This is a genomic window from Mesobacillus jeotgali, from assembly GCF_031759225.1.
GTDB classification, from domain to species: domain Bacteria; phylum Bacillota; class Bacilli; order Bacillales; family Cytobacillaceae; genus Mesobacillus; species Mesobacillus jeotgali_B.
In genome coordinates this window covers 3,640,773-3,756,115 of sequence record NZ_CP134494.1, presented here as the reverse complement: position 1 = coordinate 3,756,115, position 115,343 = coordinate 3,640,773, and the positions used below count along the sequence as shown (strand labels likewise).

At 44.7% G+C, this 115,343-nt stretch carries 101 protein-coding genes, 22 tRNA genes, 3 rRNA genes, 3 pseudogenes, 1 riboswitch and 2 other annotated features (2 of these 132 cut by a window edge); of the genes and pseudogenes, 99 read left to right on the top strand and 30 right to left on the bottom strand.

What is annotated here, in order from left to right; all coding sequences use genetic code 11:
- The 5 genes from RH061_RS18915 to RH061_RS18895 all read left to right on the top strand — a co-directional run.
- Positions 1 to 734, top strand: partial view of a nitrate reductase subunit alpha gene (locus tag RH061_RS18915; protein WP_311072372.1) — the final stretch only. 2,950 nt of this gene lie to the left of the window's left edge; only the last 734 of its 3,684 coding nucleotides appear in the window; its start codon lies beyond the left edge, outside the window; the stop codon is at positions 732 to 734.
- Positions 724 to 2,271, top strand: a complete 1,548-nt coding sequence (gene narH / locus RH061_RS18910) for a nitrate reductase subunit beta (RefSeq protein ID WP_311072371.1) — start codon at positions 724 to 726, stop codon at positions 2,269 to 2,271. Before RH061_RS18915 ends, narH begins: the two co-directional genes overlap by 11 nt.
- On the top strand, positions 2,246 to 2,803 hold the full coding sequence (gene narJ / locus RH061_RS18905) for a nitrate reductase molybdenum cofactor assembly chaperone (protein ID WP_311072370.1): 558 nt from the start codon (positions 2,246 to 2,248) through the stop codon (positions 2,801 to 2,803). Before narH ends, narJ begins: the two co-directional genes overlap by 26 nt.
- Positions 2,800 to 3,507: a respiratory nitrate reductase subunit gamma gene (gene narI, locus RH061_RS18900; RefSeq protein ID WP_311072369.1), complete on the top strand. Its 708-nt coding sequence runs from the start codon at positions 2,800 to 2,802 to the stop codon at positions 3,505 to 3,507. Before narJ ends, narI begins: the two co-directional genes overlap by 4 nt.
- Before the next feature lie 62 nt (positions 3,508 to 3,569).
- The gene (locus RH061_RS18895; RefSeq protein ID WP_251615503.1) at positions 3,570 to 4,043 is read left to right on the top strand and encodes a hemerythrin domain-containing protein; all 474 of its coding nucleotides are present in this window, start codon (positions 3,570 to 3,572) and stop codon (positions 4,041 to 4,043) included.
- A gap of 60 nt (positions 4,044 to 4,103) precedes the next feature.
- Here RH061_RS18895 and RH061_RS18890 read toward each other — a convergent pair whose 3' ends face one another.
- Positions 4,104 to 5,597, bottom strand: coding sequence for a nitrate/nitrite transporter (locus tag RH061_RS18890; protein WP_311072368.1), 1,494 nt, complete (start codon positions 5,595 to 5,597; stop codon positions 4,104 to 4,106).
- A gap of 234 nt (positions 5,598 to 5,831) precedes the next feature.
- Positions 5,832 to 5,904, bottom strand: a tRNA-Ala gene (locus RH061_RS18885).
- Positions 5,905 to 6,241: 337 nt separating this feature from the next.
- Here RH061_RS18885 and RH061_RS18880 point away from each other — a divergent pair.
- Positions 6,242 to 7,381 (top strand): IS110 family RNA-guided transposase, encoded by a 1,140-nt coding sequence (locus RH061_RS18880; RefSeq protein ID WP_311072367.1) that lies wholly within the window; start codon positions 6,242 to 6,244, stop codon positions 7,379 to 7,381.
- Between the two features lie 170 nt (positions 7,382 to 7,551).
- Here RH061_RS18880 and RH061_RS18875 read toward each other — a convergent pair whose 3' ends face one another.
- Positions 7,552 to 8,247, bottom strand: coding sequence for an MgtC/SapB family protein (locus tag RH061_RS18875; RefSeq protein ID WP_311072366.1), 696 nt, complete (start codon positions 8,245 to 8,247; stop codon positions 7,552 to 7,554).
- Between the two features lie 155 nt (positions 8,248 to 8,402).
- Here RH061_RS18875 and RH061_RS18870 point away from each other — a divergent pair, with 155 nt between their 5' ends.
- From RH061_RS18870 to RH061_RS18715, 32 genes are all read left to right on the top strand, one after another.
- A complete protein-coding gene (locus tag RH061_RS18870; protein ID WP_311072365.1) occupies positions 8,403 to 9,317 on the top strand; it encodes a DMT family transporter in 915 nt (304 codons plus the stop codon).
- A gap of 9 nt (positions 9,318 to 9,326) precedes the next feature.
- Positions 9,327 to 9,872, top strand: coding sequence for a GNAT family N-acetyltransferase (locus tag RH061_RS18865; protein WP_311072364.1), 546 nt, complete (start codon positions 9,327 to 9,329; stop codon positions 9,870 to 9,872).
- 351 nt (positions 9,873 to 10,223) lie between these two features.
- A complete protein-coding gene (locus RH061_RS18860) occupies positions 10,224 to 10,931 on the top strand; it encodes a DNA alkylation repair protein (protein ID WP_311072363.1) in 708 nt (235 codons plus the stop codon).
- Positions 10,932 to 11,698: 767 nt separating this feature from the next.
- Positions 11,699 to 13,248, top strand: a 16S ribosomal RNA gene (locus RH061_RS18855).
- Positions 13,249 to 13,455: 207 nt separating this feature from the next.
- Positions 13,456 to 16,390, top strand: a 23S ribosomal RNA gene (locus RH061_RS18850).
- 146 nt (positions 16,391 to 16,536) lie between these two features.
- Positions 16,537 to 16,652: ribosomal RNA gene (rrf, locus tag RH061_RS18845) — 5S ribosomal RNA — on the top strand.
- The 16S, 23S and 5S rRNA genes sit together here with 21 tRNA genes alongside, the layout of an rRNA operon.
- Positions 16,653 to 16,662: 10 nt before the next feature.
- A tRNA-Val gene (locus RH061_RS18840) sits at positions 16,663 to 16,738 on the top strand.
- 38 nt (positions 16,739 to 16,776) lie between these two features.
- A tRNA-Thr gene (locus RH061_RS18835) sits at positions 16,777 to 16,852 on the top strand.
- Positions 16,853 to 16,859: 7 nt separating this feature from the next.
- Positions 16,860 to 16,935, top strand: a tRNA-Lys gene (locus RH061_RS18830).
- A 19-nt stretch (positions 16,936 to 16,954) separates the two neighbouring features.
- Positions 16,955 to 17,039, top strand: a tRNA-Leu gene (locus RH061_RS18825).
- A gap of 21 nt (positions 17,040 to 17,060) precedes the next feature.
- Positions 17,061 to 17,135 (top strand) — tRNA-Gly (locus tag RH061_RS18820).
- Between the two features lie 10 nt (positions 17,136 to 17,145).
- A tRNA-Leu gene (locus RH061_RS18815) sits at positions 17,146 to 17,234 on the top strand.
- 25 nt (positions 17,235 to 17,259) lie between these two features.
- Positions 17,260 to 17,336, top strand: a tRNA-Arg gene (locus RH061_RS18810).
- Positions 17,337 to 17,353: 17 nt separating this feature from the next.
- Positions 17,354 to 17,430: transfer RNA gene (locus RH061_RS18805), tRNA-Pro, on the top strand.
- Positions 17,431 to 17,447: 17 nt separating this feature from the next.
- Positions 17,448 to 17,523, top strand: a tRNA-Ala gene (locus RH061_RS18800).
- Between the two features lie 21 nt (positions 17,524 to 17,544).
- Positions 17,545 to 17,621 (top strand) — tRNA-Met (locus tag RH061_RS18795).
- 39 nt (positions 17,622 to 17,660) lie between these two features.
- Positions 17,661 to 17,737: transfer RNA gene (locus RH061_RS18790), tRNA-Ile, on the top strand.
- Positions 17,738 to 17,752: 15 nt separating this feature from the next.
- Positions 17,753 to 17,845: transfer RNA gene (locus tag RH061_RS18785), tRNA-Ser, on the top strand.
- Positions 17,846 to 18,009: 164 nt separating this feature from the next.
- A tRNA-Met gene (locus RH061_RS18780) sits at positions 18,010 to 18,083 on the top strand.
- A gap of 42 nt (positions 18,084 to 18,125) precedes the next feature.
- A tRNA-Asp gene (locus RH061_RS18775) sits at positions 18,126 to 18,201 on the top strand.
- Positions 18,202 to 18,351: 150 nt separating this feature from the next.
- Positions 18,352 to 18,424, top strand: a tRNA-Phe gene (locus RH061_RS18770).
- Positions 18,425 to 18,462: 38 nt separating this feature from the next.
- Positions 18,463 to 18,535 (top strand) — tRNA-His (locus RH061_RS18765).
- 12 nt (positions 18,536 to 18,547) lie between these two features.
- Positions 18,548 to 18,621 (top strand) — tRNA-Gly (locus tag RH061_RS18760).
- A gap of 3 nt (positions 18,622 to 18,624) precedes the next feature.
- Positions 18,625 to 18,698: transfer RNA gene (locus RH061_RS18755), tRNA-Ile, on the top strand.
- A 13-nt stretch (positions 18,699 to 18,711) separates the two neighbouring features.
- A tRNA-Asn gene (locus RH061_RS18750) sits at positions 18,712 to 18,786 on the top strand.
- A 7-nt stretch (positions 18,787 to 18,793) separates the two neighbouring features.
- Positions 18,794 to 18,884: transfer RNA gene (locus RH061_RS18745), tRNA-Ser, on the top strand.
- A 3-nt stretch (positions 18,885 to 18,887) separates the two neighbouring features.
- Positions 18,888 to 18,959 (top strand) — tRNA-Glu (locus RH061_RS18740).
- Between the two features lie 899 nt (positions 18,960 to 19,858).
- On the top strand, positions 19,859 to 21,817 hold the full coding sequence (gene glgB / locus RH061_RS18735) for a 1,4-alpha-glucan branching protein GlgB (RefSeq protein ID WP_311072362.1): 1,959 nt from the start codon (positions 19,859 to 19,861) through the stop codon (positions 21,815 to 21,817).
- Positions 21,735 to 22,886, top strand: coding sequence for a glucose-1-phosphate adenylyltransferase (locus RH061_RS18730; protein ID WP_311072361.1), 1,152 nt, complete (start codon positions 21,735 to 21,737; stop codon positions 22,884 to 22,886). Before glgB ends, RH061_RS18730 begins: the two co-directional genes overlap by 83 nt.
- A gap of 22 nt (positions 22,887 to 22,908) precedes the next feature.
- Positions 22,909 to 23,937, top strand: coding sequence for a GlgC family sugar phosphate nucleotidyltransferase (locus RH061_RS18725; protein WP_311072360.1), 1,029 nt, complete (start codon positions 22,909 to 22,911; stop codon positions 23,935 to 23,937).
- Positions 23,934 to 25,385, top strand: coding sequence for a glycogen synthase GlgA (gene glgA / locus RH061_RS18720; RefSeq protein ID WP_311072359.1), 1,452 nt, complete (start codon positions 23,934 to 23,936; stop codon positions 25,383 to 25,385). The genes RH061_RS18725 and glgA overlap by 4 nt, the downstream gene beginning before the upstream one ends.
- Positions 25,375 to 27,777 (top strand): glycogen/starch/alpha-glucan phosphorylase, encoded by a 2,403-nt coding sequence (locus RH061_RS18715; RefSeq protein ID WP_311072358.1) that lies wholly within the window; start codon positions 25,375 to 25,377, stop codon positions 27,775 to 27,777. Before glgA ends, RH061_RS18715 begins: the two co-directional genes overlap by 11 nt.
- Before the next feature lie 136 nt (positions 27,778 to 27,913).
- Here the strand turns inward: RH061_RS18715 and RH061_RS18710 are convergent, their stop codons facing one another.
- Positions 27,914 to 28,783, bottom strand: a complete 870-nt coding sequence (locus RH061_RS18710) for an EamA family transporter (protein ID WP_311072357.1) — start codon at positions 28,781 to 28,783, stop codon at positions 27,914 to 27,916.
- A gap of 123 nt (positions 28,784 to 28,906) precedes the next feature.
- Here RH061_RS18710 and RH061_RS18705 point away from each other — a divergent pair, with 123 nt between their 5' ends.
- The 4 genes from RH061_RS18705 to ltrA all read left to right on the top strand — a co-directional run bounded on the left by RH061_RS18705 (position 28,907) and on the right by ltrA (position 32,983).
- Positions 28,907 to 29,815 carry a cupin domain-containing protein gene (locus tag RH061_RS18705; RefSeq protein ID WP_311072356.1) on the top strand — a complete coding sequence of 303 codons (909 nt, stop codon included), beginning with the start codon at positions 28,907 to 28,909 and terminating at the stop codon, positions 29,813 to 29,815.
- 115 nt (positions 29,816 to 29,930) lie between these two features.
- Complete coding sequence (locus RH061_RS18700; RefSeq protein WP_311072355.1) at positions 29,931 to 30,374, top strand: DUF2243 domain-containing protein; 444 nt, start codon at positions 29,931 to 29,933, stop codon at positions 30,372 to 30,374.
- Between the two features lie 15 nt (positions 30,375 to 30,389).
- Positions 30,390 to 30,839, top strand: coding sequence for a hypothetical protein (locus tag RH061_RS18695; protein ID WP_311072354.1), 450 nt, complete (start codon positions 30,390 to 30,392; stop codon positions 30,837 to 30,839).
- Between the two features lie 884 nt (positions 30,840 to 31,723).
- Complete coding sequence (gene ltrA / locus RH061_RS18690; protein ID WP_311070432.1) at positions 31,724 to 32,983, top strand: group II intron reverse transcriptase/maturase; 1,260 nt, start codon at positions 31,724 to 31,726, stop codon at positions 32,981 to 32,983.
- A gap of 73 nt (positions 32,984 to 33,056) precedes the next feature.
- Here ltrA and RH061_RS18685 read toward each other — a convergent pair whose 3' ends face one another.
- Both RH061_RS18685 and RH061_RS18680 read right to left on the bottom strand, forming a co-directional pair.
- The gene (locus RH061_RS18685) at positions 33,057 to 33,824 is read right to left on the bottom strand and encodes a TraR/DksA C4-type zinc finger protein (protein ID WP_311072353.1); all 768 of its coding nucleotides are present in this window, start codon (positions 33,822 to 33,824) and stop codon (positions 33,057 to 33,059) included.
- 106 nt (positions 33,825 to 33,930) lie between these two features.
- Positions 33,931 to 34,863 carry a 1,4-dihydroxy-2-naphthoate polyprenyltransferase gene (locus RH061_RS18680; RefSeq protein WP_311072352.1) on the bottom strand — a complete coding sequence of 311 codons (933 nt, stop codon included), beginning with the start codon at positions 34,861 to 34,863 and terminating at the stop codon, positions 33,931 to 33,933.
- A gap of 329 nt (positions 34,864 to 35,192) precedes the next feature.
- On the opposite strand from RH061_RS18680, the gene RH061_RS18675 reads away from it, so the two are divergent.
- The 12 genes and pseudogenes from RH061_RS18675 to RH061_RS18620 all read left to right on the top strand — a co-directional run bounded on the left by RH061_RS18675 (position 35,193) and on the right by RH061_RS18620 (position 49,581).
- Positions 35,193 to 36,599, top strand: coding sequence for an isochorismate synthase (locus RH061_RS18675; RefSeq protein WP_311072351.1), 1,407 nt, complete (start codon positions 35,193 to 35,195; stop codon positions 36,597 to 36,599).
- A complete protein-coding gene (menD, locus tag RH061_RS18670) occupies positions 36,596 to 38,347 on the top strand; it encodes a 2-succinyl-5-enolpyruvyl-6-hydroxy-3-cyclohexene-1-carboxylic-acid synthase (protein ID WP_311072350.1) in 1,752 nt (583 codons plus the stop codon). Before RH061_RS18675 ends, menD begins: the two co-directional genes overlap by 4 nt.
- Entirely contained in the window at positions 38,344 to 39,153 is an 810-nt protein-coding gene (menH, locus tag RH061_RS18665; RefSeq protein ID WP_311072349.1) for a 2-succinyl-6-hydroxy-2,4-cyclohexadiene-1-carboxylate synthase, read from the top strand. The genes menD and menH overlap by 4 nt, the downstream gene beginning before the upstream one ends.
- A 15-nt stretch (positions 39,154 to 39,168) precedes the next feature.
- Positions 39,169 to 39,987 (top strand): 1,4-dihydroxy-2-naphthoyl-CoA synthase, encoded by an 819-nt coding sequence (menB, locus tag RH061_RS18660; protein WP_167834362.1) that lies wholly within the window; start codon positions 39,169 to 39,171, stop codon positions 39,985 to 39,987.
- Positions 39,988 to 40,058: 71 nt separating this feature from the next.
- Entirely contained in the window at positions 40,059 to 41,549 is a 1,491-nt protein-coding gene (locus RH061_RS18655) for an o-succinylbenzoate--CoA ligase (protein WP_311072348.1), read from the top strand.
- Complete coding sequence (gene menC / locus RH061_RS18650; protein WP_311076455.1) at positions 41,533 to 42,645, top strand: o-succinylbenzoate synthase; 1,113 nt, start codon at positions 41,533 to 41,535, stop codon at positions 42,643 to 42,645. Before RH061_RS18655 ends, menC begins: the two co-directional genes overlap by 17 nt.
- 393 nt (positions 42,646 to 43,038) lie before the next feature.
- Positions 43,039 to 44,253, top strand: a complete 1,215-nt coding sequence (gene hmpA / locus RH061_RS18645; RefSeq protein WP_311072347.1) for an NO-inducible flavohemoprotein — start codon at positions 43,039 to 43,041, stop codon at positions 44,251 to 44,253.
- Positions 44,254 to 44,442: 189 nt separating this feature from the next.
- Positions 44,443 to 45,249: a DUF4397 domain-containing protein gene (locus RH061_RS18640; RefSeq protein WP_311072346.1), complete on the top strand. Its 807-nt coding sequence runs from the start codon at positions 44,443 to 44,445 to the stop codon at positions 45,247 to 45,249.
- A 37-nt stretch (positions 45,250 to 45,286) separates the two neighbouring features.
- Positions 45,287 to 45,832: a class F sortase gene (locus RH061_RS18635; RefSeq protein WP_311072345.1), complete on the top strand. Its 546-nt coding sequence runs from the start codon at positions 45,287 to 45,289 to the stop codon at positions 45,830 to 45,832.
- 231 nt (positions 45,833 to 46,063) lie between these two features.
- Positions 46,064 to 46,338 (top strand) — a binding site (T-box leader).
- 71 nt (positions 46,339 to 46,409) lie between these two features.
- Positions 46,410 to 48,043, top strand: a pseudogene (gene metG, locus RH061_RS18630) (methionine--tRNA ligase).
- Positions 48,044 to 48,141: 98 nt separating this feature from the next.
- Positions 48,142 to 48,942 carry an alpha/beta fold hydrolase gene (locus RH061_RS18625; protein WP_311072344.1) on the top strand — a complete coding sequence of 267 codons (801 nt, stop codon included), beginning with the start codon at positions 48,142 to 48,144 and terminating at the stop codon, positions 48,940 to 48,942.
- 6 nt (positions 48,943 to 48,948) lie between these two features.
- The gene (locus RH061_RS18620; protein ID WP_311072343.1) at positions 48,949 to 49,581 is read left to right on the top strand and encodes a CPBP family intramembrane glutamic endopeptidase; all 633 of its coding nucleotides are present in this window, start codon (positions 48,949 to 48,951) and stop codon (positions 49,579 to 49,581) included.
- A 37-nt stretch (positions 49,582 to 49,618) separates the two neighbouring features.
- Here the strand turns inward: RH061_RS18620 and RH061_RS18615 are convergent, their stop codons facing one another.
- The 4 genes and pseudogenes from RH061_RS18615 to RH061_RS18600 form a co-directional block, all read right to left on the bottom strand.
- On the bottom strand, positions 49,619 to 49,774 hold the full coding sequence (locus RH061_RS18615) for a DUF1540 domain-containing protein (protein WP_311072342.1): 156 nt from the start codon (positions 49,772 to 49,774) through the stop codon (positions 49,619 to 49,621).
- 82 nt (positions 49,775 to 49,856) lie between these two features.
- Positions 49,857 to 50,845 (bottom strand): annotated as a pseudogene (locus RH061_RS18610) (cytochrome d ubiquinol oxidase subunit II).
- Positions 50,846 to 50,948: 103 nt separating this feature from the next.
- Positions 50,949 to 52,310 (bottom strand): cytochrome ubiquinol oxidase subunit I, encoded by a 1,362-nt coding sequence (locus tag RH061_RS18605; protein WP_311072341.1) that lies wholly within the window; start codon positions 52,308 to 52,310, stop codon positions 50,949 to 50,951.
- Positions 52,311 to 52,427: 117 nt separating this feature from the next.
- Complete coding sequence (locus tag RH061_RS18600; protein WP_311072340.1) at positions 52,428 to 53,480, bottom strand: metal ABC transporter solute-binding protein, Zn/Mn family; 1,053 nt, start codon at positions 53,478 to 53,480, stop codon at positions 52,428 to 52,430.
- A gap of 223 nt (positions 53,481 to 53,703) precedes the next feature.
- Here RH061_RS18600 and RH061_RS18595 point away from each other — a divergent pair, with 223 nt between their 5' ends.
- Positions 53,704 to 54,267 (top strand): beta-class carbonic anhydrase, encoded by a 564-nt coding sequence (locus RH061_RS18595; RefSeq protein WP_311072339.1) that lies wholly within the window; start codon positions 53,704 to 53,706, stop codon positions 54,265 to 54,267.
- On the opposite strand, the gene yidD is transcribed toward RH061_RS18595, so the two are convergent.
- Positions 54,268 to 54,522, bottom strand: coding sequence for a membrane protein insertion efficiency factor YidD (gene yidD / locus RH061_RS18590; protein WP_311072338.1), 255 nt, complete (start codon positions 54,520 to 54,522; stop codon positions 54,268 to 54,270).
- A gap of 50 nt (positions 54,523 to 54,572) precedes the next feature.
- Complete coding sequence (ytzI, locus tag RH061_RS18585; RefSeq protein WP_311072337.1) at positions 54,573 to 54,740, bottom strand: YtzI protein; 168 nt, start codon at positions 54,738 to 54,740, stop codon at positions 54,573 to 54,575.
- Positions 54,741 to 54,847: 107 nt separating this feature from the next.
- On the opposite strand from ytzI, the gene RH061_RS18580 reads away from it, so the two are divergent.
- Positions 54,848 to 55,315, top strand: a complete 468-nt coding sequence (locus RH061_RS18580; RefSeq protein ID WP_311072336.1) for a Dps family protein — start codon at positions 54,848 to 54,850, stop codon at positions 55,313 to 55,315.
- Between the two features lie 131 nt (positions 55,316 to 55,446).
- On the opposite strand, the gene RH061_RS18575 is transcribed toward RH061_RS18580, so the two are convergent.
- Entirely contained in the window at positions 55,447 to 55,704 is a 258-nt protein-coding gene (locus RH061_RS18575; RefSeq protein WP_023626881.1) for a DUF6154 family protein, read from the bottom strand.
- 253 nt (positions 55,705 to 55,957) lie between these two features.
- On the opposite strand from RH061_RS18575, the gene RH061_RS18570 reads away from it, so the two are divergent.
- Together RH061_RS18570 and ytkD are read left to right on the top strand one after the other, a co-directional pair.
- Complete coding sequence (locus RH061_RS18570; protein ID WP_311072335.1) at positions 55,958 to 56,278, top strand: hydrolase; 321 nt, start codon at positions 55,958 to 55,960, stop codon at positions 56,276 to 56,278.
- A gap of 84 nt (positions 56,279 to 56,362) precedes the next feature.
- Positions 56,363 to 56,830 (top strand): RNA deprotection pyrophosphohydrolase, encoded by a 468-nt coding sequence (ytkD, locus tag RH061_RS18565; RefSeq protein WP_311072334.1) that lies wholly within the window; start codon positions 56,363 to 56,365, stop codon positions 56,828 to 56,830.
- A gap of 265 nt (positions 56,831 to 57,095) precedes the next feature.
- Here ytkD and RH061_RS18560 read toward each other — a convergent pair whose 3' ends face one another.
- The 3 genes from RH061_RS18560 to RH061_RS18550 are packed head-to-tail and all read right to left on the bottom strand — an operon-like array spanning position 57,096 to position 59,671.
- Positions 57,096 to 57,902, bottom strand: a complete 807-nt coding sequence (locus tag RH061_RS18560; protein ID WP_311072333.1) for an ABC transporter permease — start codon at positions 57,900 to 57,902, stop codon at positions 57,096 to 57,098.
- On the bottom strand, positions 57,883 to 58,659 hold the full coding sequence (locus RH061_RS18555; RefSeq protein WP_311072332.1) for an ABC transporter ATP-binding protein: 777 nt from the start codon (positions 58,657 to 58,659) through the stop codon (positions 57,883 to 57,885). The genes RH061_RS18560 and RH061_RS18555 overlap by 20 nt, the downstream gene beginning before the upstream one ends.
- Before the next feature lie 16 nt (positions 58,660 to 58,675).
- Positions 58,676 to 59,671, bottom strand: a complete 996-nt coding sequence (locus RH061_RS18550; protein ID WP_311076453.1) for an ABC transporter substrate-binding protein — start codon at positions 59,669 to 59,671, stop codon at positions 58,676 to 58,678.
- A 120-nt stretch (positions 59,672 to 59,791) separates the two neighbouring features.
- Here RH061_RS18550 and RH061_RS18545 point away from each other — a divergent pair, with 120 nt between their 5' ends.
- On the top strand, positions 59,792 to 60,580 hold the full coding sequence (locus tag RH061_RS18545; protein WP_311072331.1) for an alpha/beta hydrolase family protein: 789 nt from the start codon (positions 59,792 to 59,794) through the stop codon (positions 60,578 to 60,580).
- A gap of 46 nt (positions 60,581 to 60,626) precedes the next feature.
- A complete protein-coding gene (locus RH061_RS18540) occupies positions 60,627 to 60,869 on the top strand; it encodes a DUF2584 domain-containing protein (RefSeq protein WP_311072330.1) in 243 nt (80 codons plus the stop codon).
- Between the two features lie 177 nt (positions 60,870 to 61,046).
- Here RH061_RS18540 and pckA read toward each other — a convergent pair whose 3' ends face one another.
- Positions 61,047 to 62,636 (bottom strand): phosphoenolpyruvate carboxykinase (ATP), encoded by a 1,590-nt coding sequence (pckA, locus tag RH061_RS18535; protein ID WP_311072329.1) that lies wholly within the window; start codon positions 62,634 to 62,636, stop codon positions 61,047 to 61,049.
- Between the two features lie 283 nt (positions 62,637 to 62,919).
- A riboswitch (SAM riboswitch) is annotated at positions 62,920 to 63,062 on the top strand.
- 286 nt (positions 63,063 to 63,348) lie between these two features.
- On the opposite strand from pckA, the gene metK reads away from it, so the two are divergent.
- Together metK and asnB are read left to right on the top strand one after the other, a co-directional pair.
- Positions 63,349 to 64,551, top strand: a complete 1,203-nt coding sequence (metK, locus tag RH061_RS18530) for a methionine adenosyltransferase (RefSeq protein WP_311072328.1) — start codon at positions 63,349 to 63,351, stop codon at positions 64,549 to 64,551.
- Between the two features lie 255 nt (positions 64,552 to 64,806).
- A complete protein-coding gene (gene asnB / locus RH061_RS18525; RefSeq protein ID WP_311072327.1) occupies positions 64,807 to 66,702 on the top strand; it encodes an asparagine synthase (glutamine-hydrolyzing) in 1,896 nt (631 codons plus the stop codon).
- Between the two features lie 3 nt (positions 66,703 to 66,705).
- Here asnB and RH061_RS18520 read toward each other — a convergent pair whose 3' ends face one another.
- Together RH061_RS18520 and RH061_RS18515 are read right to left on the bottom strand one after the other, a co-directional pair.
- Positions 66,706 to 67,590 carry a C39 family peptidase gene (locus RH061_RS18520; protein WP_311072326.1) on the bottom strand — a complete coding sequence of 295 codons (885 nt, stop codon included), beginning with the start codon at positions 67,588 to 67,590 and terminating at the stop codon, positions 66,706 to 66,708.
- Between the two features lie 80 nt (positions 67,591 to 67,670).
- Entirely contained in the window at positions 67,671 to 68,192 is a 522-nt protein-coding gene (locus RH061_RS18515) for a gamma carbonic anhydrase (RefSeq protein ID WP_311072325.1), read from the bottom strand.
- 104 nt (positions 68,193 to 68,296) lie between these two features.
- On the opposite strand from RH061_RS18515, the pseudogene RH061_RS18510 reads away from it, so the two are divergent.
- Positions 68,297 to 69,099: pseudogene (locus RH061_RS18510) on the top strand (lysophospholipase).
- Positions 69,100 to 69,123: 24 nt separating this feature from the next.
- Positions 69,124 to 70,218, top strand: coding sequence for a tetraprenyl-beta-curcumene synthase family protein (locus tag RH061_RS18505; protein ID WP_311072324.1), 1,095 nt, complete (start codon positions 69,124 to 69,126; stop codon positions 70,216 to 70,218).
- A 473-nt stretch (positions 70,219 to 70,691) separates the two neighbouring features.
- Here the strand turns inward: RH061_RS18505 and mnmM are convergent, their stop codons facing one another.
- Positions 70,692 to 71,264, bottom strand: a complete 573-nt coding sequence (gene mnmM / locus RH061_RS18500) for a tRNA 5-(aminomethyl)-2-thiouridylate-methyltransferase MnmM (protein ID WP_311072323.1) — start codon at positions 71,262 to 71,264, stop codon at positions 70,692 to 70,694.
- Positions 71,254 to 72,228, bottom strand: a complete 975-nt coding sequence (gene mnmL / locus RH061_RS18495) for a tRNA modification radical SAM protein MnmL/YtqA (RefSeq protein ID WP_311072322.1) — start codon at positions 72,226 to 72,228, stop codon at positions 71,254 to 71,256. Before mnmL ends, mnmM begins: the two co-directional genes overlap by 11 nt.
- Positions 72,229 to 72,434: 206 nt before the next feature.
- Between mnmL and RH061_RS18490 the strand changes: the two genes are divergently transcribed.
- The 21 genes from RH061_RS18490 (at position 72,435) to RH061_RS18390 (ending at position 90,279) form a co-directional block, all read left to right on the top strand.
- The gene (locus RH061_RS18490; protein WP_311072321.1) at positions 72,435 to 72,698 is read left to right on the top strand and encodes a YtzC family protein; all 264 of its coding nucleotides are present in this window, start codon (positions 72,435 to 72,437) and stop codon (positions 72,696 to 72,698) included.
- 17 nt (positions 72,699 to 72,715) lie between these two features.
- A complete protein-coding gene (locus tag RH061_RS18485) occupies positions 72,716 to 72,895 on the top strand; it encodes a glycogen biosynthesis protein GlgD (protein WP_311072320.1) in 180 nt (59 codons plus the stop codon).
- Positions 72,896 to 73,347: 452 nt separating this feature from the next.
- Complete coding sequence (locus tag RH061_RS18480) at positions 73,348 to 74,307, top strand: hypothetical protein (RefSeq protein WP_311072319.1); 960 nt, start codon at positions 73,348 to 73,350, stop codon at positions 74,305 to 74,307.
- 2 nt (positions 74,308 to 74,309) lie between these two features.
- Entirely contained in the window at positions 74,310 to 74,759 is a 450-nt protein-coding gene (locus tag RH061_RS18475) for a cytochrome c maturation protein CcmE (protein ID WP_311072318.1), read from the top strand.
- Between the two features lie 21 nt (positions 74,760 to 74,780).
- Positions 74,781 to 76,763 (top strand): heme lyase CcmF/NrfE family subunit, encoded by a 1,983-nt coding sequence (locus RH061_RS18470; RefSeq protein WP_311072316.1) that lies wholly within the window; start codon positions 74,781 to 74,783, stop codon positions 76,761 to 76,763.
- Positions 76,764 to 76,768: 5 nt separating this feature from the next.
- A complete protein-coding gene (locus RH061_RS18465) occupies positions 76,769 to 77,239 on the top strand; it encodes a cytochrome c-type biogenesis protein CcmH (RefSeq protein ID WP_311072313.1) in 471 nt (156 codons plus the stop codon).
- Between the two features lie 12 nt (positions 77,240 to 77,251).
- The gene (locus RH061_RS18460; protein ID WP_311072312.1) at positions 77,252 to 77,623 is read left to right on the top strand and encodes a hypothetical protein; all 372 of its coding nucleotides are present in this window, start codon (positions 77,252 to 77,254) and stop codon (positions 77,621 to 77,623) included.
- 5 nt (positions 77,624 to 77,628) lie between these two features.
- Positions 77,629 to 77,970 (top strand): hypothetical protein, encoded by a 342-nt coding sequence (locus RH061_RS18455; RefSeq protein WP_311072311.1) that lies wholly within the window; start codon positions 77,629 to 77,631, stop codon positions 77,968 to 77,970.
- Between the two features lie 17 nt (positions 77,971 to 77,987).
- Entirely contained in the window at positions 77,988 to 78,692 is a 705-nt protein-coding gene (gene ccmA / locus RH061_RS18450) for a heme ABC exporter ATP-binding protein CcmA (protein ID WP_311072310.1), read from the top strand.
- Positions 78,689 to 79,372, top strand: coding sequence for a heme exporter protein CcmB (locus RH061_RS18445; RefSeq protein ID WP_311072308.1), 684 nt, complete (start codon positions 78,689 to 78,691; stop codon positions 79,370 to 79,372). The genes ccmA and RH061_RS18445 overlap by 4 nt, the downstream gene beginning before the upstream one ends.
- Positions 79,369 to 80,082: a cytochrome c biogenesis protein gene (locus RH061_RS18440; RefSeq protein WP_311072306.1), complete on the top strand. Its 714-nt coding sequence runs from the start codon at positions 79,369 to 79,371 to the stop codon at positions 80,080 to 80,082. The genes RH061_RS18445 and RH061_RS18440 overlap by 4 nt, the downstream gene beginning before the upstream one ends.
- Positions 80,083 to 80,101: 19 nt before the next feature.
- Complete coding sequence (locus tag RH061_RS18435) at positions 80,102 to 80,233, top strand: CcmD family protein (RefSeq protein ID WP_311072305.1); 132 nt, start codon at positions 80,102 to 80,104, stop codon at positions 80,231 to 80,233.
- 17 nt (positions 80,234 to 80,250) lie between these two features.
- The gene (locus RH061_RS18430; RefSeq protein WP_311072303.1) at positions 80,251 to 80,757 is read left to right on the top strand and encodes a TlpA family protein disulfide reductase; all 507 of its coding nucleotides are present in this window, start codon (positions 80,251 to 80,253) and stop codon (positions 80,755 to 80,757) included.
- A 110-nt stretch (positions 80,758 to 80,867) separates the two neighbouring features.
- Positions 80,868 to 81,392 (top strand): cytochrome c3 family protein, encoded by a 525-nt coding sequence (locus RH061_RS18425; protein ID WP_311072301.1) that lies wholly within the window; start codon positions 80,868 to 80,870, stop codon positions 81,390 to 81,392.
- A complete protein-coding gene (locus tag RH061_RS18420; RefSeq protein WP_311072300.1) occupies positions 81,385 to 82,815 on the top strand; it encodes an ammonia-forming cytochrome c nitrite reductase subunit c552 in 1,431 nt (476 codons plus the stop codon). Before RH061_RS18425 ends, RH061_RS18420 begins: the two co-directional genes overlap by 8 nt.
- A gap of 340 nt (positions 82,816 to 83,155) precedes the next feature.
- Complete coding sequence (locus RH061_RS18415) at positions 83,156 to 84,340, top strand: MDR family MFS transporter (protein WP_311072298.1); 1,185 nt, start codon at positions 83,156 to 83,158, stop codon at positions 84,338 to 84,340.
- A 199-nt stretch (positions 84,341 to 84,539) separates the two neighbouring features.
- Positions 84,540 to 85,067, top strand: a complete 528-nt coding sequence (locus RH061_RS18410; RefSeq protein WP_311072296.1) for a CueP family metal-binding protein — start codon at positions 84,540 to 84,542, stop codon at positions 85,065 to 85,067.
- 91 nt (positions 85,068 to 85,158) lie between these two features.
- Positions 85,159 to 86,520 (top strand): sigma-54 interaction domain-containing protein, encoded by a 1,362-nt coding sequence (locus RH061_RS18405; RefSeq protein WP_311072294.1) that lies wholly within the window; start codon positions 85,159 to 85,161, stop codon positions 86,518 to 86,520.
- 351 nt (positions 86,521 to 86,871) lie between these two features.
- The gene (locus RH061_RS18400; RefSeq protein ID WP_311072291.1) at positions 86,872 to 88,191 is read left to right on the top strand and encodes a GntP family permease; all 1,320 of its coding nucleotides are present in this window, start codon (positions 86,872 to 86,874) and stop codon (positions 88,189 to 88,191) included.
- A gap of 15 nt (positions 88,192 to 88,206) precedes the next feature.
- On the top strand, positions 88,207 to 88,983 hold the full coding sequence (locus RH061_RS18395; protein ID WP_311072290.1) for a 3-hydroxybutyrate dehydrogenase: 777 nt from the start codon (positions 88,207 to 88,209) through the stop codon (positions 88,981 to 88,983).
- A 115-nt stretch (positions 88,984 to 89,098) separates the two neighbouring features.
- A protein-coding gene (locus tag RH061_RS18390) for an IS3 family transposase (protein WP_311070725.1) occupies positions 89,099 to 90,279 on the top strand; the annotation gives its coding sequence in 2 pieces (ribosomal slippage) (positions 89,099 to 89,387 and positions 89,387 to 90,279; 1,182 coding nt in all).
- 67 nt (positions 90,280 to 90,346) lie between these two features.
- Here the strand turns inward: RH061_RS18390 and RH061_RS18385 are convergent.
- The 3 genes from RH061_RS18385 to RH061_RS18375 all read right to left on the bottom strand — a co-directional run bounded on the left by RH061_RS18385 (position 90,347) and on the right by RH061_RS18375 (position 94,314).
- On the bottom strand, positions 90,347 to 91,069 hold the full coding sequence (locus RH061_RS18385; RefSeq protein WP_311072288.1) for a FadR/GntR family transcriptional regulator: 723 nt from the start codon (positions 91,067 to 91,069) through the stop codon (positions 90,347 to 90,349).
- Positions 91,070 to 91,522: 453 nt separating this feature from the next.
- Positions 91,523 to 92,746: an IS110 family RNA-guided transposase gene (locus tag RH061_RS18380; RefSeq protein ID WP_311072287.1), complete on the bottom strand. Its 1,224-nt coding sequence runs from the start codon at positions 92,744 to 92,746 to the stop codon at positions 91,523 to 91,525.
- A gap of 344 nt (positions 92,747 to 93,090) precedes the next feature.
- Positions 93,091 to 94,314, bottom strand: coding sequence for an IS110 family RNA-guided transposase (locus tag RH061_RS18375; RefSeq protein ID WP_311072287.1), 1,224 nt, complete (start codon positions 94,312 to 94,314; stop codon positions 93,091 to 93,093).
- Positions 94,315 to 94,592: 278 nt separating this feature from the next.
- Here RH061_RS18375 and glcD point away from each other — a divergent pair, with 278 nt between their 5' ends.
- The 5 genes from glcD (at position 94,593) to RH061_RS18350 (ending at position 101,419) form a co-directional block, all read left to right on the top strand.
- Entirely contained in the window at positions 94,593 to 95,999 is a 1,407-nt protein-coding gene (glcD, locus tag RH061_RS18370) for a glycolate oxidase subunit GlcD (RefSeq protein ID WP_311072286.1), read from the top strand.
- Positions 96,000 to 96,001: 2 nt separating this feature from the next.
- The gene (locus RH061_RS18365; protein ID WP_311072284.1) at positions 96,002 to 97,330 is read left to right on the top strand and encodes a (Fe-S)-binding protein; all 1,329 of its coding nucleotides are present in this window, start codon (positions 96,002 to 96,004) and stop codon (positions 97,328 to 97,330) included.
- 188 nt (positions 97,331 to 97,518) lie between these two features.
- Positions 97,519 to 97,738, top strand: a binding site (T-box leader).
- Positions 97,739 to 98,015: 277 nt separating this feature from the next.
- Positions 98,016 to 100,430 (top strand): leucine--tRNA ligase, encoded by a 2,415-nt coding sequence (gene leuS, locus RH061_RS18360; RefSeq protein WP_311072282.1) that lies wholly within the window; start codon positions 98,016 to 98,018, stop codon positions 100,428 to 100,430.
- Between the two features lie 434 nt (positions 100,431 to 100,864).
- Positions 100,865 to 101,176, top strand: a complete 312-nt coding sequence (locus tag RH061_RS18355; protein ID WP_311072280.1) for a rhodanese-like domain-containing protein — start codon at positions 100,865 to 100,867, stop codon at positions 101,174 to 101,176.
- Between the two features lie 57 nt (positions 101,177 to 101,233).
- Positions 101,234 to 101,419 (top strand): sporulation protein Cse60, encoded by a 186-nt coding sequence (locus tag RH061_RS18350; protein WP_167834517.1) that lies wholly within the window; start codon positions 101,234 to 101,236, stop codon positions 101,417 to 101,419.
- A 213-nt stretch (positions 101,420 to 101,632) separates the two neighbouring features.
- Here RH061_RS18350 and RH061_RS18345 read toward each other — a convergent pair whose 3' ends face one another.
- Entirely contained in the window at positions 101,633 to 102,901 is a 1,269-nt protein-coding gene (locus tag RH061_RS18345) for a BaiN/RdsA family NAD(P)/FAD-dependent oxidoreductase (protein ID WP_311072278.1), read from the bottom strand.
- A gap of 4 nt (positions 102,902 to 102,905) precedes the next feature.
- The gene (locus tag RH061_RS18340; protein ID WP_311072276.1) at positions 102,906 to 103,154 is read right to left on the bottom strand and encodes a hypothetical protein; all 249 of its coding nucleotides are present in this window, start codon (positions 103,152 to 103,154) and stop codon (positions 102,906 to 102,908) included.
- Positions 103,155 to 103,243: 89 nt separating this feature from the next.
- On the opposite strand from RH061_RS18340, the gene RH061_RS18335 reads away from it, so the two are divergent.
- On the top strand, positions 103,244 to 104,869 hold the full coding sequence (locus tag RH061_RS18335; protein ID WP_311072275.1) for a putative polysaccharide biosynthesis protein: 1,626 nt from the start codon (positions 103,244 to 103,246) through the stop codon (positions 104,867 to 104,869).
- Between the two features lie 40 nt (positions 104,870 to 104,909).
- On the opposite strand, the gene RH061_RS18330 is transcribed toward RH061_RS18335, so the two are convergent.
- The gene (locus RH061_RS18330; protein WP_311072274.1) at positions 104,910 to 105,143 is read right to left on the bottom strand and encodes a hypothetical protein; all 234 of its coding nucleotides are present in this window, start codon (positions 105,141 to 105,143) and stop codon (positions 104,910 to 104,912) included.
- A gap of 105 nt (positions 105,144 to 105,248) precedes the next feature.
- Here RH061_RS18330 and RH061_RS18325 point away from each other — a divergent pair, with 105 nt between their 5' ends.
- A complete protein-coding gene (locus RH061_RS18325) occupies positions 105,249 to 105,965 on the top strand; it encodes a pseudouridine synthase (protein ID WP_311072273.1) in 717 nt (238 codons plus the stop codon).
- A gap of 193 nt (positions 105,966 to 106,158) precedes the next feature.
- Here RH061_RS18325 and RH061_RS18320 read toward each other — a convergent pair whose 3' ends face one another.
- Entirely contained in the window at positions 106,159 to 106,380 is a 222-nt protein-coding gene (locus tag RH061_RS18320; protein WP_023626930.1) for a DeoR family transcriptional regulator, read from the bottom strand.
- A 483-nt stretch (positions 106,381 to 106,863) separates the two neighbouring features.
- Here RH061_RS18320 and pepV point away from each other — a divergent pair, with 483 nt between their 5' ends.
- Both pepV and dat read left to right on the top strand, forming a co-directional pair.
- Entirely contained in the window at positions 106,864 to 108,279 is a 1,416-nt protein-coding gene (gene pepV, locus RH061_RS18315) for a dipeptidase PepV (RefSeq protein WP_311072271.1), read from the top strand.
- A 26-nt stretch (positions 108,280 to 108,305) separates the two neighbouring features.
- On the top strand, positions 108,306 to 109,160 hold the full coding sequence (gene dat / locus RH061_RS18310; protein WP_311072270.1) for a D-amino-acid transaminase: 855 nt from the start codon (positions 108,306 to 108,308) through the stop codon (positions 109,158 to 109,160).
- Between the two features lie 151 nt (positions 109,161 to 109,311).
- Here dat and RH061_RS18305 read toward each other — a convergent pair whose 3' ends face one another.
- A complete protein-coding gene (locus RH061_RS18305; RefSeq protein ID WP_311076451.1) occupies positions 109,312 to 109,851 on the bottom strand; it encodes a DJ-1/PfpI family protein in 540 nt (179 codons plus the stop codon).
- Positions 109,852 to 110,229: 378 nt separating this feature from the next.
- Here RH061_RS18305 and speD point away from each other — a divergent pair, with 378 nt between their 5' ends.
- Positions 110,230 to 111,090 carry an adenosylmethionine decarboxylase gene (gene speD, locus RH061_RS18300; protein WP_311072268.1) on the top strand — a complete coding sequence of 287 codons (861 nt, stop codon included), beginning with the start codon at positions 110,230 to 110,232 and terminating at the stop codon, positions 111,088 to 111,090.
- 431 nt (positions 111,091 to 111,521) lie between these two features.
- Here speD and cysK read toward each other — a convergent pair whose 3' ends face one another.
- On the bottom strand, positions 111,522 to 112,457 hold the full coding sequence (gene cysK, locus RH061_RS18295) for a cysteine synthase A (protein ID WP_311072265.1): 936 nt from the start codon (positions 112,455 to 112,457) through the stop codon (positions 111,522 to 111,524).
- A gap of 220 nt (positions 112,458 to 112,677) precedes the next feature.
- On the opposite strand from cysK, the gene thpR reads away from it, so the two are divergent.
- The 4 genes in view from thpR to pulA are tightly spaced (at most 31 nt apart) and all read left to right on the top strand, a layout consistent with a single transcriptional unit that may run on beyond the window.
- Entirely contained in the window at positions 112,678 to 113,244 is a 567-nt protein-coding gene (gene thpR, locus RH061_RS18290; RefSeq protein ID WP_311072264.1) for an RNA 2',3'-cyclic phosphodiesterase, read from the top strand.
- Positions 113,245 to 113,259: 15 nt separating this feature from the next.
- Positions 113,260 to 114,219, top strand: a complete 960-nt coding sequence (locus tag RH061_RS18285; RefSeq protein WP_311072263.1) for an NERD domain-containing protein — start codon at positions 113,260 to 113,262, stop codon at positions 114,217 to 114,219.
- Positions 114,220 to 114,250: 31 nt separating this feature from the next.
- On the top strand, positions 114,251 to 115,231 hold the full coding sequence (locus RH061_RS18280; protein WP_311072261.1) for a diacylglycerol/lipid kinase family protein: 981 nt from the start codon (positions 114,251 to 114,253) through the stop codon (positions 115,229 to 115,231).
- Positions 115,218 to 115,343: the beginning of a type I pullulanase gene (pulA, locus tag RH061_RS18275; protein ID WP_311072260.1), read on the top strand. It continues 2,025 nt past the right edge of the window; the window shows 126 of its 2,151 coding nt (coding positions 1-126); the start codon lies at positions 115,218 to 115,220; its stop codon lies beyond the right edge, outside the window. Before RH061_RS18280 ends, pulA begins: the two co-directional genes overlap by 14 nt.

The window sequence follows — 115,343 nt, the reverse complement described above, 5'->3', positions numbered from 1 at the left end:
TGTCATTTGCGGAAATCACCGCTCAGCCACGGAAGGTGATTTCATCGCCAGTCTTCAGCGGGTCAGAAACCGGGAACCGGCGCTATAACCCTTTTACAACGAATGTAGAACGGCTAGTGCCATGGCGAACATTGACAGGGCGGCAGCATTTCTATATGGATCATGACCTCATGATTGAATTCGGAGAGGAACTTCCTAACTTCAAGGCACCGCTTCATAAGCTCGCTTTTTACCAGGGCGATCATGAACCTGCTGCAAAAGGGAATGAGATAACCCTTAGCTACCTAACGCCTCATTTTAAATGGTCCTATCACAGTACGTATGGAGATACCCTGCCCATGTTGACTTTATTCCGCGGGGGTCCGCATGTATGGCTGAATAATGATGATGCTGCTTCTGTCGGCATAGAGGATAATGATTGGATTGAGATGTATAACCGTAACGGAGTGGTTGTTGCGAGGGCAGTTGTCAGCCATAGAATGCCAAAAGGAATTGTCTTCATGTATCACGTACAGGAGCGTTACATCAACGTGCCAGGTTCTCCAATCACGAAACAGCGAGGTGGTACGTTCAACAGTCCGACCCGTATCCATATTAAGCCGACCCAGATGATTGGCGGGTATGCGCAATTAAGCTATGGATTCAACTATTATGGACCGACCGGAAACCAAAGGGATGAGAAGGTAGTGATTCGGAAAATGAATAGGGATGAGGTGGATTGGCTTGAAGATTAAGGCACAGTTCGGAATGGTCATGAATCTCGATAAGTGCATTGGCTGCCATACTTGCAGTGTTACTTGCAAGAATACCTGGACGAACCGCCCTGGAGTGGAATATCAATGGTGGAACAATGTTGAAACGAAACCGGGAATTGGCTACCCAAAAGAATGGGAGAACCAGGAGCTGCGAAAGGGAGGCTGGGCCCTCAAGAACGGGAAGCTGGAGCTAAAAGCCGGTGGAAGAGTCAATAAATTGCTGAATATATTCTATAACCCTGACTTGGCAGATATGGATGATTATTATGAGCCTTGGACATATGACTATGAGAATCTGATTCAAAGCCCTGAGAAGAAGCATCAACCCGTGGCAAGGCCCAAATCCCAGGTAACGGGTGAGTACATGGACATCAAATGGGGACCAAACTGGGAGGATGATCTCGCCGGGGTGCATGTAACGGGGAAGAGGGACCCGAACATGGCAGGTCTTGATGAACAGATCAAATTTGAATTTGAACAGGCATTCATGATGTACCTGCCAAGAATTTGCGAGCATTGCATGAATCCTTCCTGTGTTTCTTCCTGCCCATCTGGTGCGATGTATAAGAGGGAAGAAGACGGAATTGTCCTTGTCGACCAGGATGCCTGCCGGAGCTGGAGATTTTGCATGACAGGCTGTCCTTATAAAAAGGTTTATTTTAACTGGAAAACACAGAAGGCTGAAAAATGCACTTTCTGTTACCCGCGAATTGAAGCAGGATTGCCTACCGTTTGTTCTGAAACTTGTGTGGGCAGGCTGAGATATATCGGAATCATCCTATATGATGCGGATAAAATCAAGGAGGCTGCATCCGTTCAGGACGACAAGGACCTGTATGAGGCTCAATTGGGTATGTTCCTTGACCCGCATGATCCGGAAGTGATCAAGGAAGCGAAAAAAGAAGGAATCCCTGATGACTGGATTGAAGCAGCCCAGAGATCACCGGTCTACAAGATGGCTGTTGAACAAAGGATTGCGCTTCCGCTTCACCCTGAATACCGGACGCTTCCAATGGTTTGGTATGTTCCGCCATTGAGCCCGTTCGTGAACGTTTTCGGCGGCCAAATCGATGACCTGGATCCGAATATCATATTTCCGACGATTAACCAGTTCCGTATCCCAATTGAATATCTGGCAAATCTCTTTACGGCTGGTGATACTGATGTGATTAAATCGGTACTTCGGAAGCTGGTGGCAATGCGTATGTACATGCGCCAGGTGAATTTAGGCAAAGAGCCGAACCTCGAGGTTCTAGAAGCAGCAGGAATGAACGAGCAAGTGGCAAGGGATATGTATGAGCTCTCGGCGATTGCCAAGTATTCAGAACGCTATGTCATTCCACCTTCCCACAAGGAAAGAACAGGGGATATGCATTTTATGCAAGGAAACGCAGGCTTTGAGGACCTTGCTCAGGACTGTGAATCATGCAGCGTCGGATCTGAACGTGATCCCCTCTATTATTATGGAGAAGAATACTGGAGGGATTTGGATGAACCAAAGCCAAGTGGTTTATAAGTTGTCTTCCATTTTGCTGCACTACCCGGAAAAAGAGTGGAAAGAATACCTTTCAGAACTTCATAAAGAAGCGAGTATAATTAATGATGCAAAATTACGTGGAATGATCGGAAATTTCCTGGACTACTTGGACAGGACCAGTATGGAAAAATTGTGCCAGAACTATGTGCTGACGTTTGATTTCAATGATAGAAGTACGCTCTACCTAACTTATTCTGTATTCAAGGATAACCGGGAGAGAGGTCCTGCACTTGTAAAGCTTAGGAATGAGTTCCTTGAGGCAGGAGCCGATCTGGAGAGTGATGAACTGCCGGATTACCTTCCCCTAATCCTGGAGTTCGCTTCCATCACGGAAACAGAAAAATCGGCAAAGATTCTCAAACTGCATTTCCGGGCGATTGAGCGGTTAAGTCTGGAGCTGGAATCGATGAACAGTCCATATCATTATTTGCTGGGAGCATGTGTGTTGTGTATCAAACAGCTTAGAACGAATGAACAGATCAGTAGAAAAGGTGAAAGGAGAATCATATGAGCAGCCTCGATCTCTTTTTATGGGTGATTTTCCCTTCTATTTGTCTGACGGTCTTTGTGTTAGGGCATATATACCGCTATAATACTGATCAGTTTGGCTGGTCGGCAAAATCCAGTCAATTTCTCGAGAAGAAGAAGCTTAAATGGGGAAGCATTCTTTTCCATTGGGGAATCATCTTCGTGTTCTTCGGCCACGTTGCCGGTGTGCTTATTCCTAAGATCATCTATGACAATATCGGTATAACAGACCACATGTACCATTTTGGCGCTGTATGGTTCGGCGGAGCGGCAGGAGTCATCTGCGTAATCGGAGGAGCTTTGCTTTTCATGAGAAGAGCATCAGTCAAACGAATCAGAGTGAACAGCAAATTCAAGGATTGGTTATCACTAGTGCTGCTGGGTATTGTAGTCATTGTCGGATTCACCAACACAGTTGGATACACGGCATCAGGAGGAGATTTTGATTACCGTACAACGATCGGTCCCTGGTTCAGGGGGATCCTGACCTTCAATCCAGAACCAGCTTATATGATTGGTGCGCCGATCGGTTTTCAGGCTCATATCCTTTTGGCTTTCGTCTTATTTGCGGTTTGGCCATTCACAAGGCTGGTTCATGTCTGGAGCTTGCCTTTGGAATATCTTAAGAGAAAATACCTGGTTTATCGAAGGATGGCCCCAGCCAAAAATGTTACCAAGAGAAATTGAACCATAAAAGAAAGGCTGAATCTCAGCCTTTCTTTGCCATTTTAGTAAAGGAGGAGTCGAATATGTCAGGACCTGCGTTGAAGAATCACTTTTCACATCAATCCATTCATGATGGTTATTATACAGAAGGACGAGATTTGACAGAATTACTCGTAAAACTATTCAGAGAGGAACGTGATGAGGATTGTGCCGTTGCAGCAGACGCCCTTGTGGAACATTGGGAAACGAGGACAATCGCTCATGCGGATTCTGAGGAAGAAGGCTTTTATAAGGAAGTCATAGAAAACCAGCCAGAAATGAGGGAGGAAGTTATCAAACTCATTAGAGACCACGATTTAATTAGAATGATTGTGGCCGATGTCAAGGCCAGGCTGCCGAAAGAAGGAGTAACAGAAGAAGTCATAGATCGGTTTAAAACCATTCTTCACCTGGTGGATATCCATAATCATGAGGAAGAACGAATCCTTTTCAGGCAAGATCATTCTCACCTTGAACAAATCCGCGAACAAAATGAAAAACCAGCCTCCGGACAATAGTCGCCATATAGACAGGAAAATAGGAAGCAGAGAATCCCCTAAATGGACTCTCTGCTTTTTCTAATGGTTCGATAAATCACTGAACATCGCTACCAACATTTTGGGCTGGCCGGCATCATCTCTAATGGTACTGATTGTCAGCCATTCAGGATAGATTTCTCCGTTTTTCTTCCTATTCCAAATTTCACCTTGCCAATATCCGTCACTATTGATTTTTTCCCACATCGATCTGTAAAAATCTTTCTCATGCTTACCTGATTGCAGGATGGATGGTGTTTTTCCGATCGCTTCTTCTGCCTTATATCCAGTTACTTTTGTAAAAGCGGGATTTACCTTCTGGATGACTCCGTTCATATCCGTTACCATCATACCCGATTCGGTACTCTCCAGAACATTGGAAGCGAGCTTGAGCTTGTCTTGATAATAAAGCCAAACAACAAGAATCAGGCTGGCAAGCGCAAATTCAGAGAGCGCCATGAATCCAATTGCGTAATGCCCGGTCCAATTGAACAAGGTGGTGAGGATCAATGGAGGGAAAAAGCCTCCCAGCCCGCCCATCGCAGCAACGATTCCATTCACAATCCCTGCCTGCTTTGAAAAATACATCGGAACAAGCTTAAAGATAGTTCCATTCCCAATCCCGGCTGATATCGCCACTCCCATTACACCGACTGTGTAAATCGGTAAGGAGGGAGTAAAGGAAAGGAGAAATCCGCTAAATGTCAGCCCTGTGAAGACAAACATCAGGATGATGAAAGAATTGAATTTGTCGCCAAGCCATCCGCCAACAGGTCGAAGGAAGGTGGCGATCGTGATGAAGCCTGCTGTTCTAAGACCAGCATCCACTTTACTGAGGTCAAAATGGTTCACCAGGAAATTTGGCAAATAGATGGTGAACGCGACAAACGACCCGAAGGTGATGAAATAAAATAAGCTAAGCAGCCAAAGTTTAGGATTACGATAAACACCTTTTATCTGCTCACCCAGCGAAACCTTGACCTTCTTCTCTTGCCTGTCCCCGAGCAGGAAGTTTAGGACTGTAATGATGATCAACAGAATCAGGTACATGTTAACTGTTGCACGCCAACCAAATTCATTTGCAATCACTGGAGCTAAAAATGCAGTAAAGGCAGTACCGATATTTCCCGCACCATAAATCCCATTTACAAAACCGTGTTTCTCCTTAGGATAATATTTAGGTAACGATGTTACGCCGACAGAAAAAACAGCACCGCCAATACCAAGCAAGAGTCCGCCTGTGATCAATATTGTGATTGAGTCGGCAGAACTTATGATAAAGACGGGGAGTAAGAGGGTGATAAAACTAATGGTGAAAATCAGGCGAGCACCATACTTATTTGTCCAATACCCAAGGGGGATCCTCAAAATTGAGCCGAGGATTACCGGAATAGCGGTAACTAAAGCCATTTCACTGGAAGTCAAATCAATGTCAGCCGATATGTAGGGCATTAAAGAGGATAGAATCACCCACACCATGAAACCAATCACCAGACTAGAGGTCTGAAGAACGAGTTGAAAGCTTCCTTTTTGCATTGTAGAACTCCTTTCATTGTTCTGCAAAGAATAATGGCGTCACTACTTAAAATACCCATATAGATGCCAGTAAACCAGGTATTTTACAGAATTTTAAAAGTCAGGGAAGTTTGGGGTTATGAAAGGAATATATGATCCTCTGCATTGATAAATGAAAGGAGCTATTTCTGTGAAGAAGGAAAATGACATAAAAAAAGCTGCAAAACCAATAGGTTTTGCAGCTTTTTTAGAAAGTGGAGAATAGGGGGCTCGAACCCCTGACCTCAACGCTGCCAGCGTTGCGCTCTCCCAGCTGAGCTAATCCCCCGTATCTAAACAGATAAGGTACAAGAAAGATTATATAACCATCTCATCGGACATGCAAGACAAAATTTAACGTGAATACAAAAACTATCATGATTCCTCTGACTCCCAACCCATGCATGAAAATAAATCTCCTATGTCCATAATGTAGAGGACACAAACGGTTTATAGGACGTGGCTTTTTATGGTGGCTAAGACCCTGTAACAAAAACTGTTTGAGTGGATTTGGTGATCAACCCTTTGTTGGCTCATTCCCTTTGGGAAGGATGACCACGTACAGAAAAATGCCTTTTTTCAAATCCGCTCGCTGTTTGTGATCTAATACGTGGAGGATTGGTATTATGGATGTATTTATTGAACGTTGTGCAGGTCTTGATGTTCATTCAGAGACAATCGTTGCCTGCGTTCTAACCGGCAAGCAAGACGAGGATTTGATCAAGATTACTGAAACCTTTCCAACCTTGACGAAGGATTTATTCCGTTTATTAAAGTGGCTGAAAGACCATGGGGTCACCCATATTGCGATGGAAAGCACCGGAGTCTATTGGAAGCCTGTGTTTAATATCCTTGAAGACTTTTTTGATATTACTCTTGCGAATGCCCAAAGGATCAAGAACGTCCCAGGAAGAAAAACAGATGTTTCCGATGCCGAGTGGATTGCCAAATTATTGCGACATGGGCTCATCGAAAAGAGTTTTGTGCCTCCGTCCGATATCCGGGAGTTACGGGACCTCACACGTCTCCGAAAAAAGTGGATTGGCCAATTAACTTCTGAAAAGAACCGGATTCAGAAGGTTCTGGAGTGTTCAAACGTTAAGCTGAGTTCGGTTATTTCCGATGTCTTTGGGGTTTCAGGGAGAAAGTTGCTTGAGAGACTGGTGGAACAGGGATACGTAGATGGCGATGAAGTCGAAAGCAGAATACACGGAAAAATGTCATCTAAAAAACAATTAATTACTGACTCGCTCTTCGGTACGATTAATGACCATCAAAGGTTTCTAATCAAACAGTCTTGGCTTCACATTCAACAACTAGAGGAACATATTTTAGAGGTGGAGAAAAGAATTGACCAACTTCTGGAGCAATATAAAGAAGAACTTCATTTGCTTCTGACCATTCCTGGGATAAAGAAAGATACAGCAGCCATCATCATTGCCGAGATTGGAGTGGATATGAATCAGTTCCCAACCTCTCAACATTTATCTTCGTGGGCAGGTGTATCTCCTGGCAATCATGAAAGTGCAGGGAAACGTAAGAGTACTCGGACAACAAAAGGTAATCCGCACATTAAGTCAGCCATGTGTGAAGCAGCCTGGGCCGTTTCCAGATGCCGAAATAGGTGGTTAGCTACGAAATACTGGTCCACTGCCGCTAGAAGAGGAAAGAAAAAAGCACTCGTTGCGACATCGCATCGAATGCTTCGAATCATCTACTCCATGCTTATAAACAAGGAGCCATTTAAAGAAAGACAAGTTATTTAGTATAACCAAAACCAAATAGAAGTATACACGGTTACCCTCCTACCGGTAGCCCTGCTTTCTTATTGGCTTTTTTAGGTTATTTTAAGGATTACCGAATATGATCACGATTATTCGAAGAAGCCAGAATTAATTATTTTCACAGAAAAAAGCTGCATTAAGCAGCTTTTCTCCTATAAACCTTCTATTTCAACTCTGTTGATCCCTTCGATTTCCGACACGGTTTCATAAACATCCGTCGTCTTTCTGCGGAAGTCCACGGTTACAATCAATTGTACCAGTTGGTTTCCTTCTGCAAGATCCTTAATGCGGACGTTTTTCAATGCAATTTTTTCCCCCTTGATTCTGGTAATAATATCAGCGATGCTTTCCCGGCTGTTGACATTGAACTGCAGCCGGATCTCTTTTTCCCTTAATTGCCTTGGTCCTATGAAAGTCATCAAAAATGGGATGAATTCCACACTCACAATAAGCAGAGCAACACCAGCAATGGCTTCCCAATAAAATCCGGCACCTACCGTGATTCCAATACCAGCGGCACCCCAAATCATCGCTGCCGTTGTAAGACCCGAAATCGTATCATTCCCTCTTCGTAAAATAACCCCGGCACCGAGGAAGCCGATACCGGATACAATCTGGGCCGCCAAGCGGAGAGGATCCATCGTGATATTAACGTCCTCGTCTCCTGGGAACATATAGGCTGATTCACTTGACACAATCGTCAAAAGACAGCTGACAATCGAGATAACAAGACTAGTCTTAAGGCCTACAGGTTTTCTTTTAATTTCCCTTTCAAGCCCGATGACCAGGCCCAAGAAAGCGGATATCCCCAACTTAAGTAAAATTTCCATATCAATTGAAAATAACATGTCGTTTCTCCTGCCCCTGATTAGATGTATTTAATTTCCCTAAAAAAGACGGACTAAACTTTTCCAATAAAAATTAATTTTTATTTCAAGATAAAAGTTCGATTTCATTGTAAAATACATATAATTCACAATGAAATTATTAAAGGAGAATGGAAATGGAAGCACCTAAAGTAAACCCTTATATGGCGGTAGCAATTGGAGTCATTGCAGTCTCGACTTCTGCGATTTTGGTCAAAGTCTCATCCGCGCCGTCCGGAGTCATTGCATTTTACCGGTTATTCTTTTCAGTACTACTAATGCTGCCGGTGTTTCTTATAAAGTATGTTTCAGAACTGCGTCTTATTACGAAACGTGATTGGGTATTCACAGGAATCGCCGGGATATTTCTGGCCTTTCATTTTATCCTCTGGTTCGAATCACTAAACTATACCTCAGTAGCAAGCTCTACTGTACTGGTCACGCTTCAGCCACTTTTTGCATTCGTAGGGGCTTATCTCTTTTTTAAAGAGCGTGTTTCAGCTAAAGCGATTTTAAGCGGAGTAATTGCAATTGGCGGCAGCGTCATCATTAGCTGGGGGGACTTCAAAATCAGTGGAAGTGCGTTGTTTGGAGACTTTCTGGCGATTGTAGCCTGTGCATTAGTCACTGTATACCTTTTATTTGGCCAAACAGTCAGAAAGAGAATGTCTTTAATAACCTACACTTTCATTGTTTATAGCATCAGTTCGATTACTTTATTCTTCTATGTAATAGCGGTAGGTGATTCATTCTATCCATATCCTGCAAGCGATTGGGTTTACTTTGTCCTCCTTGCGCTGATACCGACTCTGCTTGGCCATACACTATTCAACTGGTCGATTAAATGGATCAGCGCATCAGTCATTTCTATGGCGATACTATTTGAACCTGTGGGCGCAACGGTCCTGGCTTTCTACCTCCTCGGTGAAAAAGTGATTTTGACACAGATTATTGGAGGATTAGTTGTTATTGCTGGTATAACATTGTTTTTAGTAGATGAAAGAAAGATGAAGCTTAAAAATCAAGCCGAGATCAATTCAATATCGGGGTAGGAGAGGAATATGCAAATCAGGAAGGCTACGAAAGATGATGCGTGCGGTATTGCAAAGGTTCACGTTATAAGCTGGCAAGAAACGTATCAGGGATTGGTACGCCAGGAATATTTAGATTCCTTGAAGGTGGAGGACAGGAAACCTTTATGGGAAAAAGGCTTGTTACTAAATGCTGAAACTTCTCCGGTTTTTGTTGCTGTTAACCCAGAAGGGGAAATAATCGGATTCGCATCCTTTGGAAAAGAGAGGACAGGAAAATTCGATGCCGATGGAGAACTATACGCGATCTACATTCTTAAAGAGTATCAAAGAGGTAAGCTAGGCTTGAGACTGCTCCAAGCTGGTTTGGAAGAGATGCAGAAACTTCATTATCAATCTATGCTCGTTTGGGTGTTAGCTGATAATGAAAGTCGTAAATTTTATAAAAGCCTTAAACCCAAAAAAGCTGGAGAAGAAGTTGTGAAAATTGCGGGCAAAGAGTATCTTGAATTCGCTTATATTTGGAAGGAACTAAATATCCTTCAACAGACTATCATTGAAAAACTAAGGGGATAGAACGATCAATCGTGGAGTGTACTGAAGAAAAATGGGTTTCAATATGAAGGGATACTCAGAAAGCGATTCTTTGAAAAAGGAAGTTGTTGACGCAGCACTTGCAGCTATTCTAAGGGAAGATAAAAGGTAACCAGTTCCAAAAGGTGAGGCCTTGAGTATATGACTTAATGGATAAAGGGACCAAATTGCCATAATGGCGATTTGGTCCCTTTTGTTCATAGAAGCATTTACACTTAAAGGGAATTTACCTTTCTTTGTTGAATTTTTTTAAGAGAGAGAGGTAAAACTTTAAATATTTTTTAATAATATTTTTCTGTATGGCATAAGACAAAAATCAAACGGAGGTTTTAAATGAATGTTCAGGAGATCATGAATAAGCTAGCAGAGCTGAGTTCAGAGCAAACGAAGAAAACTTTCATTAATCATGGAGCAAATGGAACCCTGTACGGAGTAAAGATTGGGGATTTGAAAAAGCTTGTCAAGCATGTGAAAAAAGACCACGAGTTGGCTCTAGCCTTGTATGATACAGGAAACTTTGATGCTATGTATTTAGCAGGGCTGTCTATTAATCCGAAATTGGTGACAAAGGAAACCCTCCAAAAATGGGTGGGAAACGTAGACTGGTACATGCTTGCGGAATATACTGTTGCAGGAGTGGCGGCTGAAAGTCATTATGCTTTGGAACTTGCCCGTGAATGGATGGAGTCAGAAGAAGAAATGACAGCAGTTGCCGGCTGGAGTACATATGCCAACTATTTATCCATTACCCCTGATGAAAAACTGGATTTAGAAGAAATCAGAACGCTGCTTCAAAGAGCAGAAACAACTATTCATCAAGAAAAAAACCGAGTTCGGTATTGTATGAATGGATTTGTGATCAGTGTAGGAGCCTATGTGATTGACTTACATGATGAAGCGATGAAAGTTGCTGAAACAATCGGCAACGTTCATGTCAATATGGGTAACACTGCGTGTAAAGTTCCTCTTGCCGTTCCTTATATTGAAAAGATTGCAAGTCGTAACAAAATTGGTGTTAAACGGAAGACATGCATCTGTTAAGTTTGAAATTAAAGGCTGTGCTAGGATGTCCTCTTGTTCCAATTCACTTGTATGGCTTTAGCCGAATGACATAGGTAAAAATCGCTTAACAAGTACGTTAAGCGATTTTGGGCTTTTCTTAGATATTTTATTTGCAATGCCAATTTTAAATTTTAACTAATAAATTTTATATAAATAGATATGTGAACCTGGAAAACAGTAATGCGCAAACAGTTGATAAGATTAAAGTTCCTCCGTGAACCCTTCCTTCAGCGTTGGCAATTTTAATGGCTTCAATGTAGGCAATGCAAAATAAAAGGATTGCCATGAATAATGATAGATAAAGTGCAATTGATTGCAGCAAATAGGATCACCTCTGTAAATTAGTTTGTCCAAAAGATTATATGAGCTCAAATGAGAAAATATTAATAAAAGGATATTATAGAAGGAAAGTTGGATATCAGTAGTGAGATGAAACTTTGTGAAAAAAACATTTAAAATTATATTGCAAACATTTTTTATCCGTGTTATATTTAATCTCGCTTCAGTAAAACAACGCTGAATTGATAAAAACAACATCTTTTCAAGTGATAAACAAAAATGAAAAATGATGTTGACAATAACAAAACAGCGTGTTATATTAATAAAGTCGCTTCCGGGCGACGAACTGAACAACTTGCTCTTTGAAAACTAAACAAACAAGCGTCAACAAACAATAAATTTTCATGTCTTCTATTATAGAAGATCATGAGCCAACGTTTTAACTTTATGAGCTAACTCATAACTCTTTCTTGGAGAGTTTGATCCTGGCTCAGGACGAACGCTGGCGGCGTGCCTAATACATGCAAGTCGAGCGGATCTTCATTAGCTTGCTTTTGAAGATCAGCGGCGGACGGGTGAGTAACACGTGGGCAACCTGCCTGTAAGACTGGGATAACTTCGGGAAACCGGAGCTAATACCGGATAATCCTTTCCCTCACATGAGGGAAAGCTGAAAGACGGTTTCGGCTGTCACTTACAGATGGGCCCGCGGCGCATTAGCTAGTTGGTGAGGTAACGGCTCACCAAGGCAACGATGCGTAGCCGACCTGAGAGGGTGATCGGCCACACTGGGACTGAGACACGGCCCAGACTCCTACGGGAGGCAGCAGTAGGGAATCTTCCGCAATGGACGAAAGTCTGACGGAGCAACGCCGCGTGAGCGATGAAGGCCTTCGGGTCGTAAAGCTCTGTTGTCAGGGAAGAACAAGTACCGGAGTAACTGCCGGTACCTTGACGGTACCTGACCAGAAAGCCACGGCTAACTACGTGCCAGCAGCCGCGGTAATACGTAGGTGGCAAGCGTTGTCCGGAATTATTGGGCGTAAAGCGCGCGCAGGCGGTTCCTTAAGTCTGATGTGAAAGCCCCCGGCTCAACCGGGGAGGGTCATTGGAAACTGGGGAACTTGAGTGCAGAAGAGGAGAGCGGAATTCCACGTGTAGCGGTGAAATGCGTAGAGATGTGGAGGAACACCAGTGGCGAAGGCGGCTCTCTGGTCTGTAACTGACGCTGAGGCGCGAAAGCGTGGGGAGCGAACAGGATTAGATACCCTGGTAGTCCACGCCGTAAACGATGAGTGCTAAGTGTTAGAGGGTTTCCGCCCTTTAGTGCTGCAGCAAACGCATTAAGCACTCCGCCTGGGGAGTACGGCCGCAAGGCTGAAACTCAAAGGAATTGACGGGGGCCCGCACAAGCGGTGGAGCATGTGGTTTAATTCGAAGCAACGCGAAGAACCTTACCAGGTCTTGACATCCTCTGACAACCCTAGAGATAGGGCGTTCCCCTTCGGGGGACAGAGTGACAGGTGGTGCATGGTTGTCGTCAGCTCGTGTCGTGAGATGTTGGGTTAAGTCCCGCAACGAGCGCAACCCTTGATCTTAGTTGCCAGCATTCAGTTGGGCACTCTAAGGTGACTGCCGGTGACAAACCGGAGGAAGGTGGGGATGACGTCAAATCATCATGCCCCTTATGACCTGGGCTACACACGTGCTACAATGGATGGAACAAAGGGTCGCGAAGCCGCGAGGTCGAGCCAATCCCATAAATCCATTCTCAGTTCGGATTGCAGGCTGCAACTCGCCTGCATGAAGCCGGAATCGCTAGTAATCGCGGATCAGCATGCCGCGGTGAATACGTTCCCGGGCCTTGTACACACCGCCCGTCACACCACGAGAGTTTGTAACACCCGAAGTCGGTGGGGTAACCTTTTGGAGCCAGCCGCCTAAGGTGGGACAGATGATTGGGGTGAAGTCGTAACAAGGTAGCCGTATCGGAAGGTGCGGCTGGATCACCTCCTTTCTAAGGATATTGCCGTAATGGCAATCGGAATGCGAATCTTACGATTCGTACTGTTGACTAGCTTGTTTGTTTAGTTTTGAGGGAGTAATTGCCTCAAAGCTTTTTTTGTTCCTTGAAAACTAGATAATCGTAAGTAAGAAGAACCAAGAAAAACCGAGTGATCGCCATTTTAGTTTTCTCTCTATTCAATAGAGAAATGACCTTTTAGGTTAAGTTAGAAAGGGCGCACGGTGGATGCCTTGGCACTAGGAGCCGATGAAGGACGGGACTAACACCGATATGCTTCGGGGAGCTGTAAGTAAGCTTTGATCCGGAGATTTCCGAATGGGGAAACCCACTGTTCGTAATGGAACAGTATCTTTGCCTGAATACATAGGGCATTGAAGGCAGACCCGGGGAACTGAAACATCTAAGTACCCGGAGGAAGAGAAAGCAAACGCGATTCCCTGAGTAGCGGCGAGCGAAACGGGACATAGCCCAAACCAAGAGGCTTGCCTCTTGGGGTTGTAGGACACTCTACATGGAGTTACAAAGGAACGGGGTAGATGAAGTGGTCTGGAAAGGCCCGTCAGAGAAGGTAAAAACCCTGTAGTTGAAACTTCGTTCCCTCCTGAGTGGATCCTGAGTACGGCGGGACACGTGAAATCCCGTCGGAAGCTGGGAGGACCATCTCCCAAGGCTAAATACTCCCTAGTGACCGATAGTGAACCAGTACCGTGAGGGAAAGGTGAAAAGCACCCCGGAAGGGGAGTGAAAGAGATCCTGAAACCGTGTGCCTACAAGTAGTCAGAGCCCGTTCATGGGTGATGGCGTGCCTTTTGTAGAATGAACCGGCGAGTTACGATTACATGCAAGGTTAAGTTGAGAAGACGGAGCCGCAGCGAAAGCGAGTCTGAATAGGGCGAATGAGTATGTGGTCGTAGACCCGAAACCAGGTGATCTACCCATGTCCAGGGTGAAGGTTGGGTAACACCAACTGGAGGCCCGAACCCACGCACGTTGAAAAGTGCGGGGATGAGGTGTGGGTAGCGGAGAAATTCCAATCGAACTTGGAGATAGCTGGTTCTCTCCGAAATAGCTTTAGGGCTAGCCTCACGTTGTAAGAGTCTTGGAGGTAGAGCACTGTTTGGACTAGGGGCCCTCATCGGGTTACCGAATTCAGACAAACTCCGAATGCCAAAGACTTATCCGTGGGAGTCAGACTGCGAGTGATAAGATCCGTAGTCAAAAGGGAAACAGCCCAGACCACCAGCTAAGGTCCCAAAGTATACGTTAAGTGGAAAAGGATGTGGAGTTGCTTAGACAACCAGGATGTTGGCTTAGAAGCAGCCACCATTTAAAGAGTGCGTAATAGCTCACTGGTCGAGTGACTCTGCGCCGAAAATGTACCGGGGCTAAACGTATCACCGAAGCTGTGGATTGACATCTTAGATGTCAGTGGTAGGAGAGCGTTCTAAGGGCGTTGAAGTCAGACCGTAAGGACTGGTGGAGCGCTTAGAAGTGAGAATGCCGGTATGAGTAGCGAAAGATGGGTGAGAATCCCATCCACCGAATGCCTAAGGTTTCCTGAGGAAGGCTCGTCCTCTCAGGGTTAGTCGGGACCTAAGCCGAGGCCGAAAGGCGTAGGCGATGGACAACAGGTTGATATTCCTGTACCACCTCTTTATCGTTTGAGCGACGGGGGGACGCAGGAGGATAGGGTAAGCGCGCTGTTGGATATGCGCGTCTAAGCAGTTAGGCTGCAAGTGAGGCAAATCCCGCTTGCGTGAAGGCTGAGCTGTGACAGCGAGGGAAATATAGTACCGAAGTTCCTGATTCCACACTGCCAAGAAAAGCCTCTAGCGAGATAAATGGTGCCCGTACCGCAAACCGACACAGGTAGGCGAGGAGAGAATCCTAAGGTGAGCGAGAGAACTCTCGTTAAGGAACTCGGCAAAATGACCCCGTAACTTCGGGAGAAGGGGTGCTCATTTGGGTGAATAGCCCGGATGAGCCGCAGTGAATAGGCCCAGGCGACTGTTTAGCAAAAACACAGGTCTCTGCGAAGCCGCAAGGCGAAGTATAGGGGCTGACGCCTGCCCGGTGCTGGAAGGTTAAGAGGAGGGGTTAGCTCACGCGAAGCTCTGAATCGAAGCCCCAGTAAACGGCGGCCGTAACTATAACGGTCCTAAGGTAGCGAAATTCCTTGTCGGGTAAGTTCCGACCCGCACGAAAGGCGTAACGATCTGGGCACTGTCTCAACGAGAGACTCGGTGAAATTATAGTACCTGTGAAGATGCAGGTTACCCGCGACAGGACGGAAAGACCCCGTGGAGCTTTACTGTAGCCTGATATTGAATTTTGGTACAGCTTGTACAGGATAGGTAGGAGCCTGAGAAACCGGAGCGCCAGCTTCGGTGGAGGCGTCGGTGGGATACTACCCTGGCTGTATTGAAATTCTAACCCGCGCCCCTGATCGGGGCGGGAGACAGTGTCAGGTGGGCAGTTTGACTGGGGCGGTCGCCTCCTAAAGAGTAACGGAGGCGCCCAAAGGTTCCCTCAGAATGGTTGGAAATCATTCGCAGAGTGTAAAGGCACAAGGGAGCTTGACTGCGAGACCTACAAGTCGAGCAGGGACGAAAGTCGGGCTTAGTGATCCGGTGGTTCCGCATGGAAGGGCCATCGCTCAACGGATAAAAGCTACCCCGGGGATAACAGGCTTATCTCCCCCAAGAGTCCACATCGACGGGGAGGTTTGGCACCTCGATGTCGGCTCATCGCATCCTGGGGCTGTAGTCGGTCCCAAGGGTTGGGCTGTTCGCCCATTAAAGCGGTACGCGAGCTGGGTTCAGAACGTCGTGAGACAGTTCGGTCCCTATCCGTCGTGGGCGCAGGAAATTTGAGAGGAGCTGTCCTTAGTACGAGAGGACCGGGATGGACGCACCGCTGGTGTACCAGTTGTCTTGCCAAAGGCATCGCTGGGTAGCTATGTGCGGACGGGATAAGTGCTGAAAGCATCTAAGCATGAAGCCCCCCTCAAGATGAGATTTCCCATAGCGCAAGCTAGTAAGAACCCTGAAAGATGATCAGGTTGATAGGTCAGAGGTGGAAGCGCGGTGACGTGTGGAGCTGACTGATACTAATCGTTCGAGGACTTAACCAAATTAGATTACTCGTTCTTCTTGAACTCTTCTTACACATTATCTAGTTTTGAGGGAATAAAAGCTTTTCGTTAAGTGAAAAACTTTTTAAAATTCCTCTTGCAAATTGCATAAAAGACAGTATAATAGATATTGTCTTCAAAAAATGTCTGGTGACGATGGCGAGAAGGTCACACCCGTTCCCATACCGAACACGGAAGTTAAGCTTCTCAGCGCCGATGGTAGTTGGGGGGTTCCCCCTGTGAGAGTAGGACGTCGCCGGGCAGTTTCAAATGGAGGATTAGCTCAGCTGGGAGAGCATCTGCCTTACAAGCAGAGGGTCGGCGGTTCGATCCCGTCATCCTCCACCATATATAATTCACACAGTGAAACTCATCTTTATTACCTTGCCGGTGTAGCTCAATTGGTAGAGCAACTGACTTGTAATCAGTAGGTTGGGGGTTCAAGTCCTCTTGCCGGCACCACTTGTACGAGCCATTAGCTCAGTCGGTAGAGCATCTGACTTTTAATCAGAGGGTCGAAGGTTCGAGTCCTTCATGGCTCACCACTTTTTTTTGAAATAATATGCGGGTGTGGCGGAATTGGCAGACGCACCAGACTTAGGATCTGGCGCCGCAAGGCGTGGGGGTTCGACTCCCTTCACCCGCACCATTTCTTCAAAAACAATATGACGCGGAAGTAGTTCAGTGGTAGAATACAACCTTGCCAAGGTTGGGGTCGCGGGTTCGAATCCCGTCTTCCGCTCCATAGTTCCTTAGCCGGGGTGGCGGAACTGGCAGACGCACAGGACTTAAAATCCTGCGGTAGGTGACTACCGTACCGGTTCGATTCCGGTCCTCGGCACCACCAAGTTAGCTAATATACTAAATATGCGCCCGTAGCTCAATTGGATAGAGCGTCTGACTACGGATCAGAAGGTTATGGGTTCGACTCCTTTCGGGCGCGCCATTATATTTTCTCTTTATCGGGGAGTAGCTCAGCTTGGTAGAGCACTTGGTTTGGGACCAAGGGGTCGCAGGTTCGAATCCTGTCTTCCCGACCATGCTACTTATATTATATGGGGCCTTAGCTCAGCTGGGAGAGCGCCTGCCTTGCACGCAGGAGGTCAGCGGTTCGATCCCGCTAGGCTCCACCATAAAACTTACAATAATATTTTGGCGGTGTAGCTCAGCTGGCTAGAGCGTACGGTTCATACCCGTAAGGTCGGGGGTTCGATCCCCTCCGCCGCTACCAAAATTAATCTGGTTGAACCTATTCAATCTAGGATTTCCTGGACCTTTAGCTCAGCTGGTTAGAGCAGACGGCTCATAACCGTCCGGTCGTAGGTTCGAGTCCTACAAGGTCCACCATTGCTTATTTAATACGGAGGTATACCCAAGTCTGGCTGAAGGGATCGGTCTTGAAAACCGACAGGCGGGTAACACCGCGCGGGGGTTCGAATCCCTCTACCTCCTCCATAATTTTATTATCTATAATATCGTCGCGGGGTGGAGCAACGAGCGTTACTTCACTGAATATGCTGCGAGTTGTACCGATCGAGTTGCTTCTTGAATAAGCTGCCTGAGATCGGGACAGTCCATGCTCACTTAGAGCATAAACAATATTATATGATTAATATCGTCGCGGGGTGGAGCAGTCCGGTAGCTCGTCGGGCTCATAACCCGAAGGTCGCAGGTTCAAATCCTGCCCCCGCAATCAAAGTAAGTTCTTTTCAAGTACTGAACTTGAAAAGATACTGGTCCCGTGGTGTAGCGGTTAACATGCCTGCCTGTCACGCAGGAGATCGCCGGTTCGATCCCGGTCGGGACCGCCATTTTTATTTTGTGGCTCAGTAGCTCAGTCGGTAGAGTAGAGCAGATTGCTCACTTCCTGAATAAGCTTCTGTGGCAATCTGCGAGAAAGACCGAAGGTCATTTGAGCAAAGGGCCTAAACAAGTAAAAGTTTAGGATGCAATATTATAGTGGCTCAGTAGCTCAGTCGGTAGAGCAAAGGACTGAAAATCCTTGTGTCGGCGGTTCGATTCCGTCCTGAGCCACCTTATTTAATTTGAATGAATTTGCAATTATAGATATGGCGATTGTGGCGAAGTGGTTAACGCATCGGATTGTGGTTCCGACATTCGTGGGTTCGATTCCCATCAGTCGCCCCTTTTTTATATGCGGGTGTAGTTTACTGGTAAAACCTCAGCCTTCCAAGCTGATGTAGTGGGTTCGATTCCCATCACCCGCTCCATAAGGGCCTATAGCTCAGCTGGTTAGAGCGCACGCCTGATAAGCGTGAGGTCGGTGGTTCGAGTCCACTTAGGCCCATTTTTTATATTATTCCGCAGTAGCTCAGTGGTAGAGCACTCGGCTGTTAACCGAGCGGTCGTAGGTTCGAATCCTACCTGCGGAGCCATTTATATGGGGAAGTACTCAAGAGGCTGAAGAGGCGCCCCTGCTAAGGGTGTAGGTCGGGTAACCGGCGCGAGGGTTCAAATCCCTCCTTCTCCGCCATAAGGCCCCTTGGTCAAGCGGTTAAGACACCGCCCTTTCACGGCGGTAACACGGGTTCGAATCCCGTAGGGGTCATAAGAAAAGCTGTTAGCATTTATGCTAACGGCTTTTTTTTTATGTCCATATAATTTTGGACCCCAAAGAGAATCCAGGTATTAATTCAAATGTACTTTTGAATTGCTATATTATCAATACCTCAAGCATCCTTAACTAAGAAGAAGGTAGGATGCCGGTTATGAGGTCGAGGGTCAAAACGGGTAACTAAAAGAAGGAATATGTGCCCGGTTACGAGGTCGACTGTCAAAACCGGTAAAACCGGTAACAAAAAGAAGGGATATGTGCCCTGTTATGAGGTCGACGTTCAAAACCGGTAACATAAAGAAGAGATATGTGCCCGGTTATGAGGCCCACGATCAAAACCGGGCACATAAAGATGGGATAGGTGCCCGGTTATAAGGTCCATGGTCAAAACCGGTAACATAAAGAAGTGAAAGTGATTCGTCTAATGGTCGAAGAAGCGAGAATCAAGCCATATAATGAGCGTAACTTACATTCAATCAAATGATCCTTGCCTAGCTAACCCATGCCAAAATCTGTACCGTTAAATACACATCAATGGCAAATTCAGCCTAATATCCTCTCCTCAAATCACTATCAATCATTTCATTGATATAATGAAAACGTTATCAACCAAAAACATTTTTTCACCTATTTCCTCTATCAAACCTAATAAATTCAACAAATCTTTCTAATGAATCATTATTCATTTTTAACTTTCGTTCTCCAAAATTCGCGTAATTGGAAGATTTAGTACATTAAAGCGCTGTCATTTAAGTGCATTTGTCGAATCGGGCGAATTCTTGAGTATTATTGTCGAAACATTAAAAAATTGTTTACAAGGAATTCCTTTTGGTAACTAGAATACTACTGAAATAGGCAGTTTTTTTAGTTTTTACAAAGGCAGGTGGACGGCAATGGTGATTAATCCTACAGAGTTTGAATTGCATCTGTTTCATGAAGGGAATCTGTTCCAGAGCTACAATTTATTTGGGGCACATGTCATGAAAACGGAAACTGGAACATATACTCGATTTTGTGTGTGGGCTCCGAAGGCGATGCAGGTTAGGCTTGCAGGCGATTTTAATAATTGGGTTGCAGACGGTTATGAGTTTTATAAGGTCAACCAGGAGGGGGTCTGGCAGCTCTCTCTCGAAGGGGATCTGACCGGTGCCATTTATAAATATGAGATTGTGACTGCGTCGGGTGAGCGGTTGCTCAAATCTGACCCTTATGCGTTTTTCTCGGAAGTAAGGCCGAATACGGCCTCGATTGTCTACTCATTGGATGGCTACAAATGGAATGATCAGAAATGGCTGCAAAAGCGTGAAAAGAGGAGCACACTCGGTGAGCCTATGTTCATCTATGAATTGCATGTGGGTTCCTGGAAGAAGCATGAGGATGGGTCGTTCCTTACATATCGTGAGCTTGTTGATGAGTTGATTCCATATATTCTTTCACACGGATACACACATATTGAATTATTGCCTTTAACTGAACATCCGCTCGACATTTCCTGGGGCTATCAATCTACTGGTTATTTTTCGGTTACGAGCCGATATGGAGCACCTCATGATTTCATGTATTTCGTGGATATGTGCCATCAAAACGGCATTGGGGTTATCCTGGATTGGGTTCCAGGTCATTTTTGCAAGGATGCGCACGGACTGTATCAATTCGATGGCAGCTATGTGTATGAATATCAGCGAGAGAATGATCGTGAGAACCATGTTTGGGGAACTGCCAATTTCGACCTCGGTAAAACAGAGGTCCAGAGTTTCCTAATTTCGAGTGCGCTTTTTTGGCTCGAAAAATACCATATCGATGGCTTTAGGGTGGATGCGGTTGCAAATATCATTTACTGGCCTAATTCAATCCAGGCAGCGAACCAGTTTGGAGTAGAGTTTTTAAAGAAGCTGAACAAAGCAGTCAAGGAGTATGAACCGGGAGCGCTGATGATTGCAGAGGACTCGACTGACTGGCCTCAGGTGACGGGTCCCGTCGAGTATGGCGGTCTGGGTTTTTCATACAAGTGGAATATGGGTTGGATGAATGACACGTTGAAGTATATGGAGGAAGAATCCCTTAACAGGAAGCATATACATGATAAAGTTACCTTCTCGTTGCTATATGCTTTTTCAGAGAATTTTGTCCTGCCATTTTCACATGATGAAGTTGTTCACGGGAAGAGATCGCTTCTTGACAAGATGCCGGGCGATTACTGGCAAAAATTCGCTCAGCTCCGGCTTTTGCTTGGCTTCATGGTTGCGCATCCCGGCAAGAAGCTGACATTCATGGGGACCGAATTCGGGCAGTTTTCGGAATGGAAAGACAAGGAGCAGCTTGACTGGAATCTTTTCGATTATGAAATGCATGGAAAGATGAACCAATATAATAAGGAACTAATCAAATTGTATAAACGGTCAAAGCCTCTGTATGAGGTCGACCAAAGCTATGAAGGATTTGAGTGGATCGATGCAGATAACCGGGATCAGTCGATTTTTTCTTTTATCAGAAAAGGAAAGAATCCTGAAGAACTTCTGGTCATCGTTTGCAATTTTACTGACAAAGTATATAGCGATTATCGAATCGGTGTCCCAAAGCATGGTGAATACCGGGAGATTTTAAACAGTGATGCTACAGACTTTGGCGGTTCGGGCGTCATTAACAAAAAAGTTTTGAAAGCGGAAGAAATAGCCTTCCATGGAAGGCCATACTCTATAGAGATGAGTATTTCTCCATTCGGAATCTCAGTTTTACGTCCTGTTATCAAAAGAAAGGGGAGAAACAATCATGCAAAAGAAGAAATGCGTGGCAATGCTGTTGGCAGGAGGAAAAGGAAGCCGTCTGCACTCACTGACAAAGAATCTCGCTAAACCTGCTGTCCCTTTTGGCGGCAAATATCGGATCATTGATTTTCCATTAAGCAATTGCACGAACTCAGGAATCCATACAGTGGGTGTATTGACTCAATACCAGCCACTCCTGCTCAATTCTTATATTGGCATTGGCAGCGCATGGGACCTCGATAGGAAGGAGGGCGGTGTGACAGTACTCCCGCCTTACGCTGAAAGTTCCGAAGTGAAATGGTATTCTGGCACGGCAAGTGCGATTTTTCAGAACCTGAATTACCTCGATCAGTATGACCCGGAATATGTGTTGATTCTCTCCGGTGACCATATATATAAAATGAATTATGAACTGATGCTAGATCATCATATTGAGAAAGGTGCCGATGTGACGATTTCGGTCATTGAAGTACCATGGGAAGAGACGAACCGATTTGGCATCATGAATACAGATTCAGACCTTAGAATCACCGAATTTGAGGAAAAACCGGATGCAGCGAAAAATAATCTGGCTTCTATGGGGATTTATATTTTTAAATGGAGCGTATTAAGGGAATATCTGATAAGGGATGACCAGAACCCTGAATCAAGCCATGATTTTGGCAAGGATATCATTCCGCTGCTGATTGAAGAAGATAGGAAGTTATTTGCCTATCCTTTCAAAGGCTACTGGAAGGATGTAGGAACCATACAAAGTCTTTGGGAAGCCAATATGGATTTACTTGATAAAGATTGTGAACTGAACCTGTTTGATCATTCTTGGAGGATTTATTCCGTCAATCCAAACCAGCCGCCTCAATATATTTGCCCAGCAGGAGAAGTATCTGAATCCCTGGTCAATGAAGGCTGCAAGATCGAAGGGGAAGTTTCCAGAACAGTAGTGTTCCAGGGTGTTACCGTGAAAAAGGGAGCGGTAGTTAAAGAAACGGTCATCATGCCGGATGCCGTTATCGGACACAACTGTGTGATCGAAAAGGCAATTGTCTCTCCTGGAGTCTATGTCCCGGATGGAACAATCATCAAGCCAGACGAGAGCGGTAATGACGAAATTACATTAGTATCAGAAGAAACAATCGGAGCATTGCAATCCAATTGAACCGATTTGGGAGGAAAAACAAATGAACAAACAATTATTAGGAGTAATAGATGCGACAACTGTTCACGATGATCTCCATGAACTGTCCATTCATCGATCTGTAGCAGCAATCCCTTTCGGCGGGCGCTATCGGCTGATTGACTTTATCCTTTCCAATATGGTCAACTCCGGTATCCAGAGTGTAGCTATCTTTCCTAAGTTCCAATACAGGTCGCTGATGGACCATTTGGGATCAGGGAGGAACTGGGATCTTAATCGAAAAAGGGATGGACTATTTTTCTTCCCTGCACCTAATCTGGATAAACATTATACAGGAATCGGGACGCTCGACCACTTTGCAGATAACATTGATTTTTTTGAACGGGCTACACAGGAGTATGCATTGATTGCTAATTCATATACGGTATTCAATATGGATTTCCAGCCGCTGCTAGATTGGCATATAAAGTCAGGCTGCGATATCACAGAGGTCCAGAAGGAAGGGAAATCATTAGGCATATACCTTGTAAAAAAGACATTATTGATGGATTTGGTCACGACACGCAATGAAACTGGATACTCGAATATGAGGGATGTCGCGACCGATCATGAAAGCCAGTTCCATCTCTGCTATTACAATTTTGAAGGCTATGCTTCTATGGTTGATAGTATTGAAAAATATTTCAAGACCAGCATGGATTTGCTGAAACCCGAAGTCTGGAAAGAGTTATTCCCTAAGGAAAGGCCGATCCTGACAAAGGTGAAGGATGAACCGCCTACCCGTTATGATATCGACGCGTCCGTAAGAAATTCAATGGTAGCAAACGGGGGAATGATTGAAGGCACGGTGGAAAACAGCATCATTGCCCGCGGGGTAAAAATCGGCAAAGGTACCGTCATACGTAATTGCATCATCATGCAAAAGACACAAATCAAGGAAAATTGCGTGTTGGATTCCGTGATTGTTGATAAGGATGCGAGAATCGAAGCAGGAACAATGATTACAGCGCCAGCAGACTCACCGGCTGTTATCCGCAAGGGATCCGTCCAGGGAGTAGGGAGCGGATCGTGAAGGTTTTATTTGCGGTATCGGAATGTGTCCCGTTCATCAAGTCAGGAGGACTGGCTGATGTAGCGGGTTCGCTCCCGAAGGAACTCAAAAAGCTGGGGACGGATGTCCGGGTGATTTTACCGAAATATGGGTTGATTCCTGAGGAATTCCGTTCTGAGATGAAGAAAGTGAAAGAGTATAATGTGCAGCTAGGCTGGCGCTCACAATATTGCGGCATTGAGACTCTTGAGTATGACGGTGTTACGTTCTATTTTGTTGATAATGAGTATTATTTCAAGCGAGACAGCCTTTACGGACATTATGATGATGGAGAACGGTTCGCATTTTTTAACAGGGCCGTCCTTGAGTTTATCGCAGAAATTGAATTCTACCCTGATGTGATCCACTGCCACGACTGGCATACAGGGATGATTCCATTTTTACTTAGGACAGAGTACTATAAGCGTCCAGGTTACGGATTGATCCGGTCTGTGTTCACCATCCATAATCTCCAGTTCCAGGGGGTTTTCCCTCCGGTAGTATTAGGAGACCTTCTACAGGTTGACAGCCAATATTTCAATGAAGAGCAGCTGGAGTTCTTCGGGAACACCAACTTCATGAAAGCAGCTCTAATTGCTGCTGACCATATCACTACTGTCAGTCCTACTTACAAGGATGAAATCCAGACCGACTTTTATGGTGAAAAGCTGGATGGCATTCTGCGTAAAAGGCATGAGGATTTATCGGGAATCCTGAACGGAATTGATCATGATTTATATGATCCGGAGAAATATGCTGGATTGGCAGCCAATTTTGGAGTGAGCACGCTGGAAAGAAGAGTCGAAAACAAGCTTCAAGTTCAGCGTGAATTCGGTTTGCCGGAAAACGAGGATATCCCTGTAGTTGCAATGATCACGAGGCTGACGAAGCAGAAGGGGCTCGATTTGGTCAGGGGAGTCTTCCATGAAATCATGGCGACTGGATTGCAGCTTGTCGTGCTTGGAACGGGAGACCCTGAGTTTGAACAATTTTTCAGGGACATGTCTGCACAATACCCGGAGCAATGTGGCGTCTATATCGGATTTGATGAGAATTTAGCGCATCAAGTCTACGCCGGCTCTGATTTATTCCTGATGCCTTCCAAGTTCGAGCCATGCGGTCTGAGCCAGATGATTGCGATGCGTTATGGCTCCATTCCTGTTGTGAGAGAGACAGGCGGCCTGAACGATACTGTACAGCCTTATAATGAATTTAACGGTGAGGGAAATGGTTTCTCCTTTGCCAATTTCAATGCCCATGACATGCTCTTCACAATCCAACGGGCGTTGTCTTTTTACCATAAGCGCGAAAATTGGCTTAAGCTGGCGAAAAATGCTATGGAGACAGACTATAGCTGGGCACAGTCTGCCAAACAATACAATGAGTTGTATACCGATCTCATCTCAAGGAGTGAATCGCATGTTTTCTAGTGTTCCCAAGTTCAAAAATGCTTTCTTGAAAAAACTCGAGATGATGTTTGGAACCAGCTTTGAAGAAAGCACAAGCCGGGAGCAGTTCCAGACTCTCGGGCATATGATCAGGGAGCATGTGAGTTCTGATTGGATTAAAACAAACGAATTATACCGTGCAGGCGCGAAGAAGCAGGTCTATTACTTGTCGATCGAGTTCCTGCTGGGCAGGTTATTAAGGCATAACCTCATTAACTTAGGGGTGGAAAAAGTGGTCTGTGAAGGGCTCAGGGAGCTCGGAATCGAGCTTGATCAGCTTGAGGAAATCGAGGCGGATGCAGGGCTGGGCAATGGCGGTCTTGGCCGCCTGGCTGCCTGCTTCTTAGACTCCCTCGCTTCTCTTGACCTGCCGGGGCATGGCTGCGGGATCCGCTATAAACACGGGCTATTTGAACAGAAAATAGTTGATGGCTACCAAGTGGAGCTTCCTGAGCAATGGCTGAGGCATGGACATGTTTGGGAAGTTCGCAAGGCTGATGATGCGGTCGAGGTCCCATTCTGGGGTGAAATCGAAAGCAGGATGGAAAATGGCCGGCTTGTCTTCAGGCATCTGAATGCCGAGACGATCATGGCTGTACCTTACGATCTGCCTGTCATCGGCTATGAGACCCAGACGGTCAACACGTTAAGACTGTGGAATGCCGAGCCATCAAGGTTCCCGGCAAACGCGGATATTTTTAAATACAAGAAGGATACCGAGTCGGTTTCCGAATTTTTATATCCGGATGACACGCATGATGAAGGAAAAATCCTCCGGCTGAAGCAGCAATATTTCCTTGTATCTTCAAGCTTAAAAGCAATTGTGAAATCTTTTAAAAAGAAGAATAAGAGCTTGCTAGAGTTCCATGACTATGTGAGCATCCATATCAATGACACCCATCCGGCAATTGCTGTTCCTGAGCTGATGAGGATCCTGATGGATGAGGAAGGTCTTGGCTGGGACGATGCATGGGATATCACCGTCCAGACACTTTCCTATACGAACCATACGACGCTGGCTGAGGCACTGGAGAGATGGCCGATCCGGATATTCAAACCGCTGCTTCCACGTATATTCATGATCGTCGAGGAAATCAATGAGCGCTTCTGCAAGCAGGTCTGGGAGCAATATCCTGGAGATTGGGGCAGGGTTGAAAGCATGGCGATCATCGCCCATGAAGAGGTGCGGATGGCGCCGCTAGCCATTGTCGGCAGCCACAGTGTCAATGGGGTTGCCCAGCTTCATACTGAGATTCTGAAAAACCGGGAGATGAATCTGTTTTATCAATTTTATCCTGATCGTTTTAACAATAAAACAAATGGGATTACCCATCGCCGCTGGCTGCTGAAAGCAAACCCTGGTTTGTCAGGGTTGATTACGGATGCTATTGGAACTGATTGGGTTTCGTCGCCACAGCAATTGGAGAATTTGATGAGGTTCAAGGACGACTCCGCATTCCTTGAAAAGCTGCATGGAATCAAGCAGGGCAACAAGGAGCGGCTGGCAAAGCGGATTTTGGATAAGACAGGGATTCAGGTTGATACGGAATCGATTTTCGATGTCCAAGTAAAAAGACTGCATGCCTATAAGCGGCAGCTGCTGAATGTGCTGCATATCATGCATCTCTATAATGCTTTGAAAAAGGATCCTGAAGCATTGCTGTACCCGCGCACATTTATATTCGGGGCAAAGGCTTCGCCAGGCTATTATTTTGCCAAGAAGGTCATCAAGCTGATTAACTGCGTGGCAGACAAGGTGAACAATGACCCGTCGATAAACGGAAAGCTGAAGGTAGTATTCCTTGAAAACTACCGAGTGTCACTTGCCGAAGAGATTTTTCCAGCCGCTGATATCAGCGAGCAGATCTCAACCGCGAGCAAAGAAGCCTCAGGCACCGGGAATATGAAATTCATGATGAACGGAGCTTTGACACTTGGGACGCTTGATGGAGCCAATGTCGAAATCACCGATTTGGTCGGCAGGGAAAATATCTTCCTGTTCGGGTTGACCGCAGAAGAAGTGCTAGATTACCAGAATAATGGCGGCTACCATTCGCTCGAATACTATCACCATGACGAGCGGATCCGGGAAGTGGTCGACCAGCTGGTCAATGGATTCTTCCCTGATACAGAAAATCATTTTAACGAAGTGTTTGACACACTGCTCGGCCATAATGACCAGTATTTTGTTTTGCGGGATTTTGCGTCATATGCAGAGGCCCATCAGGAGGTCAGCAGGAGTTATTTAGACCGGAACACATGGCTGCAAAAAAGCCTTGTCAATATCGCGAAGTCAGGTTTTTTCTCCAGTGACAGGACCATTATGGAATATGCAGACCAAATCTGGAAGGTGCAATCAGCTTTGAAAGTTTAAGATGCAAAAGGCCAAATCTGGGACGATTTGGCCTTTTCCTATTGTATAGGAAGATTGCATGGAATTCGATAAGTCTAAATGAGGTCTTGGAAAGGTATATTAAAAAATTATTTGCCCGCATATTGCCGACTCTTCTCTATAAAATCAACAAAGCGGTTCCAATCGTGATCAATACTGCACCTGCAATGGTGGATTTGGTAGGCTTTTCTTTTAAAATGATGAAGCTCAGGATCATCGTCAAGACGACGCTGAATTTATCAATTGGATTGACGATGCTTACCTTTCCGATTGCCAGGGCTGCAAAATAACATAACCATGAGAATCCAGTTGCGGCACCGGATAAGATGAGGAAGATATAGGATTTCTTTGAGATTTTCTTGAGTTCCTTTACAGTTCCTTGAAAAAACACGATTCCCCAGGCAAAAATAATGATTACGACTGTTCGGATAAAGGTGGCCACATTGGAGTCTACATCCTCAATTCCGATTTTCGCCAGGATATTGGTAAGGGCAGCGAAGACTGCCGACATGATTGCGAGAAAGATATATGATTTGGTGTTGAACACCTTTTTCCTCCGCTTTTTCTTCTTTTCTTTTCCGATTAAAACGAAGGTACCTATAGATATAATGATGCCCCCGGCAACTACTGGCATTGTTGCCGGCTCCCTAAGAACAACGAATGATAACAGTATGGTCAACACGACACTTGCCTTGTCAATTGGGACTACTTTGGAAACATCCCCGATCTGGATCGCTTTAAAAAAGGCAAGCCAGGAAAGACCGGTCGTCAAACCAGAGAGTACGAGAAAGATGAATGATCTCGTTGATACAGCCATTATGTTTTCCGTCTGCCCGGTAATCAGGACCATTATATAGGCCATGATGACGACCACAATTGTCCTGACAGCCGTTGCCAGGTTCGAATCGACATCCTCGATTCCGATTTTGGCAAGAATGGCAGTAAAGGAAGCGAATAGAGCGGCCAGTAAAGCTAAAATGATACTCATCGTATATCTCCATTTCTAATAAGTTACTCTTAGTTTGGGATTCTGCAGCAGGAATATTCTTGTCCGATAATCGAACAATGTACGTTTCCTGGGTACTGGGCATAGGATAGGTTGATAAAACCTGTGAAGGGATTGAGCATTTTGTATAATGGACCATCCTATTCCTATCCATATGACCATTCAAGAGCATATAGCCCAAACTTGATGGCAAGAACCAGTCAGAATAGCCATCAGCAAGTACTTGAAGCGCTGCTTGCTGGAATAAAAGGGGAAGCTTCTGCAGTTGATTTTTACAGCCGCCTGGCTCAATATGCACCAAATCAGAGGCATAAGAAAGCGATACAGAAGGCTTTGGAGGATAAGCAAGTCCACTTAAAACAATTTACCGACCTATTTATTACAATTACTGGGCAATCGCCGCAGTACCAGATTGAACAAGTAGATTTCCGCTCTTATCAGGAAGGCTTGCAAAAAGCATATGAAGCAGAAATAGAAGATTATCATGAATATCGAAACAGTTACTTGCTGACTCAGTATCTTCCGGTAGGGAATGTCTTTTTTCGGGCCTTTGCAGATGAAATCGAGCATGCAACAAGATTTGGCTGTTTAAGGCAAGAAGGGCCCGTTCGATTAGAGGATTATGGGAAACAGCCATTTACGATCGATATTGAAGAAGCGACCCTGCACAATGAAACATTCCGTACAGCGATTTGGACAGGGAAGAACCTTCAGGTGACGGTCATGAGTATCGATGTTGGCGATGACATTGGTCTGGAGGTCCATGAAACCGGGGATCAATTCATCCGGGTAGAAGAAGGAGAAGCACTTGTACAAATGGGCGACAGCAAAGAAAATCTCGATTTTGAATCCAGAGTATCTGATGACTTTGCCATTATGATTCCTGAGGGGAAATGGCATAATGTCAAGAATATCGGAGATACAAAGCTAAAAGTATATGTCATTTATGCACCGCCTGAGCATCCATTCGGAACCGTCCACGAAACAAAAGCAGATGCAATGGAAGCGGAGTAAATAGTGGTAATGAGATTGGAGATAATTCTCCAATCTTTTTTTGTTTTGCCGTATAATATGGACAATTTTTGGGCACTAATCGAGATAGTATGAAATTCTCTAAGAGGGTGTTCTTTTGAAAAAAGAAAACAAAAATTTATTTATTGCCGGATTGATCCTGGGCTTAGGATTATTGGGCGCGATAGATGGCATTGTGTTCCATCAGCTTCTCCAGTGGCACCATATGGTTCTTAGCGATAATATTCAGCTGGAGATTTTTACAGACGGCTTATTCACTGCATTATTTTCGGCAAAGCTACTATGGGGCGGCGTCAAAATCTTTCAGGATGCGCGAAAAAATCAGCTTGGCTCCGGTTGGAGAATATTCCTAGGGGGAATCTTCATCGGCGGCGGAACATTCAATCTCGTTGAAGGGATTGTAGACCATCATATCCTGCAAGTGCACCGCGTCAAGCCACTGGCAGAAAATCCTTTAATGTATGACCTGGCATTTTTGGTAATCGGGGCATTATTGGTCGTAATTGGTTTCATGATTAAGCGGCTGGAGCCGAATGCGTAGGAAGAGGTGAAGAAATTGAAAAGAGTGAGGAGCTTTTTAGTCTTTTTCATCCCATTCCTAGGATTCTTTTTCTATTTTACAAGTAATAATGAACACAACCCGTCTTCAGCCAATCATATGCAGCATGATTTAGTGGAAATACCGGATGGGTATGACATCCCTGCTCTTGAGATCAGTGTGACGGAAGACTTATCAGGGACATGGCTTTTAACTGTTGATACCACTGATTTCACCTTCGAGCCTAAAAAGGTAGGGAGTGTTGCCCCGAGTTACAATGAGGGGCACGCCCACATCTACGTGAACGGGGAAAAAATCAATCGCTTGTATGGACCTTTTTATAATTTAGACACTTTGGAAAAAGGCGAGAATGAGATCATGGTGACTCTCAACTCTAACAATCATGGAGTATTGGCTTATAAAGGGAAACCAATCAGTAGCAGGGTTGTAGTGAATAACGGGAAGTGATTGGAGAGGAATAACTTTACAACGTGCACCCTCATGTCTCTGTTCGACTTGATTGGTGTCCTGTTTTTTAAGAAATTTGAAATTAAGGTCACCAATCTGGCTTATTGGTGCCCTGTTTTTCTAAAAAATTGCAATTTAGGTAACCAATCCAGCTTATTGGTGCCCTGTTTTTCAAGAAATTGAAATTTAGGTCACCAATCGAGCTTATTGGTGCTCTGTTTTTCTCTTATTGGCAATAATGGCGAACTAATTTGTAGTTTCAAATCACCAAAGATTGCTTAATTATTCTAATGCAACGAAGCCTCAGTCCAAAAGGGACTGAGGCTGTTTTCTGTGCGCCCGGCATGGGTGCAGTCTATAGGGTGTAAGTCCCGAGCCATGAAGGCAGTAGTAGTGGTTAGCTTAACGCAAGGGTGTCCGCGGTGACGCGGAATCTGAAGGAAGCGAGCGGCAAACCTCCGGTCTGAGGAACACGAACTTCATATAAGGCTAGGTACCATTGGATGAGTTTGCAGAACAAAACAAAGTCCTTACTGCCGAAGGTGGTACAGAGTAAATGAAGCAGATAGATGGAGGGAAAGACTGTACTCTTACCCGGGGAGGTCTGATTGGAAAGCCAAGTACACTTGGTAACCTATCTAGCAATAGATAGCTGAACAATCAGAAGTCAGCAGAGGTCATAGTACTTTACCGGCTCGAGACGGTAAGGGAAGGACTGAACAATTAGGAAGAACGAGAACTAGGCATACAATTCCTGTGTAGAAGCAGACAATCCGAAAGGACTTACTTGAAGGAGGAAGTGGTGAATCCACAGGGGACTTCATGAGGGTGGAGCAGGAATAACATAATTAGATTTCTACGTTCACGTCGAAAGGAAATATCACATGTTAATGAATCTGATTCTATCACGGGAAAACTTAATAGAAGCACTTAAACGTGTGGAGAAGAACAAAGGGAGTCACGGCATAGATGGAATGTCCGTAAAATCCCTACGAAGACATCTCTATGAGAACTGGGACACCCTTTGTGATTCTTTAAGGAAAGGTACCTATCAACCTAACCCAGTACGTCGAGTCGAAATCCCGAAACCGAACGGTGGAGTAAGGTTACTTGGAATACCTACCGTGATAGATCGTTTCATCCAACAGGCAATCGCCCAAGTTTTAACTCCGCTTTTTGACCCAACCTTCTCGGAACATAGTTATGGGTTTAGGCCAAGCCGAAGAGGCCATGACGCTGTACGTAAAGCAAGGGGATATATAAGTGAAGGTTACAGATGGGTGATTGACATGGACTTGGAGAAGTTCTTTGACAAAGTGAATCATGACAAGCTGATGGGGATATTGGCAAGCAGAATCCAAGACCGATTGGTCTTGAAGCTAATTCGAAAATATCTCCAAGCAGGAATCATGATAAATGGTGTAGTCTACGATGCAGAAGAAGGAACACCACAAGGAGGTCCCCTGAGCCCTCTTCTTTCGAATATACTTTTGGATAAGCTTGATAAAGAACTAGAAAGGAGAGGTCACAAGTTTGTCCGATACGCCGATGATTGTAATATTTACATGAAATCGAAGAAAGCTGGAGAACGAGTAATGAACTCCATTACATGCTTCATTGAGCAGAAATTAAAGCTCAAAGTAAACAGAGGGAAATCAGCGGTTGACCGCCCGTGGAAACGAAAATTCCTTGGCTTTAGCTTTACGGTTAATAAGAAACCGAAGGTTCGAATAGCCAACGAAAGTGTTAAAAGGCTAAAAGCTAAAATACGAAAGTTAACATCCCGTTCTAAACCAATCCCCATGGAAGTTAGAATTGAGAAATTGAATCAATTTCTAACGGGATGGTGTGGATATTTTGCATTAGCTGATACACCAAGTAAATTCAAAGAATTTGATGAGTGGATTAGAAGAAGACTCCGTATGATTGAATGGAAACAATGGAAGAACCCGAAGACAAGAGTAAGAAAACTCAAAAGTCTTGGCGTTCCAGACCAAAAGGCATACGAATGGGGAAATTCCAGAAAGAAATTTTGGAGAATTGCCTCAAGTCCAATCTTACACAAAACCCTCGATAACTCTTATTGGAGTCATCGAGGGCTCAAAAGTCTATATCAAAGATATGAATTTCTACGTCACACTTAATTGAACCGCCGTATACCGAACGGTACGTACGGTGGTGTGAGAGGTCGGGGGTTAGTCACCCCCTCCTACTCGATTATTCACTTTTCTTTTTGCCATCATCAATATAGCTATCTCCCTCTTTATAAGGGATATCACCGAGTTCGGATTCTGTGCCGGCTTCATCCAGCATTTCCTCGTATTCCTCTTCTGCATCACTTTGGAATACTTGCCTCTCGTCGCCTTCGATATCTGTGGCGCTGAAGGACTCGTAGTCTTCAGTGAAGCCGCGTTCTTTTTCTTCATCAATATAGAGCTTATTATAATCTTCATGATCACCGGTAAGATCAGATGGAGTTTCCGATGTACCGAAATCGGCGACGTCATCAAAGCTGTTCCTGTTGTCGGCCATTTCCTCGTTTTGTCTGCGGTCAAAGTTGGTGTCGTGAGTATATTCCAGAACATCCTCTTCCGCGGGACGGTCGTTTGATACATTCTGTTCTTGTGAGTGCTCGACACAATACAAAGTATATGGAACTATTTCGAGTCGCTCAAAAGGAATCTCTTTGCCGCACTCTGCGCATTTACCGTAGGTACCATCCTCAATTGCCTTCAGGGCATGATCCACTTTTTCAATCTGGTCATCGTGATGCTCGTCCAACGCAAGATTTTTGCTGCGTTCAAATAGTTCTGTGCCGCTATCAGCCGGATGATTATCGTATGAAGAAAGCTCTCCGGTTGCCTCCCTTTGGCTGCCGTCCAGATAACCATTCTCTTCATTGTTTTCTATTTGCGAATTTAGTGTTTCTTTTTCATCTATTAGGATTTGCTTTAATTGGGTAAGCTGTTCATTTGTCAGCATCATTACACATCCTTAGTTTTGATTCGTGTCATACGTACTAAATACCCGCTCGTGTTGGTAAGAAACATAGAAAAAGCTTCCGCCTAAGGCAGAAGCTTCTCGAGTATGACTATATCAAACTGATGAAAATGCCCACTGATAAAAGTAAGCCAAAAATCGTATTGGTCTTTGCTGTGTTAGCCATAGCCGGCATCATTTGTAGTGGATTTGATTTTCCGATGAAGCCTTTCGTTGCTCTTACAGCTTTAGGAATGCTGAGGGCGACAATCGCCAGCCAAGGTGAAACGACACCAGCAATAATCAGGCCGATTACCCAGGCGTAGGATACAATGAACATTCCTGCAAGCAGCCTGATCGCGCCTGTTCGGCCAAGCAAAATCGCCAGAGTCTTCCGGCCAAATTCCTTGTCTCCATCAAGGTCGCGAATATTATTCGCAAGCAGGATCGCTCCGACTAGCAGAAAGCTAGGAAATGAAACGAGTACGCTGGTTGGAGTAACAGTGCCAGTCTGGATGTAGAAGGAAATAAGGATGATCAGTACACCCATGAAAAATCCTGCGACAAGCTCTCCAAAAGGAGTATAGGCAATCGGCAATGGACCGCCTGTATAAAGATAGCCAGCAGCGAGGGAAATGACGCCTACAGCAGCGACCCACCAGCTGGTGCTCATGCAAATATATACGCCAAGCAGGACTGAAATTCCATATAGGCCAAAGGCAAGATTCAAGACCGTTTTAGGCTTTATGCCATGACGGACGATTGCTCCGCCGATTCCAACAGAATTTTCATTATCAAGTCCGCGTTTGAAATCATAATACTCATTGAACATATTCGTTGCAGCCTGAATCAACAGACTTGCTATTAACATCGCGAGGAACATTCCCCAATGGATTCCACCGCTGTATTCAATCGCTAAAGCAGTCCCCAGAAGGACAGGAGCAAATGCGGCAGTCAAAGTGTGCGGCCGTGTAAGCTGCCACCAGACTCTCCAGTCTGTGCCATTGACTGCTGGTGAAGAACTAGGCTGTAGCTGTGGTTGCATAACCAATTCTCTCCCTTTTATATCAATCTATCAAACCTTTATATTTTATCTAAAAGAGCCAAAATTGTCAAAAAGACCTTTCATATATAGGCTAAATTACCTTACAATTATAAGTGTAGATATTCACATAAACACTGTCAATTAGTATTTTCACGTATAATGAGGTTGGATTTTCCAGATTCCTTCATCTGATCCGTGTAATATATAATAAGGATGATAACAGGTTAGGAAAGCCCGCCATCGTTGACATCGTGGTGTTTGAGGTGTATCTTAAAATAAGCTTTAAAACGTGTAATAACAGATGAGAGGCTGTTATTGGGGGGATAATTTTGGTTGCCATTCAGGAAACGGAACTTAGACAGGGAATTCTTGATGCGATTGAGCGGGCCAAAGGACAATCTCAGTCAGTTTTGGTCAGTGAGGTCCATAAAATAGAACGAATAGATCCTTTTTATTTTTTTGCTTCAGGCAGGGAAAAGTTTTTTGGAGAACGCTTTTTCTGGAAGGACCCTGAAGGGGAGCACTTCCTTACCGGATTGGGTATATGCGGACAAATACAGTCGGATCAGGGAGCTGACCGCTTTTTTCATGTTGAAAAAGAGTGGAAGCGCTTCAAGGACACTGCTCTGGTTTTTAATAAATATAACGTAAATGGAACCGGGCCATCGATGCTTGGCGGATTTACTTTTGACCCTTTGAAGAAGAAGACAGGACTATGGTCGAAATTTTCGGAAGCTCTTTTCCACATACCGAAATACATGCTGACGATCATCAAAGGCGAAGCTTACTTCACAACTAATGTAGTCTGCACCCAGCATGATGATATGTCATTATTCGATATAGTCACAAGGGAGAGGGAAGAGATCCTCTCTAAGGCTGAACAAAAACCGTCACTTGCCGCGCTTGACCTTAAGGATATTATTGAAATAGATCCTGAGGCATGGAAGCAGACAGTAACTGATGTTGTTAATGGTTTTGAAAATAGCGACCTGAAGAAAGTCGTTCTTGCGAGAGAGCTTCGTCTTCAATTTACAGATGAAGTACAGGCAGAAAGTGTTCTGGCGAATCTCTTGGAGAACCAGCAGGAAAGCTTTACATTTGCCTTCGAGTCAAATGGTGACTGTTTTATTGGAGCTTCTCCTGAAAGGCTGGTCAAGAAGGATGGAGCAAGCCTGTTTTCCGCCTGCCTGGCAGGATCAATCGCCAGGGGCAGCACACCTGAAGAAGATGAAATGCTCGGCAAGGAACTTTTAACAGATCAGAAAAACCTGATTGAACATCAATATGTGGTAGATATGATCAGGGGAGCGATGGAAGAAACCTGTGATCAGGTGATTCTTCCTGAACAGCCTGTATTGATGAAAATGAAATACATTCAACATTTGTATACACCTGTAATCGGTAAAAATCGGGAAGGTACATCACTTCTTCATTTAGTGGACAGACTTCACCCGACTCCTGCATTGGGCGGGCTCCCGAAGCAGGCGGCGATTGAGAAAATCAGGGAAATTGAACTGCTGGACAGAGGCCTTTATGCTGCACCAGTTGGCTGGATGGATTATCAGGGAAATGGTGAGTTTGCGGTAGCGATTCGCTCCGGACTGATTCAGGGAAATGAAGCTTCGCTATTTGCCGGCTGCGGCATTGTGGCAGATTCGAATGCCGAAAGCGAATATAAAGAGACTAGCATCAAGTTCAGGCCGATGCTTACAGCACTTGGAGGAAAGATCAAATGAGCCACCAGGAAGGTTTAACAGCATATATCGCAGCATTCGTTGCGGAATTATCGAAAACAGGTGTAAAGGATGTAGTCATCAGCCCTGGCTCAAGGTCAACGCCAATGGCACTGGTTATGGCTGAGCACCCAGACTTGCGAATCCATATCCAGGTTGATGAGCGATCTGCATCATTTTTTGCGCTTGGAATTGCGAAGGCGACTAAAAAGCCTGTTGCTTTGCTTTGTACATCAGGTACTGCCGCGGCGAACTATTATCCAGCTGTGATTGAGGCAAGTATTTCGAGGATTCCACTGATTGTCCTGACAGCAGATCGCCCGCATGAATTGCGTGATGTCGGTGCACCGCAGGCGATTGACCAGATCCATCTATACGGCAAGAATGTAAAATGGTTTGTCGAAATGGCACCGCCTGAAAAAACAGAGGATATGATCCGCTATGCCCGGACTGTTTGCGGAAGAGCAGCCGCTACTGCTGCAAGCTATCCGCAAGGTCCGGTCCATTTGAATTTTCCATTCAGGGAACCATTGATTCCAGTCATGGATGAAAATATGTTTGAACTGCCTGAGCGCGCTGGGGGTTATGTAGAAATCGAAACAGGCCACCTTAGTTTATCTGATCGATCGTTTGCAGCAATCAGGGAGGATATCGCTTCATATACAAAGGGCATCATTGTTTGCGGACAACTCGACAATAGCGAATTTACAGATGAAGTCATTGCCCTCGCAGACAGATTGCAGTTTCCGATCATCGCTGACCCTCTGTCACAATTGCGCAGCGGAGAACACGATGGCCAGCACATCATTGATGCCTATGATGCTTTTTTAAGGAATGAAGATGCGAAGGAAGCATTGAAGCCGGATGTCATCATCCGTTTTGGAGCAATGCCAATATCGAAAGCACTGACTATCTTTATAAAAGAAAACCGAACTGCCAGACAATTCGTGGTCGACAGCGGTGCCGGCTGGCGTGAGCCTACGATGTCAGCTTCTGAAATGCTATACTGCGATGAAGCTTTGTTCTGTAAAAAAGTTGGCGAAGCTGCTGCACCAGTTAGCAATTCTGGCTATCTGAATAAGTGGCTCACCGTAAATGAACTAGCCAAAGAACAGATGGCTGCTATTTCTCAAGTTGAGGATTTAAGCGAAGGAAAGCTATTCCAGCAGCTTACTGAATTGCTTCCGGAAGGCTCAACCTTATTTGTCGGTAACAGCATGCCAATCAGGGACCTTGATTCATTCTTCCTATTAAATAAAAAGAATATCAAAGTGATGGCAAACAGGGGGGCAAATGGAATAGACGGTATCGTCTCTACTGCACTTGGGGTAGCGAGTGTATCGCAGCCATGCTACCTTGTATTGGGCGATCTGACTTTCTATCATGATTTGAACGGTTTATTGGCTTCCAAATTATATAATATCGATATCAATATATTGCTGATCAATAATAACGGAGGCGGAATCTTTTCATTCCTGCCACAGGCAAAGGAACCGAAGCATTTTGAAAAGCTTTTCGGGACACCATTGGACCTTGACTTCAGCCATGTTGTCGAAATGTACAACGGGAAATATGATTTAATTCAAGATTGGGAGCATTTTTCAGATGCTTTTGCCAAAAACCAAGAGATTGGCGGCTTAAAAGTGATGGAAATCAGGACTAAGAGGGATTCTAACCTAAAGGAACATCGAGATTTGTGGAATTCTGTTTCCCGGGAAATAACTACAATGCTAAAAGGTGACACAAAATGAAGGCCTTGATCAATGGCGTACGATATAATGTCGAGCAATGCGGCAATGGTTTTCCTCTTTTGTTGCTTCATGGTTTTACAGGGGCGGCTTCTACTTGGAAGCCGTTTTGTCCTATCTGGGGAAAACATTCAACGCTCTTGATGGCCGACCTGATTGGGCACGGAGAGACCGAATCGCCAGGCGATATGGCGCGATATGATATTAAGATGGCCGCTATGGATTTGAAGGAGCTGTTAGACCAGCAGGGCATTGAAAAAGCGGATTTCCTAGGATACTCAATGGGTGGCAGGACGGCGATCACGTTTGCGAGTCTGTATCCTGAGAGAGTAAGGAAACTGGTTCTTGAAAGCACGACTCCAGGGTTGGACAATCCTGGGGACCGTGAAGCGAGAATCCAACAGGACCATAAGCTGGCTGATAGAATCGAGAATGAAGGCCTGGAGAAATTCATTGATTTTTGGGAATCGATCCCGCTTTTTCGGTCACAGTTGAATCTTCCAGAAGAAGTAAGGGAACAAATAAGAAGTCAAAGGCTGAGGAATGACCCTGTCGGATTGGCCAATAGCCTGAGGGGAATGGGAACAGGAGCCCAGCCGTCCTGGTGGGACAAGCTGGAGGATTTTGATTTTGAGACACTTCTTATTACTGGCGAGCTTGATGAGAAATTCTGTATAATAGCCACAGACATGGCTTCCAGACTCCGAAATCCGACACATTTGACGATAAATGGCTGCGGGCATGCAATTCATGTGGAAGAACGTGAAAAATTTGGTACAATAGTAAGTGAGTTTTTGTCGAATACATAATAGGAGGTTGTCTAAATGACAGTTGAATGGGTTTCAGAACGCAAGTATGAAGATATTTTGTATGAAACATATAATGGCATTGCCAGAATTACCATCAACCGCCCGGAAGTGCGTAATGCTTTCCGTCCGAAAACGGTTATGGAAATGATCGATGCATTTGCTTATGCTCGTGATGATTCAAGCGTTGGCGTAATCGTGCTTACTGGTGCTGGAGACGATGCATTCTGCTCCGGTGGAGACCAGAGAGTCCGCGGACATGGCGGTTACGTTGGTGAGGATGAGATCCCTCGCTTGAATGTCCTTGACCTTCAGCGTTTGATCCGTGTAATTCCTAAACCAGTAATCGCCCAGGTTAAAGGTTATGCAATCGGCGGCGGCCATGTGCTTCATGTCGTATGTGACCTGACAATCGCAGCTGATAATGCGATCTTCGGCCAGACCGGCCCTAAAGTAGGAAGCTTCGATGCTGGTTACGGTTCAGGCTACCTGGCAAGAATCGTAGGCCATAAAAAGGCTCGCGAAATCTGGTTCCTGTGCCGTCAGTACAATGCCCAGGAAGCTTTGGACATGGGTCTTGTCAACACAGTTGTACCTCTTGACCAGGTTGAAGAGGAAACACTCAAGTGGTGTGAAGAAATTCTTGAGAAGAGCCCAACTGCGCTTCGCTTCTTGAAAGCTGCGATGAACGCTGATACTGATGGACTTGCTGGACTTCAGCAGATGGCTGGGGACGCAACATTGCTTTACTACACAACAGAAGAAGCGAAAGAAGGCCGCGACGCATTCAAGGAAAAGCGCAAGCCTGACTTCGGCCAGTTCCCACGTTTCCCTTGATTTTATAGTTTACACACAGCTTGATGGACCTCCATCAAGCTGTTTTACTATGCAGAGAAGAGGTGACATCCATGATTGAAACCATGCCTAACTGGCTGAAAAAACGATCAGAACTTTCACCCCATCGTGAAGCTCTGATTCATGAGGACCATACATATACGTTTTTAGATGTTTTTGAAGAAGCGAAAGCTTACACAGGAAAGCTTGGGATACTAGGTTTGCAGAAAGGTTCAACCGCAGCGGTCCTGTTTTCTAATCAGGCCGATTCTGTGTTCATTTTATACGCTTTGCAGATGGCCGGAATCAAGGCTGTGATTTTGAACAATCGTCTAACATCGGAGGAGCTCTCATGGCAATTGGAGGATTGTGAGGCTGAAGTGCTTGTATATGAATCCGGATTTGATGAAAAAGTTGCTGGGATTAGCTCTGGAGTTAAATTCGTGAGTACTGCTAAACTCAAACAATTAAAGGATAGCGATCCCTTAATCCTTGATGAATACGACTTGAACGTTGTCACGACAATCATGTATACATCAGGCACGACCGGCAACCCGAAAGGTGTCATGCAAACCTATGGAAATCATTGGTGGAGCGCGAATGCATCTGCACTCAATCTCGGTCTGCATGAACAGGATAAGTGGCTTTGCACAGTCCCAATCTTCCATATCAGTGGCTACTCGATTTTAATGAGAAGCCAGATCTATGGAATGCCAATTGTTTTGCATTCTTCTTTTGACGAAAAAAAGGTTATCGAGGATATCCAGCGATACGATATAACCATCATGTCGGTTGTCAGCACGATGCTGAGAAGAATCCTTGATGAACTGGGAGCAGAAAGATTGCCGCCAGCCTTGCGCTGCATGCTGTTAGGTGGCGGCCCTGCTCCATTACCGCTGCTGGAGTCTTGTATTGAAAAAGAAATACCTGTATTCCAGACCTATGGCATGACCGAAACTTCATCGCAGTTTGCGACTTTATCTCCTGAATACAGCATTGAACGACTTGGTTCTGCTGGTAAAGCGCTGTTCCCCAACCAGATCAGGATTGTCGATGGTGATGGCCAGGATGTACCTTCAGGTGCTGAAGGAGAAATTGTAGTAAAAGGTCCGAACGTGACGATCGGGTACCTGAACCGTCCCGATGAAACTGCTGATAAAATCCGCGAAAGATGGCTCCATACCGGTGATATTGGCTATATTGACGGCGATGGTTTTCTTTTTGTGCTTGACCGTCGTTCTGATTTAATCATTTCAGGGGGGGAAAATATCTATCCTGCTGAAATCGAAGGCATCCTGCTTTCCCATCCCGGTGTTGCCGATGCAGGTGTGATCGGAGCACCAGATGAGCAATGGGGCCAGGTCCCAGTAGCTTTTATTGTAAAAAGCGAAACGGGAGTCTCTGATGAAGACTTGCTTGCACTGTGTGAACGGAAACTCGCAAAATACAAGCTTCCGAAAGAAATCCACTTTGTAGAGAGCCTGCCAAGGAATGCCGCGAAGAAATTATTAAGGCGAAAGCTCCGCGAGTGGCTGGAAGCAAAGGATGATGGCGTTGGACATTAAAGCTGTTAACTTATCAATTATTAAAATGCCATTGAAGCACCCTTTCACTACCCATTTGGGTTCAGTTACGGAGAGAGAAGGAATCATCGTTGAGGTTGAAGACTCCAACGGTTTTATCGGTTATGGGGAAGGTGTGGCTTTTTCATCTCCATGGTATACCGAGGAAACCGTCCAGACCTCATACCATATGCTCAAGGATTTTCTTGTTCCTCTTTTGAAAAAGAAGGGCATCAGCCACCCTGACGGAGCAATCGCCTTGTTCAGTTCCGTGCGCAGAAACCATATGGCAAAAGCTGCGCTTGAAACAGCACTTTGGGATTTGCAGGCAAAAAAAGAGGGCATCCCATTATCCAAGCTGATTGGCGGAACGATGGAAGCCATTCCTGCCGGTGTCGTTGTAGGCAATCCGAATTTACCTGAGGCATTGAAACAAATTGAAGGCTATCTTGAGCAGGGATTCAAGCGTGTTAAGGTAAAAATCAGTCCGGAAGATGATTATCAATATATATCAGGAATTCGTAAACAATTTCCTGATTTACCGTTGATGGCGGATGCAAATTCGGCATACTCCTTGAAGGATGTTAACCGCTTAAAAGCACTGGATGAGTACGGATTGCTGATGATCGAGCAGCCGCTTGGTTTTGATGACATTGTTGACCATGCCAAGCTGCAGGCTCAAATCGAGACACCAATTTGCCTGGATGAAAGCATCGTTACCTTTGATGACGCAAGGAAAGCAGTCGAGTTAGGCAGCTGCAAGGTTATCAATATTAAAATCGGCCGGGTAGGCGGAATTGGCGAAGCGAAGCGGATCCATGACTATTGTGTTTCTAAGGGGATTCCAGTCTGGGCAGGCGGGATGATTGAGTTTGGAATTTCCAGAGCGCACAATATCGCTCTTGCATCGCTCCCAGGCTTTACGATTCCAGGTGATATCTCCGGTTCAGACCGCTATTGGGAGCAGGATATCATCGAGCCGGAGATCAAAGTGCATAACGGAATGATCAAGGTGCCCGAGAGCCCGGGCATCGGCTTTGAACTCAACAGGGAGCGGTTGAAGGAAGTGACTGTTTTTGAAGACCGTTTTGAGTTTTAGAAAGGCGGAGAAGCACTGCTTAGCGGTGCTTTTATTTTTTTAAACCTGGAAAAAAACAGCTGTAATTTCCAATTCGCTATAAAAATGAAAAAGTCGCTATATAAATTGATTTTCCGCTATAAAAATGAAAATCTCGCTATAAAAAGAATTCCCAGACCTTTTTTCGTAAGGTTCTAGTGAACCTAAATAGTCAGATTTCCTTATCAGGTGCATTTTTAGTAAAAAATTCCTTTAGAAGGAAGCAAATATCCTTCCAAATTGTAATTCGAAAGCACTATTTTACAATAGTGTGATTTGAATCACTTAGTCTGCTGAAATAATTTATTATAATCACTATGGGAATGAGGTAAACAAACCTCAACGAGAAGAAATAGACATAGGGGAGTGTATATTATGTTAGACCAAAAAACGATTGAAATCATCAAATCCACAGTTCCGGTTCTTGAAGTTCACGGAGAACAAATCACAACAGTATTCTATAAAACGATGTTTGAAAATCATCCAGAGCTTTTGAACATTTTTAACCATGCGAACCAAAAGCAGGGCAGACAGCAAAGAGCGTTAGCTGGAACTGTCTATGCAGCTGCTAAATATATCGATAATCTTGAAGCAATCCTTCCGGTTGTAAACCAAATCGCCCATAAGCACCGCAGTCTTGGCATCCTTCCTGAGCACTACCCAATCGTTGGAAAGCACCTGCTGATTGCGATCAAAGAAGTGCTTGGAGATGCGGCAACAGACGAAATCATTAATGCTTGGGCAGAGGCATATGGCGTGATTGCGGACGCTTTCATCTCTGTGGAAGCGGAAATGTATGATGCAGCTGCTAACCAAAGAGGCGGCTGGGATGGATTCCGTCCATTTATTGTGGAGAAAAAGGTGGAGGAAAGTGAAGTCATCACTTCTTTTTACCTGAAGCCTGTGGATGGAAAGGCAATTGCTTCATTCAAGCCAGGTCAGTATATCAGCATCAAGCTTGAAATCGAAGGCGAAGAATTCACGCATATCCGCCAGTACAGCCTGTCAGATGCTCCTGGAAAAGACTATTATCGTATCAGCGTTAAAAAGGAAGCTGGCATGGAAACCCCGGATGGAAAGGTATCCAATTACCTTCACAATACTGTGGAGGAAGGTGAAGTTCTTCAAATCAGCGCTCCAGCAGGAGACTTCTTCCTTGATACAGAAAAAAATACGCCAGTTGTCCTGCTAAGCGGCGGCGTTGGCCTGACTCCAATGGTCAGCATGCTGAACACAGTAGCAGAACTGCAGCCTGAAAAAGAAGTGACCTTCATCCATGCAGCCCAGAACGGCAAAGTCCATGCTCTTAAAGACGAAGTCGCAGCAACTGCGGCAAAGGCAAAGGTCAAATCAGTAGTATTCTACGATCAGCCAACTGAAGAAGACCGCGAGAACAACAGCTTTGACGTTGAGGGTTACGTAACAAAAGAATGGCTAAAAGAAAACGTGAATGTTGAACAAGCAGATTTCTATTTCTGCGGACCAGTTTCATTCATGAAAGCAATCAACGCAGCACTGAAAGACCTTGGCGTCACAGAAGACAGAATTCACTTCGAATTCTTCGGACCAATGGCAAGTCTGGAGGCGTAATAAAAATCGGCACTCTTCATCATTGAAGGGTGCTTTTTTTCATCCATTTATAAACTCAGCACATTCGAAAGCGTTATCGATTGACAAAACTTACACAAAATTTGTATAAGTATTGTTTAACTTATTGTGCTAAAACTATACATAACCAGCTTATAAGTTATACAAGAATTAAACGAAGGAGAGATGGAGATGAAGAAGTTTTCGTTTTTGCTGATTTTCACGATGATTTTTACCATGTTTGGAGGGGCTGCGCTAGCTGACAATCATGATCAGGCAAAGGTACGTATTGTGCATGCTTCCCCTGATGCACCAGCAGTCGATATCACCGTTGATGGTAAAGTAGTAGTAGAAAATGCAGAATTTAAGGCTGTAACTGATTATTTGATGGTGCCATCGGGCGAGCACGAAGTAAGCATTTTTGCTGCAGGTACAGTATCAGAGGGCAAACCGGTATTGACTACTCAATTATCCGTTGAAGCAGATAATGCTTACACCGTTCTGGCGGTAAATAAATTAGAAGCACTAGAAGTAGCCGTCATGAATGATGACATGATGACAGAGGAAGGAAAGACAAAGGTTCGAGTTGGCCATTTTTCCCCGGACGCTCCAGCTGTAGATGCAGCAGTGACTGGCGGAGATGTTCTTTTCCCGAACGCGCCATTCAAGGGTGTAACTGATTACTTGGAAACTGATCCATCAACATTGGATTTAGAAGTCAGGGCAGCTGGCACAGAAGATGTGGTGCTCTCTTTACCAGGAACTGAGCTAAAAGCAGACATGATTTATACTGTGCTTGCTGTTGGTCTTGCCAGCGGGGAGCCTGCACTTGATGCCATTGTCTTAGCGGATCCATCGGCAACTGTGATGCCTAAAGAAATGCCGGATACCGGAAAGGGTGGAGTGACCGGCTTGATGTTGAGCATGCTTCCATTTGTATTGGTGATCGGTACAGTCGGTTACTTTTTCTATAAAAGAAAGAATGCATTTCAAGCTTAATCTTTTACTAATTGTCATTCTTGCAGGCTGTCAACCTATGAACTCAGATTCGGTTTTGAACCCTGAAAAAGCGGGGGGAGAACCAGTTGTTAGTTCACCTGTTTCGAACTCTATGCCTTCCGCAAAAAAAGTAACACAAGAAACAGGATTGGTCCCTTTAAATCTAACCATCTCGTCAATCGGGCTTGATGCTGACATCATTCCAGTTGGGCTGCAAGAGGATGGAGCAATGGAAGTCCCGGAGGATGTCATGAAAATTGGATGGTACACTAAAGGCGCGAGGCCTGGTGAGAAAGGCAACGTCGTTTTAGCTGGGCATGTCGATAATTATCTTGGAAAAGGTGTATTCTTCGATCTGGAAGATGTCTCTCTTGAAGACGAAGTCGTTTTAACAGACAAAGATAACACGTTACGCTATAAAATTGTAAAAATCGAATCCTACCCTTATGATAACGGGCCAATCGAGGAGATTTTCGGGTTTACTTCACAAAAACGTTTACAATTAATCACATGCACAGGATGGTTCAACCCTCTCACCAAAAATCACGAAGAGCGATTAGTCGTGACAGCCATCCAACAGTAAGAAGCCAGCTAGTCTATTAGAAACCATTCCGTTTTAACGTGCATACAGTCAAAAAATGAACAGCAAATGGCGTGGCAAAACTGATGTCATTTTACACGCCATTTTCAGTGTCATATATACACGTAGGCACGAAACGGAATATTCTGGTTACAGAGGGAGATTTTTTACTTTATTGTCAAAAGATCATTGACTTCCTGGAAAATTCTGAATAAAATACTGATTAATAACTTTTTAAAAGCAATGAAGAGAAAAAGTAGAGTGCCCCTGTTTTTTACAGAGAGCTTCGGCAGCTGAAAAGAAGCAAAGACAGTCACTTGAAAAATGGTCTCTGAGCTCTGTCCTGAACATGCTTTTGGCATAAGTAGGTTGCGGCGAGATTTGGCACTCGTTATCAATGTCACAGTATAAGAGCAGGCTTCACATGCTCCGTACTTGCTGAGGCAAGTGGTGTGAACCATTTGCGAAATAAGGTGGTAACACGTGGTATACCAAACCTCGTCCTTAACTATTGCAGTTAAGGGCGGGGTTTTTTGTTTTTTTTAGGTTCTTTTTCCAATTTTATAAGGAGGTCATTTAAATGAGTATTTTTATCGGAGGAGCATGGGCGTATGCTAATGGGTCGCTGCATCTGGGTCATATTTCGAGCCTGCTGCCGGGGGATATTTTAGCGAGGTATTACCGTTTGAAAGGAGAAAAGGTTTTATATGTCTCAGGCAGTGATTGTAACGGAACTCCCATTGCCATAAGAGCAAAGCAGGAAGGCGTGTCACCGAAAGAAATCGCAGACAGATATCACAGTGAGTTCACTGACAGTTTTACGAAGCTAGGTTTCTCGTATGATATCTACACAAGAACCGATTCAGCACACCACCATAAAGTCGTCCAGGATATCTTTCTGAAGCTGCTTGATAAAGGGTTAATCTACAAGAAGGAAATTGAACAAACGTATTGTAAACTGGACCAGCAGTTTTTGCCTGACCGGTATGTTGAGGGAATTTGTCCGAAGTGTGGGGCGAAAGCTCGGGGCGATCAATGTGATCATTGCTCAAGCGTGCTGGAGCCTCTTGATTTACTGGAAAGGAGATGCAAAATATGTGGCAATCCTCCAACGACGAGAACAACGGAGCATTTTTATTTTGCGTTAAGCTCACTTCAAAGCGAATTGGAGAGATATACCGAGGCTGCTGAACAGAATGGACTCTGGAGAGACAATGCTAGTTCATTAACTAAGAGGTACTTGGATGAAGGCCTTCAGGATCGGGCGGTTTCCAGGGATTTGCCCAATGGGGTAAACGTGCCTGTAAAAGGCTATGAAGAGAAGAAAATCTATGTTTGGATTGAGGCGGTATCAGGTTATTACACAGCAAGCAAGCTTTGGGCAGAAGAAACGGGACAGGATGACGCAGCGTTTTGGAATTCTGGCGCTAAGTCCTATTATGTGCATGGTAAAGATAATATCCCGTTCCATTCCATCATTTGGCTAGGGATTCTAAAAGGACTTGATATCGATGCATTGCCTACCCATATCGTTTCTAATGAATATCTCACTCTGGAAAAGAAAAAATTGTCCACAAGCAGAAATTGGGCAGTTTGGGTACCGGATATTATAGAAAAATATGATCCAGATTCAATCCGTTATTTTCTGACCATTAATGCACCTGAAAGCCGGGATGCGGATTTTTCATGGAAGGAGTTCATCTATAGTCATAATAGTGAACTGCTGGGAGCTTATGGGAACTTAGTGAACCGGACCTTGAAATTCATTCAAAAGACATTTGGTGGCGTTCTTCCTGAAAAAGAGATTAACAAAGAAATAGTGAACAGAGTGGATCTGCTTTACGTTGAAACGGGACGGAATATTGAAAACACCAGCTTTAAAAGAGCACTGGAAAAAGTGTTTGAACTAGTGAGATATGCCAACAAATACTTTGACAACAACCATGGAAGCAGGTGCACGAAAATCCTGAAGCGTGCAAACAGACGCTGGCGGATTGCGTATATATCATCGGGAACGTAGCCAATATCCTGACGCCATTCCTTCCTTTTTCAAGCGAAAAGGTTAAAGGTATGCTGCAAATAACGGCACAAAGCTGGGAGCCGTTATTAGTAAAACCTCAAATATTAACTCATGTAGAGCTATTATTCGAACGTATTGACCCAGATAGGATTGACAAAGAGTTGGAAGATTTGAAGAAACAGGAGAAGGTATAATTTACTCAGAGAGTTTTTTAAAATTCCACATCGAAGATAAAATCCTTTTTGTCTGGCTGTGATTCGGGTAGAAACAGCATAAAGGGGTGAAGCTTTTTATGCCATATGCCAAAATCGATGACTCTCTCTCGCTTTATTATCTAATAAAAGGTGACGGGCTGCCTGTTGTGTTCATTCATCCTTTTGTGATGGGGCACAATGTTTTTAAGTATCAGGAAACACTGTCCGATCGTTATAAGACCATCTTTTTCGACCTTCCCGGGCATGGGCGAAGTTCGAAGGGAAACAAAACTTTAAGCATAGAGGGACTTGCGGATAATCTAAAAAAGTTGTTGGACGAAATAGGTATTCACAAAGCAGTGCTCTGCGGCTATTCTCACGGTGGATTGGTTGCCCAGGAATTTGCGTTGAAGTATCCTGAACAGTCAGAAGCTTTGATCTTGTCTGGTGGATTTTCAAAGATTGATACCCTTATCCCGAAGCTTGTAATTAAGTTAGTACAGCTGATGGTTAAATTCGGTCAAGTGTCTCTTGCTGCAAAATGGCAGGCGAAATTCCATAAATGTGATCATGATGATGAAAAGGAGATATTTGGGTTAGCCAGGCAATCGGATGCCCAACGCACGTATGAATATATCAAATCAGGACTTCATTATGATTCCACCAGCAAGCTTCATAAGCTTGAAATGCCTATCCTTCTGATTTACGGTTCGCTGGAAAAGCCGATGCACCGCTATTCCATTCCTTTTCAAAAAAAAGCTCCGCAAACACAAGTGGTGTATATAAAGCACGGCACCCATCAGCTGCCACCCAGGTCACATCAGGAATTCAATGCGATTTTCGACGCTTTTTTAAAGTCTCTCAATGATAACAAAGAGAATCAAGCAGGACTGGGGTAGGTGGATATGAAGAGACTATTACTTTTGCTTGGGCCAGCGTTCATGATTTTCATCGGGCTGCAAGTGCTGGAGAGTGTCATTATTGCGTTTTTGCTTTTCTATAGCTGGCTTCTAGCAGTGCCTTTGCTTGCTGGCGGAGTTCACTGGGAAAGGTTCAAAGCAACAAGCAGGACTGTTTTGCTGGGTTTCGGGAGTGGGCTGCTTTTTTTCCTGTTCGTTTATGGAGGGTTGCACTGGCTGCATATCTATATGATCGATATCGATCAGCTTCGTGTTTTGCTATGGGAGTGGGGTTTTTCTGCTCAAGGTGAGATTGGGCTTGTACTGATCCTGTTGGTGATTAATCCAATTTTAGAAGAAGTGTATTGGAGAGGGTTTATCTATGAAAAACTGAGAATAGAAAGAACAGCTAAGTATGCGATTTTGATGACAGCAGCTTTTTATACACTCTACCATTTGCTCTCCGTGATTCCAATTTTCAATGGCTTTTACGGCATGGTTGCTGTTATACCAGTCTTCATTGCAGGTTTAATTTGGGGCTATATGAGAGAGGAAACGGGTTCCATCACAGGCACAATAATAGGTCATGTATTGAGTGATATGGGAATCATCTTTGTGTATTGGTTTCTGATAAGGTAATCAGAAATAAGACCGGGACTGGCCCGGTCTATGCAAATTAACTCAACGCTTCAAACGTTTTGCAGTCAGTTTCGCGGCTATTGTCAGCTTGCTCACCGGCATGGCTGACGACATAGATCTTGTCAGCGCTGCAGAGATTTCCATCTTTCCAGTACTGACAGTTATTGACTTCGCATAATACATCTTTTGCCATAGCTGTACCACTCCTTTTTGGTTGATACAAGCTTAGGATGCAGCGAAATAACGGAAGTCATCCTCGCTAAATTCAGGAAGCTTCAAGTTTGTTCCTTTGTTTTTTTCTGGCGCAAATATCGTTTATCCTGCATGAAGAGGCTCCAAAAATAGATGAATCCGGGAAAGAGGATCAGGAATCCAACAATATAAGTGGTGAATACGGCCCGGAATGAATTGGGGTCCGTGAAAGCGGACTGGATTGTGACCTCCGGATATACGATGTATGGCAGGTGAGCCTTCCCGTATACATAGCTAGCCGCCAAATATTGAAGTGTAATCATGATGACTGCAAGCCTTGGAATCCCTCTGATCGATTTATTCCCAATGGACGGGAGAAGAAGCGCCAGTCCGCCAATCAGGAAGAACATGACGGATATCAGCAGGATAGGCAGATTATCCATCATCTTGTCATATATCCACGCTGCTTCCTGTCTTAAAGTAAGCATGATCGCAAAAGCCATGACGAGCGAAATCGGCCCAAGAATTAAAGCGTCACGTCTGTATACCTCATAAGCTTTCAGTTCATCCGATGCTTTTGAATAATCAGCAAGCAACAGCGAAGACAGGAACAGAGTGCTGCTGACAGCGAAACCAATAAAAGCGTAGACATTCGGACTAGTGAACAAGCTGGCCAAATCCAGGTTCTGGGAGTCATCAGTAAACTCGATAAATCCGCCATGGGTAATGGGCAGTACGCTGATCAATAATCCAGGTATCAGGATTCCGCTAATCCCTGAGATATAGGTAAGCACCTTCCGATAATCCTCTGCAATATTTGAAAAAACAAGGAAGGCACTTCGCAATGACAGGAGCAGCAAAATCATACTGCCTGGAATCAGCAATACAGTTCCTAAAGTGTAAGCCGCTCTAGGGAACATGCTATAAACCGCGACGACCAGTGCCACGATAAATGTATTCGTGACCTCCCATGTCGGAGACAGATAGCGGTTGGCAATATTCGTCGCTTTTGTTTTTGTTTATTGATATAGACCATCGACCAGAACCCGGCTCCAAAGTCCATCGTTGCCATAACAGCATAGATAAAGACAAAGCCCCAGAGTACGGTTATGGCCGTTAGCGCGTCAGTCAAAATGGATCATCCTTTCATGAGTTGGAACCATACAGCTATCTTTTTATGAATTGGAACCATACAAAGGGATTTCTTTTTGCTGTGCCCTGTTTAAATCATCTAAAACCGTATTTTTCCGGAAGAAGTAACGAAGAACGATGATTTCCATAACACCAAGTAAGACGTAAACCCCAGCAAACAGGATAAATAATATCCCCAGGTTAGAGGCGGTTGTTGCTGCGTCCTCCGTTGAAAGGACATGATAAATCACCCAAGGCTGCCTGCCGGTACAGGCAAAAACCCAGCCAAATTCTATTCCCAGCATGGCTAGCGGTCCTGTAGCTACGAAAAGCCACATCAGGAATTTCGGGAATTTTTCTTTCTTCAAAATTTTATTCCAGACAAAGGCAATCAGGGAGAGTGTAATCAACAACATCCCGACACCGACCATTGCATTGAATAATGTATGGATAAACAGCGGCGGCCAATGTTCTTCGGGAAAATCGTTCAGTCCTTTTACTTCGGTATCAAATGAATTGCCCGCAAGGAAGCTTAACGCCCAGGGAATCTCGATTCCCCATTTGACTGATTCTGTTTCCCGGTCGGTAAAACCGCCAATAGCCAGTGGGGCATATTTCTGTGTCTCAAAAAGTCCCTCAGCACCTGCCAATTTTTCAGGCTGGTATTCATGGAGGTATTGGGCGGCCGAATGGCCATTCACTGCTGTCAGGATGGAGAAAATGCCGCCGATGATCAAACTCGCCATAAGGGCCTTCTGGTGGAATTTATATACTCTTGAGCCAAAATCACTTTTCAACATTTTATAGGCAGCCACAGTGGCGATGATGAATGCGCCGGTCATATAGGCTGTGACAACAACATGTCCTGCAGTTACAGCAAAGCTAGGGTTAAAGAAGGCAGCCCATGGATCGATGTCCACCAGTTCACCGTTTTCAACGCGGAACCCTCTAGGTGTACCCTGGAATGCGTGAACATTGGTGATTAAAACGGCAGAAGCAAGAGCTCCGATTGCCACAAGGGTAAGGCTGGCGATCCTCATCCAAGGTGAAATCCTGTCGGCTGCGTAAACATAGATGGACATGAATAGAGCCTCAATAAAAAAGGCATAAATCTCAATCTGGAATGGCAGAGCCATTACTCTGCCGACAACCTCCATAAATCCAGGCCATAGAAGGGAGAGCTGGACTCCTGCAATCGTTCCGGTTGGGATGCCGACACCTAATGTCACGGCAAATGCTTTTGTCCATCTTTTAGCCATAACGGCATAATCAGTATCATTGGTTTTCTGGTAGAGAAGTTCTGCGGCCAGAATCATCAATGGCAATCCAACCCCGATGGTGGCATTGATAATATGGAAACCCATTGTCGTGCCAAATAGAGAGCGGGCAATCAAAATATCATCCATTATTTAACTTCCTTTCCGTAATATAACTCTCAATATTGTTTTCATTTTTATGGATAATATGTGATTTATTTTCTAGGCAATGAAAAAAGCCTCCCACTATAGGGAGGCAACCAATTATTATTCATTTAATGCTTTTCCAAGGGTAGCGATGTTCTTTTCCATCAACGTGAAGTAGGTCTCATTATTTTTTATATCTTCGTCTGTCAATACGGAAAGATTGTGGAGTGTTAGTGATTTTGCGCCGATTTCATTCTGGACCATTTTCGCCAGCTTGGAATCAAAGTTTTGTTCGTTTAAAACATACTTGATTTGTTCATCTTTGGCATGTGAAATCAACTTTTGAAGCTCTTTTTGAGATGGCTCATTCGTAGTGGACTGACCAGAAATACTGATTTGCTGAATCCCGTAACGCTCCTCCCAATAACTGAAAGCAGAGTGTGATACCAGGATTTCCTTTCGCTTGGCTGAGCCAACGACCTCAGAAAATTCCTTGTCAAGGTCCTTCAATTGAGCAGTCAGCTCGGTATAATTCTGTTCGAAAGTATTTTTATGTTCAGGCATCTGAGCTGCTAATTGTTCTTTGATTGCAAGTGCCAGCTCGTTTGCATAAATCGGATCAAGCCACACATGCGGGTCGAAATCTCCGTGCCCATGGCCATCGTCATTAGCGTGTTTTCCATCAGCTTGGTCATTTTCATCGGCATGCCCATCTTCATCAACATGATCTTCCTCTTCATGTCCTTCTTCTCCATGACTCTCTTCAGCAGTGCCATCCTGGTTATGCGCTTCGTCTTCTCCTGCCTCACCCAGATGCAAAGATTCACCAACCGGCACCATTTTCACATCTTCGTTTTTTAAAGTTTTACTGGCTTTATCAACAAATCCTTCAAGACCCAGGCCGATATAGAAAAATAAGTCTGAGTCTGCCAGTGCCATCATATCTTTTTGGGATGGCTCGAAAGTATGCTCATCCGCTCCTGGTGGATAAATGGTTTCAACGTTAACATATTCACCGCCAATTTGCTGGGCGAAAAACTGTAGTGGATAAACAGTGGTATAAACTTGCAGCAAATCTTCGTTCTTCTCTTGATCAGCACGTTCCTGTGCACAGCCACTTAGAAACGCAGCGATGACCATAAATATAGATAAAATAAATGCAGTTTTTTTCATATATGCCTCCTGTAGTCAAAACGGACTCATTACGATTTATAAATTGGAGTGTATTTGTTATTATTTTTCTAATCATCGGGAAAAATATTAATTCGTAATGGTTACGATTTACCTTCTGTATCATACAAAAGGATGGGAGCAAAATCAAGTAAAATATTTTGGTTCGGATTCAGTTTAATGTATTCTATTAGAAAGGAAATTTTTTTAAGAGGAGAGAGAATAGATGAGAATGCTTGATGAAATTCTAGATTTCAATGAAAAGTTTGTATCAGAAAAGAAATATGAAGAATTCACCACTACTAAGTTTCCGAATAAAAAGATGGTTATTTTGACATGTATGGATACAAGGCTGGTTGAACTTTTACCTAGGGCCTTGAATATTCGCAATGGTGATGTGAAAATTGTCAAAAATGCAGGTGCCTTGATCATGCATCCTTTCGGAAGTATCATGAGAAGTTTGCTTGTTGCCGTTTACCAGCTGCAGGCAGAGGAAGTGGCAATCATTGGCCATTATGATTGTGGTATGAGCGGGATGAAGCCCGACATCGTGATCGAAGAAATGAAAAAGCGCGGAGTCAGCGATGACATGTTGAATACATTGAACTACTCCGGAATAGACGTAAAGGAATGGCTTCACGGTTTCGATAACGTCAAGGACAGCGTTGCCCACAGTGTCGAAATCGTTAAAAACCATCCCTTGATGCCTAAGGATGTTCCGGTCCATGGATTGGTGATCGATCCTTCAACGGGAAGGCTTGATCAAGTGATCGATGGCTACGAAAAATAATTAATGGTTATGGACTTTCGTATTTTTCTTTGACGGCCATTCCTCCGGTACCGGGTCCATCCCTCCTGGGTGGAAGGGCTGGCATTTAAGGATGCGTACTATCGTCAGCCAGCCGCCTTTAATAGGTCCAAACCTTGTAATTGCTTCAAGCCCGTAATGGGAGCATGTCGGGTAAAATCTGCATGTAGGCGGCTTCAATGGCGAAATGACAACCTGATAAAAACGTATGATGCCGATGAATGCTTTTTTTAGCATGGTGTTCATCCCTTCTTTAAATCCTAAAAAGGAGCTGATTGCAGCTCCTTTTATTTATTTTCATCATGAGCTTTTGCTTCACCAGAATCTTCATGGCTGTCACTGCTGTCAATCGGGTCGACCGTATGCTTATACTGATATGCCTTTGAAGTAGTGACTACGCTTAATATTAAAACAATGATAACGATAATGACTGAGATAATCAAAACGGTATACATAAAAAGGCCTCCTTTGCTTCAAAATTATTTTAGCATGTTCTTTTCAGCGGTAGGAAAAAAGTTGCTGCCAGCATGTTTTTTATAAAGCTGGAAGGGGAATATAATCTATGACTATAAGGGAGGATGAAATAAAAATGGCACAATCAGATTTAATTCAAGCAGTAAATAAGCAGGTTGCGAACTGGACGGTACTTTACACAAAGCTTCATAACTATCACTGGTACGTGAAAGGCCGTCATTTCTTCACACTGCATACGAAATTCGAAGAGCTTTATAACGAAGCCGCGACAATCATCGATGAATTCGCCGAAAGAATTCTCGCATTGGAAGGAAAGCCTGTTGCGACTCTTAAGGAATATCTTGAACTGTCTTCAGTTAAAGAAGCAAAAGGGTCCGAAAATGAAGAAGAAATGGTCAAGCAATTGCACGATGACTTTGCTACCATTGTGGACGAGCTCCATAGCGCAATAGAACTTGCAGAAAAGGAAGAAGATACAGCTACAGCCGATATGCTGACAGAAGTGAAAATGAGCCTTCGCAAGCATATGTGGATGTTCAAGGCTTATCTTGGATAAAAATATAGGGAAAACTGGCCGAGTGGCCAGTTTTTTTCATGGTTTGAACAGATTTGACTGTGTGGAGGCGAATGGTTGGCAAAAAGAAAAACCGGCCGCAGCCGGTTTTATATGTATAGTCATTTTAAGGATTAATGCACATTTCGGGAGGGATATGAATTGACAGAGCGGGCGCCGAAATCGTCCTGGGCAAACTTTCCTTTCAAGCTCTCAATCAAGTAAAGCCCCATTAAATCATAAAGCTCCTGCTTATCAAGGTCCTGGATGATCTTCAACAAGTCTTCTCGGCTCATTTCTTCAAGGAAGGCAAAAGCGAGCATATCGATATCCTCTTCATCACCGGTCAATTTATTGCGGTATAGTTCGTATAGCTCATCAATCAGTTTCATGAATTTCACCTCTCCTTCTTGATCGTCCATAATTCCTTATACTTATTTAATACCCTCCAACGGAAAAAATATGCCATGGATTTGAAGTATTTTCCTATTGGGTTCGCTGATTTGCTTATATCTATATTTGGTCTAATTTTAACATACAGACAACTTTAAGAGTAATTTGGAGGGCAGAAAAAATTATTTATTTTATAGATATTCAGTATAAACGAATATAGACGCAGGGAACGATATCCTTGAGGTGAGGCATATGCCAGAAGGCAAAAAAACATATTACATTAACATCAGTGAAGGCCATATTTCAAGCGATTCAACTGCATCTCCATGGAATTTTAAAATTGAGGCAAATGACGAGGAAATCACCGCATTAAGGGAAATATTTGACCAGAGCCACTCCACAGGCTGGCAAAATTTCATGAGAGCGCATGTCCCGTATATCCAGTACCATTATGACCGTGAAAATGACGCCCTCGACCGACAGCTGATCCAGACATATGAAATGATTCATAAACTCGGCGACGAAGAAGCCAGGAACCATATTGAAAGCATGGGAATCCTTCCTGAAAAATAGAGCAGCCGCAGACAATGGTCTGCGGTTTATTCATTTTCTGATTTTCTATATAATTAGGACATGATTTAAAAACGGGGAGTTTTCATGATGAAATTTAAAGATATGAACGGCGGAGATGTGATCTTATTCTTCCAGGAAAACGCCTTTGAAAAAAGTGCGCGCCATGTGCTGGTCATCTGTAAATATAAAGGTGAATGGCTGTTGACCAAGCATGGTGTCAGAGGTCTTGAATTCCCCGGCGGCAAAATGGAGAAGGGTGAAACTCTTGAGGAGGCTGCTCATCGTGAGGTCCTGGAGGAAACTGGCGCAGTCTTAGGCAGGCTTGTCAGCATCGGGGAATATCAGGTGAGTGATGAGGAAGGTTCGTTTGTTAAAAGAATCTTTTACGGAGAAGCAGAATCTATAGACCCCCGGGATGACTACCTCGAAACAGGCGGACCCGCACTTATCAGTGGTGATTTATTGAAGGAGAGAATGAAGGACGAGTTTAGTTTTATCATGAAGGACGATGTGATAAAGCATAGCCTTGAATTTTTGCAGAAAAGGTTGTGAAAGTGGCGGATTCGCCGCTTTTTTTGTTGGTATGGGGTTAGATTGCATCGGAATCAACTTGAGGTTTAATCTCTGGATCAGGATATTGGCGAAAATCCGATTTTATTGGCGGAGTTCACAACTTTATTGGCGAAAATATGATTTTATTGGCGAAGTTCACAACTTTATTGGCGAAAATCAAAATTTATTGGCGCAGCCGCAACTTATTCTAATTAAGCCGCTTTTTTATTGCCATGAAAAGAAGCCAGACCTCGTCCCGGCTTCATTATTGATTGCTTTTGATCAGTTTCTTTTCGAGCAGTTCGACGAGCTGATACATCACCGTTGCAAATACAGCAATGACGAGCAGCGACAAGAAGACGAGTGTGAAGTTAAAAACCTGGAATCCATAGATGATCATATACCCTAGGCCACGTGCGGAAACGAGGAATTCTCCGACAATGACACCTACCCAGCTCAGGCCGACATTCACTTTCAAAGTAGAGATAATGGTCGGGAAGGAAGCTGGCAGGATAGCCTCTTTGAAAGATTGAGCCCTTGTAGCTCCGAAGGTCTGCAGCACCTTTAGATAGTTGGGATCCACCTCTTTAAAAGCTGTATACACCACGATTGTCGTGATGATCACGGAGATGATTGCGCCCATCGCGATGATCGAGGACATATTGGTGCCGAGCGCTACGATAAGAATAGGACCTAGCGCCACCTTTGGCATTGAATTCAGGATTACTAGATAGGGGTCCAGGATTTTTGACAGCATGGGTGACCACCATAAAAGAGCAGCAAGCAGGGTGCCGACTAGTGTACCAAGAATGAAACCCAATACGGTTTCTGCCAGCGTCACTCCAAGGTTGACAGCTAATGACCCATCCATCGTTTTTTCAATCAGCATATTCCATATTTTTGACGGTGAACTGAATAGCAGCGGGTCAATCCATTTTTGCTGACTGGAGATTTCCCAAAGAGAAAAAAAGGCAATGAAGATCAGCAATTGATAAACACGCACGGTTTTTCGCTCGCGGCTTAACTTTTTCAGGTATTGTTGATGGAGGAGTTCAGTTTTCTTCTGGCTCAATGGATTCCAACTCCTTCCATATATTCTGGAACAGTTCGTTATACAAAGGATGGTTTCTGGCCTCGAACGGACTAAGGTTTCGCAGTTCTTCCGGAATGGTGAAAGTTCTGTGCAAGCGTCCTGGCCTTGGGGAAAATAGGAAGATCCGGTCGCTCATTGCGATTGCTTCGCCAATATCATGGGTTACGAGAATGGCTGTTTTTCCAAAAGTTTTGAATGTATTAGAAACAAGGTCCTCGAGCTTTAATTTTGTTTGGTAGTCCAGTGCGGAGAAGGGTTCGTCAAGCATGAGCAGCTTTGGCTCCGTTGCCAGGGTCCTGACGAGCGCCACTCGCTGGCGCATCCCTCCGGATAACTGTTTTGGGTAAAGTTTTTCAACATTCTCCAAACCCATTTGCCTGAGCAGCGATAGAACTTCTTCTTTCTTGGAAGCTTCCAGAGTTCCACTAATCTTCAAGCCAAGGAAGATATTTTCTTCAATCGTTTTCCAAGGAAATAAATAATCCTGCTGCAGCATATAACCTGTTTGATTCGCAGCATCCTGGACTGATTTGCCTTCCAGTTTTACCTGGCCATCGGTGGGCTCAATCAGCCCTGCGATGATCGAAAGCAGTGTTGTTTTGCCGCAGCCGCTCGGACCCAGGAAGGATACGAACTCTCCTTCCCGGACATCGAGTGAAATATCATTCAAAGCAGTGACAGCAGATGTTTTTGTGAAATAAGTGTGTTGGATTCCTCTTAATGTCAAAAAGTCCATTGGCTGCAACCTCCTGTTATTTCATGATTTCTTCTGCAACCTCTGTATTTACTAATGTTTCATGGCTCACTTCCTCAGGAAGTTCTCCTGCCTCATCCATGATATCCTGCAGGTTATTCCATTCCTCTTCATCGAGAATCGGGTCAGTCGCGAATGAACCCTGGCTCTTGTAACGATCAACAACCGTTTCAATCAGCGACAAATCTGTATCCTTAAAATATGGCTGTATGACCTCCGCTGTTTCTTTGGCACTGTGTGATTCTACCCACTTCTGTGCCTTATGGACGGCACGGGTGAACTTCTCGATTGTCTCCGGGTTTTTCTTCATGTAGCTTTCTTTTGCCATAAATGTGGTATATGGTACATGACCGGACTCCGTTCCGAAAGAAGCGACGATATGGCCTATGCCTTCCAATTCAAACATGCTGGCCTGCGGCTCGAAAAGCTGGACGAAGTCACCAGTTCCGGAAGCGAAGGCATTTGGAATATTTGCGTAATCAATATTTTGGATCATTTCTAAATCTGCCTTAGGATCGATGCCGTGCTTCTTAAGGACGAATTCACCTACCATTTGAGGCATACCGCCTGTACGCTGTCCGAGATAGGTAGCTCCTTTTAACTGATCCCACGAGAAATCATCGATTTTTTCCCGGGACACGAGGAAGGTGCCATCGGTTTGCGTCAGCTGGGCAAAGTTGATGACTGGATCATTTGATCCCTGTGCATAAACGTAGATGGAGGTTTCAGAACCGACCAGGCCGATATCTGCGGCGTTCGAGAGTACGGCTGTCATGGTCTTGTCGCCACCCCATGTTGTCGTCAGCTCGATTTTCAAACCTTCTTCCTCAAAAAATCCTTTTTCAAGGGCAACATATTGAGGAGCATAGAAGATTGAACGTGTAACCTCAGCAACTTTGACAGTCTGTACCTTGTCTTGGCCGCAGGCTGCAAGAGGTATAATAAGTACAGCAGCTAAAAATAAAGCAAAACCGGCTTTGAACCATTTTTTCATCATGATGCCTCCTAAAAATCTGTCTTAAATTGGGCTTACAGTATCGTATGGAATCATCTGAAAATGTGTGAATGCCCAGTAACCAAATTTAAAAAAATTCATATAAGAGGAGTGTTAACGTTGGAATATGACGGGCAAATAATCTCAGCTTATAAATTTCCTTCCCCCAATCCTACGGTGGAGCTGGAGATGGTCACCTATTATGCAGGCGGACTTCGGGTCAAGGGTCTTCTGGCTAAACCAGTTGATGGAAGCGGAACAGAAGGATTTTTGTATCTGCGCGGCGGAATCAAAAATGTGGGCAAGGTACGTCCTGCCCGGATTGCACAATTTGCATCTGAAGGCTTTACGGTTTTTGCTCCTTTTTACAGGGGAAACCAGGGAGGTGAAGGGGACGAGGACTTCGGCGGCGACGACCGGGTCGATGCCTTTGCTGGATTCATGCTGCTGCAATCCTTGCCATGGGTTGAAAGAGTTCATGTCTTTGGTTTTTCCCGCGGTGGTTTGATGGCATTGCTGACGGCCATTCAATTTCCCGAGACAGCGTCGGTCGTTACCTGGGGAGGGGTAACGGATATGTTCTTGACGTACGTGGAAAGAAAGGATTTGCGCAGAATGATGAAAAGGGTGATCGGCGGGTCGCCCAAAAAGGTACCGAAAAGGTATAAATTCAGGTCGCCATTGTACGAAATGGAAAATTTGAAGGCACCGGTGCTGCTCATCCACGGCAGGAATGACCACAATGTGTCAATTGAACACTCCTATCGGATCGAGAAGCGGTTAAAAGAGTTGGACAAGCCTGTGGAAAGCTGGTACTTTGATGAATATACACACTACTTCCCACCGGCGATGAACCGGAAAGTAGTCACCGATTTAACGAATTGGATGAAATCACACGAGCAACAATGATAAAATGAAAATGAAATCAATGAAGAACAATAGAGGAGCGAATACGATGGGGATGCCATTAGAGTTGAATACAATGATCGTAACAAAGGGCCGAGAAAAGAGGCTCCAAGACAATTTCTTCTCTTTGAAAAAGGAAGGCTACAGGCTTTATCCAATTGACATTCCACTAGAAGTCAAGAAAACAATCGAAGGCGACCTGACCGGAACAGGCGTCATTTCCAAAGTCGAGTGGACAGAAAATGAAACAACCATTACTTATCAATTAGTATCCTTAAATTCTACGAACTAAGCAGGGCACATAATGTGCTCTGTTTTTTATTTAGGCAGGAGCTCTGCATAGCCGGAAAAACGCAGAAGAGAGAAAAACGGTAAAAGCAGGAGCTCTGCATTGCCCGAAAAACAGCAAAAGTGAGCTAAACGGTAAAAGCAAAGGCCATCTCCTACCCCGGAGATGGCCTCAATCAACCTATTTCGCTGTCGGTCCGCCTTTTTCTTCGATCACGGATGGTACGTTTGTGAACTTCTTGAAGTTTTCGCGGAATTTGCCTGCGAGTTCATTTGCTTTTGCGTAGTATGCTTCCTTGTCGCTCCATGTCTTGACTGGCTGTAGGACATCGTCAGGTACACCTGGTACATGTGCCGGGATATCCAGGCCGAAGATTTCGTCTTTGACGGTTTCGACATTGTTCAGTTCGCCTTCAAGTGCTGCCTGGACCATTGCGCGAGTGTAAGCCAGCTTCATGCGGCTCCCTGTGCCGTATTCTCCGCCTGTCCATCCTGTGTTCACGAGGAATACCTTCGCATTGTGCTCATCAATCTTTTCACCAAGCATTTCCGCGTATCTTGTTGCTGCAAGCGGAAGGAAAGGTGAGCCGAAGCAAGTTGAGAACGTTGCCTGCGGAGAAGTGATGCCGCGCTCAGTTCCAGCAAGCTTTGATGTATATCCGCTCAAGAAGTGGTACATGGCTTGTTCCTTCGTTAGCTTGGCGATTGGAGGCAATACTCCGAATGCATCAGCAGTAAGGAAGACGATCGCGTTTGGATGACCGGCAATGCTTGGGTCCACGATATTTTCGATCGCCTGGATCGGATAAGCTGCACGAGTATTTTCAGTCAGGCTGCCATCATCATAATCCGCCACACGTGTTTCTTCATCGACGACGACATTTTCAAGCACTGAGCCAAAACGGATCGCGTCATAAATCTGTGGTTCTTTTTCCTTCGACAAGTTGATGCACTTTGCGTAGCAGCCGCCTTCGATGTTGAACACACCATTTGCTGACCAGCCATGCTCATCATCACCAATCAAACGGCGATTGTTATCAGCTGAAAGAGTTGTTTTTCCTGTTCCGGATAAACCGAAGAACAAGGCTACATCGCCTTCGCGTCCCACGTTTGCCGAGCAGTGCATGGATAGGATGCCGCTTTCAGGCAACAAATAGTTCATCACGGAGAAAATGGACTTCTTCATTTCGCCCGCATACTCCGTTCCTCCGATCAAGACGACGCGCTGTTCGAAGGAGACGATGATGAATGTTTCGGAATTTGTTCCATCAACTTTTGGATCCGCTTTGAAAGTCGGGGCAGAGATGACTGTGAATTCAGATTCATGGCCAGCAAGCTCTTCCTCTGTTGGACGGATGAATAATTGATGTGCGAAAAGGTTATGCCAGGCGTATTCATTGATGACCTGGATTGGAAGGCGGTGTTTAATGTCAGCACCAGCAAATCCTTTGAATACGAATACTTCTTCTTTTTCTTTAAGGAAATTCAATACCTTATTATATAGCTTTGTAAAAGATTCTTCTGAAATCGGCTGGTTTACGGAGCCCCAGTCGATCTTGTCCTGTACGGACTTTTCTTCAACAATGAATTTATCTTTAGGTGAACGGCCAGTATACTTACCAGTTGTTGCTCTAACAGCGCCAGTTGATGTCAGGAGCCCTTCATTTCGGTTCAGGACTTTTTCAACAAGCTGGGGAACGGATAACTGGATCTGCATATTGCTGCCACTTAATAATGCTGAAAGTTCGTTTGATATTCCTACAACATTCATCGGAGAATACCTTCCTTTTTTAAAAGATTAATAATTTGTAAGTGTTTACATCTCGATATTAGTATAACACATTTGTTCGATTAATCTATACTAATCACTCGAAAAATTACCTTGTACCTACCTTGCGTTATATAATTCTTTCTTTATATAGTCAAGCGAAAAGGATGCTTTGCAAGTCCATTTTATTTTACAATAAAACTTTCAACAACAATCGACAAAATTACCGAGAAAACCATTGACATGCCATTATAGTTTCGTTATGATTTGGACTTGAACGGATACTCTCTTATCCCGAGCTGGTGGAGGGACAGGCCCAATGAAACCCAGCAACCTGCAGACGTGAAAAAACAGCTACTTTGAATGCTGATCTTTTTCCGGGCAAAGGTGCTAACCTGACGCAAGGGAACTGCCCTTGAACGATAAGAGCGAAAGGCGCGGATTTAAGCTAAAACCTTTCCTCGTAAATGGAGAGGTTTTTTATATTGCTTTTTTCTGTCCAATGCATGGATTTGCAGCTGGAATGCCTTCTTTGGTGTCATTGCTCCCGTGGGTGAAATTAGGAAAAAAAGAAATTCACCATGAATCCTAAACAAATTTTTCTAATAAAAACTCAGCGTTTATTTCATACTACATAGGGAATGAGTACCGTATCAACCCGAGGTCTGTCTTGGGACAGCCTCGATCAATTTTTATACATGAGGGAGGAACTCAGATGTCAAACAAACGCCGTTTGTTCACTTCTGAATCAGTAACAGAAGGCCATCCGGATAAAATTTGCGACCAGATTTCTGACGCGATTTTGGATGCGATCCTTGCAAAAGATGCTAATGCACGTGTTGCTGCTGAAACATCAGTTACGACAGGCCTTGTACTAGTTGCAGGCGAAATCACTACATCTACATACGTAGATATTCCGAAGATTGTCCGTGAAACAGTCAAGGAGATCGGCTACACTCGCGCGAAGTATGGTTTCGACTCTGAAACTTGCGCAGTGTTGACTTCCATTGACGAGCAGTCTGCAGACATCGCTATGGGTGTTGACCAGGCTCTTGAAGCACGTGAAGGACAAATGTCCGATGCAGAAATCGAAGCAATCGGCGCTGGCGACCAGGGCTTGATGTTCGGTTTTGCATGTAATGAAACAAAAGAGCTTATGCCTCTTCCAATTTCATTGGCTCACAAGCTTTCCCGCCGCCTGACTGAAGTGCGTAAGGAAGAAATCCTTCCATACCTTCGTCCGGACGGTAAAACTCAGGTAACGGTTGAATACGATGAAAACGACAAGCCTGTCCGCATCGATACGATTGTTATCTCAACTCAGCACCATCCTGAAGTTTCGCTTGAGCAAATCCAGCGCAACCTTAAGGAACATGTCATCAACCCTGTCGTACCGGCAGAGCTGATTGATGAAAACACAAAATACTTCATCAACCCAACTGGCCGTTTCGTAATCGGCGGACCACAGGGTGATGCAGGTCTTACTGGCCGTAAAATCATCGTTGATACTTATGGCGGATATGCTCGCCACGGCGGAGGCGCATTCTCCGGTAAGGATCCTACAAAAGTTGACCGTTCAGCTGCATACGCTGCCCGTTACGTTGCGAAGAACATCGTAGCTGCCGGCCTTGCTGAAAAAGTTGAAGTTCAGCTTGCATACGCAATCGGTGTTGCCCGTCCGGTATCCATCTCCATCGATACTTTCGGAACAGGCAAAGTAAGCGAAGACGTATTGATCGATGTTGTTGAAAGCAACTTCGACCTTCGCCCTGCTGGAATCATCAATATGCTTGACCTGCGCAAGCCAATCTATAAGCAGACAGCTGCTTACGGACACTTTGGCCGTTCTGACGTTGACCTTCCATGGGAGCGCACAGACAAGGCTGAGACACTTCGCACTCAGGCACTAGAAAAATAAAAAAGCACAAGGGGAGTTGCATAGAAATATGTAACTCCCTTTATTATTTACCGTCTAATCAGGGAACACCAAAAAGTGTCACCAGGTTTGTGTATGGTCCAAAAGGTGTAAAATAGAGTATTACCTTAAATTTCCCTTAGATTTTACTGCAAAAATTTTGCGATTAATGATAGTATTAGATGGTATGTTTTTTGGAAGTGAAATTACTGGGAATAACAATAAATTTTTTCTGAAATGGAGAAGGTGAAGTACATAATGTGTGGCTTTATCGGTTGTGTACATGAAAATGCACAGGAATTCAGCGGCGATGATAAGCAGCTTTTTAAAAATATGAATGACATCATCACCCATCGCGGTCCTGATGATGATGGATATTTCTATGATGAACATATCCAATTCGGCTTCCGCCGCCTGAGTATCATTGACCTTGAGGCTGGCCATCAGCCATTGACCTATGAAAATGAGCGCTACTGGATCATTTTCAACGGGGAAATCTACAACTACCTTGAGCTTCGCGAAGAGTTGATTGAAGAAGGATTGAGCTTCGAAACTCATTCGGATACTGAAGTCATCATTGCCCTTTACAGCCATCTAAAAGAGCAGGCTGTCGACAAGCTGCGCGGAATGTTCGCGTTTGTCATCTGGGATAAACAGGAGCAAGTTCTTTACGGTGCGCGTGACCATTTCGGTATCAAGCCTTTCTTCTACTTTGAAGATGGCGACCGCACGTTCTTTGGTTCCGAGAAAAAGAGCATCCTGCTGGCGCTGGAAAACGATATCCTTGACTACAAGGCACTGCAGCACTATTTGACGTATCAGTTCGTACCAGAACCTAATACAATGTCAGAAGGCATCTACAAGCTTGAGCCGGGGCATTATTTTACAAAGAAAATCGGTTCGCCGATGGAAATCAAGCGTTACTGGAAAGCGAGCTTCTCGCCAATCCACAAAACCGAGGATGAATTCACGAAGGAAATCAGGGACGTCCTGTTCGATTCTGTGAAAATCCATATGCGCAGTGATGTGCCGGTTGGTTCTTTCCTTTCCGGCGGAATTGATTCCTCGATCATCGCGTCGATTGCAAAGCAATACCATCCTGGAATCAAGACATTCTCTGTTGGTTTTGAGCAGAATGGATTCAGCGAAATTGATGTCGCGAAGGAAACGGCTGATCGACTTGGTGTGGAAAACATCAGCTATGTAATCAGTCCGCAGGAATACATGGATGAATTGCCGAAAATCATGTGGCATATGGATGACCCGCTTGCGGATCCGGCAGCTATACCTTTGTATTTCGTTGCCCGTGAAGCAAGAAAGCATGTAACGGTTGTTCTATCAGGAGAAGGTGCGGATGAACTGTTCGGCGGATATAATATCTACCGTGAACCGCAGGATCTTGAGATGTTCAACAAAATCCCTCAAGCAGGGAAGGTTATGCTGAAAGGCATCGCGAAAATGATGCCAGAGGGAATGAAGGGGAAAAGCTTCATTGAACGCGGCGTGACGCCAATGGAAGAGCGCTATATCGGCAATGCGAAGATGTTCACTGAAAAAGAGAAGAGCGAGCTGCTCCACGTATATAACGGCCAGTATGATTACAGGGATATCACAAAGCCTCTTTACAGAGAGAGCAGAGGATATGACCCGGTTGATACAATGCAATATATCGATATCCATACATGGATGCGAGGCGACATTTTATTAAAAGCTGATAAAATGACAATGGCTCATTCACTTGAGCTTCGTGTTCCATTCCTGGATAAAATGGTTTTCGAAACAGCTTCGAAGATTCCGACAAGCCTGAAGACGGCTAACAATACAACAAAGTATATTTTACGTAAAGCAGCTGAGGGTGTGGTTCCTGACCACGTGTTAACCCGCAAGAAGCTTGGCTTCCCGGTGCCGATTCGCCACTGGCTGAAGAACGAAATGAACGAATGGGCAAAGAATATCATCAAGGAAAGCAACACAGAACATCTCATCAATAAGTCATATCTATTGAAACTATTGGATGACCACTGCCAGAACAAAGCGGACAACAGCCGCAAAATCTGGACTGTGTTGATGTTCATGATGTGGCATGACGTATATGTCGAAAAAAAATACTCCTTCCAGAAGGAGTATGAGGCCCAGAAAGTATTGCAGTCTTAAAAATCAGGGAAGGTAGGTAATGGCCTGCCTTCCCATTTGCACCCAGGCTTCCACGAAGTCTTTCATGGGTGCTTTTTTATTTTTTTCGCCTGTCAGCGGGTCATTGAAGTAAACGAAATTTTCATCATAGCCGGTAACCAGGACAGAATGTTCCTTTGTGGTTACTTTCACGGGACCTTCAGGCGTATACCATGTCTGGAAAAAGCTATCGTCCAGCTTTTTATATTCAGTGTTCGTGATCACCCAAACGGGCCTGTCATCTGACAGGTGGATTTTCAGCTCCAGAAATTCTGCGCCCGTCAAATCTTTTATTTTGCCAGGAAGATACTGCTCTGCCAGATCAGCAATCGGCTTGTGGTAGACTCCAAGCCCTGGTTCAGTGTAGGTGTACATATTGCCGACAAAACCTTCATTCGGATCGCCAAAATAGATTTTGCCATCACTGAGACGATATTGAGCAGGGTTTTTCTTCACTTCTTTTGCAAGTGACAGCTTGTCCGCCTGGACTCCGTGATACTGGAGGAGCATGGCCAGGCTAGTGACCTCGCATCCTCTCGGCAGCTCAGGCATTTGCCAGATGGCTGGAGCATCGAGGAGTACCTGTTTCTTGATAGGTATGATCTCGGGTTCGTAATCTTCTATGACCACAGTTGCCTTTTCGGCAGCGGGTTCAGGCTCTTCAAGCAAGCTTTTCACCGACTGTACAGCCTTGGCAACATGGGAAGCTTGAAGATTTTCCATTAGGAAAGCCCCGAGGATCGATGTAAAAACAAACAGGAACATCAGGATGGATTTCATCATGCTATTTTGTTTTCGGATTAACAGATAAAACAAGATTATCAGCGGTATGATTGCCGCAAGCGGTAAATATAGTTTTTCCACATCCATCACCACGTCCGCATATTTCAAAATCAAAAGGGTATACTATATTATTTAGTATCGGACTGGTAACGGGGTTTTTTAGCGAATCATTCACCTTTGTTCTGCAAACTCTTATAGTATTGTCCTTTTTCAGCATATTCTCTTGAAATCCGTTCCATGTCACGGATGTCCTCTTCATTCAATTCACGGATGACCTTTGCCGGACGTCCAAAAGCAAGCGTGTTGGGCGGGATTTTCTTGCCCTGGGGAACAAGGCTGCCGGCCCCGATAAAAGCACCTTCGCCGATTTCAGCCTGGTCAAGGATGATCGACCCCATGCCAATCAACGCTTTTTTCCTGATGATGCAGCTGTGGAGGATGACCTGATGTCCAACCGTCACTTCGTCTTCGAGGATCAAGGGATTGTTTGGACTCTGGTGCAGGACTGAATTATCCTGGATATTCACTTTATCGCCAATGACCGTCGGTGCAACATCGCCGCGGATCGAGGTATTGAACCAGACGCTCGATTCCTCGCCAATTTCGACATCTCCGGTAATCGTTACATAATCCGCGATAAAAGCGGAATCTGCTATTTTAGGTGTTTTGCCATTGCAAGGATAAATCATTGCGCACACTCCTGTAAGTTTATAATGCTTTCGTTTTTATTTTTCACTAATTATATATTATAGTTCTTTTAAAGAAAGAAAAAGTATTGAGTGGGGGAATGGTCATGTGGAAATGGGAAGCAGATGGGGATGCTAAGGCTGTAATCGTGATGATTCATGGTGCGCTGGAGCATCATCGCCGGTATGGCTGGCTGATTGAAGCCTGGCGCTCATCCGGATTTCATGTCATAATGGGTGATTTGCCTGGGCAGGGCATGACGACTAGAGCGAACCGTGGCCATATTGATTCCTTTGACGAATATATTCTGGAAGTGAAAGAGTGGGTCGAAGCTGCGTATGACTTTGATCTCCCAGTATTTTTACTAGGCCACAGCATGGGCGGACTCGTTGCCATCCGCATGCTTCAGGAGGAACGGGTCGAGATTGCCGGCCTGATTTTGTCTTCGCCATGCCTTGGATTGGTACATTATCCTTCAAAAATGTGGGTATGCTATCACACGGCTTGAATGTCATTGTGCCGACTTTACGGATTTCGCCTGGCCTGTCCGTCGAGATGGCCACAAGGAATGAGGATGTCAGGGCGGTCGACGCGAATGACTCGCTTTACATCACCAAGGTGTCGGTCCGCTGGTACCGTGAACTGGTCGCAGCAATGGAGCTGGCGTTTGAAAATATGGATAAAGTTCAAGACGTCCCGACGCTGCTTCTGCAAGGAGGCGACGATAAGGTAGTCGATAAGCGTTCGGTAAAAGAATGGTTCAATAATGCCCCGCTTTCTGAAAAGCGCTATAAAGAGTGGCCAAAATGCTATCATGAAGTTTTCAATGAACCTGAACGTGAAGAGGTCTTCGACTATGCACATGATTTTGTCATCAGCCAGCTGAAGGCGATTGGATATGTTTATTAGAGATGGAAAGGGTGAAGATGCAGCATGATGATTCCATCGATGCCCATCAGTTTGATGTACCGTGTATACCGACAAGTCCTGCCTCAGGTCCATCGTGAGCTGGCATATTGGAAGAGCAGGGCTGAGGAAATCCCGAATCCTGAATTAAGAAGGCAGGCATTGGCCAGTATCGAGCACAAGACCTTCCATTGTGAGGGTGGGGCAATTTTAAGCCTGACCGCGAAAAAACAATATCAGCAGGCAATCCGGTTCATTGTCGCATACCAGACAATCAGTGATTATCTAGACAATCTATGTGACCGCAGCACGTCATTGGACCCGGTCGATTTCTCAGCATTGCATGAATCAATGGCAGATGCCATAGACATTGACAATCAGCTGAAAAATTATTACCGCGAACGGGAAGACCAGAATGATGGCGGGTATTTGATCGAGTTAGTGACTGTTTGCCGTGAAGTCCTCGGTGAGCTTGATCAGTATCATGAGATCAAGCAGCATCTCCAGGAGCTTTGTGATTATTACTGTGACTTGCAGATTCACAAGCATGTGGAGGTTACCGAACGAGTTCCACGGCTGCAATCTTGGTTCGACGGACATCGTGAAGGGATGCCGGAAATGGAATGGTATGAGTTCTCTGCCTGTACCGGTTCGACGCTCGGCATCTTTTGCCTCGTCTCCTATGCGCTTCGCGATGATTTCAAACCTGAATACGCTGATAGCATCCGCAATGGCTATTTTCCATACATACAAGGGCTGCATATTTTGCTCGATTATTTCATCGATCAGGAAGAGGACAGGGAAGGCGGCGATCTGAACTTCTGCTTCTATTATGAAAATGAAGAAGCATTATTCGAGCGGCTGCAGCATTTCGTGGAAAACGCCGACCATCACACGGCCCGATTGCCGCATCGGAAATTCCACAAACTGATCAACCGCGGACTGCTAGGGGTTTATCTCTCCGATGAAAAAGTACGGCGGCAGGAGCGGATCAGGAAGCTGGCAAGGGAAATGATCAAAACAGCCGGCCCCGTCAGCTACTTCTTTTATATCAATGGACGAGCCTATCGGTCATTGCAGAGGTGGGTACCTTCAGGGGTTGTGAAGGCGTTTATAAAGTAGGGTTTTAGCCAGGGGATTCCCTGGCTTTTTAAGTATTCGTTTATGTGAAAATTGAGCAATTCATTTAGGGTGTGTGTTCTCTAACGGACACAAAATGAGAAAAGAACCATCGATTTGTCCGATAGAGCCCTTCTAACGGACACAAAAAGAGAAAAGAGTCGTCAGTTTGTCCGATAGAGCCCTTCTAACGGACACAAATAGAGAAAAGAGCCGTCAGTTTGTCCGATAGAGCCCTTCTAACGGACACAAATAGAGAAAAGAGCCGTCAGTTTGTCCGATAGAGCTCTTCTAACGGACAAGAAATGAGAAAAGAACCATCGATTTGTCCGATAGAGCCCTTCTAACGGACACAAATAGAGAAAAGAGCCGTCAGTTAGTCCGATAGAGCGATCTGGTACCCAAGTTTGAAGAAAGGAAGTTGTTCATTCATCGATTTTGAGTAGATAAAAAGGATCCTTCGCAAATGAAGGACCCTACCTCTTCTCAATCGCAATAATAAACGGCGGATTGTTTTTTTGGTTCAGGAATTTATACTCTAATACATGTGCGATATTCTGATCGAGTGATTTTACATACCGCAATAAATAGTCTCTTTCCACTTTGCCTTCTGGGTGCCCATGATAAATCACGATCACGATGATGCCTTCTGGGGCCATGATTCCCAGCAACTGGTCTATGGCCTGGATGGTTGTCTCGGGGACAGTGACGATGTCTTTATTGCCGCCGGGCAGGTAGCCGAGGTTGAAAACAGCACCGGTTATTTTTCCAAAATGCAGCGGAGGAATGCATTCTGTGATGTTTTCATGTCCGGAATGGAACAGTGTCACCTGATCCTGCAAACCATGGTCCCGAAGCTTCGTTTTACATGACATTAATGCTTCATCCTGGATATCGAATCCGTAAATCCTGCCGGACGGGCCGACCAGGTTGGCTAAAAATAGTGTGTCATGTCCGTTTCCTACTGTCGCATCTACCGCAATATCCCCGGGCTTAACGGCCAGTTCAAGAAGGTTCCTGGCGAAAGGAAGAATTCGTTCAAGCTTCATTTTTAATCACCACTTTGTTCCCAGTATAAAACTTTCCTTGCCAGCTGTCGCGGCGCTTCAGTTCTCTGTCAATCGCATTCAGTACTTCCCATTTATTGACGCTCCACATCGGTCCCACCATCAGCTCGATCGGCCCATCTCCGGTAATTCGGTGGATGATCATTTCTGGAGGGAGGATTTCAAGCTGGTCACAGACCAATTTTACATAGTCCTCAAAGTTAAGAAATTGGAGCAGCCCTTTTTCATACTGCTTGACCATCGGAGTTCCTTTCAAAAGGTGGAGAAGATGGATTTTGATTCCCTGCACGTCGAGTTTCGCGACTTCTTGTGCAGTCTCCATCATCATTTCAGGTGTTTCCTGAGGCAGCCCGTTGATGATATGTGAACATACTCTGATACCATGCTTCCGCAGCTTGTCCACACCTTCTTTGTACGTTTCATAATCATGAGCACGGTTGATCAGGCTGGCTGTTTTTTCGTGAACTGTCTGGAGTCCAAGCTCTACCCATAAATACGTTCGCTCATTGAGTTCAGCCAGATATTCCACGACATCGTCAGGCAGGCAATCGGGCCTTGTTGCGATGGATAGTCCCACGACGCCTTCCTCGTTCAGCACCGTTTCGTATTTTTCCCTTAGTACCTCTACCGGGGCGTGTGTATTGGTGAAAGCCTGGAAGTAAGCCATATACTTGCCATCTTTCCATTTCGTGTGCATTTTTTCTTTTATCTTTTTGAATTGCGTGCCGAGATCTTCTACTCTGTCACCGGCAAAATCCCCTGAGCCAGCTGCACTGCAAAAAGTACAGCCGCCGTGGGCTACCGTGCCGTCACGGTTGGGACAATCAAATCCGCCATCTAGCGCCACTTTGAAAACCTTGTGGCCAAAGTGGTTACGTAAATGGTAATTCCATGTATGGTATCGTTTATCATCTGTTGCGTAGTGAAAAGGGTTGGTCTGAATCATGCCAGAAACCTCCTAATAGCCTGTCTGTCAAAAAAATGAATAATAAAAATTGTACCATTTAGAGAACATGAATCCAATTGCAAAAAGATTACAAAAAGCTTTTGCCATCATTAAACATTTACGAAATCGTGATAGGAAAAAGTATTGTGAACAAAATAAAGAAGAAGCAGACTTTGCTTCAGCACCAAGTAAAGGAGGGGCTACAATTGGCAACACGTCAATCGGTTGACCAGTTACTTCAGCAATGTGAGGATGCAATCAACCTTGCACAGGAACAATACAAGCAAGCCGCGACTCAGGAGCATTATACTGATGGCGATTTTACCAATGCACTGCAGGCACTTGAGGATGCCTACAATGATTTGGCAAAGCTCGCCTTCAGTGCGAATGCTCAGCAGCGCGACCAGCTTCACAGGATGAGACTACAGCTTCAAAATGTCCAGAACAACATGATTTTGCTTGATCACTAAAACAGGAGGGAAACATCTTGAAAAAGCGCTCAAAGCAGAACAATCCTGAACAAAAAACAAGGAACGGCGTCAATAATCAGGATCTCGAGCTTGGTATGGATCATGATCCGGTAAAAGAAGCCAAGAAGAAATATGAAAAGAGCGGCGGACAGCCTGTAAAATCAAAATTCCATCCTGAACCAGAGCAATCTTCATAAATTTGTAACACCCTCACTTCTTTTCAGAAGTGGGGTTTTTTTGTTTTTTCTTTCGAGATTTGTCCAGCTCCAGCGACTAGCCAGTTTTCATCCCTGAGAAAGCCTCCTCGAGTATCTTGCGAGAAGCGTTAGCTTTGAGCAGCTCGAGTCGCTTCGGTCCGCCCAATGAAGTCAAAGAACGACTTCACCGGTCGGCCCTCCAGCGCTTGTCGGGGCTGACCAAGGCGCTTTCGCTTTTCTAATTAATACCCCCCGTTCACAAATCGGATAAAACTGACGAAAATTCCGTGATTTAAATCACAGATTGAGGGCTTTTAGAAATGGTTTAAATAAGGTAGACCAAAAAGGTGATTAAGTTTGAAAGTCCTTATAAATAAAAAATCGATTTTTCAATACGAGTTGTCTTGTGAAAACATTCACGAAATTGTCACACATAGAAAGGAGCTAATCAAATGATATTTAAGAAGTTAATATTTGCTCTCGTTTTTTTATTATTGATAATCCAGCTTCCGAATAAGGGAAATGCAGAGACAGAGGCCAATGTCCTGAATATGGAGGAACTCACGATCCAGGTGATGCCAGAGTACTCGTATCATCCGAAAGATAAGAAGAAGAATCCGCCGCTCTTGGTCGGTTACCATGGGGCACTGAAGAACAATGCACAGGAAGCACAAAAAGGCCAGGTCGTCATTCCGCTGCCAATGGAAGAGAAGAATTTCAGGATTGGGTTTGTGGCTGATTATTCTCGTGACCTGACTGAAATGAATGAAATTGAATACGAACTAAATAAGGAAAGTGGAACGATTTCCTGGGAAACAAGTGAAGAAATTCAGCCTCAGGAGATTTACAAATTTGTGATTGAGTACTATACCGACAGCATCAAGGAAAAAGAGGATTCCAAGACGCTGGCTTATGAATTTAAAAACTTCGCTGATATCGGCTTGTTCAACTTGATTTTCGTTGAGCCGCTTAATTCGGAAAGCTTCAAGCTGGAGCCGGCTTCAGAGCAGCACCAGAAAAACTCCTACAACATGAACATGTTCCTTTATCAAAGCCAAGGAATGAAGCCTGGTGAAGAAAAGCAAATCACGCTTGAATACAAACGTGCAGACGATAGGACGACTGCCGAAATCATGGAAGACATGGCCGGTGATGCGAAGAAGGCCGGCACGGTCAAACAGAATGAAGAAAAAATGCCTTTATGGCTTGTCATAACCGTCATTGGCAGTGTGACTGTAGCTGCTGCCGTCCTGTTGGTTTTCATCATGAGGAAAAAGAAAGTTCAGCCGGTAAAAAGCGGTGTGTCAAATGATTTCGAAGCTAAAAAGGCAAAGCTCCGCGGTATGCTCGTTGAAGGAAGCATCACGGAAGCAGAGTATAACGAATTGATCAAAAAGCTGGGAGGCAGATAAGTATGTCCAAAAATAAAAAAATCGTAATGGGTTTGGGTCTTGCGGCAGTCGCGTTCGTGATCATGATGTTTTCAACGATGCCTAGTGCGGGAAGCAAGGAAATCACGATCGCTGACCTCAGCAAGAATGGTTCGAAATATGAAGGCGATTATATTATGACTCAGGGCCTGCTCAATAAAGAGTCAGTACAATGGGATGCTGACAAGCTTGAACTCCGATTTGAACTTTACGAGGAAGACCAGGGAACGCTTCAAGTATTCCATAAAGGCATCAAGCCGGATAACTTCTCAGAGGATGTCATCGTCCTTGTGGAAGGTTTTATCCAAAAAGACGGAGTGTTCGAAGCAGAAAAAGTACAGACCAAATGCCCGACAAAATATGAAGGCGAAGACATGGAGAACTATGATGCCGAAATGCATAAGGAAATGTACAAAAATGACAAGCCGGAATAAAACAGATGGGTGGTTATCTGTATGTATCTAATTGGGAACATCTCAATCTACCTTGGAATCGTGATTTCGCTTTATGGAATCATTGCCAATATCGTCGGAATCAAGAAGAAAAGCAGCAAGTGGCTAGAAAGTGCAAGAGGTGCAGTACTTTCTCTTGCTTTTGTGGCAAGCATCGCCTCTTTCCTGCTGCTCTACCTTCTCGGCACGAGCCAGTTCCAATATAAATATGTGGCTTCCTATACGAATGAAAGCCTGCCAATGGCCTATAAGTTGACGGCCTTCTGGGCGGGGAATGCGGGATCCTTGTTGTTATGGGCTTTCCTTTTGGCACTGTACGGTGCTATGGTCGTTTTTTCAAAAGAGAAAAAGAACCCAATGATGCCGTATGTATCAAGCATCCTGATGGTCAACATCCTGTTCTTTTTCACAGTGATGGCGCTCAATGCCAACCCTTTTGAAATGACCGATAAAATTCCGGCTGACGGAAAAGGGTTAAACCCGATGCTGCAGAATCCGGGAATGATCCTGCACCCTGTCACACTCTATATGGGCTATGTCGGGCTGGCAGTCCCATTCGCGTTCGGGATTGCGGCACTGATCCTGAAGAGAATGGATTCAGAGTGGATCAAGCTGACGAGAAGATGGACTTTGCTTGCATGGCTGTTCCTGACGCTCGGCAATGTGATTGGCGGATGGTGGGCATACCTTGAATTAGGCTGGGGCGGCTACTGGGCATGGGACCCGGTTGAAAATGCCTCATTCCTTCCGTGGCTGACCGTATCGGCATTCCTGCACTCAGTGATGATACAGGAACGGAAAAACATGCTGAAAACCTGGAACGTCAGTTTGATCATCTTATCTTATATCCTGACGCTGTTTGGGACCTTCCTCGTCAGAAGTGGAATCCTGACGAGTGTCCATGCATTCGGGGACAGCAATCTTGGTACGTACTTCCTTGTTTTCATGGCGTTCATGATGCTGTTTTCTCTTTATGTAGTGATGACAAGGTACGGACTGATCAAGAAAGACAGCAGTCCAATAGAGGCATATTTTTCAAAAGAAAGCAGCTTCCTGCTGAACAACCTGATTCTTGTGGCAGCGGCTTTCGCCGTATTCTGGGGAACAATGTATCCGCTGATTTCGGAAACTTTTACAGGAACAAAAGTCAATGTCGGCGCGCCATATTTCAATAAAGTGATGGCTCCGATCTTGCTGGTCCTGATTGTATTGATGGGCATCTGTCCGCTGATCGCCTGGCAAAAAGCAGTATTCGAAAAGTTCATGAAGAACATGCTCTGGCCGCTGGCTATGGGTGTTGCCACAGCCATCATCCTGTTCGCTTTTGGGGTCAAGGGAATCTACGCAATTATCGGACTATCGGCAACAAGCTTCATGTTTGGTACGCATCTGCAGGAGTTTGTCAGAGGCATCAATGCCCGACGGAAAGCAACGAAGGAAAACATCCTGAAGGCAGCGTTCAAGCTGACGGTGAAAAATCAGCGCCGCTATGGCGGTTATATCGTCCATATCGGGATTGCCATCATCGCGGTAGGTGTCATTTCTTCGCACACTTACTCAACAGAGGTGCTGAAAACGGTGGATGTGGGCAATAGCATCAAGACGGGGGATTACAGCCTTAAATTCAACGAACTGACTGAACATACGAAAAACGGCAATGGCATAGTGGTGGCCGATATTGATGTCACGTATAAGGGCAAGGACATCGGCAAGATCAAGCCGGAAAAAATCTTTTATGAAACTTGGCCAGAACCATCAACAGAGGTATCGATCAAGACAAACTGGAGCCAGGATTTGTACGTGGTATTAAGCTCATGGGAGAACAAAGACAAAGTGACGTTCATGGTAAAAGTGAATCCATTTGTAAGCTGGATCTGGATCGGCGGCATCATCATGGTGATTGGCACGGCTTTCGCACTAATAGGCGGCAGGCCGACAACCTTCCGTTACCAAATCAATAAAGGCATTTCGAAAGTGGGAGGGTGAAGAAAGTGAACAGGAAAATTCTTATAACAACACTCCTTTTGCTGATCGTAATCCCTGGCATGACAACAGCCTTTACCTATAACTCAAAAGAATTCAAGCAGATCATCGGCCAGCTTGATATGCAAGGTCATGCTGATCATGAATTATCCACCTGTTCAGTAAAGAAGATTTACTACGACGAAGTGATTGAGATGCTGAATGGCGGAAAGACAGAAACTGAAATCATCCAATCCTATGTAGATGAATACGGCCAGGCGGCTTTGAGAACTCCGGGCGGCGGCACAAGCGGCTGGATTGCCTGGGGGATGCCCGCTGCCGGAGTAGGAATCGGCAGCGTGATCGTCGGTGTCTGGCTCAGGAAATTGACGGTCAAGAAAGCAGAATCAAAGCTTGAGACGAAGGAAGAATGGACTTCGGAAGTGGAGAAAGAAATTGCGGTAAAAACATTTGACGAAGAGCGCCGGAAGCTTTTCTAGGAGCTGATCAAAATGGATTATGTATTTTTAATAATAGGCTCACTCGTGATCATTACTTGCTTTTACTTCATCATCTCTCCGTTTTTCTCAGCTGGCGAGGTACCGGCTGCGGGCTTGGAGACAGAAAGTGAGAAGCTGACGCTGGAGCAGATCTACAACGCTGTGAATGAACTGGAGATGGACTTTTTAATGAAGAAAATCACCCGTGAGGATTTTGAAAAATTGAAAGAAAACTACCAATTGCTTGGTGCTGAAATATTAAAGGAAGAAGCGCAGGGACAAAAGGCAAAACATCTGCCAGGGAGCAAAAAGAAAATAAAGGATGCAGAAGCAGAAGCGGAAATTCTTAGAGAGCTGAAGAAGCTTCGCCAGCAGAAGGGGTGATCAGTATGACACCGGCCTACCATCCTGAATGGCTTGTGAATTTCTGGTTGGCGACTCCAGGGTTGAACATGGTGAATCCACACTACTTGCTGATTGTTTTAGGTGCTGCCATTGCTATTGTCTGGTATTCAAGGAGGCGGAGGAAGCTTGCAGAAGACATCAACGGTGAGGAGGACCAGTTATTCAGACACCTTCTCCATAGAAGAAAAGTGATTGAAGGGGAGCTCGCCGGACTTGAAACAAGGCTGTCGGCAGCGGAAATCACCGAAGAGAATTTTCACAAGCTGAAATTTGAATACCAGAGCCATCTCGCTCAGGTAAACAAAGAACTGAAACAATACACTTAACGAAAGAGTTGGGGAACATGCTGGAACTGAGAAAAATGACCAAAATGCTGGGAGATAAGCTCGTTTTAAGGAACATCACCCTTTCATTGGAAAAAGGGGAGATCTTAGCGGTGATAGGCCCGAATGGAGCAGGGAAGAGCACCTTCTTTAAATGCACAGTCGGACTCCTGCAGCCGACGAGCGGGGAAATTTTCCTCGACGGTGAACTCGTTAAGAAGAATTCACCACAGGTAAAACAGCGAATTGGCTTCCTGGGTCATGAATCATTCCTGTATAACAATCTGTCCCCGCTTGAAAATCTTAAATTTTACGGAAAGCTTTACAAAGTTAAGAATTTGGAAAGCAAATCCAATGCGCTTTTAAAAGAAGTGGGGCTCCATCTATTCCGCGATATGCCCATTCGTTCCTTTTCAAGAGGGATGATGCAAAGGCTGGCCATCGCAAGGGTGCTGCTGCCTGAACCGGATATCCTGATGCTGGATGAGCCGCATACTGGGCTTGACCAGGAGGCTGTAGCCCTTCTTAACAGCATCATTAAAAGCAAACGGGACAGCGGGACGTCGATCCTGATCATCTCGCATGATTTTGAGCAGGTTCATGCACTTGCTGACAGGGCGGCCGTACTGAAAAAAGGCAAGATTGTCTCAACAAAGCTTCTTGGAGAGGAAGTAAGCCTTGCGGAAATGAAAACCTGGTACGAAGCTGAGGTGAAGAGCTCATGATTTCGATTCTTAGAGATGCCTGGACGATTGCCAGCAAAGACCTGAGCAATGAGATCAAAACAAAGCAGACAATCGGGATGATGGTCATTTTCTCGAGTCTCGTTGTCCTGATCTTCAGCTTTGCCTTTGATCCGACGAACAATATGGTCAAAGCGGTCATTCCAGGGCTTGTCTGGCTGATCACCGTGTTTTCCGGGATCCTCGGACTGAACCGCTCCTTCCTTTCGGAACACGAAAACGATGCTCTGACAGGGCTGCGTTCTGCGCCAATCGATCCTTCCAGCATCTATCTTGGAAAGGTTTTAGCGAACTTTATCCTCGTTACGGCAGTACAGCTTGTCAGCATTCCTGTTCTGTTTCTGCTCTTCGACTACAGGTTTTTTGGAAAGGTAACCTGGTTCATCCTGGTTGTCATCATCGGCACGCTGGGCTTCATCATCGTCGGGACTTTCCTGGCCGCGCTTGCGGCGAACGCAAAGAACAGTGAGATGCTTTTGCCGGTATTGCTGCTGCCGCTCTTAAGCCCGCTGTTGATCGCCGGAGTCCAGGCAACGAGGATCATCCTGGAAAATGAAGTGATTGCGGATGCATCTTCCTGGATCAGATTGATGGCTGCTTACGATTTATTGTTCCTGGCTGCGTGCTTTTTCTTATTCGAATTTATTATGGAGGGGTCATGATGATAAAGAATACTGGCATTATCGACCGGCTGTTGCTGTTCACGCTAATTCCATCATTTTTCATTGCACTATATTTGATTTTTATTTGGTCGCCTGTTGAAAAGGTAATGGGCGAGACACAAAAGATATTCTACTTTCATGTTGGCAGTGCCTGGGTCGCCTTCCTCGCATTCGGTGTTGTGGGTTACTACAGTGTGAGGGTTTTAATTAAACCGAGACTCCAGCATCATATCAATGCAGGAATCTCAGCTGAGATTGGTGTACTTTTCACGACCATCACATTGATCACCGGGATGATCTGGGGGAAATCAAGCTGGAATACTTGGTGGACATGGGAGCCGCGTCTGGCGACAACCCTGATCCTTTGGTTCATCTATGTTGCATATCTGTTCGTCCGCAAGATGGATGGTTCAATGGAGAAAATTGCAAGGTTGTCAGCTGTATTTGGGATCATTGGCGTCATCAATGTTCCGATCGTATTCATGGCGATTCGCTGGTGGAATACGAAGCTGCATCCGGTCGTGTTCGGTGAAGGCAAGAACCAATCAGGAGGCGGAATCGAGCCGGATATGCTTGTTGCATTGCTGTTCTCGATTTTTACAATAACCGTCCTATATGGATTCCTGATGAGAAAAGGAATCGAAATTGAAAAAATGAGGCATATCGTCAAAAAGGCAAAGTCAAAAGCAATTGAAAAGCTTGCAGGCTAATATTGAGGAGGAAATCAAAATGACTTACTTATTCATGGGATACTCAGTTATTTGGACGTTGATCGCTGGTTATGTTGTCGTGCTTGGACGCCGCCAGAAGCAATTGAAGAAAGAGCTGGAACTTCTAGAAGAGTGGAACTCAGATTTTTAATAAGGTGGTGATTAGAAATGGGCAAAAAGATTGGGCCAATCATCGTCATCGCTGCCGTCATCGGGATTCTCGGCTTTTTGGTCAGCGGACTGGGAGGGAAGGCTTCAGCCCAGCCAGGTGACCAGTCCATCGACTTTGAGCTGCAGGATATTGACGGAAATACTTATAAACTATCCGATTTCAAAGGCCAGCCCGTCGTCCTGAATTTCTTCGCGACATGGTGCGCGCCTTGCATCGATGAAGCCCCTGAGCTCGAAGAATTCGGCAACGAATATAAGGACGCTAAGCTATTGATCCTTGCTAAAGGCGAATCAAAAAAACGGATGGAAAAATATATTTCCGAAAGCAACTCTAAACTTACTTATCTTTTAGATACAAAAGAAGAAATTTCCAAGGATTACAATGTCATCGGACAGCCTGAAACGATCATCATCGACAGGAACGGCGTCATTGTTGAACGTTTCTCCGGCCCGACAACGAAGGACGATTTGGTCCGATTGATCCAGGAAAAAGTTTCACCTTAACCTTGGTTAAAGCACATTCGTGTTTTAATATGGCTGCATTGTTAGCTGAATTCTTCTAGCAGCGCAGCCTTTAGTAGATTGAATGATCAGCTATAAGGGAGGTGAAAAAAATGCTTAAAAAGCTGCTGGGAATAGACAAAAAGATGCTGTTATTCATTGGCGTATTTGCTGGAATCATTGTTTCTGTCGTCACGGTCAAAACGCTTGCGTATACAGATTCACCTGAATTTTGCTCAAGCTGCCATATCATGACAGAGGTCCATGACTCATTCTCTGATTCCAATCACGCCGGTCTGGCCTGCGGGGATTGCCATTTGCCTCATGAGAATATGGTTGAGAAATATACCTATAAGGCAAAAGCAGGGATGACGCATGTGTACTTCAACACACTTGGAGAAGCAAAAATCCCGAAGGTGCTCCACGCAACGGAAAATTCGGAGGAAGTCATAAATGAGAACTGCATCAGCTGTCATGAAAACACACTTGATAATGTATCGCATGATGCGAAGGACAGCTGTTCAAGCTGCCACCAGGCCGTTCCGCACGGCAAGGGCTTCAAAACAGAGGATTATTTTAAACCGCCGAAACCAGGCGAGCTTTTAGAAAATAAAGGAGGTACGATGAACAATGGCTAGAAATTTCCGCTGGGCATTCTTGCTCCTTGCGGCTGTCATGCTCATCATAACAGGCTGCTCCTCGGAAGAAGAAGCAACTTCCGCGAGCGAGCTGAAAACGGGGCTGAGCAAAGATGAAATCAGCAATGAGGCCTTCAAGGACCTTTTCCCGCTACAATATGACAGCTACAAGAAAAATGAAAAAATGGAGGATACGAAGTACAGCGGTTCCGTCAAACGAAGCAAGTTCGACCATGATAAGGAACCGTATCTGCCTGTCCTTTTTAACGGCTATGGCTTTGCGACCGAGTACAATGAGGACCGCGGTCATATTTACGCGAATGAGGATGTCCGGGCGATCGCGCGTATCACTGATAAATCAATTGGTTCATGCTTAACTTGTAAATCGACTGCAGTTCCTCACATGATTGAGGAAATGGGTGATGATTACTGGGGAGGCAATTTTAACGAAGACATCTGGCCAAAGGCAGAAGCGATGGGCCATTCACCAATCGGCTGCTCTGACTGCCATGACCCGCAGACAATGGATTTGCGCGTCACACGCCCTAGCTTCATCAAGGCAATGGAATCACAGGGAATCGACATGTCCAATCCGACGAAGAATGATATGAGAAACTATGTTTGCGGACAGTGCCACGTAGAGTACTATTTTGCAGCAGATAATGGAGAAGTAACTTTCCCATGGGCAAACGGATTTGAACCTGAAGATATGTACGAATACTATGAAACTACTGCTAAAGAGCAAGGTTTTGAGAAGGACTGGATTCACAACGTTTCAGGAACACCTATGCTAAAAGCACAGCACCCCGATTTTGAGACTCATATCGAAGGCCCGCACGGTGAAGCAGGAGTTACATGTTCAGACTGTCACATGCCATATGACCGTGTGGATGGCAAAAAGAAAATCAGCTCACACTGGTGGACGTCACCGCTTAAGACAATGGATCAATCATGCGCAACCTGCCATACCAACAGGGAGATGGAAGAACTAGAAGAACGTGTAATTGGTATCCAGGATAAACATATGGAAGCACTTCATAAAGCTGAGGATATTTCGATCACCTCACACTATTACGTGAATAAGATGATTACTTCTGGTGTAAGCGAGGAGAAAATCAAGCAGGCTCAAGAGCATATCAGAAAAGGACAATGGTTCTGGGATATCGTGGCTGCCGAAAGTTCAGCAGGCTTCCACAATCCTCAGGGATCAATGGATTCATTGAGGGTATCAATTGAAGAGTCAAATGCGGCAATCAATCTAGCCATCGAGGAATTGACCAAGAAAGGCGTAAATCTGGAAGAAGTTAAAACAGAGATAGAAAAAGTGAAGAAGGCCGTTTACGACGAAAAAGATAACTTCAAGAAGAAAGACAAAGCAGTGAACAGTTACTTCCCGGCACAACAGCCAGCTCCAAAAAAATAGAGAATAGTAAATTTAGAGAAAAGATAAATACGAAAACACTGTGCAAATGGTAGTTTGTACGGTGTTTTCTTTAGTTTCACAGAAAATGGGGTGGGTGTCAATATTCCCAGATTCATTTTTAAAAATTCCTGCAAATACATGTGGCTCTGTGTGCATAATCCGGCGAAAAATCCCCGTAATTCAACGATCTGAAAATACTACGTAATTTTTAAAAATTTCTTCAAAAAAATAGAAAATTTCAACTTCAAATATCTGCTTAAATTCCTATTGCAACCAATTGTGAAAAGCTCTAGAATTACTTTGGTATCCGAAACTTATTGAATGAAAGAAGGCGTTTTTCATGCCTAGAGCCTTGTGGCTTTTAATTATCGGGATGGCAGTCAATGTTACTGGTTCCTCTTTTTTATGGCCTTTGAACACAATCTATATACATGACCACCTTGGCAAATCACTGTCTGTTGCAGGGATCGTCTTGATGCTTAATTCTGCAGCCAGCGTTATTGGCAATCTTTTTGGCGGCAGTCTTTTTGATAAAATCGGCGGATATAAGTCTATTATTCTTGGAATCAGCATTACCATTTTGGCATTGCTGGGCCTGACACTATGGCCAGGCTGGCCGCAGTATATTTTCTTTTTGACATTGGTTGGTTTTGGCTCCGGAATCGTTTTTCCGGCGATGTATGCAATGGCAGGTTCAGTATGGAAGGAAGGCGGCCGCAAAGCGTTCAATGCCATTTACGTGGCACAGAACCTGGGGGTAGCAGTTGGAGCTGCGCTTGGCGGACTTGTCGCATCCTATTCATTCCAGCTGATCTTCATGGCGAACGCAGCCATGTACCTGATTTTTATGATGATCGCGATTTTTGGCTATCGCAGCATCGACACCAGGGCAGCGAAGCAAACGAACGTCCTCCAGGAAAACGGCGCTGTCAAGAGCCAGACCAAGCTTTATGCGCTTCTTGTCCTTGCGGTTGGCTACCTGCTTTGCTGGGTTGGTTACGTCCAATGGCAAACAACAATCGCCGCTTATACTCAGGAATTGAACATTTCCCTGAACCAATATAGCATTCTCTGGACAATCAACGGCGCTCTTATCGTTCTTGGCCAGCCAGTAGTGAACAGGCTGATCAAGCCGTTCCAGAATAAACTGAAGCTGCAAATTATCATCGGCATGGTCATCTTCATGGTTTCCTATGCCGTTGCTGCAGGAGCTAATGCATTTTCAGGCTTTGTTGCGGGTATGGTGATCCTGACGATCGGGGAAATGTTGATCTGGCCGGCCGTTCCGACAATCGCAAATGACCTGGCTCCAAAAGGACGGGAAGGCTTTTACCAGGGAATCGTCAACAGCACCGCAACTGGCGGAAGGATGATCGGCCCGCTTATGGGAGGAATCCTTGTCGACCTGTACGGGATGCCGATGCTATTCGCCATTCTGATTGCGCTAATGTTTATTGGGATTTTCACCACTGTTATCTATGATCGAAAAATGAAGGGAACTGGCAACATTGCTGCACAAGCATAAAGATATACTATGGAGCTGGGCTGGGATGCCCGGCTCCTTTTTTAAGTGGTCAATTTACCAAGCTCGAGCTGCTATCCCGCTTTTCTAATCGGTCACAATTTATGCATTTTTTCTCGATAAAAAATGCATATTTTACATCTAATATAGGACTATGTGATTGTGGTATAATCATATTTTGAAAGACAAGGGGGTGAATGGGTTGAAATTTAAAATCCTCGGAATTGCGTTTTTGGCTGCAGGTTTATTGACTGCTTGTAATGGCGGAGAGGAATCTGCGAAACCTGAAGAACAACAAGAGAACATCAAGGAATTGGTGAGTGATTACAGCACGGGCAAAGTTAAGGGCCACAATGCTTCCATCACCTCACATGAACTGACGATTGCCGACAGTGAAGGGGACAAGCAAGTCTACGACACTTCGGAAGAAGACTTCTTTGTCTCGATCGCACCGTATGAAAATCAAACCCATCCTTGAACAAACCATAGCTTGACAGGTTGTCAAGGCGAACTAGTTGAAAAAGAGTTTGATGTATATATTGAAGATGAGGACGGAAATGTGGTCGTTGACGAAAAGATGATGTCCCATCAGAATGGTTTCATCGATTTGTGGCTTCCCCGTGATAAAAAGTTCAAAACAAAAATTGGATATAACGGGAAAACGGTTGAATCAGAAATATCCACATTTGAGAATGACGCAACATGCATAACAACCATGCAGCTTATGTGACGAAAGCACCTATTTTCAGGTGCTTTTTTTGTGTTCGTTATTATTTTCAGAAATGTGTGATAAAATCGAAAGAAAAACCAGGTGACGGATTATGAATGCGAAGCTTTTACATATCCCGGCAGATATTATTGAAACGATTGTCGAGAATGCGTTTGAATGGCTTGTAGTTGTCGATCGAGAAGGAAGGATCATCTATATCAATCATAATTATTGTGAGTTCCTTGAAGTCAATCGAGAAGAAACGATTGGCCAGCATGTGACTCAAGTGATCGAGAATACAAGGATGCATATTGTTGCACAGACTGGAAAAGAAGAACTTGCTGATTTGCAATTTATCAAGGGCAACTACATGATTGCCAACAGGGTGCCTATCATTAAAAATGGCGAAGTGATAGCAGCATTTGGGACGGTATTTTTCAGGGATACTCAAGAATGGATGAAAATGGACAGCCATGTAAAGAGCCTGCTGACCAGGATGCAGCCGTACATCCAGAAAATTGATTCGGGTGTGAAATATACGCTGGATGATATCCTAGGGGAATCTCAGCAGATTATCAGTCTAAAAGAAAAAGTGAAAATGGTAGCCAATAGTGATATATCCATTTTGATCAGGGGGGAGAGCGGTACAGGGAAAGAGTTGTTTGCCCACAGCATCCACCAGCTAAGCAGCCGAAGCCAGAAGCCGTTCATCAAGGTGAACTGCGGAGCAATCCCTGAAAACCTGCTCGAGTCGGAGTTATTCGGCTATGAAGAAGGAGCTTTTACAGGCGCGAAAAAAGGGGGGAAGAAGGGCAAATTCCAGCTGGCCAATGGCGGCACCCTCTTCCTGGATGAAATCGGGGACATGCCGCTAAGCATGCAGGTTAAACTTTTGCGTGCCTTGCAGGACGGGGAAATTGAACCGATTGGTTCGACGAAAACGATCTCGGTTGATGTGCGGATTATCGCGGCCACCAATAGGCCGCTCGAGAACATGATTGAAGAGAAACGGTTCAGGGAGGATTTGTTTTATCGGATTAATGTCGTTCCTTTCAGCGTTCCGCCATTAAGGGAACGTGCAGAGGATTTAACACTGCTGATTGCCTATTTTATTGAAAAAGTCACGAATCGGTTAGGCAAGCGGATTGCAGGAATCGAAAGCAGTGTCATGGAAATCCTGAAATCATACAGCTGGCCGGGGAATATCCGTGAACTGCAAAATGTCATTGAAGCTGCAGTCCATCTGACAAAAGGAGAACAAATCACCCTGGATTCCTTGCCGGATTACCTGCAAACACAGACCGCCATTGTCTTCAATAACAAGAGTCTAAAGGATATTGTTGAAGAAACAGAAAAATGGGTGCTGAAGCAGAGCCTTGATAGACATAATGACGACAAGGTACTTGTAGGCAGGGAACTGGGAATAAGCAGATCCACTCTTTATGAGAAGCTCAACAAATACGGTCTCTTATAGTCCGGGAATTCGGAATACTGTCCGATTTTCCGGACTTTCCTGTTTTCTAGCAATTTATAATTAAGTTTTCACTGTATGAATAGTGATTAACCAATGGGAGCAGGACAGGTTAGATGAGCATGGACTCTATTAGGGTAAGGAACTGCAAGATTGCTAGAGTCCGGAATTCGGGATTTTAAATGACTGAAAATTAAGACTAAACACTAAATCCCATGATGCGAAAAATTGGCACGATAGTTGCATTAAGTTAATACAGCAATTTTAATCAATATTTTTGTAAGCGTTACCATCCAAATAGAGGAGGAGGGCAGTTTTGTTTTTATTCAATTTAAATTTCAAGGGGGAAAAAGAATGCTGAGTATGATTGGATTGATAGGCGGTTTGGCTTTATTGATTTATCTGACGATGAGGGGCATGAACCTTCTGATTGTCGGGCCGATTTCGGCGTTGTTTGTTGCCGTGTTTAGCGGAATGCCACTGTTTCCGCAGCTGGTTGAAGAAGGAGCTGCCAACTTTGTCGGGAATTATATGTCCGGATTTTCAGGGTTTGTTACCGCATGGTACATGATGTTCCTGCTTGGGGCGATTTTTGGAAAAGTTATGGAGGATAGCGGTGCGGCTGACAGTGTGTCTGAGTTCATCGTCGAGAAGCTGGGCATGAAATATGCCGTGCTGGCCATTGTCGCTGCCTGTGCCGTGTTGACATATGGCGGCGTCAGCTTGTTTGTCGTAGCATTTTCAGTTTATCCAATGGCATTAAGCTTGTTCAGGCAGGCTAACCTGCCAAGGCGTTTCATCCCAGCTGCATTGGCCTTCGGATCGGTTACCTTCACGATGACGTCTGCCGGCTCTCCGGAAATCCAAAACTGGATTCCTATTCAATTCCTGAATACATCACCGATTGCCGGCTGGGAGGTCAGTGCCATCGTTGCCATCTTCATGATGATTTTCGGTTACTGGTGGCTGAAACGAATGATTACAAAAGCTGTCGCAAAGGGCGAGAAATTTGAAGCCAGGAAGACCGATCCAATGCTGGAAAAAAGGGAACTGCCCCATCCTCTTATGGGCCTTATTCCTCTAGTTGTTGTATTGGTGATTTCATTCGTTTTCCATGATTCATTAAAGCAATCAGCATTGATCATCGCTCTGCTTGGCGGTGTTGTCTCTGCCTATTTATTAAACCGCAAATACTTCAAAAACTTCTGGGAAGCAATTTCAGAAGGAACGATGGGTGCCTTGATTGCAATCGGTAATACAGCTGCTGTTGTTGGATTCGGCGGGGTAGCGAAAGCGGTGCCGGCTTTCCAGACGGCTGTTGATGCGATGACGAATATACCTGGAAGTCCATTGATCGGAGCGGCGATTGCCGTCAGCGTCATTGCCGGGATGACTGGTTCAGCATCCGGGGGCCAGGCAATTGCGCTTCCATTGCTCGCACCTCACTATATGGATATGGGGGTCAATCCAGAAGCACTGCACAGGGTAGCCGCCATTTCCTCCGGAGCGCTTGATTCCCTGCCGCATAATGGGTACGTAGTCACGACTGTCCGGGCAATCTGTGGCGAATCCCATCAGGATGCCTACAATCCAGTCGCAGCTGTGACTGTCATTGTACCGTTGATTGGTGTGGCGATTGCGATTGTTCTATTCTCTCTAGGATTAGGTATTTAAGAAAGGAGTTTCACGATGGTAAAAGATAAAGCAGTCCTGATTACCGGTGCCGCCCAGGGAATCGGGTATGAAATCGCCAAGAGTTTTGCTGAGCAGGGTGCAAAGGTATTTTTAACAGACTTACAGGAAGAAGCTGTGGAAAAGGCGGCTGCCAGCCTGCGTGAATCTGGATACGAAGCTGCTGGTTTCAAATGCGATGTTACTAACGAAAAAGACATTGAGCAGGCAGTTGCGAAATGCGTCGAGCACTTTGTGCGTGTCGATGTTCTCATAAACAATGCAGGCCTGCAATATGTCTCGATGATCGAAGACTTCCCGACGGAAAAATTTGAACTGTTGATAAAAGTGATGCTGACGGCTCCATTTGTAGCCTTGAAACATGTGCTGCCAGTCATGAAAAAGCAAGGTTTTGGCAGGATAATCAACATGGCTTCCATCAATGGGCTTGTAGGCTTTGCCGGTAAGGCAGCCTATAACAGTGCCAAGCATGGAGTCATTGGGCTGACCAAAGTTGCTGCCCTTGAAAGTGCTGAGCATGGGATAACCGTCAACGCCGTCTGTCCCGGCTATGTCGATACTCCTTTGGTCCGCAATCAGCTATCAAGCCTGGCGGAGACAAGGAATGTCCCGCTTGAAAAAGTACTCGAAGAAGTCATATTTCCGCTCGTGCCGCAAAAGCGGCTGCTGGCATCCGAAGAAATCGCCAGCTATGTGATGTTCCTCGCCAGTGATGCTGCAAAAGGAATCACTGGCCAGGCAGCTGTCATTGACGGAGGGTATACGATTCAATGATCTAAAAAAAACTGGCTCCTTTTTTATCGGTGATATTATCCCCTTTAAGTAGACATTCAAAAAAACCTCCATGGTACCATGGAGGTAAGAATGGATACTTGGAGGGGATTTTTCTATGGCTAAGAAAGGACAACAGTTTCAACGTTATACAAATGAATTCAAACAGAAAGCAGTATTAACATACGTTAATGGATCTAAAAGTTATAAGGTAGTGGCCGAAGAGTTAGGGATCCGCAATTGTACACAGCTTAAAGTATGGGTAAAGAAGTGGATGAACGGACAGTCATTTGATGAGCGGCGTGGAGTATCAAACCCTTTAAAAGGAAGGCCACGTACTAACTTTAAAACGGTGGAAGAAGAAAGAGATTATTTGAAGGCACAGGTAGAATACTTAAAAAAGCAGTATCCAAATCTGGTAAAGGAGGAGAAGACATCACCCGTCAGGCAAAATATGAAATCATTGAAGGGTTAAGGGGGAAATACCCTGTCACCTGGTTAATGGAAATCGCCAGAATCAAGCGTGCCTCTTACTATAAGTGGAAAGCAACTCTGCCACAACGCGAGGAAAGGTTCAAACAAGAACAGGATGTACGAGAACATATAATGGCCATTCATTTTATTCATCCAGAGTTCGGGCGTCCTCGAATAACAGATTGGTTAAAGGAAAGTGACTTTTTGATCAACCATAAAAAAGTGTACAGGTTGATGAAGGAGATGGGCATACAGTCGGTGATCCGGAAGAAAAGGAAACGCCATGGCCATACACCTTCAGTTATATGTCCAAATCGCCTAAAGAGAAATTTCAAAGCGGTGGGTCCAAATCAGAAAATGGCAACAGATATCACATATGTTTCTGACGGCAAAGAGTTTTATTACCTGTCGGTCATTCAAGATCTATTCAACAATGAAATCGTGGCATGGCAAATATCCAAACGAAATGATTTAGAACTCGTATTAAAAACTGTTGATGAATGGACAAATAAAAAGGACGTAGCTGGAGCCGTTCTCCATTCGGATCAAGGCTTCCAGTATACGTCCAAGACATACAACAATAGGTTAGAGACATTCGGCGTCAAGGGCAGCCACTCTCGCAAAGGAAACTGCCTTGATAACGCATGCGTAGAATCATTCTTCTCACATCTCAAATCCGAAAAGTTGTATATAGCACAGTGTAAATCAGAAGAGGAAATACGGCAAGCAATCGAAGAATTCATCTATCATTACAATTACAAACGGACTCAAAAGAAATTAAAGAAACGCGCGCCGATTGAGTATCGACACGCGTTAGCTGCGTAGCTTTTTTGTCTTGTCTACTTGACGGGGTCATGACCACGGAAGCCAGCTTTTTGATATGATTTAAACACTAATTTTTAGCCTGGTCCATATACTTATGGAGAATAGTTTCGACGTTCTCGATATGGCTGAGCATCACACGCCTTGCTTCTTCTGCATTCTGTTCTTTTATTGCTTCGTAAATTGCGTAGTGTTCCTCATAGAGGCGATCTGTTGTCGTTTGTTTTGAATAGAGCCAGAGCCGGCGGGTTTCCTTCATTGTTTCTCCCATCAGTCCGGACACATGGTTCATCAAGCTGATCAATAATGGATTATGCGAGCTTTCCGCAATGGCCAGATGGAACTGAAGATCCGCTTTTTCACCAAGCTCCTCATTACCGTTTGCGCGTTTCATTTCCTCGAGCGCTTCTTTCATTGTCTGCAGCTGTATTTCAGTCCGTTTCTTTGCAGCGGAAAAGACAGTTCCTGTCTCAAGAATTTTCCGGACTTCCAACAGGTGAGCTGTATCCTGTGCGTTCATCAGGATGGCTGTCGATAAAGGGAAACTGATTTGCTCAGACTCGAACTGCTTCACATATGTTCCTTCTCCCTGCCTGATCTCAATGAGCCCCATCGCTTTCAAAGCAGTCAATGCTTCCCTGATGGCAGAACGGCCCACCTGGAAATTCTCCGCCAGCTGCTGCACAGAATCCAATTTATCCCCTGGCTGCAACTGACCTGAACTGATCATAGTATGAATGGCTTCCGCAACTTCTTCATATATCTTTTTAGGTTTTATTTTATTGTATTGCAAGGGAAATCCTCCAAAGTTCGTTCTCTTCACTCTCATTATACAGCTTTATACCAGTTCGATAATATTCTTTACTATTACAAAAACAGGAAACTTCATTCAGATACACTCCAAAACCTTAACAATATTTTACTAAATGTAAATAAATATTGAAATTATCCTAATCAACATCCTATAATTTAAGGTATGGTCATCTGATGACCATACTACATAATTTTGTAAGCGATTTCCATGATCTTTTTCAGGGGAATTGTATTCAGTAGAAAATGTATATCCTGCAAAACGGCTATTGATCAAGAACCATTCCGTAAGGCCGATTTTGCATTGTTTAACTACCATGAAAATTAACTTCTGCGATTCTGTAAAAAAGGCAATACTTAAGAAGACGCAGCTCGTTCGTTTTTTAAAAAGGGAGAGCGCCAAATTCATTGATCTATGGTAATTGAGTGGACTGGTTTAAGATGCTTTAGGTTCTTCTAACTTAACAATGTATCCTAAGCTTTCTAGTCGTCTCAGTGAATGCCTGACAATAGATTGTTGTCTCTGCTTATCAAAGTAGTCTTCGCCTAAGTCTACATACATTTCTTTCCGTGTTAAGAGATAATAAGAGATACGTAACATGGCGTGAGCGACTACGATTCCAGCACGTTTCTTGCCTTTTCGTGAGGCTGTACGCCTATACAGTGCTCCGAGATAGTTTTTGGATCCCCTTACGGAATGAGCTGCTTCAGTTAACGCTGACCTTAAATATTTGTTTCCTTTTTTGGTTTTGGCCGATTTCCTTTTCCCTGCACTTTCATTCTGTCCTGGAACCAAACCTGCCCAGGAACACATGTGGGCTGCAGTTGGGAACTGATTTTTTACATCCGTTCCTATTTCAGAAAGGATCTGTTCTGCCATCCGCGTCGCAATGCCTGGAATGGAATCAAGTATTTCTACATCCTCTTGATGAACGCTTACTCTTGTCGCGACTTCTTGATCGAGCATCTCGATTTGTTCAGTAAGAAAGTCAATATGGCCTAAAATGGTTTTTAACATTAATCTTTGATGGGAGTTAATATAACCTTTTAAGGCCAGTTCAAGTTCGTCCTTCTTCTTTTTCATGGTGCGTCGAGCGAAGTTTGCTAGTTTCCCAGGATCTTCTTCTCCATCTGCGATTGCGTCAAGCATATCTCTTGCCGAAACACCTAGTACATCCGAAACAACAGAACCCAGCTTAATGTTCGCGCCTTCCAACACCTTTTGGATTCGGTTATGTTGTCTAGCTCGCTCTTCAATGATACTACGGCGATAGCGAACCAGCTCGCGCAGCTCTCTTTGATTCCGGTCGGGAATATAACTTGCTTTAAGTAGTCCATGTCGAAGCAGTTTGGCAATCCATTCTGCATCCTTAACATCTGTCTTGCGTCCTGGAACGGCCTTCATATGTTGGGCATTCACCACTAAAAACTCTATGTCCTCAGCTTCAAGTAAATTCACGATGGGTTTCCAATAAACGCTCGTGCTTTCCATGGCCACATGGGTACAGCCATGTTGTTTTACCCAGTCCACCAATTGTAATAGAAATACAGTTTTGGTGGAGAATGTTTGAATCTCCTTTCCTTTTGGGGTGATGATACAGGCAGTAATGTTATCCTTATGGACATCCATACCACAAGCTCTTTCAATGACTACATCCATTGAAAACATCCTTTCTACGGCAAACTTGAAATAGAGGCTGGTGCATCAACCAGAATAGGATTAATCTACCATGTGTGCTTCCCTAAAGGGAGCTACAGTCAGTGGTGCACCGTGGTCGGTGGAGTCAGACTAACGGATGGGCTCTAACGCACCATAGTTCAGCGACCTTCCTCTTCCAGCCGTAGAATCAGTATTGACGGTTCGGAACCATTTTCATTCTCTACCATGAAAATTAACTTCTGCGATTCTGTAAAAAAGGCAATACTTAAGAAGACGCAGCTCGTTCGTTTTTTAAAAAGGGAGAGCGCCAAATTCATTGATCTATGGTAATTGAGTGGACTGGTTTAAGATGCTTTAGGTTCTTCTAACTTAACAATGTATCCTAAGCTTTCTAGTCGTCTCAGTGAATGCCTGACAATAGATTGTTGTCTCTGCTTATCAAAGTAGTCTTCGCCTAAGTCTACATACATTTCTTTCCGTGTTAAGAGATAATAAGAGATACGTAACATGGCGTGAGCGACTACGATTCCAGCACGTTTCTTGCCTTTTCGTGAGGCTGTACGCCTATACAGTGCTCCGAGATAGTTTTTGGATCCCCTTACGGAATGAGCTGCTTCAGTTAACGCTGACCTTAAATATTTGTTTCCTTTTTTGGTTTTGGCCGATTTCCTTTTCCCTGCACTTTCATTCTGTCCTGGAACCAAACCTGCCCAGGAACACATGTGGGCTGCAGTTGGGAACTGATTTTTTACATCCGTTCCTATTTCAGAAAGGATCTGTTCTGCCATCCGCGTCGCAATGCCTGGAATGGAATCAAGTATTTCTACATCCTCTTGATGAACGCTTACTCTTGTCGCGACTTCTTGATCGAGCATCTCGATTTGTTCAGTAAGAAAGTCAATATGGCCTAAAATGGTTTTTAACATTAATCTTTGATGGGAGTTAATATAACCTTTTAAGGCCAGTTCAAGTTCGTCCTTCTTCTTTTTCATGGTGCGTCGAGCGAAGTTTGCTAGTTTCCCAGGATCTTCTTCTCCATCTGCGATTGCGTCAAGCATATCTCTTGCCGAAACACCTAGTACATCCGAAACAACAGAACCCAGCTTAATGTTCGCGCCTTCCAACACCTTTTGGATTCGGTTATGTTGTCTAGCTCGCTCTTCAATGATACTACGGCGATAGCGAACCAGCTCGCGCAGCTCTCTTTGATTCCGGTCGGGAATATAACTTGCTTTAAGTAGTCCATGTCGAAGCAGTTTGGCAATCCATTCTGCATCCTTAACATCTGTCTTGCGTCCTGGAACGGCCTTCATATGTTGGGCATTCACCACTAAAAACTCTATGTCCTCAGCTTCAAGTAAATTCACGATGGGTTTCCAATAAACGCTCGTGCTTTCCATGGCCACATGGGTACAGCCATGTTGTTTTACCCAGTCCACCAATTGTAATAGAAATACAGTTTTGGTGGAGAATGTTTGAATCTCCTTTCCTTTTGGGGTGATGATACAGGCAGTAATGTTATCCTTATGGACATCCATACCACAAGCTCTTTCAATGACTACATCCATTGAAAACATCCTTTCTACGGCAAACTTGAAATAGAGGCTGGTGCATCAACCAGAATAGGATTAATCTACCATGTGTGCTTCCCTAAAGGGAGCTACAGTCAGTGGTGCACCGTGGTCGGTGGAGTCAGACTAACGGATGGGCTCTAACGCACCATAGTTCAGCGACCTTCCTCTTCCAGCCGTAGAATCAGTATTGACGGTTCGGAACCATTTTCATTCTCTGTGGTGAAGCGCCGATTTTTTGCGCTTCATGGATGGCTAACGGAGGGGGAACACTCATGCTTTCAAATACGGTAAAAGAAAAAATCATTTCAATCGTCAGTCCTGCTAATTTTGATGATTCCAAAACGGGGCGGCTTGTCTATTCCTATGATGCCACACCTAACTTTCAGTCCATGCCGGATGCGGTGGTAAGTCCACGTAATAAACAGGAAGTTTCACAGGTTGTTAAATTATGCAATGAGTTTCAAATTCCGATTGTCCCTCGCGGATCGGGTACGAATCTATGCGCAGGCACTTGCCCGACAGAAGGCGGAATCGTACTTCTTTTTAAACATATGAACAAAATCCTTGAGGTGGACGAAGAGAATTTAACCGCTACTGTTCAGCCAGGGGTAGTGACCCTTGATTTGATCCATGCGGTCGAGCCAAAAGGCTTGTTTTACCCACCGGATCCAAGCTCTATGAAAATATCAACCATCGGCGGGAATATTAATGAAAACTCTGGCGGTCTCCGCGGATTGAAATATGGTGTGACAAGGGATTACGTGATTGGGCTTGAGGCTGTCCTGCCAAACGGGGATATCATCACCACAGGAGGGAAATTGGCGAAAGACGTTGCCGGATATGATTTTACCAGGCTGTTGGTTGGTTCCGAAGGGACATTGGCTGTCATCACCGAAGCGACTCTTAAGCTGATCCCAATGCCTGAGACAAAACAAACCATGCTTGCTTTGTACCAAGATCTAGAAGCAGCAGCTAAATCAGTATCCAAGATTATCGCTAGCAAAATCATTCCTGCAACGCTTGAATTCCTGGACCAGCCGACTCTGAAGGTAGTGGAGGATTTTGCTAAAATCGGGCTGCCAACAGATGTTAAGGCCGTGTTATTGATTGAACAGGACGGTCCTAGAGAAGTGGTCGAAAGAGACATGGCGAGGATTGCCGAAGTTTGTAAAGAAGAAAAGGCTGTATCTGTGCAGCTGGCGCAAACAGAAGCTGAGGCCGAAGCACTGAGGACTGCGCGCAGAAGTGCATTGTCCGCACTGGCGAGATTAGCTCCGACGACCATTTTGGAGGATGCGACTGTACCAAGATCAGAGATTGCGAGAATGGTCAATGCCATCAATGGAATTGCAGAAAAGTATGACTTGAATATCTGCACCTTTGGCCATGCAGGAGACGGAAACCTTCACCCTACTTGTGCGACAGATTCACGGAACCATGATGAAATGGAAAGAGTCGAAAAGGCATTTGCCGAAATTTTTGAAAAGGCCATTGAATTCGGCGGGACGATTACGGGTGAGCATGGCGTCGGCGTCATGAAAGCACCGTACCTTGAGTTGAAATTAGGCGAAGCAGGAATTGCGGCTATGAAGGCAGTGAAAATGGCCCTTGATCCCAACAACATCATGAACCCAGGTAAGGTTTTCGCGAAGGACAGCAGGAAACGGGTGGTGGTTTAACAATGACAACGATTCAAGAACAGCAGAGAATCCAGACAGAATTCCAGGAAAAGATGAACCAGGACGAACTATTGAACTGCATGCGCTGTGGGTTCTGCCTGCCTACGTGTCCGACCTATATCGAATCTGGCTATCAGGAATCACATTCACCACGCGGGCGAATCGCGCTGATGAAGGCGGTCGTCGATGGGGTTATTGAACCTGATGAAGATTTCGAACGATCACTTGACCTTTGCCTTGGCTGCCGTGCATGTGAACCGGTCTGTCCATCAGGAGTGAACTATGGACATCTTCTCGAAGATGCCCGTGATATTGTCAATCAGAACAAGAGATTTTCAATGCCTGTAAAAGTGGTCAGGAATGCAGTCTTCAAAGGGCTTTTCCCACATCAGGAGCGTATGAGGGGACTGACTGGACTCATTGGCTTCTATCAACGGTCCGGCTTGCAAAAAGTGGCGCGCGGAACAGGTGTGATGAAGCTGTTTCCTGAGTCACTCGCTACAATGGAAAAGGTTCTCCCCAAGGTGCCGACAATGAAGGAAATGAAAAATCGTCCCGAGCATCTTGAACCAATCGGGGCGAAGACACATAAGGTCGCATTCTTCAGCGGCTGCCTGATGGATACAATGTTTATGGATACAAACAATGCGACAATGAAGCTTTTACAGCTTGCAGGCTGTGAAATTGTGATTCCAAAGGAGCAGGCATGCTGCGGAGCTCTTCATGGGCATAGTGGTGAAAAGGAAGATGCGAAAGCACTTGCTCGCCGCAACATTAAAGCCTTCGAGGATACCGGGGTCGATTACATCATCACCAATGCAGGAGGATGCGGTGCCTTCCTGGTTGACTATGACCACTTGCTTAAGGACGATTCGGAATGGAAGGAAAGAGCCCAGGGATTTGCCGATAAAATCAAAGATATCTCACAAATTTTGGTCGAAGTAGGCTTTCATGAAAAAGTACCTCTGGAACTGCCGCATCAAATCATTACGTACCAGGATTCATGCCATCTTCGCAATGTCATGAAAACCGCTTCAGCACCGAGGACATTGCTGCAGTCCATCAAGGGAATTCAATACCAAGAGATGGAGAATGCCGACCGCTGTTGTGGTTCAGCAGGAATCTATAATATCGTCGAGAGTGAAATGTCGATGCAGCTCCTTGATTCCAAAATGGTACAGGCAAAGGCAACCCATGCAACTACGATCGTTACCGCTAATCCAGGCTGTCTTCTTCAAATGAAGCTCGGGATTGAGCGTGAAGGACTCTCTGGAAAAATGAGAGGCGTGCATATTGTTGACCTGCTTTTGGAAGCAGCACAAACTAAGTAAACAAATAATGCCTCTCTGAATTGTACAGAGGGGCCCATTTTTCTTGAATGATCCTTTCTGGCTGCCGGCCACAGGAAAAAAGCCTGCACCAGCAGCAGAAAGAATCATATAATACTCTCTATCATCATTTATTTCATCCCCGCTTGCATATGGGAGGGAATTTTATTACAATATCTCTATATTCATATCGAAAGACTTCGATAAGGAGTAGTAGTGGTGTAAAGCCTGATTTAGAGAGCTGGCGGTCGGTGCAAGCCAGACGGGTCCATCATGAACTCGCCTTTGAGTCGCAGGCGCGAACTTTTAAGTAGTGCTTGCCGTTTTCCGCGTTAAGGATGAATGAAGCGAGTGTTACACACTAATTTGGGTGGTACCGCGGGAGATCATACATAGCCTCTCGTCCCTTTTACAGGGACGGGAGTTTTTTGTTTTCTAGGCTCTTGTTATAGCCCATTGTTGATTTTTAACATCCTGTTGATTGTAGTGGAAGGCGCAAGACTCCTGCGGGCTTAGCTGGTCAGGTGAGACCCCGCAGGAGCGAAGCGACGAGGAGGCTCAGCGCCAGCCCCGCGGAAAGCGAAGCGCCTGGAACGAAAATCAACAGCCAAGTTTAACAGAGTTATTTTTTTAAAAAGAAAATCCCATCCGCAAAAATAAATCGAAACCAAACAGGAGGACATTGACGATGAGTTTTAACCATCAGGATATCGAGAAAAAATGGCAAGCTTATTGGGAAGAAAACAAAACATTTAAAACGACTGAAGATAAAGGAAAAGAGAAGTTCTATGCGCTGGATATGTTCCCGTATCCATCAGGTGCCGGCCTTCACGTTGGCCACCCGGAAGGATACACGGCGACTGATATCCTATCCCGCATGAAAAGGATGCAGGGTTTCAACGTTCTTCATCCGATGGGCTGGGATGCGTTCGGTCTTCCTGCAGAACAGTACGCTCTTGATACAGGGAATGATCCGGCAGAATTCACGGAGCAGAACATCAACACATTCCGCCGCCAGATCAAGGCATTAGGTTTTTCATATGACTGGGATCGCGAAGTCAACACGACAGACCCGGAATACTACAAGTGGACGCAATGGATTTTCCTTAAGCTTTATGAAAAAGGCTTGGCGTACATTGATGAAGTAGCGGTTAACTGGTGCCCGGCGCTTGGAACTGTTTTGGCGAATGAAGAAGTAATCGATGGAAAAAGTGAGCGCGGAGGCCACCCGGTCGAGCGCCGTCCAATGAGGCAGTGGATGTTGAAGATCACTGCTTATGCAGATCGCCTGCTTGAGGATCTGGATTTGCTTGATTGGCCGGAAAGCTTGAAGGATATGCAGCGCAACTGGATCGGCCGATCTGAAGGTGCTGAAATCACGTTCAACATCAAAGGACATGAGGGAACATTCACTGTTTTCACAACTCGTCCCGATACACTTTTCGGTGCAACCTATGCGGTGCTTGCGCCAGAACATCAGCTTGTTGATTCAATCACGACAGCTGAACAAAAGGCTGCAGTCGAAAAATATATCGATGAAATCAAGAGCAAGAGCGACCTAGAGCGTACGGACCTTGCGAAGGACAAAACAGGCGTCTTCACTGGCGCTTACGCAATCAACCCGGCGAACGGCGAAAAAATGCCAATCTGGATCGCTGACTATGTCCTGGCTTCATATGGTACAGGAGCAATCATGGCAGTACCTGGTCACGACGAGCGTGACTACGAATTTGCCAAGAAATTCGATTTGGAGATCAAGGAAGTCGTTGCTGGCGGAGACATTGAAAAAGAAGCTTACACTGGCGATGGCGAACATGTTAACTCTGAATTCCTAAATGGCATGAACAAGGAAGAGGGCATCAGCAAGATGATCGCCTGGCTTGAGGAAAAAGGCATCGGTACGAAGAAGGTCACTTACCGCCTTCGCGACTGGCTGTTCAGCCGCCAGCGCTACTGGGGTGAGCCGATTCCAATCATTCACTGGGAAGATGGCACAATGTCTGCAGTACCTGAGGATCAGCTGCCGCTTGTCCTTCCGAAAACAACGGAAATCAAGCCATCAGGCACAGGGGAATCTCCGCTTGCCAACATCGATGACTGGGTGAATGTCGTTGACCCTGAAACTGGCAAAAAAGGCCGACGTGAAACGAATACAATGCCGCAATGGGCTGGCAGCTGCTGGTACTACCTTCGCTATATCGATCCGAAGAACGACCAGGCACTTGCTGATGAAGAAAAATTAAAGCAATGGCTTCCTGTCGACATCTATATTGGTGGAGCGGAGCACGCGGTACTTCACTTGCTTTACGCTCGTTTCTGGCACAAGGTCCTTTATGATGTAGGCGTCGTCCACACGAAAGAGCCATTCCAGAAGCTTTTCAACCAGGGAATGATTCTTGGTGAAAATAATGAAAAAATGAGTAAGTCAAAAGGAAATGTTGTCAATCCTGATGAAATCGTCGCAAGCCACGGCGCGGATACACTACGTCTTTATGAAATGTTCATGGGACCGCTTGAAGCTTCAATCGCATGGTCTACAAATGGACTTGACGGATCACGTCGCTTCCTTGACCGCATCTGGCGTTTGTTAGTAAACGAAAACGGCAGCCTAAGCGAGAAAATCAAAGATGCTGAGAGTGCAAACCTTGAGAAGGTATATCATCAGACGGTGAAAAAGGTGACCGAAGATTATGAAGGTCTTCGCTTCAACACAGCGATTTCTCAGATGATGGTCTTCATCAACGAAGCATATAAAGCGGAAGAGCTTCCTAAAGCATACGTTGAAGGCTTTGTGAAAATGCTGGCGCCAATCACGCCTCATATCGCTGAAGAACTTTGGGCAAAACTTGGTCACAGCGAATCTATCACTTATGCTGCATGGCCTGCGTATGATGAAGCAAAGCTAGTTGATGACGAAGTAGAAATCGTTGTCCAGGTGAACGGTAAAATCAAGGCGAAGATGATGGTACCGGTAGACGCAAACAGAGAAACATTGGAGCAGATCGCGATGGGCGATGATGCCGTCAAAGAACAAATCGACGGCAAAACAGTCCGTAAAGTGATTGCGGTACCTGGAAAGCTCGTTAATATTGTAGCTAATTAATCTATTTACTCAAAGGATCGCTTTGGCGGTCCTTTGTTTTTGGCTCTGTTAAAGACCAATGTTGTTTTAAAGCCTGTTGATTGTAGTGGAAGGCGCGTAGACTCCTCCGAAAATGCTAACGCATTTCCATCGTGCGTGGGCAGATTCGAGGAAGCTCGATCAATGTCCTGCGGGGTGAGCAAGTCATGGGGAGACCCCGCAGGCGCATAAAGCGCTGAGGAGGCTCCCCGACTGCCCGCGGAAAGCGAAGCGCCTGGAACGAAAATCAACAGCTGAGTTTAACAGAGCCTTGTTTTTATTAAGAAAATACCCCATGAGGTTTTTTTCTTTGTATTATAAAAAGAGTTTTTATATAATAAATAGGGGAAAATACAATATGGTATTGAATCCTTTAATAAGGGAGAATTTTATTAAAAAATTGGAGGAAATGACTTATGAATAAAATTGAAACAATCACACCAGAAGAACTTCAAAAGAAGCTAGAAGCGGGAGAAAAGCTAGAAATGGTTGATGTACGTGAACATGATGAAGTGGAATCCGGCATGATCCCTGGAGCTAAGCACGTGCCAATGGGCGAAATCCCTGAAAGAATGAACGAATTCGACAAAGATAAGGAATACATCTTCATCTGCCGCTCAAGCGCACGCAGCGGGAACGTCTGCCACTATATGAACGAACAAGGCTACAAAGTCCGCAACATGGTTGGCGGCATGATGAGCTGGGGCGGAGAAACAAAGCGTCCATAATTATAAAATTCTGAAAATCTGGCCAGAATGGATGTAAAAAAGGAAGGATGACTTTCCTTGATCCAGGTCAGAGTATTTGATCACGAACATGAAAAAGATCTAGAACAGGATATGAACCGCTTTCTGGAAAAGCTCGATGAAAAAAAGCTTTTAGACATTAAATACAATGTCGCGGTCCTGCCAGAAGAAGAGGACGAAGAACAGATCTACTGTTTTTCAGCCATGGTTGTGTACAGAGCCTGAGTGTTTTCACTCAGGCTCTGTTTTTAGTTTGTGATCACGGACAGAAACAGCAGGTACGCGAGCAAAAGTGTCCTTCATCAATGTCGTGACGGACAAAAACAGATGGAACAAGAGCAAAAGTGTCCGTCATCAAGGCTATGATGGACAAAAACAGGAGGACAACAAAAAAAAGTGTCCGTCATCCAACCTGAGACGGACACTTAGTCATTTATTCTATTTTTGCAGCGCGAATTCTGCTGCATTGGTCCCGGCGAGACGGCCGGTGACAAGGGCGGAGGTAATATTGTAGCCTCCTGTATAGCCGTGGATGTCGAGAATTTCACCGCAGAAATAAAGGCCAGCTGCTTTTTTTGAAGCCATTGTTTGCGGTTCGACTTCTTTTACGGACACGCCGCCTCCGGTGACGAAGGCTTTATCAAGCGGCAGGGTGCCGTTGACTTTGAATTCGAACTGCTTTGCTGACTTGGCGAAGCTCCTTAGTTTTTCATGGCCCAGCTGTCCGCCCTGCATCGCGGGATCAATCTCATTACGCTCCAGCAGGAACATCAGGTAACGTTCCGGCAGCAGTCCTTTAAGCAAATTTTTCACCGTTTTTTTTGGCTCGGCTTTGATCAGTTTATTGATTTCCTGGAACAATTCTTCCTCTTTCATGTCAGGGAGTGCATCCAGGGACATGACTACCTCTTTCAGGTTCCATTTCTGCATCGCTTTTACGACGAACTGGCTGCAGCGGAGAACTGCAGGGCCGCTGACACCAAAGTGTGTAAAAATCATATCCATCTTATGCGTAATCAGCGCTTTCCCTTTTGGGTTCAGGACGCTGAGTGCCACTCCCCTCAGCGATAGCCCCTGCAAAACCTTTTCTTTTATAAAGGGTTCAGAAGAAGTCAATGGAACTTCAGTTGGGAACAGGGTAGTGATTGTGTGGCCTGCTTTTTCCGCCCAGGCATACCCATCACCAGTGGACCCAGTATGGGGCACAGATTTTCCGCCGACAGCGATAATGACGCTTTCAGCATAGAACCTTTCACCATTTTTCAGTTCAACCGACTCAGCCTTGCCATCCTGGTAATGTACATGTGCAACAGGAGTGTTCGTCTTGATTTCTACCTTAAATTCTTTTAGCTTTGATAAAAGGGCGTCAACAACAGATTGAGCTTTGTCACTCACCGGGAACATCCGGCCGTGATCTTCTTCCTTCAGCTTGATGCCAAGATCTTCGAAAAAAGAAATGATATCTTCATTGCTAAAAATCGACAGCGCACTGTATAGGAAACGTCCATTTCCGGGTATATGTTTAATGATTTCATCCACAGGCAGTCGATTGGTCACATTGCAGCGGCCCCCGCCGGAGATTGCCAGCTTTCGGCCAAGCTTGTCTCCTTTGTCGATCAGCAGCACCTTTGCACCCTGCTCGCCAGCAGCAATCGCGGCCATCAAGCCAGACGGTCCGCCGCCAAGGACGATTACATCATATTTCATTGCTTCACCAACTTTTCGTATTACTTTTTAAAATCATTTGAGCACTTTTACTATTATAATGCATCTCTTCATTAAAAACATTGCCATGAATGAGATCCTTCAAACCAATTCCCAGCCTGAAAAACTGGCAGTCAGCCCTGAGAAGGAGTAAACTAGGGAATGCAGGAAATTTCCGCGTCAAGGATGCAGGAAATACCTGCAGCAGGGAAGCAGGAACCTCTGCTGCAAGGATGCAAGTAATATCTGCATCCATTGATAAATATCATAGTGTCTGATTGTAGTTATGGTAAAATACAAGTTTGTAATCTGTTTTTATTATATAGATTGAAAAGTAGGGATCTTATGTCATCAAAGCTTTTAAGAGGGACGTTCATACTGACGCTTGGCACGATTTTATCCAAGGTGCTGGGGTTGTTTTATGTTATTCCTTTTTATGCGATTATCGATAAATACGGGACGGTACTATATTCTTATTCATATATTCCTTATACAATTTTTATTAGCGTGGCAACAGCTGGAGTGCCGCTCGCGGTTTCAAAATTCATTGCCAAGTATAATGCTCTCGGTGAATATGCGGTCGGGAGAAGGTTGTTCAAGTCAGGTGTAGCTGTCATGTTGGGAACGGGAATATTGTCGTTCCTGGTTATGTACTTAACAGCACCGATTCTAGCGGATATTACAATCAGTTCTAATGACAGCAATGTTAAAATCAGTCCAGAGGATGTCACTACCGTAATCAGGGCTGTTAGCTTTGCGTTGATCGTAGTGCCATTCATGAGTTTGATAAGAGGATTTTTCCAAGGACATCAATCAATGGGGCCATCTGCTGTCTCACAGGTAGTTGAACAGGTTGTCAGGATTGTCTTTTTGCTGGCAGGAGCTTATATTGTTTTAGCCATCATGAATGGAAGTATGGTTACAGCTGTCAGTGTCGCAACCTTTGCTGCGTTTATTGGGGCAATTGGCAGTCTTGGTGTACTTGGATGGTACTGGATTAAACGCAAACCGTATCTCGATGAATTGTTAAAAGAAGACAAGGGAACAATGGACATTTCCTTAAAAGAGATCTATAAGGAAATATTGATTTACGCTGCTCCATTTGTTTTTGTCGGCATTGCTAATCCATTGTTCCAGTTCATTGATATGATAACTTTTGAAAAGGCCATGGTTTCTACAGGATTGGATCCGAATGATGCCCAGGCAGCCTTTGGTGTATTGAATTTCCAAACACATAAACTCGTCATTATTCCAGTATCGCTGGCTACCGCATTTTCTTTGACATTGGTTCCAAGCATAACAAAGGCATTTACTGATAATGACCGCAAAGGGATGAGAAAACAGCTGGACCAAACCTTCCAGGTTCTCATGTATCTGACTGTCCCTGCAGCTATCGGTTTGTCCTTACTTGCACAGCCTATGTTCACCGTTTTCTATGAAAATGATCCTTTAGGAACTGAAATTCTGAGAACCTATGCGCCAGTAGCAATCTTATTTGCACTTTATTCCGTTACAGCGGCCATCCTGCAAGGAATAAACGAACAGCGTTTTACGATTTTGAGTTTATTGACGGGATTATTGGTGAAGCTAACTTTTAATATTCCTATGATTAAGCTGTTCGAAACGCAAGGTGCTGTTTTTTCAACTGCGCTGGGTTATGTGGCGGCAATTCTCATCAATATGTACGTCATCAAAAAATTTGCAAGGTATCCAATGGGCTTTGTGACCAGAAGAAGCGTATTAATTTTAATTTTCTCCGGTTTGATGGCTGGAGTAACCATGGCATTCTATGAAGTGCTTGTCGAATTCCTGTCACCGGCTGACAAGTTCCAGTCAATCGTGATTATTGGAATTTCTGCCCTGGTAGGTGCTGCTGTGTACTTTTACCTGGGACTCCGGACAAAGCTGCTGGACAGGCTTTTCGGGGACCGAGTGACCAAGATCAAGCGCAAATTAAGGCTGCCTGTATAATAAGAAAATGGCCTTCTGTCTCGAAGGCCATTTTTGCTAACTAGTAATAAAAATGCTGGTCTTCTTGCCTTAAGCCAAGGCGTCGCTCAATCCTGTCGACCCTGCGCTCCAGCCGGTCCAACTGGTTGTTCAATCTTTGAATCTGCCGTTCAAGGCGATCTATCTGGCCGCCTCCTGGATAACCTCCGCCTGGATATCCTCCACCGGGGAATCCTCCGCCTGGAAGGCCGGGAAGCGGGATGTACAAGCCTTGTCCTTGTTGACGATAATTCATTTCAGGTCATCTCCTCATAGTCTTGTATAAAGTATGATATTAGTCTATGTAAGGAACCGAGAAATGGAATGGGCATCCGCCCAATAGAATAAAGGAGGTTAAGCGATGCGAATCGATAAAGTGCTTTCCAACCTGGGATACGGAAGCAGGAAAGACGTGAAGAAACTTTTAAAAGACGGTGCTGTAAAAGTGAACAATGCAATAGTCAAGGATGCAAAGCACCATGTGGATCCTGAAAACGATTCGATTACATTGAACGGGGAAGAGATCCATTATAGGGAATTCATTTATTTAATGATGAACAAGCCGCCTGGTGTCATCTCAGCGACGGAAGACAATCGTGATGAGACGGTGATTGATTTGCTGGAGATCGAAGACCAGGTGTTCGAGCCGTTCCCGGTAGGGAGGCTTGATAAAGACACTGAGGGCCTGCTGTTGATCACGAATGATGGCCAGCTGTCTCACAGGCTTTTATCGCCCAAAAAACATGTCCCTAAAACCTATTTTGCGGTAATAGAGGGAGAAGTGACGGATGAGGATATTGAGGCATTCAAAAAAGGTGTCACCCTCGATGATGGGTATGAAACAAAACCGGGTGAACTTGTTATTTTAAAATCAGGCTTGACTTCTGATATTGAGCTGACGATAACCGAAGGAAAATTCCACCAGGTGAAGAGGATGTTCGAAGCTGTCGGAAAAAGAGTCATTTATCTGAAGCGATTGTCGATGGGACCGCTCAAGCTCGATGACACCCTGGAGCTTGGGGAATACAGGGAGCTGACAGATGAAGAAATGGAAATGCTGCAGGCCTATGAAGTATAAAAAAAGAAATCGCCGAGACAAGCTCAGGCGATTTCTTTTTTATTAGTAAGCATACATTTACTTCGAGAGTTGTCCAGCTCCAGCGCCTAGCCCCTCGAGACGCTTCGGTCCTGCCAATGAAGTCAAAGAACGACTTCACTGTCAGGCCCTCCAGCGCTTGTCGGGGCTGACCAAGGCACTTCCGCTTTTCGTATTATGAAGACATCTTTACCTTTTTCTGGGTCGTTGTCCATTTACCTCGGCTCGGACTTTTCACTAAGTCGTTATAAGCCAGGACATTCAAATCCCTCTGGATGGTTCGAGGAGTAATTCCGAATTCCTCTACAAGATCTTGAGTTGTGACAGTACCATTCTGACATATATACATGTAGATGGATTTGATGCGGTTTATCATCCGGTTAGTCGAAGGTTTCAAACAACCACTCCCTATCCTTTTTTAAACCCCTTTGTCATATTCCTGCAACCGACTATTGATTGAAGACGAATCCCCAAGTATGTAGTTTTCTTCTTTCCAGACAGCTCCTTTTGCGTCCATTTTTAAAAGGCAATCATAAGATGTCTTACCTTTTGGACTATTTTACACTTTAATAAGATAAAATTCCAGATTATTAACTGTTTTTTATGAAAAATTAATAATATTAATAATTTATTAGATAACTGCCTCCTTTGTAATCGTTTATATACTTAACAATATGGTTTTAAACAGGTTAAATATGACAGTTATTAGAAAATTAAGAAAAAATGTCTGTAGTGATTTTATTTACGGAATGCGGTAAACAGGAGTAAAATAAAATTCAAGTTTTCAACTGGCTATTTAAGGTACAATAATGATATTGCTGGGCTTAAATGTACTTCTTAAGGGAAATACATATAGAACAAAATATGGAGGTTTAAATGAATGACTTCAATCAATTGGATGAAGGAAGTAGAAAAAAGAGAATCTGACTTAATTAAGGATGCTCAGGACCTGCTGAAAATCAAGAGTGTGCTGGATGAGGAAAATTCTACAGATGAGGCACCGCTTGGCGAGGGTGTGAGAGAAGCATTGGATTTCATGCTGCAGCTTGGTGAAAAGGATGGTTTTACGGCTAAGAATGTCGGTAATCTGGCCGGTCACCTTGAATTCGGTCAAGGAGACGAAATTGTCGGTGTCCTCTGCCATGTCGATGTCGTTCCAGAAGGGGACGGCTGGACAAGTGATCCTTATGGGGCAGAAATTCGCGACGGGAAAATTTTCGCCCGCGGTGCCATCGACGATAAAGGGCCAACCATGGCGGCATATTATGCGATGAAGATTGTCAAAGAATTAGGCCTGCCGCTTAATAAGCGTGTCCGAATGATCATTGGTACTGACGAGGAAAGCGACTGGCGCTGTGTAGACCATTATTTTGAACATGAGGAAATGCCGGCAATGGGCTTTGCTCCAGACGCTGACTTTCCGATCATTTACGCTGAAAAAGGGATTGCGGATTATGACATAGTTTCAAAAGCTGCCGGTAATGAAAAAGAAGATTTTGATACGGAAGTAATCGAATTTTCTTCAGGACGCCGCTATAATATGGTACCTGATTTTGCGAAGGTGGAATTGGTTGTTCAGCAAGGGCAAACGGATATCGTCCAGCGCTTTGAGGAATTCAAAAGGAACAACGAATTAGAGGGCAAAGCGGTAGTTGAAAGCGGCAAGCTGATCCTTGAGCTTGAAGGTGTATCAGCACACGGCATGGAGCCTGACAATGGCAAAAATGCAGGCCTTTATATGGCAAGCTTCCTCTCCGAGATGAATCTGGATGGAAGCAGTGAAAAGTTCTTTCAATTCGTTGCCAAGTTCCTGGGCAAGGATTCACGCGGCAGGGCGCTCGGAGTTGCATATACCGATGATATTACCGGGGACCTGACAATCAATGTCGGCAAACTTTCCTACTCTAAGGAAAAAGGCGGGCGCGCCGGCTTGAACATGCGCTATCCGGTAACGACTGACCTCGAGAAGACAAAGGGAATTTTAAATGAGGTGTTAGAGGCTGAAGGCTTAACCATAGAGAACTTCTCGAACTCCAATCCGCATCATGTCGATGAAAATGACTTCCTCGTCCAGACTTTGAAAAAGGTTTATGAAGAACAGGTTGGCGAAAAAGCTGAGTTAATTTCTATCGGCGGAGGAACATATGCAAGGTCTCTGAAATCAGGTGTGGCATTTGGCCCGCTTTTCCCAGGAAGACCTGACATTGCTCACCAGAAGGATGAATATATGATTATTGAAGACCTTCTAAGAGCAACAGCGATTTATGCACAGGCAATTTATGAATTGGCTAAATAAAGCCGGACAACAAGGAGGGGCAGAGTATGGAATATGTAATTGTGGACGGAGAGATTCTTGACAGGACGGTCGCCAAGGTCGACATCGAGGATAGAGGCTATCAGTTTGGCGATGGTGTATATGAAGTGATCCGGGTGTATAACGGTAAGATGTTCACTGGAAAAGAGCATTTGAACAGGCTTATCGAAAGCGCCGAAAAAATCAGGATGGAGCTTCCCTATAGCCCTGAAGAGCTTGAGTCCAAAATGGAAGAGCTCATTTCGAAAAATGAACTGGACACGGGTATCGTGTATATGCAGTTTACAAGGGGAACTTCACCGCGTAACCATGTTTTCCCGGGAGGAGATGTGGCTCCAACTTTTGTCGCGTACACGCGCAAGGTAGCACGCCCTGTGGAATCCATGGAAAAAGGGGTCAGGTCCATCCTTGATGAAGACATCCGCTGGCTTCGCTGTGACATTAAAAGCTTGAATTTGCTGGGGAATTTGCTTTCGAAACAAAAGGCAGCAGAGGCCGGCTGCTTCGAGGCAATCCTTCACCGGGGAGAAAGCGTCACCGAGGGAAGCCACTCCAACATTTCAATTGTTAAAGACGGGGTGATCATCACGCATCAGGCAGACAATTTAATCCTTAATGGAATCACAAGACAAAAGGTGCTTGAGATTTGCCGTAATGAGAACATTTCAGTTGATGAGCGAGCCTTTACGCTTGATGAATTGTCAGCTGCCGATGAAGTCTTCTCTTCTGGGACGACCGTTGAAGTCATGCCAATTGTGGAAGTCGATGGAAAACCTGTCGGAACAGGAAATCCAGGACCGGTCACAAGGAACCTGCAAGACCTTTTTAAAGCAGAAATTGAACGCCAGTGCGGCAAACTATGATCCGGAACCTGCAAGGGTTCCGGTCCTTTTACCCACTCTCAAATTAGATATGTGTTTAACACAGCAAAAACCCAGACCGAATGGATCTGGGTTTTTGAATCTTGATTAGCTTCTTATTCAGTTTAGGTCCTTTTTAGTGGATAACCAAAGTTTATCCTTTATACCAATTTTCATCAAAGTCAAGATTCAACGCTCTCCCGAAGCACGCTCCAAATTTAATGAATCCACTTCCCCTTGCAGTTATAACCTTCCCATCTTGAACGACCAGATCTTCAGAGTAATTTTCTTTTTCAAAGATGCCTGACTGATCCCTGGCTTCTTCTGTCAATCCAATCGTATATCTTTTCCCTTTTAAAACTCCAGCTTTTGCAAGTAAATAAGGCGAACTGGAAATACTGCCTATTGTCGTTACTTGACTTTCAACCCTAGTTATAAAGTCTGTAAATGCTTTTTCGTTTTCTAATGAAAAAATATCTATACAACCTGTTAATAAAAGGCTATCTATCTCATCAATGTTTAGTTCATCAACAGTGGTATCGGGTAAGCAAGTTAAGCCCGACTCTCCTCGGATGGGCTTCATGCTTTCCCCGACTGTAACTATTGGTTTTCCCCCCTGCATTAATATGGATAATGCAACACTTAATTCATATTCACTATACTGAGGATATAATAGAACGGCTGTTTTTTTTATATATCTTCCCCTTGAAATTATTTGTTTCCCACCTTACAACAACCTCTTGTTCATTAAGTATTCCAGTTAATGGAATGTCTGATATTTACAATTTTATCACACATATACCTACAATAGGACTGATGACAAATTGATGATTACAAATTCCTCTGGTTAAACAAGGCCATGAACAAAAAGAAAGGCTCCAGGGAGAGACAGGGACTTATGAAGTGAAGCTCTTAAGAGTAAACCTGGCCAGAAGGCAGGGACAGGTTCGTACTTCCTTTGTTTTTTCTCGGTAGGAAATGGGTATCATAAAAATATTTAAATCATCCGGAAACCTGCTTTTTGTTCAAAATCGTACACATTACAGCAGCATACCGAACAGGGGGAACAGTAATGAAATTCACTTCTGAACAGCATATAGAATTGCATGGATTCAATAATCTGACGAAATCATTAAGTTTTAATATGTATGACATCTGTTATACGAAAACAAAAGAAGAGCGAGAAGCTTATATTGAATATATTGATGAACAGTATAGTGCCGACCGGCTGACGAAAATACTCACTAATGTTTCCGACATCATCGGGGCCCATGTACTGAATGTGGCCAAGCAGGATTATGTGCCGCAGGGGGCGAGTGTAACGATTTTAGTTTCTGAAGGGCCGGTCGTCGAGGTTCCTGATGAAGCGTATGATGAGTCGCCTGGACCGCTTCCTGACAATGTAGTATTACAGCTGGATAAAAGTCACATCACCGTCCATACGTATCCAGAGTTCCATCCTGATGAAGGAATCAGTACGTTCCGTGCGGATATCGATGTTTCCACTTGCGGCGAGATCACGCCGTTGAAAGCCTTGAATTACCTGATTCACTCCTTCGAAACAGATGTCATGACGATTGATTATAAAGTGAGAGGTTTCACAAGGGACAAAGATGGCAACAAGCTGTTCATCGATCACGACATAAGCTCGATTCAAAATTACATCCCGGAAAATGTAAAAGAACAATACGATATGGTTGATATCAATGTTTATCAGGAAAACATTTTCCATACAAAGTGCAAGCTAAGAGAATTCGATTTGGATAATTATCTATTCGGGTATACAAAGGATTCCCTTTCACCAGAAGAACGAGAAGAGATCACCGAGAGAATCCTGGCTGAAATGGAAGAAATCGTTTCAGGAGTAACGCTCCATTCAGGAACAATCTTTGAAGATGAAGTAGAAGATGAAGGTGAAGGATTGGATAAATAAAACCATATGGCATGAGGCCGGACTGCAGACAAACCAGGGAATGTTGAGTTTGTCTGCAGTTTTTTGTATCCCAAGAAAGATACCCTTATGGAAACGAAACACGTTTCATAAGGGTACGAAACCGCCTGAACGGTACCCTTATGAGGGAGAAATGAGCCGCATAAGGGTACGCAAACGTCCGAAAGGTACCCTTATGAGAGGGAAATGAGCTGCATAAGGGTACGAAACCGTCGGAAAGGTACCCTTATGAGGGGGAAATGAGCTGCATAAGGGTACGAAAGCACCCGAATCGTATCCTTATAGAAGCGAAACCAGTCACATAAGGGTACGAAAACTAGAGAAAGTTTCCTCATGCGAAAAGTTCTACATACTAAAGGGACTTTCTTATAAACAGTAAAAAACCCGCCATCACTGGCGAGTCTTCTTAAAGATTAATCTTCGAATTTGAACAAATCACTGGATAGATATCTTTCGCCTGTATCGCAGGCAATGCAGATGACGACTTCATCCGGCTTGAGGTCCCTTGCGACGTTGATCGCGGCGAAGCATGCAGCCCCTGATGAAGGGCCTACAAGGATGCCTTCTTCTTTGGCCAGTCTTCGAGCTGTTTCATAGGCATCTTCATCTTCGATTTTATGGATTTTTTCATAGACATCCTGATTGAGGATTTTCGGGATGAAGCCTGGGCTTGTGCCGACCAGTTTGTGCTTGCCAGGCTTGCCGCCGGAAAGTACTGGCGACCCGGCAGGTTCGACGACGTGTACGGCCAGCTCAGGGAACTCTTCTTTCAGAGCTTCGCCTGTTCCTGTAATCGTTCCGCCGGTTCCAGCTGTAGCGACGAATGCGCTGAGCGGCTTTTTTAGTTCTTCCATTGCATCGATGATTTCTTTTGCAGTTGTTGTCCTGTGGGCGTCTGGATTCGCTCCATTTTCAAACTGCATTGGCATGAAGCTGTCTGGAATTTCTTTTACTAACTCTTCCGCTTTCTTGATTGCACCAGGCATTTTTTCGTCGCCAGGTGTCAGCACGACTTCTGCTCCATATGCCTTTAACAAATTGATTCTCTCTTCGGTCATCGTGTCCGGCATGACCAAAATTGCTTTATAGCCTCTTGCCGCGGCGTTCATTGCCAGGCCGATTCCAGTGTTGCCGCTTGTTGGCTCAATGATTGTAGAACCAGGTTTCAGCTTTCCTTCATTTTCTGCTGAAACAATCATGTTGAATGCCGCCCTGTCTTTTACGCTTTTGCTAGGATTGAAGTATTCCAGCTTGAGGTAAACCGATGCCCCGCCCTCAGGTGCCAATCGATTTAATTTTACAAGTGGTGTTTCTCCGATTAATGCTGCGATATTATTAACGACTCTCATGTGATAGCCTCCTTGATCGTTGTTGCCCTGCTTTAGTATTCCAATTAAGTGAATAATTGATGATAAGCAACTGAAAAATAAACTTAGCTTCTTTTTATCATATAAAAAAAGACTATTCCTATCAACTTGAATGGATTAGAAATGTTTATAAGGAATTTCTGCCAATATGACAAACCATTTGCTACAATAAATTCAAGTGGACACGAAAGGGTGTATTTGTTTGCATACGCATTATTTCTATGCTCTTGAACTTCCCGGTGAAGTAAAAGAAGTACTGAAGGACTCAATCCACGGCTTACAAGGAGAAATGCCTTTTAAAACATGGGTACATCCACAGGATTTACATATTACACTTGCATTCCTCGGAAATGCACCTGAAGCCAAGATAAAGGCTGCCAATGAATTGATAGGGGCAGCACTTAATAATACAACAACATTTAAACTGGAGATCGACCATATAGGCATATTCGGCCGAAAGGATTCTCCAAGAATTTTTTGGGCAGGTTTGGAAAAATCGAGCGAATTGAATGAGGTAAGAGAAGCAGTGTTTTCTTCTTGTACGACCGCTGGTTTTTCCCTGGAAACACGGCCATTCAGCCCGCATATCACCTTCGCCAGAAAGTGGGATGGGGAGGAAGCATTTGAGGCTGGCCAGCTGGAGGCCGTCAACCCTTTTAAAAAAGAACTGACTTTTCATGCTGAAAGGGTCGTTTTGTACAAGACTCATTTGGGGAAAAGTCCAAAATATGAACCAATCACACTATTCCCGCTTGCTAAGCAGGAATAAAAGGCAGGTACAACAATGGGACAATTAATCAAACTCCAAGACTATGTATCACGCTATGCCCAGGACATTTACCTTTATCCCTCCAGATACGTCCGCCTGAAGAAAAAGCAATGGGAGGGAATTAAGGCAAAATGGGAGAATGGGCTTGAAGAACCTATTGGGGATCTGACTGACCCACAACAAGAAGAGCAGTCTAATAATAATATCCTTCATAAACTAAAAAGCATGGTCCGCCAGCCAGAGCCTGTCAGGGAGGTTGCACCACAAGGTCTGGAAGATCAGGACGATGTGATGGACGAAGGCACTTTGAATTCCATCAGCAATTTAAAAACCATCGAGGAATTAAAGCAGCATTTTCTTGACGGATTGCTGCCATTCCAGCTGAAATGGGCCAGCTCGACATTGACGGAAAGGTCATTCATTGCAAAAGAATTCGTCAATGATCCTACACTGAAATTCCTGCTGCAGCGCTTTCCCGATACCTTCCTTATTCTATATAAACCTATATTTTTACTAAAAAAAGCGCCTGTGGAGGCGGAGTTAATCATCATCACTCCAGCTGCAGCGATGTGCATTTCATTCATCGAAGCTGAAGAGGATGCTGCATATGTCGGCTCAAAGGATCGCTTCTGGATCAAGAAAACGAGAAATCAGGAAAAGAAAATCCTCAATCCTCTGATTGCGCTTAATCGGACAGAGAAAATCGTCAAGACTCTTTTTGACATGCACGGAGTGGATCTTCCTGTCCAAAAGCTATTGATCAGCAGGAATGGGTTCATCGACTATCCTCTCCCGCCATATGGCGTACAATTCATTGAAAAACGAAATTTCGAGGAATGGTTCATGTCCCTAAGAGGCATGAAATCTCCATTGAAGCATATGCAATTAAAAGCAGCACAGATTCTCCTGCAGTACTGCCAGACAACATCCGTCAGAAGACTTGAGTGGGGAAACAATCCGAAGGGTCAAGAATAGAAAACCTATTAAATAGATAAAGGTTGATCATATGGAGAAGATCTATTTTATCGTCAATCCCAATGCGAAAAATGGGAGCTGCCGGGAGATTTGGAGAAACATAGAGATAGAGCTGGAAAACCTGGACATTGCGTATCTTGCTTTTTTTACTGAATATCCAGGGCATGCACAGGAGCTGGCAGAGTCACTGGCCCGTAAGGCTTTAGGAAACCCGGCAGTCATTGCGGCAGTCGGAGGGGACGGCACGCTGCATGAAGTGGTGAATGGCACGGCATCCTATCCAAACATTACCGTTGGCTTCATTCCAGGCGGCTCAGGGAATGATTTTTCAAGAGGTTTCTTCATTCCGAAAAAATCAGCTGATGCTTTACGTTTGATCATTGATAAACGCAATGGTAATCGGGAAGAAATTGATATCGGAAAAATTCGTCACGACGAATTACAGGAAACCTATTTTATGAATAATATGGGAGTAGGCTTTGATGCTGCTGTAGCAAAGGATTCAAATGAGTCCCGGATGAAGGCGCTCCTGAACCGTATCTCGCTGGGAAGGCTGGTCTATGTTTATATTCTCGTCAAAAAACTGCTTACATTCAGGACGGTTCCAATGGAAGTGACGATTGATGGCAAAGTGTATAAATATAGCAATGCCTGGTTTGTCACTGTTTCGAACCAGCCATACTACGGAGGGGGCATGAAGATTGCTCCTGCTGCTCTCGCGGATGACGGCATTCTCGACATTACGGTCGTGCACCGGATTTCCAGGCTGAAGCTGCTTTTGGTTTTCATCAGTGTGTTCTGGGGAAAACATACAAAGTTTCAGGAGGTAGAGCAGTTTACCGGAAAATCGATCATGATTGAATCCACTGCCAGTGTTTTGGCGCACGCAGACGGTGAAGCAATCGGACATACACCGCTGAAAGTCCAGGCATGTCCAAAAGCCTTGAAAATTATATCTGGAACAAGCAATCCAGGACATACCGAGGAGTTGAAAATGAATGATTGCCATTGAAAGGGAATTTAACGCCTATCTTGATCAAATGGATGTTATTACCGTTCTGCTTCCTTATTCCTATTTTGAAGGGAACTCCAATGAATTCCGTCTTAAAGGAGAAGGCGTTGAT

Coding starts and splice junctions, on each gene's coding strand:
- narJ (WP_311072370.1), top strand. CDS start 2,246: ATGAACCAAAGCCAAGTGGTTTATAAGTTGTCTTCCATTTTGCTGCAC.
- narI (WP_311072369.1), top strand. CDS start 2,800: ATGAGCAGCCTCGATCTCTTTTTATGGGTGATTTTCCCTTCTATTTGT.
- RH061_RS18895 (WP_251615503.1), top strand. CDS start 3,570: ATGTCAGGACCTGCGTTGAAGAATCACTTTTCACATCAATCCATTCAT.
- RH061_RS18890 (WP_311072368.1), bottom strand. CDS start 5,597: ATGCAAAAAGGAAGCTTTCAACTCGTTCTTCAGACCTCTAGTCTGGTG.
- RH061_RS18880 (WP_311072367.1), top strand. CDS start 6,242: ATGGATGTATTTATTGAACGTTGTGCAGGTCTTGATGTTCATTCAGAG.
- RH061_RS18875 (WP_311072366.1), bottom strand. CDS start 8,247: ATGTTATTTTCAATTGATATGGAAATTTTACTTAAGTTGGGGATATCC.
- RH061_RS18870 (WP_311072365.1), top strand. CDS start 8,403: ATGGAAGCACCTAAAGTAAACCCTTATATGGCGGTAGCAATTGGAGTC.
- RH061_RS18865 (WP_311072364.1), top strand. CDS start 9,327: ATGCAAATCAGGAAGGCTACGAAAGATGATGCGTGCGGTATTGCAAAG.
- RH061_RS18860 (WP_311072363.1), top strand. CDS start 10,224: ATGAATGTTCAGGAGATCATGAATAAGCTAGCAGAGCTGAGTTCAGAG.
- glgB (WP_311072362.1), top strand. CDS start 19,859: ATGGTGATTAATCCTACAGAGTTTGAATTGCATCTGTTTCATGAAGGG.
- RH061_RS18730 (WP_311072361.1), top strand. CDS start 21,735: ATGCAAAAGAAGAAATGCGTGGCAATGCTGTTGGCAGGAGGAAAAGGA.
- RH061_RS18725 (WP_311072360.1), top strand. CDS start 22,909: ATGAACAAACAATTATTAGGAGTAATAGATGCGACAACTGTTCACGAT.
- RH061_RS18715 (WP_311072358.1), top strand. CDS start 25,375: ATGTTTTCTAGTGTTCCCAAGTTCAAAAATGCTTTCTTGAAAAAACTC.
- RH061_RS18710 (WP_311072357.1), bottom strand. CDS start 28,783: ATGAGTATCATTTTAGCTTTACTGGCCGCTCTATTCGCTTCCTTTACT.
- ltrA (WP_311070432.1), top strand. CDS start 31,724: ATGTTAATGAATCTGATTCTATCACGGGAAAACTTAATAGAAGCACTT.
- RH061_RS18685 (WP_311072353.1), bottom strand. CDS start 33,824: ATGATGCTGACAAATGAACAGCTTACCCAATTAAAGCAAATCCTAATA.
- RH061_RS18680 (WP_311072352.1), bottom strand. CDS start 34,863: ATGCAACCACAGCTACAGCCTAGTTCTTCACCAGCAGTCAATGGCACA.
- menD (WP_311072350.1), top strand. CDS start 36,596: ATGAGCCACCAGGAAGGTTTAACAGCATATATCGCAGCATTCGTTGCG.
- menH (WP_311072349.1), top strand. CDS start 38,344: ATGAAGGCCTTGATCAATGGCGTACGATATAATGTCGAGCAATGCGGC.
- menB (WP_167834362.1), top strand. CDS start 39,169: ATGACAGTTGAATGGGTTTCAGAACGCAAGTATGAAGATATTTTGTAT.
- RH061_RS18655 (WP_311072348.1), top strand. CDS start 40,059: ATGATTGAAACCATGCCTAACTGGCTGAAAAAACGATCAGAACTTTCA.
- menC (WP_311076455.1), top strand. CDS start 41,533: ATGGCGTTGGACATTAAAGCTGTTAACTTATCAATTATTAAAATGCCA.
- hmpA (WP_311072347.1), top strand. CDS start 43,039: ATGTTAGACCAAAAAACGATTGAAATCATCAAATCCACAGTTCCGGTT.
- RH061_RS18640 (WP_311072346.1), top strand. CDS start 44,443: ATGAAGAAGTTTTCGTTTTTGCTGATTTTCACGATGATTTTTACCATG.
- RH061_RS18635 (WP_311072345.1), top strand. CDS start 45,287: ATGAACTCAGATTCGGTTTTGAACCCTGAAAAAGCGGGGGGAGAACCA.
- RH061_RS18625 (WP_311072344.1), top strand. CDS start 48,142: ATGCCATATGCCAAAATCGATGACTCTCTCTCGCTTTATTATCTAATA.
- RH061_RS18620 (WP_311072343.1), top strand. CDS start 48,949: ATGAAGAGACTATTACTTTTGCTTGGGCCAGCGTTCATGATTTTCATC.
- RH061_RS18615 (WP_311072342.1), bottom strand. CDS start 49,774: ATGGCAAAAGATGTATTATGCGAAGTCAATAACTGTCAGTACTGGAAA.
- RH061_RS18605 (WP_311072341.1), bottom strand. CDS start 52,310: ATGGATGATATTTTGATTGCCCGCTCTCTATTTGGCACGACAATGGGT.
- RH061_RS18600 (WP_311072340.1), bottom strand. CDS start 53,480: ATGAAAAAAACTGCATTTATTTTATCTATATTTATGGTCATCGCTGCG.
- RH061_RS18595 (WP_311072339.1), top strand. CDS start 53,704: ATGAGAATGCTTGATGAAATTCTAGATTTCAATGAAAAGTTTGTATCA.
- yidD (WP_311072338.1), bottom strand. CDS start 54,522: ATGCTAAAAAAAGCATTCATCGGCATCATACGTTTTTATCAGGTTGTC.
- ytzI (WP_311072337.1), bottom strand. CDS start 54,740: ATGTATACCGTTTTGATTATCTCAGTCATTATCGTTATCATTGTTTTA.
- RH061_RS18580 (WP_311072336.1), top strand. CDS start 54,848: ATGACTATAAGGGAGGATGAAATAAAAATGGCACAATCAGATTTAATT.
- RH061_RS18575 (WP_023626881.1), bottom strand. CDS start 55,704: ATGAAACTGATTGATGAGCTATACGAACTATACCGCAATAAATTGACC.
- RH061_RS18570 (WP_311072335.1), top strand. CDS start 55,958: ATGCCAGAAGGCAAAAAAACATATTACATTAACATCAGTGAAGGCCAT.
- ytkD (WP_311072334.1), top strand. CDS start 56,363: ATGATGAAATTTAAAGATATGAACGGCGGAGATGTGATCTTATTCTTC.
- RH061_RS18555 (WP_311072332.1), bottom strand. CDS start 58,659: ATGGACTTTTTGACATTAAGAGGAATCCAACACACTTATTTCACAAAA.
- RH061_RS18550 (WP_311076453.1), bottom strand. CDS start 59,671: ATGAAAAAATGGTTCAAAGCCGGTTTTGCTTTATTTTTAGCTGCTGTA.
- RH061_RS18540 (WP_311072330.1), top strand. CDS start 60,627: ATGGGGATGCCATTAGAGTTGAATACAATGATCGTAACAAAGGGCCGA.
- pckA (WP_311072329.1), bottom strand. CDS start 62,636: ATGAATGTTGTAGGAATATCAAACGAACTTTCAGCATTATTAAGTGGC.
- metK (WP_311072328.1), top strand. CDS start 63,349: ATGTCAAACAAACGCCGTTTGTTCACTTCTGAATCAGTAACAGAAGGC.
- asnB (WP_311072327.1), top strand. CDS start 64,807: ATGTGTGGCTTTATCGGTTGTGTACATGAAAATGCACAGGAATTCAGC.
- RH061_RS18520 (WP_311072326.1), bottom strand. CDS start 67,590: ATGGATGTGGAAAAACTATATTTACCGCTTGCGGCAATCATACCGCTG.
- RH061_RS18515 (WP_311072325.1), bottom strand. CDS start 68,192: ATGATTTATCCTTGCAATGGCAAAACACCTAAAATAGCAGATTCCGCT.
- RH061_RS18505 (WP_311072324.1), top strand. CDS start 69,124: ATGATGATTCCATCGATGCCCATCAGTTTGATGTACCGTGTATACCGA.
- mnmM (WP_311072323.1), bottom strand. CDS start 71,264: ATGAAGCTTGAACGAATTCTTCCTTTCGCCAGGAACCTTCTTGAACTG.
- mnmL (WP_311072322.1), bottom strand. CDS start 72,228: ATGATTCAGACCAACCCTTTTCACTACGCAACAGATGATAAACGATAC.
- RH061_RS18480 (WP_311072319.1), top strand. CDS start 73,348: ATGATATTTAAGAAGTTAATATTTGCTCTCGTTTTTTTATTATTGATA.
- RH061_RS18475 (WP_311072318.1), top strand. CDS start 74,310: ATGTCCAAAAATAAAAAAATCGTAATGGGTTTGGGTCTTGCGGCAGTC.
- RH061_RS18470 (WP_311072316.1), top strand. CDS start 74,781: ATGTATCTAATTGGGAACATCTCAATCTACCTTGGAATCGTGATTTCG.
- RH061_RS18460 (WP_311072312.1), top strand. CDS start 77,252: ATGGATTATGTATTTTTAATAATAGGCTCACTCGTGATCATTACTTGC.
- RH061_RS18455 (WP_311072311.1), top strand. CDS start 77,629: ATGACACCGGCCTACCATCCTGAATGGCTTGTGAATTTCTGGTTGGCG.
- ccmA (WP_311072310.1), top strand. CDS start 77,988: ATGCTGGAACTGAGAAAAATGACCAAAATGCTGGGAGATAAGCTCGTT.
- RH061_RS18445 (WP_311072308.1), top strand. CDS start 78,689: ATGATTTCGATTCTTAGAGATGCCTGGACGATTGCCAGCAAAGACCTG.
- RH061_RS18440 (WP_311072306.1), top strand. CDS start 79,369: ATGATGATAAAGAATACTGGCATTATCGACCGGCTGTTGCTGTTCACG.
- RH061_RS18435 (WP_311072305.1), top strand. CDS start 80,102: ATGACTTACTTATTCATGGGATACTCAGTTATTTGGACGTTGATCGCT.
- RH061_RS18430 (WP_311072303.1), top strand. CDS start 80,251: ATGGGCAAAAAGATTGGGCCAATCATCGTCATCGCTGCCGTCATCGGG.
- RH061_RS18425 (WP_311072301.1), top strand. CDS start 80,868: ATGCTTAAAAAGCTGCTGGGAATAGACAAAAAGATGCTGTTATTCATT.
- RH061_RS18420 (WP_311072300.1), top strand. CDS start 81,385: ATGGCTAGAAATTTCCGCTGGGCATTCTTGCTCCTTGCGGCTGTCATG.
- RH061_RS18415 (WP_311072298.1), top strand. CDS start 83,156: ATGCCTAGAGCCTTGTGGCTTTTAATTATCGGGATGGCAGTCAATGTT.
- RH061_RS18405 (WP_311072294.1), top strand. CDS start 85,159: ATGAATGCGAAGCTTTTACATATCCCGGCAGATATTATTGAAACGATT.
- RH061_RS18400 (WP_311072291.1), top strand. CDS start 86,872: ATGCTGAGTATGATTGGATTGATAGGCGGTTTGGCTTTATTGATTTAT.
- RH061_RS18395 (WP_311072290.1), top strand. CDS start 88,207: ATGGTAAAAGATAAAGCAGTCCTGATTACCGGTGCCGCCCAGGGAATC.
- RH061_RS18380 (WP_311072287.1), bottom strand. CDS start 92,746: ATGGATGTAGTCATTGAAAGAGCTTGTGGTATGGATGTCCATAAGGAT.
- RH061_RS18375 (WP_311072287.1), bottom strand. CDS start 94,314: ATGGATGTAGTCATTGAAAGAGCTTGTGGTATGGATGTCCATAAGGAT.
- glcD (WP_311072286.1), top strand. CDS start 94,593: ATGCTTTCAAATACGGTAAAAGAAAAAATCATTTCAATCGTCAGTCCT.
- RH061_RS18365 (WP_311072284.1), top strand. CDS start 96,002: ATGACAACGATTCAAGAACAGCAGAGAATCCAGACAGAATTCCAGGAA.
- leuS (WP_311072282.1), top strand. CDS start 98,016: ATGAGTTTTAACCATCAGGATATCGAGAAAAAATGGCAAGCTTATTGG.
- RH061_RS18355 (WP_311072280.1), top strand. CDS start 100,865: ATGAATAAAATTGAAACAATCACACCAGAAGAACTTCAAAAGAAGCTA.
- RH061_RS18345 (WP_311072278.1), bottom strand. CDS start 102,901: ATGAAATATGATGTAATCGTCCTTGGCGGCGGACCGTCTGGCTTGATG.
- RH061_RS18340 (WP_311072276.1), bottom strand. CDS start 103,154: ATGGATGCAGATATTACTTGCATCCTTGCAGCAGAGGTTCCTGCTTCC.
- RH061_RS18335 (WP_311072275.1), top strand. CDS start 103,244: ATGTCATCAAAGCTTTTAAGAGGGACGTTCATACTGACGCTTGGCACG.
- RH061_RS18330 (WP_311072274.1), bottom strand. CDS start 105,143: ATGAATTATCGTCAACAAGGACAAGGCTTGTACATCCCGCTTCCCGGC.
- RH061_RS18325 (WP_311072273.1), top strand. CDS start 105,249: ATGCGAATCGATAAAGTGCTTTCCAACCTGGGATACGGAAGCAGGAAA.
- pepV (WP_311072271.1), top strand. CDS start 106,864: ATGACTTCAATCAATTGGATGAAGGAAGTAGAAAAAAGAGAATCTGAC.
- dat (WP_311072270.1), top strand. CDS start 108,306: ATGGAATATGTAATTGTGGACGGAGAGATTCTTGACAGGACGGTCGCC.
- speD (WP_311072268.1), top strand. CDS start 110,230: ATGAAATTCACTTCTGAACAGCATATAGAATTGCATGGATTCAATAAT.
- cysK (WP_311072265.1), bottom strand. CDS start 112,457: ATGAGAGTCGTTAATAATATCGCAGCATTAATCGGAGAAACACCACTT.
- RH061_RS18285 (WP_311072263.1), top strand. CDS start 113,260: ATGGGACAATTAATCAAACTCCAAGACTATGTATCACGCTATGCCCAG.
- RH061_RS18280 (WP_311072261.1), top strand. CDS start 114,251: ATGGAGAAGATCTATTTTATCGTCAATCCCAATGCGAAAAATGGGAGC.